The 95,228-nt window shown below is 52.4% G+C and carries 88 protein-coding genes, 2 tRNA genes, 1 other RNA gene and 1 pseudogene (1 of these 92 only partly in view); 37 read left to right on the top strand and 55 right to left on the bottom strand.

The features are described 5' to 3' along the window. Window positions 1-291: 291 nt before the first annotated feature. The 14 genes from tdcG to garP form a co-directional block, all read right to left on the bottom strand. Window positions 292-1,656: an L-serine ammonia-lyase gene (tdcG, locus tag OGV65_RS00850; RefSeq protein ID WP_016154629.1), complete on the bottom strand. Its 1,365-nt coding sequence runs from the start codon at window positions 1,654-1,656 to the stop codon at window positions 292-294. 87 nt (window positions 1,657-1,743) lie between these two features. After that, window positions 1,744-2,139 (bottom strand): enamine/imine deaminase, encoded by a 396-nt coding sequence (locus tag OGV65_RS00845; protein ID WP_016154630.1) that lies wholly within the window; start codon window positions 2,137-2,139, stop codon window positions 1,744-1,746. 13 nt (window positions 2,140-2,152) lie between these two features. After that, entirely contained in the window at window positions 2,153-4,447 is a 2,295-nt protein-coding gene (gene pflB, locus OGV65_RS00840) for a formate C-acetyltransferase (protein WP_279265473.1), read from the bottom strand. 28 nt (window positions 4,448-4,475) lie between these two features. After that, complete coding sequence (gene tdcD, locus OGV65_RS00835) at window positions 4,476-5,684, bottom strand: propionate kinase (RefSeq protein WP_016154632.1); 1,209 nt, start codon at window positions 5,682-5,684, stop codon at window positions 4,476-4,478. A 31-nt stretch (window positions 5,685-5,715) separates the two neighbouring features. Then, window positions 5,716-7,047, bottom strand: coding sequence for a threonine/serine transporter TdcC (gene tdcC / locus OGV65_RS00830; RefSeq protein WP_153689985.1), 1,332 nt, complete (start codon window positions 7,045-7,047; stop codon window positions 5,716-5,718). 22 nt (window positions 7,048-7,069) lie between these two features. After that, on the bottom strand, window positions 7,070-8,059 hold the full coding sequence (tdcB, locus tag OGV65_RS00825; protein WP_003828594.1) for a bifunctional threonine ammonia-lyase/L-serine ammonia-lyase TdcB: 990 nt from the start codon (window positions 8,057-8,059) through the stop codon (window positions 7,070-7,072). A gap of 98 nt (window positions 8,060-8,157) precedes the next feature. Next, window positions 8,158-9,096 (bottom strand): transcriptional regulator TdcA, encoded by a 939-nt coding sequence (gene tdcA, locus OGV65_RS00820; RefSeq protein WP_003828596.1) that lies wholly within the window; start codon window positions 9,094-9,096, stop codon window positions 8,158-8,160. A 750-nt stretch (window positions 9,097-9,846) separates the two neighbouring features. Next, window positions 9,847-10,107, bottom strand: a complete 261-nt coding sequence (locus OGV65_RS00815) for a bacteriocin immunity protein (RefSeq protein WP_235117186.1) — start codon at window positions 10,105-10,107, stop codon at window positions 9,847-9,849. Window position 10,108: 1 nt separating this feature from the next. Further along, complete coding sequence (locus OGV65_RS00810; protein WP_286454500.1) at window positions 10,109-11,749, bottom strand: pyocin-S2/colicin E7-DNase domain-containing protein; 1,641 nt, start codon at window positions 11,747-11,749, stop codon at window positions 10,109-10,111. A 324-nt stretch (window positions 11,750-12,073) separates the two neighbouring features. Next, window positions 12,074-12,450, bottom strand: an RNA gene (gene rnpB, locus OGV65_RS00805) — RNase P RNA component class A. A 32-nt stretch (window positions 12,451-12,482) separates the two neighbouring features. Next, entirely contained in the window at window positions 12,483-13,628 is a 1,146-nt protein-coding gene (garK, locus tag OGV65_RS00800; protein WP_200047073.1) for a glycerate 2-kinase, read from the bottom strand. Between the two features lie 65 nt (window positions 13,629-13,693). Continuing rightward, a complete protein-coding gene (gene garR / locus OGV65_RS00795) occupies window positions 13,694-14,584 on the bottom strand; it encodes a 2-hydroxy-3-oxopropionate reductase (RefSeq protein ID WP_003840019.1) in 891 nt (296 codons plus the stop codon). Between the two features lie 30 nt (window positions 14,585-14,614). Further along, the gene (gene garL / locus OGV65_RS00790; RefSeq protein WP_005131731.1) at window positions 14,615-15,385 is read right to left on the bottom strand and encodes a 2-dehydro-3-deoxyglucarate aldolase; all 771 of its coding nucleotides are present in this window, start codon (window positions 15,383-15,385) and stop codon (window positions 14,615-14,617) included. Window positions 15,386-15,400: 15 nt separating this feature from the next. Then, complete coding sequence (garP, locus tag OGV65_RS00785) at window positions 15,401-16,735, bottom strand: galactarate/glucarate/glycerate transporter GarP (RefSeq protein ID WP_003024898.1); 1,335 nt, start codon at window positions 16,733-16,735, stop codon at window positions 15,401-15,403. 403 nt (window positions 16,736-17,138) lie between these two features. Here garP and garD point away from each other — a divergent pair, with 403 nt between their 5' ends. From garD to OGV65_RS00745, 8 genes are all read left to right on the top strand, one after another. Beyond that, on the top strand, window positions 17,139-18,710 hold the full coding sequence (gene garD, locus OGV65_RS00780) for a galactarate dehydratase (RefSeq protein ID WP_286454499.1): 1,572 nt from the start codon (window positions 17,139-17,141) through the stop codon (window positions 18,708-18,710). A 178-nt stretch (window positions 18,711-18,888) separates the two neighbouring features. Further along, entirely contained in the window at window positions 18,889-19,743 is an 855-nt protein-coding gene (locus tag OGV65_RS00775) for a tagatose bisphosphate family class II aldolase (protein ID WP_103284275.1), read from the top strand. Between the two features lie 132 nt (window positions 19,744-19,875). Then, window positions 19,876-21,147 carry a tagatose-bisphosphate aldolase subunit GatZ gene (gatZ, locus tag OGV65_RS00770; protein ID WP_181220886.1) on the top strand — a complete coding sequence of 424 codons (1,272 nt, stop codon included), beginning with the start codon at window positions 19,876-19,878 and terminating at the stop codon, window positions 21,145-21,147. A gap of 14 nt (window positions 21,148-21,161) precedes the next feature. Next, window positions 21,162-21,626, top strand: coding sequence for a PTS galactitol transporter subunit IIA (gene gatA / locus OGV65_RS00765; RefSeq protein ID WP_019077770.1), 465 nt, complete (start codon window positions 21,162-21,164; stop codon window positions 21,624-21,626). Window positions 21,627-21,655: 29 nt separating this feature from the next. Continuing rightward, window positions 21,656-21,940, top strand: a complete 285-nt coding sequence (gatB, locus tag OGV65_RS00760) for a PTS galactitol transporter subunit IIB (RefSeq protein ID WP_003828616.1) — start codon at window positions 21,656-21,658, stop codon at window positions 21,938-21,940. A 4-nt stretch (window positions 21,941-21,944) separates the two neighbouring features. Then, the gene (locus OGV65_RS00755; RefSeq protein ID WP_016154648.1) at window positions 21,945-23,318 is read left to right on the top strand and encodes a galactitol-specific PTS transporter subunit IIC; all 1,374 of its coding nucleotides are present in this window, start codon (window positions 21,945-21,947) and stop codon (window positions 23,316-23,318) included. Between the two features lie 44 nt (window positions 23,319-23,362). Then, window positions 23,363-24,406: a galactitol-1-phosphate 5-dehydrogenase gene (gene gatD, locus OGV65_RS00750; RefSeq protein ID WP_286454497.1), complete on the top strand. Its 1,044-nt coding sequence runs from the start codon at window positions 23,363-23,365 to the stop codon at window positions 24,404-24,406. Window positions 24,407-24,517: 111 nt separating this feature from the next. Continuing rightward, complete coding sequence (locus OGV65_RS00745) at window positions 24,518-25,291, top strand: DeoR/GlpR family DNA-binding transcription regulator (protein ID WP_003828620.1); 774 nt, start codon at window positions 24,518-24,520, stop codon at window positions 25,289-25,291. Here OGV65_RS00745 and OGV65_RS00740 read toward each other — a convergent pair. Further along, window positions 25,288-26,289 carry a Fic family protein gene (locus OGV65_RS00740; protein WP_235117406.1) on the bottom strand — a complete coding sequence of 334 codons (1,002 nt, stop codon included), beginning with the start codon at window positions 26,287-26,289 and terminating at the stop codon, window positions 25,288-25,290. The two genes, OGV65_RS00745 and OGV65_RS00740, sit on opposite strands and share 4 nt — an antisense overlap. Before the next feature lie 2 nt (window positions 26,290-26,291). Further along, complete coding sequence (rsmI, locus tag OGV65_RS00735; protein ID WP_016154652.1) at window positions 26,292-27,155, bottom strand: 16S rRNA (cytidine(1402)-2'-O)-methyltransferase; 864 nt, start codon at window positions 27,153-27,155, stop codon at window positions 26,292-26,294. A 63-nt stretch (window positions 27,156-27,218) separates the two neighbouring features. On the opposite strand from rsmI, the gene OGV65_RS00730 reads away from it, so the two are divergent. Genes OGV65_RS00730 through dolP form a run of 4 tightly spaced genes read left to right on the top strand, consistent with a single transcriptional unit; the run spans window position 27,219 to window position 30,833 of the window. Then, window positions 27,219-29,270: a penicillin-binding protein activator gene (locus OGV65_RS00730; RefSeq protein ID WP_286454496.1), complete on the top strand. Its 2,052-nt coding sequence runs from the start codon at window positions 27,219-27,221 to the stop codon at window positions 29,268-29,270. Further along, window positions 29,228-29,623, top strand: coding sequence for a YraN family protein (locus OGV65_RS00725; protein WP_216404065.1), 396 nt, complete (start codon window positions 29,228-29,230; stop codon window positions 29,621-29,623). The genes OGV65_RS00730 and OGV65_RS00725 overlap by 43 nt, the downstream gene beginning before the upstream one ends. A gap of 34 nt (window positions 29,624-29,657) precedes the next feature. Beyond that, a complete protein-coding gene (diaA, locus tag OGV65_RS00720) occupies window positions 29,658-30,248 on the top strand; it encodes a DnaA initiator-associating protein DiaA (RefSeq protein WP_003024948.1) in 591 nt (196 codons plus the stop codon). A 9-nt stretch (window positions 30,249-30,257) separates the two neighbouring features. Further along, entirely contained in the window at window positions 30,258-30,833 is a 576-nt protein-coding gene (gene dolP, locus OGV65_RS00715; RefSeq protein WP_003024954.1) for a division/outer membrane stress-associated lipid-binding lipoprotein, read from the top strand. Between the two features lie 49 nt (window positions 30,834-30,882). Here dolP and OGV65_RS00710 read toward each other — a convergent pair whose 3' ends face one another. Together OGV65_RS00710 and OGV65_RS00705 are read right to left on the bottom strand one after the other, a co-directional pair. Continuing rightward, on the bottom strand, window positions 30,883-31,518 hold the full coding sequence (locus OGV65_RS00710; RefSeq protein WP_016154656.1) for an NAD(P)H-binding protein: 636 nt from the start codon (window positions 31,516-31,518) through the stop codon (window positions 30,883-30,885). A 37-nt stretch (window positions 31,519-31,555) separates the two neighbouring features. Further along, window positions 31,556-31,984, bottom strand: coding sequence for a YhbP family protein (locus OGV65_RS00705; RefSeq protein ID WP_016154657.1), 429 nt, complete (start codon window positions 31,982-31,984; stop codon window positions 31,556-31,558). A gap of 43 nt (window positions 31,985-32,027) precedes the next feature. Here OGV65_RS00705 and OGV65_RS00700 point away from each other — a divergent pair. Then, window positions 32,028-32,337 (top strand): annotated as a pseudogene (locus tag OGV65_RS00700) (GIY-YIG nuclease family protein). On the opposite strand, the gene OGV65_RS00695 reads toward OGV65_RS00700, so the two are convergent. Then, window positions 32,324-32,827 (bottom strand): GNAT family N-acetyltransferase, encoded by a 504-nt coding sequence (locus OGV65_RS00695; protein WP_016157563.1) that lies wholly within the window; start codon window positions 32,825-32,827, stop codon window positions 32,324-32,326. The pseudogene OGV65_RS00700 and the gene OGV65_RS00695 overlap by 14 nt on opposite strands. Then, window positions 32,821-33,345, bottom strand: coding sequence for a ubiquinone anaerobic biosynthesis accessory factor UbiT (gene ubiT / locus OGV65_RS00690; RefSeq protein ID WP_016154660.1), 525 nt, complete (start codon window positions 33,343-33,345; stop codon window positions 32,821-32,823). Before ubiT ends, OGV65_RS00695 begins: the two co-directional genes overlap by 7 nt. Before the next feature lie 219 nt (window positions 33,346-33,564). Between ubiT and ubiU the strand changes: the two genes are divergently transcribed. From ubiU to OGV65_RS00675, 3 genes are all read left to right on the top strand, one after another. Then, window positions 33,565-34,560 carry a ubiquinone anaerobic biosynthesis protein UbiU gene (gene ubiU, locus OGV65_RS00685; protein ID WP_016154661.1) on the top strand — a complete coding sequence of 332 codons (996 nt, stop codon included), beginning with the start codon at window positions 33,565-33,567 and terminating at the stop codon, window positions 34,558-34,560. Window positions 34,561-34,568: 8 nt separating this feature from the next. Next, entirely contained in the window at window positions 34,569-35,447 is an 879-nt protein-coding gene (locus OGV65_RS00680; RefSeq protein ID WP_259688639.1) for a U32 family peptidase, read from the top strand. Between the two features lie 80 nt (window positions 35,448-35,527). After that, a complete protein-coding gene (locus OGV65_RS00675) occupies window positions 35,528-36,535 on the top strand; it encodes a luciferase-like monooxygenase (protein WP_016154663.1) in 1,008 nt (335 codons plus the stop codon). A gap of 89 nt (window positions 36,536-36,624) precedes the next feature. Here OGV65_RS00675 and mtr read toward each other — a convergent pair whose 3' ends face one another. The 12 genes from mtr to OGV65_RS00615 form a co-directional block, all read right to left on the bottom strand. After that, entirely contained in the window at window positions 36,625-37,869 is a 1,245-nt protein-coding gene (gene mtr / locus OGV65_RS00670; RefSeq protein ID WP_016154664.1) for a tryptophan permease, read from the bottom strand. 153 nt (window positions 37,870-38,022) lie between these two features. After that, on the bottom strand, window positions 38,023-39,954 hold the full coding sequence (locus OGV65_RS00665) for a DEAD/DEAH family ATP-dependent RNA helicase (RefSeq protein ID WP_047413955.1): 1,932 nt from the start codon (window positions 39,952-39,954) through the stop codon (window positions 38,023-38,025). Continuing rightward, complete coding sequence (yrbN, locus tag OGV65_RS00660) at window positions 39,947-40,027, bottom strand: protein YrbN (protein ID WP_010723222.1); 81 nt, start codon at window positions 40,025-40,027, stop codon at window positions 39,947-39,949. The genes OGV65_RS00665 and yrbN overlap by 8 nt, the downstream gene beginning before the upstream one ends. Before the next feature lie 106 nt (window positions 40,028-40,133). Next, entirely contained in the window at window positions 40,134-41,018 is an 885-nt protein-coding gene (gene nlpI, locus OGV65_RS00655; protein WP_003024982.1) for a lipoprotein NlpI, read from the bottom strand. Window positions 41,019-41,127: 109 nt separating this feature from the next. Next, a complete protein-coding gene (pnp, locus tag OGV65_RS00650) occupies window positions 41,128-43,260 on the bottom strand; it encodes a polyribonucleotide nucleotidyltransferase (RefSeq protein WP_008785911.1) in 2,133 nt (710 codons plus the stop codon). A gap of 249 nt (window positions 43,261-43,509) precedes the next feature. After that, window positions 43,510-43,779, bottom strand: a complete 270-nt coding sequence (gene rpsO, locus OGV65_RS00645; RefSeq protein ID WP_000059465.1) for a 30S ribosomal protein S15 — start codon at window positions 43,777-43,779, stop codon at window positions 43,510-43,512. 272 nt (window positions 43,780-44,051) lie between these two features. Continuing rightward, window positions 44,052-44,996, bottom strand: a complete 945-nt coding sequence (gene truB / locus OGV65_RS00640; RefSeq protein WP_047358518.1) for a tRNA pseudouridine(55) synthase TruB — start codon at window positions 44,994-44,996, stop codon at window positions 44,052-44,054. Beyond that, window positions 44,996-45,400: a 30S ribosome-binding factor RbfA gene (gene rbfA, locus OGV65_RS00635; protein WP_003024988.1), complete on the bottom strand. Its 405-nt coding sequence runs from the start codon at window positions 45,398-45,400 to the stop codon at window positions 44,996-44,998. Before rbfA ends, truB begins: the two co-directional genes overlap by 1 nt. 220 nt (window positions 45,401-45,620) lie before the next feature. After that, the gene (gene infB, locus OGV65_RS00630) at window positions 45,621-48,311 is read right to left on the bottom strand and encodes a translation initiation factor IF-2 (protein WP_016154667.1); all 2,691 of its coding nucleotides are present in this window, start codon (window positions 48,309-48,311) and stop codon (window positions 45,621-45,623) included. Between the two features lie 24 nt (window positions 48,312-48,335). After that, entirely contained in the window at window positions 48,336-49,823 is a 1,488-nt protein-coding gene (gene nusA / locus OGV65_RS00625; RefSeq protein WP_003024992.1) for a transcription termination factor NusA, read from the bottom strand. Window positions 49,824-49,851: 28 nt separating this feature from the next. Beyond that, window positions 49,852-50,304, bottom strand: a complete 453-nt coding sequence (gene rimP, locus OGV65_RS00620; protein WP_003024996.1) for a ribosome maturation factor RimP — start codon at window positions 50,302-50,304, stop codon at window positions 49,852-49,854. Between the two features lie 207 nt (window positions 50,305-50,511). Beyond that, window positions 50,512-50,588 (bottom strand) — tRNA-Met (locus OGV65_RS00615). A gap of 334 nt (window positions 50,589-50,922) precedes the next feature. On the opposite strand from OGV65_RS00615, the gene argG reads away from it, so the two are divergent. Continuing rightward, on the top strand, window positions 50,923-52,266 hold the full coding sequence (argG, locus tag OGV65_RS00610) for an argininosuccinate synthase (protein ID WP_003024998.1): 1,344 nt from the start codon (window positions 50,923-50,925) through the stop codon (window positions 52,264-52,266). 204 nt (window positions 52,267-52,470) lie between these two features. Here argG and OGV65_RS00605 read toward each other — a convergent pair. The 3 genes from OGV65_RS00605 to OGV65_RS00595 all read right to left on the bottom strand — a co-directional run bounded on the left by OGV65_RS00605 (window position 52,471) and on the right by OGV65_RS00595 (window position 53,960). Beyond that, window positions 52,471-52,557 (bottom strand) — tRNA-Leu (locus OGV65_RS00605). Between the two features lie 9 nt (window positions 52,558-52,566). Further along, a complete protein-coding gene (secG, locus tag OGV65_RS00600; RefSeq protein WP_003025000.1) occupies window positions 52,567-52,899 on the bottom strand; it encodes a preprotein translocase subunit SecG in 333 nt (110 codons plus the stop codon). Window positions 52,900-53,066: 167 nt separating this feature from the next. Continuing rightward, window positions 53,067-53,960, bottom strand: coding sequence for a LysR family transcriptional regulator (locus OGV65_RS00595; protein WP_046275528.1), 894 nt, complete (start codon window positions 53,958-53,960; stop codon window positions 53,067-53,069). 148 nt (window positions 53,961-54,108) lie between these two features. Here OGV65_RS00595 and iadA point away from each other — a divergent pair, with 148 nt between their 5' ends. After that, entirely contained in the window at window positions 54,109-55,242 is a 1,134-nt protein-coding gene (gene iadA / locus OGV65_RS00590) for a beta-aspartyl-peptidase (protein ID WP_286454495.1), read from the top strand. 10 nt (window positions 55,243-55,252) lie between these two features. Then, window positions 55,253-56,719: a C4-dicarboxylate transporter DcuC gene (dcuC, locus tag OGV65_RS00585; RefSeq protein WP_286454494.1), complete on the top strand. Its 1,467-nt coding sequence runs from the start codon at window positions 55,253-55,255 to the stop codon at window positions 56,717-56,719. A 45-nt stretch (window positions 56,720-56,764) separates the two neighbouring features. On the opposite strand, the gene glmM is transcribed toward dcuC, so the two are convergent. The 4 genes from glmM to rlmE all read right to left on the bottom strand — a co-directional run bounded on the left by glmM (window position 56,765) and on the right by rlmE (window position 61,705). After that, window positions 56,765-58,102 carry a phosphoglucosamine mutase gene (gene glmM / locus OGV65_RS00580; protein ID WP_153647274.1) on the bottom strand — a complete coding sequence of 446 codons (1,338 nt, stop codon included), beginning with the start codon at window positions 58,100-58,102 and terminating at the stop codon, window positions 56,765-56,767. Next, a complete protein-coding gene (gene folP / locus OGV65_RS00575; RefSeq protein ID WP_200108093.1) occupies window positions 58,095-58,943 on the bottom strand; it encodes a dihydropteroate synthase in 849 nt (282 codons plus the stop codon). Before folP ends, glmM begins: the two co-directional genes overlap by 8 nt. Window positions 58,944-59,041: 98 nt before the next feature. After that, window positions 59,042-60,976, bottom strand: a complete 1,935-nt coding sequence (gene ftsH / locus OGV65_RS00570) for an ATP-dependent zinc metalloprotease FtsH (protein ID WP_019077783.1) — start codon at window positions 60,974-60,976, stop codon at window positions 59,042-59,044. A 99-nt stretch (window positions 60,977-61,075) separates the two neighbouring features. Continuing rightward, entirely contained in the window at window positions 61,076-61,705 is a 630-nt protein-coding gene (gene rlmE, locus OGV65_RS00565) for a 23S rRNA (uridine(2552)-2'-O)-methyltransferase RlmE (protein WP_003025015.1), read from the bottom strand. 125 nt (window positions 61,706-61,830) lie between these two features. On the opposite strand from rlmE, the gene yhbY reads away from it, so the two are divergent. After that, entirely contained in the window at window positions 61,831-62,124 is a 294-nt protein-coding gene (gene yhbY, locus OGV65_RS00560; protein WP_003025016.1) for a ribosome assembly RNA-binding protein YhbY, read from the top strand. Between the two features lie 153 nt (window positions 62,125-62,277). On the opposite strand, the gene greA is transcribed toward yhbY, so the two are convergent. Next, complete coding sequence (greA, locus tag OGV65_RS00555) at window positions 62,278-62,754, bottom strand: transcription elongation factor GreA (RefSeq protein WP_016154674.1); 477 nt, start codon at window positions 62,752-62,754, stop codon at window positions 62,278-62,280. Window positions 62,755-63,002: 248 nt separating this feature from the next. Here greA and dacB point away from each other — a divergent pair, with 248 nt between their 5' ends. Next, a complete protein-coding gene (gene dacB, locus OGV65_RS00550) occupies window positions 63,003-64,436 on the top strand; it encodes a serine-type D-Ala-D-Ala carboxypeptidase (protein WP_200108091.1) in 1,434 nt (477 codons plus the stop codon). Window positions 64,437-64,531: 95 nt separating this feature from the next. On the opposite strand, the gene cgtA is transcribed toward dacB, so the two are convergent. From cgtA to rplU, 4 genes are all read right to left on the bottom strand, one after another. After that, the gene (cgtA, locus tag OGV65_RS00545; RefSeq protein ID WP_016154676.1) at window positions 64,532-65,704 is read right to left on the bottom strand and encodes an Obg family GTPase CgtA; all 1,173 of its coding nucleotides are present in this window, start codon (window positions 65,702-65,704) and stop codon (window positions 64,532-64,534) included. 15 nt (window positions 65,705-65,719) lie between these two features. Next, window positions 65,720-66,685 carry a DMT family transporter gene (locus OGV65_RS00540; RefSeq protein ID WP_016154677.1) on the bottom strand — a complete coding sequence of 322 codons (966 nt, stop codon included), beginning with the start codon at window positions 66,683-66,685 and terminating at the stop codon, window positions 65,720-65,722. Between the two features lie 127 nt (window positions 66,686-66,812). Next, window positions 66,813-67,070 (bottom strand): 50S ribosomal protein L27, encoded by a 258-nt coding sequence (rpmA, locus tag OGV65_RS00535; RefSeq protein ID WP_003025030.1) that lies wholly within the window; start codon window positions 67,068-67,070, stop codon window positions 66,813-66,815. Between the two features lie 19 nt (window positions 67,071-67,089). Continuing rightward, window positions 67,090-67,401, bottom strand: a complete 312-nt coding sequence (gene rplU / locus OGV65_RS00530; protein WP_286454492.1) for a 50S ribosomal protein L21 — start codon at window positions 67,399-67,401, stop codon at window positions 67,090-67,092. Window positions 67,402-67,658: 257 nt separating this feature from the next. Between rplU and ispB the strand changes: the two genes are divergently transcribed. Next, window positions 67,659-68,630, top strand: a complete 972-nt coding sequence (gene ispB / locus OGV65_RS00525) for an octaprenyl diphosphate synthase (RefSeq protein ID WP_019077785.1) — start codon at window positions 67,659-67,661, stop codon at window positions 68,628-68,630. A gap of 222 nt (window positions 68,631-68,852) precedes the next feature. Then, entirely contained in the window at window positions 68,853-69,137 is a 285-nt protein-coding gene (gene sfsB / locus OGV65_RS00520) for a DNA-binding transcriptional regulator SfsB (RefSeq protein ID WP_016154679.1), read from the top strand. A 59-nt stretch (window positions 69,138-69,196) separates the two neighbouring features. Here sfsB and murA read toward each other — a convergent pair whose 3' ends face one another. The 7 genes from murA to mlaF form a co-directional block, all read right to left on the bottom strand. Further along, on the bottom strand, window positions 69,197-70,456 hold the full coding sequence (gene murA / locus OGV65_RS00515) for a UDP-N-acetylglucosamine 1-carboxyvinyltransferase (RefSeq protein ID WP_003839949.1): 1,260 nt from the start codon (window positions 70,454-70,456) through the stop codon (window positions 69,197-69,199). Between the two features lie 53 nt (window positions 70,457-70,509). Continuing rightward, window positions 70,510-70,764: a BolA family iron metabolism protein IbaG gene (gene ibaG / locus OGV65_RS00510; RefSeq protein ID WP_003025040.1), complete on the bottom strand. Its 255-nt coding sequence runs from the start codon at window positions 70,762-70,764 to the stop codon at window positions 70,510-70,512. Window positions 70,765-70,933: 169 nt separating this feature from the next. After that, window positions 70,934-71,227 (bottom strand): lipid asymmetry maintenance protein MlaB, encoded by a 294-nt coding sequence (mlaB, locus tag OGV65_RS00505; RefSeq protein WP_141875707.1) that lies wholly within the window; start codon window positions 71,225-71,227, stop codon window positions 70,934-70,936. Further along, window positions 71,227-71,862 carry a phospholipid-binding protein MlaC gene (gene mlaC / locus OGV65_RS00500; protein WP_016154681.1) on the bottom strand — a complete coding sequence of 212 codons (636 nt, stop codon included), beginning with the start codon at window positions 71,860-71,862 and terminating at the stop codon, window positions 71,227-71,229. Before mlaC ends, mlaB begins: the two co-directional genes overlap by 1 nt. Window positions 71,863-71,880: 18 nt before the next feature. After that, a complete protein-coding gene (gene mlaD, locus OGV65_RS00495) occupies window positions 71,881-72,438 on the bottom strand; it encodes an outer membrane lipid asymmetry maintenance protein MlaD (protein ID WP_016154682.1) in 558 nt (185 codons plus the stop codon). A gap of 4 nt (window positions 72,439-72,442) precedes the next feature. Further along, window positions 72,443-73,225, bottom strand: a complete 783-nt coding sequence (gene mlaE / locus OGV65_RS00490; RefSeq protein ID WP_003025053.1) for a lipid asymmetry maintenance ABC transporter permease subunit MlaE — start codon at window positions 73,223-73,225, stop codon at window positions 72,443-72,445. 7 nt (window positions 73,226-73,232) lie between these two features. Continuing rightward, a complete protein-coding gene (mlaF, locus tag OGV65_RS00485) occupies window positions 73,233-74,045 on the bottom strand; it encodes a phospholipid ABC transporter ATP-binding protein MlaF (RefSeq protein ID WP_016154683.1) in 813 nt (270 codons plus the stop codon). A 214-nt stretch (window positions 74,046-74,259) separates the two neighbouring features. Here mlaF and OGV65_RS00480 point away from each other — a divergent pair, with 214 nt between their 5' ends. The 11 genes from OGV65_RS00480 to npr all read left to right on the top strand — a co-directional run bounded on the left by OGV65_RS00480 (window position 74,260) and on the right by npr (window position 82,179). Next, window positions 74,260-75,237: a calcium/sodium antiporter gene (locus OGV65_RS00480; protein ID WP_016154684.1), complete on the top strand. Its 978-nt coding sequence runs from the start codon at window positions 74,260-74,262 to the stop codon at window positions 75,235-75,237. A 13-nt stretch (window positions 75,238-75,250) separates the two neighbouring features. Then, a complete protein-coding gene (kdsD, locus tag OGV65_RS00475) occupies window positions 75,251-76,237 on the top strand; it encodes an arabinose-5-phosphate isomerase KdsD (RefSeq protein ID WP_016154685.1) in 987 nt (328 codons plus the stop codon). A gap of 20 nt (window positions 76,238-76,257) precedes the next feature. After that, complete coding sequence (gene kdsC / locus OGV65_RS00470; protein WP_046276014.1) at window positions 76,258-76,824, top strand: 3-deoxy-manno-octulosonate-8-phosphatase KdsC; 567 nt, start codon at window positions 76,258-76,260, stop codon at window positions 76,822-76,824. Beyond that, entirely contained in the window at window positions 76,821-77,396 is a 576-nt protein-coding gene (gene lptC, locus OGV65_RS00465; RefSeq protein ID WP_047358522.1) for an LPS export ABC transporter periplasmic protein LptC, read from the top strand. The genes kdsC and lptC overlap by 4 nt, the downstream gene beginning before the upstream one ends. Next, entirely contained in the window at window positions 77,365-77,913 is a 549-nt protein-coding gene (gene lptA / locus OGV65_RS00460) for a lipopolysaccharide ABC transporter substrate-binding protein LptA (RefSeq protein WP_047358523.1), read from the top strand. The genes lptC and lptA overlap by 32 nt, the downstream gene beginning before the upstream one ends. A gap of 6 nt (window positions 77,914-77,919) precedes the next feature. Beyond that, window positions 77,920-78,645 carry an LPS export ABC transporter ATP-binding protein gene (gene lptB / locus OGV65_RS00455; protein WP_003025073.1) on the top strand — a complete coding sequence of 242 codons (726 nt, stop codon included), beginning with the start codon at window positions 77,920-77,922 and terminating at the stop codon, window positions 78,643-78,645. 46 nt (window positions 78,646-78,691) lie between these two features. Continuing rightward, window positions 78,692-80,125 (top strand): RNA polymerase factor sigma-54, encoded by a 1,434-nt coding sequence (gene rpoN / locus OGV65_RS00450; RefSeq protein ID WP_016154689.1) that lies wholly within the window; start codon window positions 78,692-78,694, stop codon window positions 80,123-80,125. 22 nt (window positions 80,126-80,147) lie between these two features. Continuing rightward, window positions 80,148-80,435 (top strand): ribosome hibernation promoting factor, encoded by a 288-nt coding sequence (gene hpf, locus OGV65_RS00445; RefSeq protein ID WP_003025078.1) that lies wholly within the window; start codon window positions 80,148-80,150, stop codon window positions 80,433-80,435. A gap of 83 nt (window positions 80,436-80,518) precedes the next feature. Next, on the top strand, window positions 80,519-81,010 hold the full coding sequence (gene ptsN, locus OGV65_RS00440) for a PTS IIA-like nitrogen regulatory protein PtsN (protein WP_016154690.1): 492 nt from the start codon (window positions 80,519-80,521) through the stop codon (window positions 81,008-81,010). A gap of 45 nt (window positions 81,011-81,055) precedes the next feature. Next, window positions 81,056-81,910, top strand: coding sequence for an RNase adapter RapZ (gene rapZ, locus OGV65_RS00435; protein ID WP_003025085.1), 855 nt, complete (start codon window positions 81,056-81,058; stop codon window positions 81,908-81,910). Beyond that, on the top strand, window positions 81,907-82,179 hold the full coding sequence (npr, locus tag OGV65_RS00430; RefSeq protein WP_003828770.1) for a PTS phosphocarrier protein NPr: 273 nt from the start codon (window positions 81,907-81,909) through the stop codon (window positions 82,177-82,179). Before rapZ ends, npr begins: the two co-directional genes overlap by 4 nt. Window positions 82,180-82,277: 98 nt before the next feature. Here the strand turns inward: npr and mtgA are convergent, their stop codons facing one another. The 4 genes from mtgA to mnmL all read right to left on the bottom strand — a co-directional run bounded on the left by mtgA (window position 82,278) and on the right by mnmL (window position 87,310). Further along, the gene (mtgA, locus tag OGV65_RS00425; RefSeq protein ID WP_016157575.1) at window positions 82,278-82,997 is read right to left on the bottom strand and encodes a monofunctional biosynthetic peptidoglycan transglycosylase; all 720 of its coding nucleotides are present in this window, start codon (window positions 82,995-82,997) and stop codon (window positions 82,278-82,280) included. Continuing rightward, window positions 82,994-83,647, bottom strand: coding sequence for an isoprenoid biosynthesis glyoxalase ElbB (gene elbB / locus OGV65_RS00420; RefSeq protein ID WP_200047085.1), 654 nt, complete (start codon window positions 83,645-83,647; stop codon window positions 82,994-82,996). The genes mtgA and elbB overlap by 4 nt, the downstream gene beginning before the upstream one ends. 229 nt (window positions 83,648-83,876) lie before the next feature. Next, window positions 83,877-86,213 (bottom strand): aerobic respiration two-component sensor histidine kinase ArcB, encoded by a 2,337-nt coding sequence (gene arcB / locus OGV65_RS00415; protein WP_286454489.1) that lies wholly within the window; start codon window positions 86,211-86,213, stop codon window positions 83,877-83,879. Window positions 86,214-86,380: 167 nt separating this feature from the next. Further along, window positions 86,381-87,310, bottom strand: a complete 930-nt coding sequence (mnmL, locus tag OGV65_RS00410) for a tRNA modification radical SAM protein MnmL/YtqA (protein WP_137352392.1) — start codon at window positions 87,308-87,310, stop codon at window positions 86,381-86,383. 684 nt (window positions 87,311-87,994) lie between these two features. Here mnmL and gltB point away from each other — a divergent pair. The 3 genes from gltB to codB all read left to right on the top strand — a co-directional run. Continuing rightward, window positions 87,995-92,455: a glutamate synthase large subunit gene (gene gltB / locus OGV65_RS00405; RefSeq protein WP_286454488.1), complete on the top strand. Its 4,461-nt coding sequence runs from the start codon at window positions 87,995-87,997 to the stop codon at window positions 92,453-92,455. A 12-nt stretch (window positions 92,456-92,467) separates the two neighbouring features. Beyond that, window positions 92,468-93,886 carry a glutamate synthase small subunit gene (locus OGV65_RS00400; protein WP_286454487.1) on the top strand — a complete coding sequence of 473 codons (1,419 nt, stop codon included), beginning with the start codon at window positions 92,468-92,470 and terminating at the stop codon, window positions 93,884-93,886. Window positions 93,887-94,071: 185 nt separating this feature from the next. Beyond that, a protein-coding gene (gene codB, locus OGV65_RS00395) for a cytosine permease (protein ID WP_286454486.1) crosses the window boundary here: on the top strand, window positions 94,072-95,228 show its 5' portion. Its footprint extends 94 nt past the window's final position; only the first 1,157 of its 1,251 coding nucleotides appear in the window; its start codon is at window positions 94,072-94,074; the stop codon falls past the right edge of the window.

Here is a 95,228-nt window from a genome sequence, read left to right as displayed (position 1 = left end):
GAGCGGCAATTTTCCCGCCGGGAGCCGGGATTGTTAAGGGTACGGCGATAGTACCCTTAACACGTTCACAGGTCGTATTGTCTCAGAGAAGTGATATCACTAAGGTGGACGTAGCAATACGCCGGAGGCAACAGATTCATTACCTCCGTATGTGCCACTTTCCATTATCGCTACGGCCACTCATCCTCGTTAACTGACAAGCATTACGCACTAACGTGCACCTTTTTATCATGCCATATTGATTAATTCATTGCCGGATAGCGCTGCGCTGACCAGGCACGGCTTTTCACATCAGGTACAAACCACTTTAATTGCCAACCCACCGCGTGAGGTTTCACGGTATTTGTCGTTCATATCTTTGCCCGTTTCATACATGGTCTCGATCACTTTATCGAGCGAAACACGTGGTTCTGACGTTCGACGTAGCGCCATGCGCGCGGCGTTGACGGCTTTTACTGCGTTGATAGCATTACGTTCAATGCACGGTATTTGCACCTGTCCGGCTACCGGATCGCAGGTCAGCCCCAGGTTATGCTCCATGGCGATTTCTGCTGCGATACAGACCTGCGACGGGCTACCGCCCAGCAGTTCTGTCAGACCGGCAGCCGCCATTGAACAGGCTACGCCAATCTCACCCTGGCAGCCCACCTCAGCACCAGAAATAGAGGCGTTCATCTTATACAGCGCGCCTATCGCCCCCGCGGCCAGCAAATAGCGGGCAATGGAGTTCGCATTCACCGGACGGCGGAACTTGTCGTAATAGGCCAATACGGCGGGAATAATCCCACATGCACCGTTGGTCGGCGCCGTCACAACCCGGCACCCGGCGGCGTTTTCTTCGCTCACGGCCAGCGCGAACATGTTGATCCAGTCAATAACGTTCATCGGATCGCTGGACAGATTATCGCTGGAAACCAGCAACCGACGTAATGCCACGGCGCGACGCGGAACGTTAAGCGGCCCCGGCAGGACGCCTTCGGTGTTCATGCCGCGCTCAATCCCGGCGTGCATGACGTCCCAAATGGCGGCAAAGCCAGCATCGATTTCCTCTTTGCTGCGCATCGCCAGCTCGTTTTGCATCATCAAGCCGGAAACAGACAGCCCATTGCGCTCGCACAGTTTCAGCAGTTCGCTGGCGGAATGAAAATTGTAGGGCACGTGTGCTTCAACATCATGCACCTGCCCAAATTGCTCCTCTTCAATGATAAAACCACCGCCAACGGAGTAATAGGTTTTGCTTAATAGCCTCTCGGTGCCGTTCCACGCGGTGATACGCATGCCATTTTCATGGCGCGGCAGCGTTTCGGTATGAAAGAGAATATTTTCATCTGGAGAGAAATCGACAACATGCGCGCCCTCAGCAACCGGCAAACGTCCGGTACGGGCCACTTCCTGAGTAAAACCAGCGATTGAGTCTATATTAACGTTTTGCGGACTGTTACCGGCCAGCCCCATCATGATCGCGACATCTGTCGCATGACCTTTCCCGGTCAGGGAAAGCGATCCGTAAAGATCGACCACAATATGCGTGGCTCTGGGGAGTTCGCCGCTGCTGACCAACAGATCGATAAAGCTTTTACCTGCGTTCATTGGCCCCACGGTATGGGAGCTGGAAGGTCCAATGCCAATCTTGAAAATATCGAATGCGCTAATCATATCCACACCCTCGGATTGCCGTTCAGTGAAGACCAGGTTTCACACTCATTAAGGATTGGGGCGATCCTGAGATCGCCCCGCAAGGGATTACAGCGTGTCGCCACGTACGGCGATGGCTTCAATCTCCAGCTTCACATCCTTTGGTAAGCGGGCGACCTGTACGCAACTGCGCGTGGGGTAGGTAGCCTGATGCTCATCAAAGAACTGCTGGTACACCTGGTTAATGGTGGCGAAGTCGTTCAGGTCGGATACGAAAACGGTAGTCTTCACGATATCGCTCACTTTCAAACCTGCGGACTCGACGATCGCTTTCACGTTTTCCAGGCTTTGACGTGCCTGATCGGCCACGTTTTCTGCCACTTCACCGGTCTGTGGACACACCGGGATTTGACCTGACGTCAACACCATGCTGCCCAGGTCCACGCCCTGTACGTAAGGCCCAATCGCCCCTGGCGCACATTCGGTTGCAATAACTTTTCTCATAATCCCTCCGGCGTCAGAGCGCCTGGGTGAAAGTACGTGAAATAACATCCTGCTGCTGTTCACGGGTCAACGCGTTGAAGCGCACCGCATAGCCAGACACGCGGATCGTCAGGTTCGGATAGTTTTCCGGGTGCTCAATGGCATCCATCAACATTTCACGGTTCATAACGTTAACGTTCAGATGCTGCCCACCTTCCACATGCGCTTCATGGTGGAAGTAACCGTCCAGCAGACCAACCAGGTTGGTTTTACGCACCCCATCTTCTTTGCCCAGTGCAGCCGGCACAATGGAGAAGGTGTACGAGATACCGTCTTTGGCATAGGTAAACGGCAGTTTGGCCACCGAGGTTAACGACGCAACCGCGCCCTTACGATCGCGACCGTGCATCGGGTTAGCCCCCGGCGCAAACGGCGTACCTGCGCGACGTCCGTCCGGCGTGTTACCGGTTTTCTGTCCGTACACCACGTTGGAGGTTATGGTCAGAATGGACTGCGTCGGCACCGCGTTACGGTAGGTTGGCAACACCTTAATTTTCTTCATGAAACGTTCGACCAGGTCGCAGGCAATGCTGTCTACTCGCTCGTCATTGTTGCCGTATTGCGGATAGTCGCCTTCGATTTCGAAATCGACAGCCAGACCGTTTTCATCACGAATCGGTTTCACGCGGGCGTATTTGATAGCAGACAGAGAATCCGCCGCCACGGACAGACCCGCCATACCACAAGCCATCGTGCGATAGACATCACGATCGTGCAGCGCCATCAGCGAAGCTTCATAGCTGTACTTGTCGTGCATATAGTGGATGATGTTCAGCGCGCTGATGTACTGCACGGCCAGCCAGTCCATAAAGTGGTCCAGGCTCTCCATCACCGTATCGTAATCCAGCACGTCATCCATCAGCGGTGCCGTTTTCGGCCCAACCTGAATTTTCAGCTTCTCATCCACGCCGCCGTTGATTGCGTACAGCAACGTTTTGGCGAGGTTGGCACGCGCACCGAAGAACTGCATTTGTTTGCCGATAACCATCGGGCTTACGCAGCAGGCAATGGCATAGTCATCGCTGTCAAAGTCGGCACGCATCAAATCGTCGTTTTCATACTGCAAAGACGAGGTGATGATAGACACCTGGGCGGCGTACTTTTTGAAGGCAATCGGCAGCGCTTCAGACCACAGCACCGTCAGGTTCGGCTCAGGCGCCGGTCCCATAGTGTGCAGCGTATGCAGGTAGCGGAACGAGTTTTTCGTTACCAGCGTGCGGCCATCCAGCCCCATGCCGCCGATAACTTCAGTCGCCCAAATAGGGTCGCCTGAGAACAGGGTGTCGAATTCCGGCGTACGCAGGAAGCGCACCATACGGATCTTCATAATGAAGTGGTCGATCAGCTCCTGCGCCTGCTGCTCGTTTAAAATTCCCGCTTTGAAATCGCGCTCAATGTAGATGTCGAGGAACGATGCGGTACGGCCCAGCGACATTGCGCCGCCGTTCTGAGATTTCACCGCAGCCAGGTAAGCAAAGTAAACCCACTGCACCGCTTCCTGCGCATTACGCGCCGGGCGGGAGATATCGCAGCCGTACTTCGCTGCCATTTCCTGCATCTGCAGCAGGGCGCGACGGTGCTCAGACAGCTCTTCGCGCAGGCGAATCGTGGCTTCAAGATTCTGGCCCCACTCCAGGTTCGACTGGAGATCGGCAAACTGCAGTTCACGCTCGCGTACCAGGTAGCGGACACCGTACAACGCGACGCGACGATAGTCGCCGATGATACGACCACGGCCATAGCCGTCCGGCAGACCGGTCAGCACGCCGGATTTACGGCAGCGCAGCATATCCGGAGAGTAGGCGTCGAATACGCCCTGGTTATGGGTTTTACGCAGTTCAGTAAACTGGTATTCAAAATCAGCATCCATCTCACGACCATAAGCATCAAAAGAGCTCTTGATCATGTTGATGCCGCCAAACGGATGCAGAGCGCGCTTGAGCGGCTTATCCGTTTGCAGACCAACGATTTTTTCCAGTTCTTGTGCAATATAACCCGCATCATGTGCGGTTATCGTGGTGGCAATATTGGTATCGAAATCAACCGGCGCGTGCGTCGAGTTTTCAATACGGATGCCCGCCATGACTTTTTCCCACAATGCAGTGGTCGCTGGCGTTGCTTCGGCGAGGAAAGATTCATCCCCTTCATAAGGCGTATAGTTGTGCTGAATAAAATCACGGACATTAATTTCTTCTTTCCAGTCCGTACCTTTAAAGCCATTCCAGGCTTCGGCATACAGCATATCGCTGGTATCGATATTTACCTTCATGAAAAATAATCTCTCTGCTGAAAATTAATTATGCAAATTCTACTGGTATATTAATTTTGCCTAACGCAATGGCATCACGCGCAATCATTTTCTCTTCATTTGTGGGAATAACCGCACAAATAACACGAGCATCTTTATTAGAGATAATTCTTTCGCCATGGGAATTTGGCAGGCTATTCATCTCGCTGTCGATATTCACCCCTAAAACGGCGAGATGCTCGATAACCAGACGACGAATTAATACCGAGTTCTCACCTATTCCACCGGTGAAAATAATCCCATCAAGACGATGCAGCGAAGCGGCATGTCCGGCGATATGGCGCGCGATACGATGCACAAACGTTTTAATCGCCAGCTGCGCACGCTCATGTCCCTCGTGCCAGGCTTTTTCTAACGTACGTAAGTCAGAGGACAAACCGGAAATACCCAGTAAACCGGACTCTTTATTCACAACGCGCTCAAGGTCGCTCAGCGTCTGGTTGGTTTCGCTGGCAATCCACGCCATGGCGCCGAAATCGACGTCACCGCTGCGTGTGCCCATCATCAACCCTTCCAACGGCGTCATGCCCATTGAGGTATCAACGCTCTGCCCGTTACGCACCGCGCAGATTGACGCGCCGTTCCCCAGGTGAGCCACAACCAGACCTGAGTCATCACTCTGCAGCTCAAGAAGCTCATGCGCTCGCTGAGATACATAGCGGTGCGACGTGCCGTGGAAGCCATAACGACGAACGCCTAACTCCTCAAAATATTTCCACGGTAGACCGTAAAGATAGGCCTCAGGGGCCATCGTCTGGTGGAAGCTGGTATCAAATACCGCAACCTGCTGCACGCCTGGGAAAAGGTGCTGTGCGGATTCAATCCCACTGAGGTTCGCATAATTATGTAACGGTGCTAAAGGCGATACCCGGCGAATATTATCGATAACGTCGTCAGTAATAATTGCTGATTCGGTAAAGATATTTCCACCGTGGGCAATGCGGTGGCCAATTAAGGCCACGCTGTCCATTAAATTACGTTTTTCCAGTTCAACGGCGATTGCTTTTAATGCGTCTTCGTAGCTGTGGTGAGCCAGCTTAGCTGGCTCACCTCCATTAATTGCTATGAACGCATTTTCAGAGTTAATACCGTCCGCGATTCCCGCCATTAAAACTTCACAGTTCGCTGCATCCAGCACTGAGAATTTAATGGAAGACGAACCACAGTTAATAACCAGTACTACCGGAAACTCATTCATTTCACTACTCCGCTCATCCTGAGCTTAAGGATTAAAACAGTTTGTAGACAATGTTCAGGATAGTCAGCAGACCAATCACGGTAACAAACACGTTATCCAGACGGCCACGGTATTTCGCCAGTGACGGCGCTTTACGGATGGCATACATCGGCAGCAGGCAGAGCAGAGAGGCAATAATCGGCGCGCCCATTGCTTCAATCAGGTCCAGGATGTTCGGGTTGGCGTAAGCCACAACCCAGGTGGAGCCCATGATGAAGATCATGCTGATGGTGTTAAGTTTGCCGACGGAAACCTTAGTTTTATCGCCTTTGTAACCAAACTTCAGCACCAGACCGTTCAGACCTTCCAGCGTGCCCAGGTAGTGGCCGAAGAAAGATTTGAAGATAGCAACCAGTGCGATGATTGAAGCGCCGTACTCCAGAACGGTCGCGAAGGTGGACTTCGAACCGGACAGTGAAGCGAAGTGGTTCGCCAGGTAAGACAGTACTGGAATGTTCTGCGCTTTCGCATCCGCCATGTTTGCCGGAGAGAGCGTGAACAGGCAGCTAAAGGCAAAGAACATCACCACGGCAACCATCAGCATACTGGCGCGGGAGATGATTTTTGAACATTTCTGCTCAGTAAATTCGCGACCGTAATCTTTCTCATACTCTTCACGTTTAGAGACCACGAAGGAAGAAACGATAGGTGAGAAGTTGAAAGAGAACACCATGATGGAAATACCCAGCCACACGGTAACCAGGATGCCGTCATGGCCAGTCAGAGCGATATTGCTGAGATCAACCTGATCGATAACCGCAGAGTTCCAGTAAGGAATCAGAGACAGAGAGATCAGCACCAGGCTGGCAATAAACGGCCATACCAGGTAGCTCATCACTTTAACCATCAGATCCTTACCAAACCAGATGACGAATGCCATCAGCAGCAGCAGGAACAGTGCCACGAAGCCACGGTTTAACGCTGGCATCTGCAACTGGTTTTCCCAAAAGGTCATAAAGGTGTTGGTAATGGTGACGCCATAAATCCACAGCAGCGGACAAATTGCAAAGAAGTAGAGGAACGTGATAACCACGCCGCCCGTTTTACCAAAGTGCTCTTCAACCGTTTCTGTGATGTTACCGGAAGGGTTAGAACCGGAAAGACACAGGCGTGCCAGCGCACGGTGGCAATAGAAGGCGATGGGGTATGCTAACACCAGCATTATCAGAATGGGGATCAGCCCGCCAAAACCTGCGCGGATAGGGAAGAACAGCACCCCGGCGCCGATGGCTGTACCAAATAAACCCAGTGTCCAGGTGGTGTCCGATTTGCGCCAGGACGACTGTTTTGTCTGGCTGGATACAATGCTATCAGTAGTACTCATATCCTATCCTCAACGAAGTATATTAAGCGTCAACTAAACCAGTAATTTGAGATACACGAGAAAGGTCGATATTACCGCCAGAAATAATGCTGACTGTTTTTCTGTTCTGGATATAGCTATCTAATTTCCCGCTTAATAATGCTGCGCAAGCCAGCGCGCCGGCACCTTCAGTCACAACTTTATTTCGCTGAATTAATGCCACCATGCTGTTGCGAATTTCATCTTCGCTGACCAGGACAATGTCATCCACCAGCTCACGAACAATTTCATACGTTAAAGTACCCGGGCGGGAAACGTCACAACCATCCGCCAGGGTGCCGGTCGTTCGGTGCGTGGTTATTTCTCCAGCGTGGAAAGAAGCCGCCATGCCATGAACATTTTCAGACTGTACGCCAATAATTTTAATAGTCGGGTTAATAGATTTAATTGCCACTGCAATACCAGCAATCAGTCCGCCACCGCCAATTGGCACAATCACGTTATCGACATCGTACAGATCTTCCAGAATTTCCAGACCAATAGTGCCCTGACCAGCAATCACTTTCGGGTCATCATATGGCGGAATAAAGATACGGCCTTCAGTTTCCACAATCTCGCTAACCTTAGCGATGGTGTCGTTGAAGTTGTCGCCGTGCAGCACAACCTCTGCGGAATAATCGCAGGTTGCAGCAACTTTAGACTTCGGCGCGCCTTTCGGCATGACCACTTTGCCGTCGATTCCGAGCATGGCGCAGGAGAGAGAAACCCCTTGCGCATGGTTACCTGCAGAGCAAGCCACCACGCCCTTACATCTTTCAGCTTCGGTTAATGAACTGAGCTTGTTAAACGCACCACGGATTTTAAATGAACCGGTACGCTGCATATTTTCAAACTTGAGGAAAATTTCCCCTTTGCAACGTTCACTAAAATAGTTAGAGCGAGGCATTCCCGTTTTATAAATTTTCCCCGCCAGTCTTTTTTTCGCTTCGAGGATATCTTCAATTGCAACTGGGAGATCGTATGTAATGTGCATTAGAACCTCTTACTAGGGTATTAAAGTAAATAGATAGCCATGACCATTGTCAGATATAGACAGATGGCGTTGATTTCGTGTTAAAACAAATTCAATCTTTAATCAATTTCAATTAATTGCCTTCGTCTCCGACAATTATATGATGAATACTCTTTGGCTAATTCCACCAAAATAGATGCTGCTTTTTTAATTCGATAATTTTTCGACCATACGGCGGCATAACGCGCGACGGGTAAGGTTTCTTCTACCGGGATAGTAATAAACTGGTTTGAGCCAAATGGTGTGGTCATATCGCAGGGAATTACTGTTAAGAAATCAGCATTGAGAACAAGATTATAAATCGTAACGACGGAGTCTGTTTTAACGATGTTTTCACTGCTGATGCCATTATTTTGTAACGTGGTTAGAAGTTCACTGTAGTACCCCATATTCGTTTGTGGCAACACCCACTGTTCGTTTTTCAACGCGCTCAGCGAGGTGATGCCGGTGCATGTTCGGGACTTGCTGGCAACCAGGATGAAGTCTGACTCAAAGAGCGGTTCAACATGCAGATCGTGCAGTTTCATCTCATCACTCAGCGTACCGATCGCGAAGTCCAGACGCCCGTCACGAATCGCAGGTAAGAACGAGGAGAGCTGAGCTTCATACATGGAAACCTGCGCTTTCGGGAACACTTCTTTGAATTTTTTAATCATGCCGGACATGATGGTGAAGGCAATCAGTGAAGGAAAGCCAAACGACACATCAACGACCGCATTGCTCGTCATGCTGTTCATCTCATCAACCATGTTCTTCATTTCACGGGTAATAGATTCAGACCATGAGAGCATAACCTGACCTGCCTGAGTTAATGTCACACCAGTATTTTTGCGTACGACTAACTCAATACCGAAATAAGCTTCTACATCATTAATGATTTTGCTGACAGCCGGTTGAGTTAAACCTAATTCTTTTGCAGCTGAGCCGATAGAACCACTTCTAATGACTTCCTGAAAGACCACTAAGTGCTGTGTTTTAGGGAGTGTAATAGTATTCATATCGACCTGCGCTAATTACTTTGTTGACGGCAGGAAGTGTACCAAATTAAGCGAACGAGGATATGTGCTACCACTCACAAATCCCCTTGACTTACATTTTGTAAGACTATTATTTAAATTGAAATCACTTAATAATCATATAGATATGAAATATCGATCTCACTTTATCCTGACTTTAATCAAAAAAAGATGGGGGGATAACGATTTTTTATGGCTATAACAACACCATTTCTCCTGCTATTTCTTAAAACCACGAAAGGCTATATTTCAATCAATTACAGAGTAATTACCAGGCAAAACAGCACTTAAATTTAATAAGCAACTTATCAAATATAATTATATTTTATCGTTTATAGTGGTCAAATAACGTTATGCATCACGTTTTTTAGCCTTATTTGTTTGTAAAGAAACATTGCATTTATTAATATTTAAACCAAAACATACATAACACCATCAAATGCAACATTACATTAACAGTAGTTTTGTACGATTTATCAGCCAGTAATTTTGTGATGGCGATCGATTGCGTTCGATTATTCTCGATAAAAACGTATCGCGCAGCGTTTTGTGCTAGTCATCACAAAAAATGAAATATCCCGCAAGACATTGCCTTAGATAAAAGAAGTTCAGCGCGTAAATAAAGGTCAAATAACGATGAGATGAATGGGAAATAAAGGCCTGATTCGTGGTGAACCAACTACAACAAAGAAAGGCCAGGACAAAGCCCAGCCATTCACTCGCAATTAGGATTTACTCATCGCGAAAACCGGGCTTGCCATTGGCTTTACGCCACATTTTGACCTGTTGGACTACGCCCTCGGGGCTATCATCCTGCCCGTCTTCAGGGTAAAAAATGAGGTCTGATCCGGCGGGGTGCTCGCATAACCTTATAAATTCTAGTATGTTTTTCTCATCCTCCTGTTCAGTCTCTCCTTCAGCATTATAGATTTTGCTTACCAGCTTCAAAAAATCACCCTCTGTATAATCAGAGAGTTGTTTCTTATCCGTCATACTATTTCCTCTGCCCTGTTGAATGGATTTTTATATGACGCTTAGGGGTTGCAACGCCCATATTATCGACATTGTAGACTTCACCGCCTTCGCCTATTGGTTTGATATGATGAATTTCAAACTTTGTGCGCCCCCCAACTTTGCCACCACCAAAAGCTACTGGCGCTCTTCCTTTCTGCATATGGCGAACATTCGCACCTCGGAATTGCTTTGAAAGTTCAGGGTCTTGGCTGACCTCCAGCCAGAAAGCCTGCCTGAAGTCGTCAAAATTGGAGAAGGTGCGTCCACGCAGTTTATCAGCAATCTGAGACGGGATAGGCGAGCCGTTGCCCTGACCCGCATCAGCTAACCAGGTGCCAGAAATCTTTTGCCCCTTGCCTGTGACTTGCCCTGGCAGATTGCGAAGATAAACATAAATCGGGTCAAACGTCCCGGCAGGGTGTACCAGAATATAATCCCTGAATGGGCGTTCTCCCGGTGCTGGCGTTTCTGTTGACCACGGGCTGTTGATTTCACTTTCAGGGTAAACCAGCACACTCGGAGGGACGTATACATTGTCCCAATTCCCGGTATTGGAAGGAGATTCATACCCAGGATCGTCTGGTGTCCAAACAATCGTTGGCTTACTTGCGCCATCCTCCCAGAACTCATAGTTCCCGGTGGTACTGTTCTTCTGAAGCATTCGAACCGGAACTTTGTCCTGCCCACCTCCGGCGCTGACATGAAAACCTTTCGGCCTTATCATCCCGTCTTGCTCTGCTTCCCAGCGAAAGCGAACGCGCGTTGGAACAACTTCTTTGTTCCGTGCGGCCTGCTCAAGCCGCATTTTATCGATGTAGTCCTGTTCGCCGCTGTTGAGTTTTGGCGAGTAGAATATGCCAAACAGAAAAACGGTGGTGGGGTTGGGGACTATCCAACGGCCAGCAGCAGAAAGATTTCCCCCGATTTTTTGCAATGCTGCATATCCGGCTTCGGTCGCTGCACCCGTAGTTATCCCGGTCGTTGTCGCTATTCCTGCCGCCGCTGCGGCTTTGGTTGTGTCCGGTGAGTTGAAGAGACGTTTGTACCAGGGGCGATTATCTTCCAGTGGTGGGGTTGGTTCGTCTGGTTTGTGTTTCTTTGCTACCTGCGCGTGCTGAACAGGCTCTTCCTTTGTTTGTTCTGTCTGAGGCGCAGCACGGTAATAGCCTGCATGACCAAAATTATCGATTCGCTCTTGCTCAGTACCAGCATCGGTGCAGCCTTCACCACGAAGACAGGATTTCGCGTAAACCGCAACAGGAAGTGGGGTAAGAAAGTCTGATGATATAGATGAAGGTGAAGATGAAGATGAACTCTGTGCAACTACGCGCGCTGCGGTGTTTGATGTCTTGGTACTGGTCCCCCTACGCGATTCATAACTCTGCACCATTATTTGCGGAATAATTTTTGCCTTGCAAGGGCAACTGCTGAAACTGTCCAGACTACCCGCAACCAGACGCCCCTCGGTGGTTATCCATGATATTCCACCAATAATGTGATAAGTATTGCCGTCTTTACCACACGTTACCTTGTCGCCCATACGGGCTACTGGCGTGCCGTTGGTTCGTCTGTTTGGCGCTCCCTCCAGAACCTTGCCACCACAGGTGGTGGGATCGTACATGTGTAGAATGTATCCCTTTGCCATAAGTCCTTTTGCATGTTATTCATTTCTTCCAGAACGGCCATTGTACGAATAACATCCATATTCCAGAAGTGGTTTTTCCTCAAAATGAAACTGTGTTCCACAATATTTATTGTTGTGAATAATTCGCTGATATTCATTCGGCTTGTGAACTGTCGAATGTTTTAATCGCTGCACATTTTTTTGACTTCGTGACGTAGGTAAATGTCGTTGCGGCGGAGCGTATGAGGGATGTTGCAACCGTTGGTGTATCCCATGTCAGCTTCTGAGCGTCTGAGATACACCAACGTATTGTTTTTAAAGAGGTGAAGCTGACCGATAAGCCGGGTTCTGTCGTGGACAGTCATTCATCTAGGCCAGCAATCGCTCACTGGCTCAAGCAGCCTACCCGGGTTCAGTACGGGCCGTACCTTGTGAACCCCTATTTGGCCTTGCTCCGGGTGGAGTTTACCGTGCCACGGACTGTTACCAGCCGCGCGGTGCGCTCTTACCGCACCCTTTCACCCTTACCTGATCCCACTTGCGTGGGCCATCGGCGGTTTGCTCTCTGTTGCACTGGTCGTGGGTTTCCCCCCCAGGCGTTACCTGGCACCCTGCCCTATGGAGCCCGGACTTTCCTCCCCTCCGCCCGTCTCCCCCGAAGAGGACGACGACGAAGCGGCGACTGTCTGGTCAGCTTCGGCGCGCAGTATAGAGGGTTTGCGGGGCATTGTCACCCCGCACTGTGCATTCCTATCGCCAACGTGGCGGCGATGTTTCTTGAAGCGCGATAAATATTATCAAATGCCCCACGAAAGGCCTCTTCCAGCGTGCTGATGGTGGTTAATACGCTAAACACCGCATCGATACCATATTGATGCACCACCTCCACATCGCGCGTCAGGCTACCGCCAATACCAATTACCGGCTTGTGGTACTTCTTCGCGACATTCGCCACACCCACCGGCACTTTGCCGTGAATGCTCTGGCTGTCAATCCGCCCTTCTCCGGTCACCACCAGCGTACAGTCATGAATATGCTCTTCCAGATTGAGCGCCTGGGTCACAATCTCAATACCACTGCGCAACTCCGCACCTAAAAAAGCCATTAACGCGGCGCCCATTCCGCCTGCCGCACCTGAGCCAGGAACGTCTTTCACATCAACCCGCAGCGATTTTTTAATGATGTCGGCATAGTGAGACAGATTGCGGTCCAGTTCGATAATGCGTTCTTCCGTCGCCCCTTTCTGCGGGCCAAAAATGCGCGAAGCGCCAGTATCGCCGGTGAGTGGATTGGTCACATCGCAGGCCACGCGAATTGAGCAGGTTTTTAAGCGCGGATCCAGGCCCGTTATATCGATGGTGTTCAGACTCTCCAGGCTTCCACCACCGTTGCCAATCTCTGTCCCGTTGGCGTCGCAGAGTTTCGCCCCCAGCGCCTGCACCATACCCGCGCCGCCGTCGTTGGTCGCACTACCGCCAATACCAATAATGATGCTCTGCGCACCGCTATCCAGCGCCTGCAAAATCAACTCCCCGGTGCCACGCGACGTGGTGACTAACGGGTTACGCTTTTCAGGAGGAACTAACGCCAGACCGCTGGCTGCCGCCATTTCGATAAACGCGGTTTTACCATCTCCAGACATGCCCCAGCAGGCATTCACTTTTTCGCCCAGCGGCCCTGTCACCCACGCTGAATGTTCACTCCCCTGCGTAGCGGCAATCATGGCTTCGACCGTTCCTTCACCACCATCGGCAACCGGGACAGAAACATATTGCGCATCGGGGAAAATTTCCCGAAATCCTTTTTCTATTGCCTGAGCTACCTCGGTGGCAGAAAGGCTTTCTTTATAAGAGTCTGGGGCAATTACGATTTTCATAGTTATGTAGCCTGACAGTGCCGCGCAAGGCAAGAAATACAGGGCGCGCATCCGCGCCCTTCTTGTTAGCGAGTGACTTCCACTTTCGCCAGTTTTTCGTAGTAGCATGCGAGTGCGCTATGATCGGCGGTGCCCAGCCCATCAGCGCGTAGCGCCTGCATCATCTCCATGACTGCAGCAGTCAGCGGTAACTGAGCGCCAACGCCATGAGAGGTATCCAGCGCGTTCGCCAGATCTTTAATATGCAGGTCGATACGGAAACCCGGCTTAAAGTTTCTGTCCATAACCATCGGCGCTTTCGCATCCAGTACGGTGCTTCCCGCCAGCCCACCACGGATCGCCTGATACACCAGATCCGGGTTTACGCCCGCTTTGGTCGCCAGCGTCAGCGCTTCGGACATTGCCGCAATGTTCAGCGCCACAATCACCTGATTCGCCAGCTTGGTGACGTTACCCGCGCCGATGTCACCGGTATGTACCACGGAACCTGCCATCGCCTTCAGCAGATCGTAATATTTGTCAAAAATCGCTTTATCACCGCCAACCATCACCGACAGAGTACCGTCGATGGCTTTCGGTTCGCCGCCGCTTACCGGCGCGTCCAGCATATCCACGCCTTTCGCTTTCAGCGCGTCGCTGATTTCACGGCTGGCTAACGGCGCGATGGAGCTCATGTCGATCAGCACTGTCCCCGGTTTCGCCCCTTCGATAATGCCGCCCTCTCCCAGCGCCACTTCTTTCACATGCGGAGAATTCGGCAGCATGGTGATGATCACATCGCACTGCTCGGCAATATCTTTCGCCGTGGCGGCGGTTTCTGCGCCTGCGGCAATCACTTCCGCAATGGATTCCGGGTTACGGTCAGCAACCACCAGCGAGTAACCTGCCTTGAGGAGGTTTTTACTCATTGGTTTACCCATAATACCGAGGCCAATAAAACCAACTTTCATTGTCATGTCTTTATCTCTCTCTACTGTCGAGGGGGGTTATTTCTTAAAAGAATCAGCCAATTTTTGCGTGGCTGAACGGAACACGCCAAGATCGCTGCCAACGGCAACAAACGTCGCGCCCCACTCCAGATAACGACGCGCATCCGCCTCTACCGGGGCCAGAATGCCGCTTGGTTTGCCGTGTGCTTTCGCGCGGGCAAAAATGTGCTGGATAGCTTTCTGCACATCAGGATGTGACGCATTGCCGAGGTGGCCTAACGCCGCAGCCAGGTCGCTTGGGCCGACGAAGACCCCGTCGACGCCTTCTGTCGCCGCGATTGCGTCAACGTTATCGACGCCCTGCTGACTTTCGATCTGCACGATGATGGTGATGTTCTTATTCGACTGCGCAAAGTAGTCCGGTACGGTGCCAAACATATTGGCGCGATGGGATACGGACACGCCGCGAATACCTTCCGGCGGATAGCGGGTCGACGCCACGGCGTTCACCGCCTCTTCTTCCGTCTCCACGAACGGAATCAGGAAGTTGTAAAATCCGATATCCAGCAGGCGTTTGATAATTACCGGCTCGTTGGTCGGTACGCGCACTACCGGCGCGCTGGCGCTGCCTTTCAGCGCCATCAATTGCGGGATAAACGTCGATATGTCGTTCGGCGCGTGTTCGCCGTCCAGCACCAGCCAGTCAAAACCCGCCAGGCCTAAAACTTCGGTACTGATTGGGCTGGCTAATGCAGACCAGCAGCCAATCTGAATCTGTTGCGCCGCGAGAGCCGCTTTAAACTTATTCGGAAAAATCGTGTTATTCATCGCTTACACCTTTGTTTATTTCTGCAATTCCATACGTTTAATGTCACCGACAATAAACAGGTAGCAAACCATTGCCATCAGCGCCGAGCACCCTACAAACATCAGCGCAGCATTAAATGAGTGCAGCTCGCTCACCAGATACCCAATCACCAGCGGGGTGACGATGGAAGCCACATTGCCAAATACGTTAAATACCCCACCGCACAGACCGACAATCTCTTTCGGCGCAGTATCGGAAATCACCGGCCACCCCAGCGCCCCGAAGCCTTTACCGAAGAACGCCAGCGCCATCAGCGCCACCACCAGGGTGGTGTTATCGGTGTAGTTACACAGAATAATGGTCGAGGCGAGCAGCATTCCGAGCACAATCGGCAGCTTACGTGCCAGAGTGATGCTGAAGCCACGTTTAATCAGATAATCAGAGAACACGCCGCCGAGTACGCCACCGGCAAATCCGCACAGCGCAGGAATCGAAGCCACCAGGCCCACTTTCAGGATCGACATGCCTTTTTCCTGTACCAGGTAAATCGGGAACCAGGTGAGGAAAAACCAGGTAATAGTATTGATAAAATACTGTCCGAAGAACACGCCGAGCATCATACGGTTAGTGAGCAACTGCTTGATATAATGCAGTTTAGGACCACCTGATTTCACATCACCCGGCTTTTTATGGTCCATATCCACGACCGCGCCGTTTTCAGAGATAAACTTCAGCTCTTCTTGCGACATACGCGGGTGATCGGTTGGGTTATGAATAAACTTTACCCACAGTCCGGTGAGCACAAAACCAATCACGCCCATCACGGTAAAGACGTGTTCCCAGCCCCAGGCGAAGGTCAGCCAGCCCAGCAGCGGCGAAAACAGCGCCAGAGAGAAATACTGTGCGGAGTTAAAAATTGCGGACGCCGTACCGCGCTCTTTCGTCGGGAACCAGGCCGCCACGATACGGGCATTCGCCGGGAAGGACGGCGCTTCCGAGAAGCCCAGCATAAAGCGCATGATGAACATTGAAATACCCGCCCAGGCCAGCGGGAACATGTCGACAAAGCCCTGCAGGAAGGTAAACAGCGACCAGAAGAACAGGCTGTAGGTATAGACTTTCTTTGAACCGAACTTATCCAGCAGCCAGCCGCCGGGGATTTGCATTAACAGGTAAGCCCAGCCGAAAGCGGAGAAAATGTACCCCATTGAGATGGCACTGAGCTGTAACTCTTTCGCCACTTCCGTGCCGGCAATTGACAGCGTTGCACGGTCCGCATAGTTAACGGCTGTAACGATAAATATTATCAGCAATATTAAGTAACGGGTGTGCGTGCCTTTCTTTTTCTCGACAACTGTATCCAGAATCATTCTAATTACCTCGGGTACATTAAATTTTTATTATTATTGGGTAGATATTCCTGGTGATAAATTACTGATAATAAGAACGCATAATAATTTATCAGACGCTATGAAACCGTGATTTAGTATAATCAGCAGCGCAACGTTAATCATTGTGCAAGCGCTCATTAAACATGCGTTATTAAAATAATGTTTTGGGCATATGCACACATGCATGGGCGCTAATGCACACATTTACGTATTGCTACCCCTGGTGGGGCGGCCTTGCTGAGTTTAAGTGATCATCATCACATTCTTGGCGATAAACTCCTGACATTCTTATTTCACGATACCGAATCTTTATTACTTACAATTAGATTCAAAATATAAATATCCACACTATTATCACCACCTTGTTGGAGAATACTGGACAATGGCCGACATCGAAATCAGACAAGAATCGCCAACGGCGTTTTATATTAAAGTTCACGAAACAGATAATGTGGCGATAATTGTCAATGACAATGGTCTGAAAGCTGGGACGCGTTTTCCAGACGGACTGGAACTCATTGAACATATTCCCCAGGGACATAAAGTGGCGCTCCTGGATATTCCTGTTCGCGGCGAAATCGTGCGTTATGGCGAAGTGATAGGCTATGCCGTTCGCGATATCCCACGCGGCAGTTGGATTGATGAATCAATGGTTGAGCTACCCAAGGCCCCGCCGCTGGAGACGCTGCCGCTGGCAACCAAAGTGCCAGAACCGCTGCCGCCTCTCGAAGGTTACACCTTCGAAGGTTATCGCAATGCAGACGGTAGTGTCGGCACCAAGAATCTGCTCGGTATTTCCACCAGCGTGCACTGCGTGGCGGGCGTGGTGGATTATGTGGTGAAAATCATTGAGCGCGATCTGCTGCCAAAATACCCGAACGTTGACGGCGTGGTCGGACTCAATCATCTTTACGGCTGCGGCGTGGCGATTAATGCCCCAGCCGCCATCGTGCCGATTCGTACCATTCACAATATTGCGCTAAACCCGAACTTTGGCGGTGAAGTGATGGTCATTGGCCTCGGCTGCGAAAAACTGCAGCCAGAGCGCCTGCTGGAAGGCACGCACGATGTGAAAAGTATTCCGGTCGACAGCGCCAGCATCGTCAGCCTGCAGGATGAAAAACACGTTGGCTTTCAATCGATGGTTGCCGATATTTTGCAGGTGGCCGAACGCCATCTGGCAAAACTCAATCAACGCCAGCGTGAGACCTGCCCGGCGTCAGAACTGGTGGTCGGCATGCAGTGCGGCGGCAGCGATGCGTTTTCAGGCGTGACGGCCAACCCGGCGGTCGGTTATGCCTCCGACCTGTTAGTACGCTGCGGCGCCACCGTAATGTTCTCTGAGGTTACCGAAGTGCGCGATGCCATCCATCTTCTGACCCCACGTGCGATTAACGAAGAAGTAGGTAAACGCCTGCTTGAAGAGATGGCCTGGTACGATAACTACCTTGATATGGGCAAAACGGATCGCAGCGCCAACCCTTCTCCTGGCAACAAGAAAGGCGGTCTGGCAAACGTGGTGGAAAAAGCGCTGGGTTCTATTGCCAAGTCTGGCAAGAGCGCGATTGTCGAAGTATTGTCGCCGGGCCAACGCCCAACCAAACGTGGCCTGATTTACGCAGCTACCCCCGCCAGCGATTTTGTCTGCGGTACGCAGCAGGTCGCTTCTGGGATCACCGTGCAGGTGTTCACCACCGGTCGCGGTACGCCGTACGGCCTGATGGCCGTGCCGGTGATAAAAATGGCGACCCGTACCGAGCTGGCCAACCGTTGGTTTGACCTGATGGACATCAACGCAGGCACCATCGCTACCGGGGAAGAAACCATTGAAGACGTGAGTCTGAAACTGTTCGAGTTTATTCTCGACGTCGCCAGCGGGCGTAAGAAAACCTTCTCGGATCAATGGGGACTGCATAACCAACTGGCGGTATTTAACCCAGCGCCAGTGACCTGATTATCCACGTTTTTTCTTCATGAGCATGCCTTCGGGCATGCTTTTTTTTTCGCCATATACTTTCGCAACCCTCCCTTTTCTTTCGAAACTTTCATTTATCAGATCGAAATCACAAAAAAACGTTACGAAACCCTATACTTTATTTCGAAGAAAGCAATCGAAAGACTTCGGAGGAAGTATGTTTATCATCTCAAGCAAAATGATGCTGAAGAAGGCACAGCGAGAAGGCTATGCCGTACCGGCGTTTAACATTCACAACCTGGAGACCTTACAGGTTGTCGTGGAAACAGCAGCCGAACTACGCTCTCCGTTGATCGTCGCCGGCACGCCTGGCACTTTTAGCTATGCCGGTGTCGGTAATATCGTTGCAATCGCCAGTGAACTGGCAAGATGCTGGAACCATCCTCTCGCCATCCATCTCGATCACCATGAAAGCGCCACCGATATTGAAGAGAAAGTCGCTACAGGTATTCGCTCCGTCATGATCGATGGTTCCCATCTGCCGTTTGTCGACAACATTGCGTTAGTTAAACACGTAACAGATTACTGCCATCGCTATGACGTTAGCGTTGAAGCTGAGCTGGGACGGTTGGGTGGACAAGAAGATGACCTAATCGTGGACGGAAAAGATGCGCTTTATACCCACCCAGAACAGGCTCGGGAGTTCGTGGAAAAAACCGGTATCGACTCACTGGCGGTCGCGATTGGCACGGCTCATGGTCTGTATAGCACTGAACCTAAACTGGATTTTGAACGGCTAACAGAAATTCGTCAGTCCGTTGATATTCCACTGGTTCTACATGGCGCATCCGGCCTGCCAGCACATGATATTAAGCGCGCCATCTCTTTAGGGATCTGCAAAGTCAACGTCGCTACCGAACTCAAAATCGCCTTTTCTGGCGCACTCAAAACCTATCTGAGTACACATACCAATGCGAATGACCCACGGCATTACATGATGCCAGCAAAAGCCGCCATGAAAGAAGTGGTACGTAAAGTCATTGCCGACTGCGGTTGCGAAGGAAAACTATAAGTAACTGATTAATATGAATTGTATGAATTCTGGCAAAGGTCTGTTTTAAAGCTGGATCACGAAAGCTGCTTTTACCCTTTGCCTTCAATCCAAAAATATTATGAAGATAAACAAAAGATATCGGAGATAGAAGTGAAAGAAATAATCTCTCGTCATAAAGCAGGTGAACATTTAGGTATTTGTTCTGTTTGTTCAGCACATCCGTTGGTCATTGAATCCGCATTACGCTTTGATCTCAATACGGACAGTAAAGTTCTGATCGAAGCAACGTCTAATCAGGTTAATCAGTTTGGTGGCTATACCGGGATGAAACCCGCCGATTTCCGTGATTTTGTCTATGGCATCGCACAAGAAATTGGCTTCCCTCGAGAAAGACTGATCCTGGGGGGCGATCACCTCGGCCCTAACTGCTGGCAAAATGAAGTAGCGGCAGAAGCGATGGAGAAATCCGTAGCCTTGATTAAAGCTTACGTCGCCGCAGGATTCAGCAAAATCCATCTTGATGCTTCAATGTCCTGCGCTGACGATCCGACACCGCTAGACCCGATGGTTGTTGCTCAGCGAGCAGCCATACTTTGCCAGGCAGCAGAATCAACAGCAACCGAAGAACAGAAACGCCAACTGACTTACGTGATTGGCACAGAAGTTCCCGTACCAGGTGGAGAAGCCACCACCATCGGTAGCGTTCATGTCACACGTGAAGAAGATGCCGCCCGGACACTGGAAACCCATCAGGTTGCCTTCAGTGCATTAGGGCTTGAAGAAGCGTTAACGCGCGTAATCGCCATTGTGGTCCAGCCCGGCGTCGAATTCGATCACACTCAAATTATTCACTATCAGCCACAAGCTGCAAAAGCGCTTTCCGCCTGGGTCAAAGAGACCCCAATGGTCTACGAAGCGCATTCTACCGATTATCAAACCCGCCAGGCATACCGTGCGCTGGTACGCGATCACTATGCGATTTTGAAAGTGGGTCCAGCACTCACCTTCGCTCTGCGTGAAGCTATTTTTGCCCTTGCGCAAATGGAAAATGAACTGGTATCTCCGGAGCAAAGAAGCCGGGTATTGGAAGTGATTGACGAAGTTATGTTGAATGAACCGGGCTACTGGAAAAAATACTATCGCCCAACCTGGAGTCAGGCGATGGTTGATATTCACTTCAGTCTCTCCGACCGTATTCGTTACTACTGGCCGCATCCCCGCATTCGTCAAAGCGTAGAGAAATTAATAACCAATCTTAATGACGTCGCTTTACCACTGGGGCTAATTAGCCAATTTATGCCCGTGCAATTTGAGCGTCTGTCTGAAGGAACGTTAACCGCGACGCCACACAATCTGATTATCGACAAAATTCAGGACGTTCTGCGCGCCTATCGCTTTGGTTGCGCACCAGCACTTGCCTGAAATCAGGAGAATATATGAGCCAACTTTTTGTCCGAACAGGAATTAACTTTAGCTCGTGTCAGCATGCGCTGACACATATTGGGGAGGAGATGCTGGCCAAAGGGGTCGTGCACGAAAGCTACCCGCAGGCCCTGATTGAGCGTGAAGCAACCTTTCCAACTGGAATAGCGCTGGAACGTCATGCCGTTGCGATTCCACATTGTGAAGCTGTTCATGCTAAATCTCCTGCTATCTATCTGATTCGCCCGGATACACCGGTCAACTTTCAACAAGCGGATGATGATGAAGAGATCGCCGTCTCTTTAATTATCGCCTTAATCGTTGAGAACCCGACGGCACAACTGAAGCTCCTGCGTCGTCTGTTTAGTGAGCTACAAAACCCGAACACTATTGAAGCATTACTGAATGCGCCCGATGCAGAACTGGCAATGCTCTTTCGGGAAAAAATCCTTGAGTCTGAGCTCTGTGCCCAGATTTGATAAAAAACTGATAATAAAAGGAATACCCTATGAAACGTAAAGTAATTGTGGCCTGTGGCGGTGCTGTAGCAACTTCAACAATGGCTGCGGAAGAAATTAAAGAACTCTGTGAAGCCAACAATATACAACTCGACCTGGTTCAGTGTCGTGTAACAGAAATCGAAACCTATATGGACGGCGCAGACCTCATTTGTACCACGGCTCGCGTTGACCGTACATTTGGCGATATCCCGGTGGTTCACGGCATGCCTTTTGTCTCAGGCGTGGGTATCGAAGCATTGCAGCAAAAAATCCTGACCATCCTCGTGGGGTAACGCCATGTTTAGCGAAATAATGCGTTATATCCTCGATTTAGGTCCAACGGTTATGCTGCCGTTAGTGATCATCATCTTCTCAAAATTGCTGGGAATGAAGCTCGGGGATTGTTTTAAATCTGGTCTGCATATCGGGATTGGGTTTGTCGGCATCGGTCTGGTAATCGGCCTGATGCTGGACTCTATTGGACCTGCCGCAAAAGCAATGGCAGAACAGTTTCAAATCAACCTGCACGTCATCGATGTCGGCTGGCCTGGTTCATCACCGATGACCTGGGCTTCGCAAATTGCGTTAATTGCGATTCCTGTCGCCATTGGGGTGAATATCCTGATGCTGGTTACCCGCATGACCCGTGTGGTGAATGTCGACATCTGGAATATCTGGCATATGACGTTTACCGGCGCCATGTTGCATCTGGCGACCGGTTCATACTGGTTGGGCATCCTCGGTGTGGTTGTTCATGCCGCCTTCGTTTACAAACTGGGCGACTGGTTTGCCAAAGACACGCGCGACTTTTTTGGCCTGGAAGGCATCGCCATTCCACATGGTTCCTCGGCATATCTGGGCCCGATAGCGGTCTTGGTTGATACGATCATTGAAAAAATCCCAGGTCTGAACCGCATTCATTTCAGTGCGGATGATGTACAAAAACGCTTCGGCCCCTTCGGCGAGCCCGTCACCGTCGGTTTTGTGATGGGGTTAGTGATCGGCATGCTGGCAGGGTATGACGTTAAAGCAGTGCTCCAACTGGCGGTGAAAACAGCTGCCGTTATGTTGCTCATGCCGCGCGTCATTAAACCGATTATGGATGGGCTCACTCCCATTGCAAAGCATGCTCGCAAGCGCCTGCAGGCAAAATTTGGTGGCCAGGAGTTCTTGATTGGCCTGGATCCTGCGCTACTGCTCGGCCATACGTCAGTGGTTTCCGCCAGTCTTATCTTTATCCCGCTGACCATTCTGATTGCCGTTCTGGTACCAGGAAACCAGGTTCTGCCATTCGGCGATCTCGCGACCATTGGTTTCTTTGTCGCCATGGCGGTAGCCGTTCATCAGGGAAACCTTTTCCGCACGCTGATCTCCGGCGTCATCATCATGGGTATCACCCTGTGGATAGCCACGCAAACCATTGGTTTACATACCCAGCTAGCCGCCAATGCGGGCGCATTGAAAGCTGGTGGCATGGTGGCTTCAATGGACCAGGGCGGTTCCCCAATCACCTGGTTGCTAATCCAGCTCTTCACCTGGCAGAACGTGGTGGGTTTCATCATTATCGGTGCTATTTACCTGTTGGGTGTACTGCTGACCTGGCGTCGGGCGCGTAATTTCGTGGCGGCTGAAAAAGCGGCAGCCATAACAGAAAGCCAGACCGCATCTTAATTTCTGGGGAGCATTTGCTCCCCTTCACTTTTCTGGAGACACTTATGAAATCAGTGGTTATTCACGCTGAGGGCGACGTACGCGTTGAAGAACGTCCCATACCACAACTACAAACTGATGAAGATGTACTGGTCAAGGTGGTCAGTTCAGGGCTTTGCGGCTCAGATATTCCCCGAGTCTTCAATCATGGCGCTCACTATTATCCAATCACACTTGGGCATGAGTTCAGTGGCTATGTTGAGTCTTACGGCGCGGGCGTAACCGATCTACAACCCGGAGATGCCGTTGCCTGCGTACCGCTGCTCCCCTGCTTCCACTGTCCTCAGTGCGAGCGTGGATATTTCTCATTGTGTAAGCAATATCAGTTTGTCGGATCGCGCAGCGAAGGCGGCAATGCAGAATATGTGGTGGTAAAACGCGCCAACCTGTTCCGCCTGCCTTCAGAAATGCCGATTGATGATGGCGCATTCATTGAGCCCATTACCGTTGGCCTGCATGCTTTTCACCTCGCTCAGGGATGCGAAGGCAAAAACGTGATCATCGTTGGTGCAGGTACTATCGGTTTACTGGCAATGCAATGTGCTCGCGAACTCGGCGCAAAAAGCATCACGGCGATTGATATCAACCCGCAGAAGCTGGCGTTAGCAAAAGAACTGGGGGCAACCTATGTGTTTAACAGTCGGGAGATGAGTGCGACCGAGATCTACTCCAGTCTGGAGAACATTCAATTTGACCAACTCATCCTGGAGACTGCGGGAACCCCACAAACTGTTACTCTGTCGATCGAAATTGCCGGACCTCGCGCTCAACTGGCATTAGTCGGTACGCTGCATCACGATCTGGCGCTAGCTTCACGTATTTTTGGGCAAATATTGCGTAAAGAGTTAACCATCCTTGGCAGTTGGATGAACTATTCCAGCCCATGGCCTGGAGAAGAGTGGGAAACCGCTGCCCGTTTACTCACGGAGAAACGCTTACAGCTTGAGCCGTTAATTGCCCACAGTGGTGATGCCGACAGCTTTGCCAGCGCAGTCAAGTCACTCAATGGCGCGCCGATGCAGGGGAAAATTCTGCTCAAACTCTCCTGACCCAACGAGCCAGCAACCTGCGCTGGCTCACATTTACTTTCGAAATTTAGCGTTCACCTTTCGCAATCCTTCGATTAAACTAGTGGCAGTCAAATTATCAGGCAAATCAATATGAACTCATTTGAGAGAAGGAATAAAATTGTCGACCTGATTAATACGCAAGGTAGCGTACTGGTAATGGATCTTTCGAATACCTTTGGTATTTCTGAAGTAACCATTCGCGCCGACCTGCGGTTATTAGAAGAGAAGGGTCTGGTCACCCGTTTTCATGGCGGTGCGGCAAAACCAGGAAGCCATCTGGCTGAAGGTGACAATCAGGAAGTATTATTAGAAGACCGGTATCAGCTTGCCAGCGATCCCAAAAAGCGGATCGCTCAGGCTGCAACGGCAATGGTCGAGGAAGGAATGACCGTGATTCTGGATAGCGGAAGCACGACCTTACTGATCGCTGAGGCGCTAAACCGAAAAAGTAATATCACAGTTATTACCAATAGCCTGCCCGCTGCGTTTACGTTATCGGAAAACAAAGACATTACGCTGGTCGTCTGCGGCGGCACGGTGCGTCACAAAACTCATTCAATGCATGGCACTATCGCTGAACGTTCCCTTCAAGGGATAAGCGCAGACCTGATGTTCGTTGGCGCCGACGGGATTGATGCCACTAATGGTATAACGACATTCAACGAAGGCTATTCGATTAGTAGCGTGATGGCTGCTGCGGCACATAAGGTTATTGCCGTACTGGATGCAACAAAATTTAACCGACGAGGTTTTAATCAGGTACTTCCAATGGAGAAGATTAACTGCGTAATAACCGACGACAGTATCAGCAAACAGGATAAATCAGCGCTGGCCAAAACAGGGGTTGAACTGCTGGTCGTTTAAATTACCCTCCATAGCCCCCCTTTCGTCGCGCCAACGCGTTGCAGTTTACCTTTTAGCTGCAACGCTTTCAGATAGCGTTCTACAGTTCGGGCTGAGATTTCACACTCATCAGCGATACTTTTGGCGGATCTGCCTGGCTGATTCGACAAGATTTGTAGTATGCGTTTTTCAATATCCAGTAAATCAGGCGACATTTCTTCCGACATTTCTTCCGACATTTCTTCCGACAGGGCTGATGATTTCCCCAATCCCTCTTGCAAAGCAGAGATGATGTTTTCAAGGATAAATTCTATAAATGGCGTGCAGCTACTTTGCCGATCGCACTGCCCTAACACCTGGTAGTAGCGATCCTGTTGGTAATGGATCAGTGTCTCTACTGGTAACCACGCCAATTCCGATCGCCACTCACGGAGGATTAATGTCTGCCACAACCGGCCCATCCGTCCATTGCCGTCGGCAAAAGGATGAATGAATTCAAATTCATAATGGAAAATAGCACCAGCAATCAGTGGGTGGAGCTCTGTCGTTTTTAACCAGCCCAGTAGGTCATTCATCAATCGAAGAACTTGTGACGCCGGTGGGGCCATATGGATAAGCTGTTTCTCCCTGTAAACACCGACATTGCCGGATCGCAATTGACCCGGGTTATCGACAAGCCCCATCATCAGGATTTGATGTGCCTGTAAAAGATCGGAGAGTCTTTCACTTTTCCACTCTGACATTTTTTCATAGGCCAGAATCGCATTTCTGACTTCCTGTATATCTTTAGCCGGAGCCAGAATACGTTTCCCCTCCATCAGAGCGGTGACTTGTTCCGTAGTCAACGAATTATGCTCAATCGCTAAAGAGGCCTGAATAGTGCGAATACGATTCTCTTTGCGCAAAAGAGGAGATGCCCTACCAGCCATCGCCGCCCAATTTCCCATCAACTCCCCAATTTCAATGACTTGATTGAGGATCAATGGAGTGATGACGAAAGGTGGTTGGTAGATGCTCACCGTTACTCCCCCTGCTGTTCCAGCGCGTACTTATACAGCGCATTCTTCTTCACGCCGTGGATCTCAGCGGCCAGTGCGGCGGCCTTTTTCAGCGGCAGCTCTGCCTGCAATAAGGCCAACGTACGCAGCGCATCAGCCGGAAGGTCGTCTTCTTGCGCTTTGTGTCCTTCGACAATCAGCACCATTTCGCCTTTTCGACGGTTTTCATCTTCCTTGACCCACGCCAGCAGTTCGCCGACCGGCGCACCGTGAATGGTTTCCCAGGTTTTGGTCAACTCACGCGCCAACACCACGTAGCGGGATTCGCCCCAGACGGCAACCATGTCTTCCAGGCTATCCAGCAAACGGTGGGTGGATTCATAAAAAATAAGCGTACGCGGTTCAGCCTCAATGGCTTTCATCGCATCACGACGCCCTTTCGATTTGGCAGGCAGAAAACCTTCATAGCAAAAGCGGTCTGAAGGCAGACCTGCAGCACTCAGGGCAGCAATCGCCGCGCAAGGGCCTGGCAGGGGAACAACGCGGATCCCTGCTTCGCGACAGGTCCGTACCAGATGGTAGCCAGGATCGTTAATCAGCGGCGTTCCGGCATCGGAAACCAGCGCAATGTTTTGCCCTTCTTTAAGTTTCGCCACCAGCGTTTCGGCCTTTTGCTGCTCGTTGTGATCATGTAAAGCGAACAAACGCGCGTTAATCGCGAAGTGTTGTAACAAGAGTCCTGTATGACGAGTGTCTTCAGCGGCAATCAAATCAACGGCTTGTAAAACTTCGAGCGCTCGTTGGGTAATATCAGCCAAATTTCCTATAGGAGTAGGTACAATAAAGAGTTGGCCTTGAGAATTATCCGCCGATTCGTGTTGTTTCATTGTGTCGTCCGTATTGCCGATTTAATATTGAGCATTGAGTAAAAAAATATCACTGGATACAGTATGGTACCCTCAACATTTTCTCGTTTGAAAGCCGCACGCGCGCTACCAGTCATTCTGGCTGCACTGATTTTTGCAGGCTGTGGCACCCAGGCGCCAGACCAGAGTGCAGCCCATATGCAGGGCACTGCGCAGGCTGATTCCGGCTTTTATCTGCAACAAATGCAGCAAAGCTCAGATGATAGCAAGACCAATTGGCAATTACTCGCCATTCGTGCACTGCTGAAAGAAGGCAAGAGCCAACAGGCTATCGAGTTGTTCAACCAGCTACCACAGAAGCTAAGCGATACCCAGCGTCGTGAGCAGTCACTGCTGGCCGTCGAAATTAAGCTCGCGCAGAAAGATGTCGCTGGCGCACAGGCCCTGCTGGATAAGCTAACCCCAGCCGATTTTGATCAAAACCAGCAGGCGAGATACTGGCAGGCGCAAATCGACGTCAACCAGGGTCGTCCATCGCTGACGCTACTGCGCGCCCTGATCGCCCAGGAACCGCTGCTGGCCGCGAACGCTAAGCAGAAAAACATGGATGCCACCTGGCAAGCGCTGTCATCCATGACCCAGGAGCAAGCGCAGACGCTGGTCATCAATGCGGATGAAAACGTGCTGCAAGGCTGGTTAGATCTCCAGCGCGTCTGGTTCGATAACCGTAACGATCCAGACATGATGAAAGCCGGTATTGCTGACTGGCAGAAACGTTATCCACAAAACCCGGGGGCAAAACTATTGCCAACGCAGTTGGTTAACGTGCAGAGCTTTAAACCCGCTTCCACCAGCAAAATTGCTCTGCTGCTGCCGCTGAACGGTCAGGCCGCTGTATTTGGCCGTACTATTCAGCAAGGCTTTGAAGCTGCGAAAAATATGGGTACTCAACCCGTAGCGGCCCCTGCTGTTGCCGCGCCTGCTGCGGATACAGCGGCTGCGACGACCACGGAACAGCCGCAAACGACTGACGGTGTTGCCAGCCCGGCTCAGGCGTCAGTAAGCGATCTGACCAACGAGACGCCAGCACAGCCAGAAGCTACAGCCCCACAACCAACAGCGCCTGCGCAGCCAACAACCGCCAGCGCACCAGCGAATCCGTCCGCGGAGCTGAAAATCTACGACACGTCATCACTGCCGCTGAATCAGATCCTGACTCAGGTTCAGCAGGATGGCGCCAGCATCGTGGTTGGCCCACTGTTGAAGAACAATGTTGAAGAGCTGATGAAAAGCAACACGCCATTAAACGTCCTGGCGCTTAATCAGCCGGAGTCGGTGAAAAACCTGCCGAACGTCTGCTACTTCGCTCTGTCGCCAGAAGATGAAGCGCGCGACGCAGCACGCCACATTCGCGATCAAGGAAAACAGACGCCGCTGTTGTTGATCCCGCGGAGTTCGTTAGGCGATCGCGTTGCCAACGCCTTTGCACAGGAGTGGCAAAAACTGGGTGGCGGCGTGGTGCTGCAGCAGAAGTTCGGCTCCACCGCTGAGCTGAAAATGGGCGTCAACGGCGGCTCGGGGATTTCCCTGACGGGCAGCCCGGTGGCCTCTTCTGTACCCGCGCAGCCTGGCGTGACGATTGGCGGTCTGACCATTCCGGCAGCGCCTACCGATGCGCAAATCACCGGCGGCAGCGGTCGTGTTGATGCCGTATATATTCTGGCAACGCCGGAAGAAATTGCATTTATAAAGCCAATGATCGCCATGCGCAACGGTAGCCAGAGCGGTGCCACGCTGTACGCCAGCTCCCGTAGCGCGCAGGGAACTGCCGGCCCGGATTTCCGTCTGGAGATGGAAGGCTTGCAGTACAGCGAAATTCCGATGCTGGCAGGCGCTAACGCCCCTCTCATGCAGCAGGCGCTGGGCGCGGTTCGTAACGACTACTCGCTGGCACGTATGTACGCGATGGGCGTCGATGCCTGGTCGCTTGCCAACCACTTCTCGCAAATGCGTCAGGTGCAGGGTTTCGAAATTAACGGCAACACCGGAGCCTTAACCGCAACGCAGGATTGTGTGATTAACAGGAAGTTATCATGGCTCAAATACCAGCAAGGACAAGTCGTCCCCGCCAGTTAACGAGTAAACAGACCGGTGACGCGTGGGAATCCACCGCGCGTGACTGGCTGCAGAGCAGGGGACTGCATTTTATCGCCGCCAACGTGCATGAGCGTGGCGGCGAAATCGACCTGATAATGCGTGAAGGCAACACCACCGTATTTGTTGAGGTTCGCTATCGGCGCTCAGCCCAGTTTGGCGGTGCAGCGGCGAGTGTGACCCGGAGCAAACAACACAAATTATTACAGACTGCCCGCTTGTGGCTTGCGCGCCACAATGGAAGTTTTGATACTGTGGATTGCCGGTTCGATGTGTTAGCCTTCACCGGAAATGATGTTGAGTGGTTTAAGGACGCGTTCAACGACCGCTCATAGTTGAAGATTCAGAGCCTGGTTCTTAAGGATTAGCGTGTTAGATAGAATTAAAGTCTGCTTTACAGAAAGCATTCAAACTCAGATAGCTGCGGCTGAAGCACTTCCGGATGCGATCTCCCGTGCAGCCATGACGCTGGTTCAGTCCCTGCTCAATGGCAACAAAATTCTCTGTTGTGGTAATGGGACGTCCGCTGCCAACGCACAGCATTTTGCTGCCAGCATGATCAATCGTTTTGAAACAGAGCGCCCAAGTTTACCTGCGATTGCACTAAATACTGATAATGTGGTCTTAACTGCGATTGCCAACGATCGCCTGCACGACGAAGTTTATGCAAAACAAGTCCGTGCGCTGGGACATGCAGGTGATGTTCTGCTAGCAATCTCTACGCGTGGTAATAGCCGCGATATCGTAAAAGCCGTTGAAGCCGCCGTGACACGCGACATGACAATTGTCGCACTGACCGGGTATGACGGAGGGGAGCTGGCCGGGTTACTGGGGCCGCAGGATGTTGAAATCCGTATCCCTTCACACCACAGCGCCCGCGTTCAGGAAATGCATATGTTGACGGTCAACTGCCTTTGCGATCTCATCGATAACACGCTTTTCCCTCACCAGGATGATTAAGGAGTACACATGAAGGCATTTTCGCCGCTTGCTGTGATTATCGCTGCCCTGCTGCTGCAAGGTTGTGTCGCTGCCGCCGTTGTCGGAACTGCTGCTGTCGGCACCAAAGCCGCGACGGATCCTCGCAGTGTAGGCACCCAGGTAGATGACGGAACCCTGGAATTACGCGTCAATACCGCGTTGTCGAAAGATGCCCAGATCAAGAAAGAGGCGCGTATCAACGTGAGCGCGTATCAGGGTAAAGTGCTGCTGGTCGGTCAGTCGCCAAATAGCGAACTGTCTGCGCGGGCAAAACAGATTGCGATGGGTGTAGAAGGTACCACTGAGGTCTTTAATGAGATCCGTCAGGGTCAGCCAATCGGCCTGGGCGATGCGTCTAACGATACCTGGATAACCACTAAAGTACGTTCCCAGTTGCTGACCAGCGATCAGGTGAAATCCTCTAACGTGAAAGTCACCACCGAAAACGGGGAAGTGTTCCTGTTGGGTCTGGTAACTGAACGTGAAGCGAAGGCTGCGGCAGACATCGCCAGCCGGGTAAGCGGCGTGAAACGCGTCACGACGGCTTTTACGTTTATTAAGTAAGACTGCTACAAATGCCGGATGGGGACGCCAGAGCGTCCTCTCCGGCATTTTATTTGGCTCTTTCGCGCAGTTCGGAAGAGGTCAGGATCGAAACGCCCTCATGTCCAGGCGCCAGTGCCTCCGCCAGCATAGCCCTGGCTACATCACGCGCCTCAATCGACTTCCAGTTCCCCGGCAGCAGCCGAAATAACGGCGCTAAAAACCTCTCATTCGCCCGCTGTTTATCCCGCTCTCCGAGTAACATTGAAGGCCGAACAATCGTCAGCCGCGGCCAATTTTGCGCGATCAGCGCCTGCTCCATTTCCCCTTTCACCCGGTTATAAAAAAACGGTGAATTGGCATTGGCACCCATCGAACTGACCACCAGCATATGCTGAGCGCCCAACCGACGCCCCGTCAGGGCCGTGTCCACCACCAGCGTATAGTCAGCATGGATAAACGCTTCTTTGCTACCCGCTTCTCGCCGGGTGGTTCCCAGACAACAAAAGACAATATCTACCGGATCGGTGACCTGCGCCAGCGCATCGGTTAGCTGCGGATCATAGGGATTATAGACGCCAGCCGTATCAGCCAGCGGTCGACGCGTCGGTGCCGTGATGGCATTGACCCGGGGTTCATTGAGCAGCATACGCAGCAAATTTCCGCCTACCAGCCCCGTTGCGCCTGTTATTAACACCTGACTCATCGCTAATCTTCCCCTGACTCTTTAATCACTCTATTAACTATAGATCACGTTGCCAGTGCATTTTTTTACCAAAGCCCAGCGTGTTGTCCGTGAATTTGACTTCATCCAGTCGAATCTCCCATACGGGCGCAGGCAGCATTCTGGCGACCGGGAAACGGCGGTTGTAGGCGTTACGCGCGGCTTCACTCTCCTGCCCTTCAAGACGCCGGATTTCCCCTTTAAACTGTACGCCACGAATCAGGGCGACCGTTTTGGGCTGACCATTTACCGTGCCGGCAATCGCCGCGCGCGGCCCGGACATCTGCGCATGCCGCGTTTTTTCTTCGGTCAGCACATAGAACACCATCTTCTGCGCATCAAACAGGTAAAACGCATTGGCGCACCATAATTCACCGTCATGATGTACACACCAGGTCACGACGTGCTGCTTTGCCAGCCAGCGGGTCACCGCAGTCAGTGTTTCCATTTCTGTTCTCTTTTATACTGTAGGCCTGAAAATTATCACGTCGATGGTGACAATGACACCCTGGTATCTGTACCTGATCCGTACTGCGGACAACGCCTTATACACCGGAATAACCACCGATGTGCAGCGCCGCTATAAGCAGCATCAAAGTGGGAAAGGCGCGAAGGCGCTGCGCGGAAAGGGAGAACTCACGTTGGCATTTGCGGCTCAGGTCGGCGACCGTTCGCTGGCCCTGCGCTTAGAATATCGCGTCAAACAGCTTACAAAGCGGCAGAAAGAGCGCCTTGTTGAAGGCGAAGGGCTTGAGGCACTACTGAGCAGCCTGCAAACCCCCGGCGCTTAAAAACGATTGAAGTAGTCGTGGTATTCCACAAGGCCCGTCACACCCTCCAGCGCATCGTCCGCCAGGCGATGAACCTGGAACGCGCTTTCGGTACCCGGCCAGCGGCAACGCAGGTCATGATGGGCAGCCAGCTCAAAACCAAAGCGGCTGTACAGCGCCGGATCGCCCAGCGTAACCACCGCGGCGTAACCAAACTCGTTCAGGGAATCGAGTCCTTCATAGACCAGCTGACGCGCCAGGCCCTGCCCACGGTAGTTTTCATCCACCGCAAGCGGCGCCATGCCGACCCATTGCAGGTCTTCGCCCTGGACATCGACAGGGCTGAACGCGACGTAACCCACTACCTGACCTTCGTCATCGGTAGCAACCAGACCCAGCGTTATGAAACCGTCTTCACGCAGGTCGTGCACTAATTTCGCTTCCGCATCGCTCTCAAATGAACGACGCAGCAATGCATCAATACCTGGGGCATCAATGGGAATTTCAACTCGAATCAGCATGGCTCACCTACCGAAGTCTGTTTGGTTTCTGGCGACGTTTTCATTCCCGCCTCAACAAAATCCGCCAACTGCATCAGCATGACGCGCAACGCTTTAGGCATCTGATCCAGTTCGATGGCGTCCATCAGATTTTTAACATACAGCCCTAATTCTGTATCACCTTCAATCACCAGGCGACGCTGGAAGAACAGCGTATCCGGATCCTGCTTACGCGCCGCGATCATCAGGAGATCGCTGGCATCCGCGCTAAAACTCACATCCGCCTCTGCATTCTGGCTGACGATAAGTTTATCGTTCTCAACAGAGGTATACCATTTAAGGCCAATGTCACGCACATGAATGCTCAGCCAGCGACCGTCGAGAAACTCCAGCTCCCCATCGGCCAGCGCCTGACTAAACTGCCAGCTCAGGACCTGCTCCAGAACCTGGCGCTTCAGCGCAAAGGGCGTCAGTTTAACCGGTACACTCATCAGAGAAGGACCAAAATGTACTAAGCGTGAACGCAGTTTATCCAACACGAGCTTTACTCCCTGTTTCAATTATCCTGCTATTTTGCCATATCAAATAAACGACATAGCGGCATAAATCAACAATTCGCTACGAAATTGTTACCTCTTATTGGTATCACCAATACGACTTTAACTGCCTCAAATCAAAAATTGTCTCAGCAAGGTTAACTAAAATCCCTCTTCGTTAACATTTCTGCGCCCTTTACGGCGCAACGTTCAGGATAAATTATGGAGCTGCTCTGCCCTGCCGGAAACCTCCCGGCGCTTAAGGCGGCCATCGAGAACGGCGCTGATGCGGTCTACATCGGGCTGAAAGATGATACCAACGCCCGTCATTTCGCCGGCCTTAATTTTACCGAGAAAAAATTGCAGGAAGCGGTGAGTTTTGTCCATCAGCACCGCCGTAAGCTGCACATCGCGATTAACACCTTTGCGCATCCGGATGGTTACGCGCGCTGGCAACGTGCCGTAGATATGGCGGCGCAACTGGGTGCGGATGCGCTGATCCTCGCCGACCTCGCCATGCTTGAGTATGCCGCAGAGCGCTACCCGCATATTGAGCGTCATGTCTCTGTTCAGGCATCCGCAACCAATGAAGAGGCGATTAATTTCTATCATCGCAACTTTGATGTCGCCCGCGTGGTGCTGCCGCGCGTACTGTCTATTCACCAGGTGAAGCAACTCGCTCGCGTCACGCCAGTTCCCCTGGAAGTGTTCGCCTTTGGCAGTCTGTGCATTATGGCGGAAGGCCGCTGCTATCTTTCATCCTATCTGACGGGCGAGTCTCCTAATACGGTTGGCGCCTGCTCTCCTGCCCGTTTTGTTCGCTGGCAGCAGACCCAACAAGGGCTGGAATCCCGTCTTAATGAAGTGCTGATCGACCGCTATCAGGACGGAGAAAACGCCGGTTATCCGACGCTGTGTAAAGGCCGCTATCTGGTTGATGGCGAGCGCTATCATGCGCTGGAAGAACCCACCAGCCTGAATACGCTGGAGCTGCTGCCAGAACTGCTGGCGGCCAATATTGCCTCGGTGAAAATCGAAGGGCGTCAGCGTAGCCCGGCCTACGTCAGCCAGGTGGCGAAAGTGTGGCGCCAGGCGATCGACCGCTGTATGGCCGACCCGCAAAACTACGCCCCACAGGCCGCGTGGATGGAAACGCTCGGTTCAATGTCCGAAGGCACGCAGACCACGCTTGGCGCGTATCACCGTAAATGGCAGTGAGAGAAGCAATGAAATATTCCTTAGGGCCGGTGCTGTGGTACTGGCCGAAAGAAACGCTGGAAGATTTTTATCAGCAGGCCGCCACCAGCCAGGCCGACGTTATCTATCTTGGCGAAGCGGTGTGCAGTAAACGCCGCGCTACCAAAGTAGGCGACTGGATCGATATGGCGAAATCGCTCGCTGGCAGCGGTAAACAGGTGGTGCTGTCAACGCTGGCGCTGGTGCAGGCCTCCTCTGAACTGGGAGAGCTGAAGCGCTATGTCGAAAACGGCGACTTCCTGCTGGAAGCCAGCGATCTCGGCGTGGTAAACATGTGCGCCGAGCGTAAGCTGCCGTTTGTCGCCGGGCATGCGCTCAACTGCTACAACGCGGTAACCCTGCGTTTGCTGCTCAGGCAGGGCATGGTGCGCTGGTGTATGCCGGTAGAACTGTCCCGTGACTGGCTGGTCAATCTGCTTAACCAGTGTGAAGAGCTGGGTATTCGCAATCAGTTTGAAGTAGAGGTACTGAGCTACGGGCATCTGCCGCTGGCGTACTCTGCCCGCTGCTTTACCGCACGCTCTGAAGACCGTCCAAAAGACGAGTGTGAAACCTGCTGCATCAAATACCCGAATGGGCGCGATGTGCTGTCGCAGGAGAATCAGCAGGTCTTTGTCCTCAACGGCATCCAGACTATGAGCGGCTATGTTTACAACCTCGGCAACGAGCTGACATCGATGCAGGGTCTGGTTGATATTGTACGTCTGTCCCCTGCAGGCAGCGACACGTTCGCCATGCTCGATGCCTTCCGCGCCAATGAAAATGGCACTGCCCCATTGCCGCTTGCTGCCCACAGCGACTGCAACGGCTACTGGAAGCGACTGGCAGGTCTTGAACTACAGCCGTGATTAATAGCTCACTTTGTTAACAACATTCGCTAATCTTTAATGCAGTATTAAAAGATTAACCGGTAACAAAGTGAGCCGTTATGACTGACAAAACTATTCCGTTCTCGGTGCTGGATCTGGCGCCGATCCCTGAAGGATCTTCGGCAAAAGAGGCCTTCACACACTCGCTTGATCTCGCTCGACTGGCCGAAAAGCGCGGCTACCACCGCTACTGGCTGGCAGAACATCACAACATGACCGGCATCGCCAGCGCGGCGACCTCTGTGCTGATTGGCTATCTGGCTGCCAATACCACCACGCTGCATCTTGGTTCTGGCGGCGTTATGCTGCCCAACCATTCGCCGCTGGTGATCGCCGAGCAGTTCGGTACCCTGAATACGCTGTATCCGGGGCGAATCGATCTCGGGCTTGGCCGCGCGCCGGGTAGCGACCAACCGACCATGCGCGCGTTGCGCCGCCATATGAGTGGTGATATCGATAACTTCCCGCGCGACGTAGCTGAACTGGTGGACTGGTTCGACGCCCGCGATCCAAATCCTCATGTACGCCCGGTACCCGGCTACGGCGAGCAGATCCCGGTCTGGTTATTAGGCTCCAGCCTGTACAGCGCACAGCTGGCAGCCCAGCTCGGCCTGCCATTTGCCTTCGCCTCGCACTTTGCTCCGGATATGTTGCATCAGGCGCTGCATCTGTATCGCACCCAGTTCAAGCCCTCAGCGCGGCTGGCAAAGCCGTATGCGATGGTGTGCATCAACATCATTGCCGCCGACAGCAACCGCGATGCCGAATTTCTTTTCACCTCAATGCAGCAGGCGTTTGTGAAACTGCGTCGTGGCGAAACCGGCCAGCTACCGCCACCGGTAGAGAATATGCATCAGTTGTGGTCCGCTTCCGAGCAGTACGGCGTACAACAGGCTCTGAGCATGTCGCTGGTTGGTGATAAGGCGAAAGTGCGACACGGTCTCGACGCCATTTTGCGTGAAACCCAGGCCGATGAAATTATGGTTAACGGCCAGATTTTTGATCATCAGGCACGGCTACATTCGTTTGACCTGGCGATGCAGGTGAAAGAAGAGTTGGTGGGGTAATCGTTGTTTTGCCCGGTGGCGCTTCGCTTACCGGGCTTACGAGACCGTATAAGCCGGATAAGGCGCAACCGCCATCCGGCACTAAAAGGTTACTGGTACACAGGCAACAAATTCACGCTCGACAGAATATGGATAACCGCGTTGCCGATGCCGAATACCAGGATCAGCGCAATCATCGGCTTGCCGCCCCAGACACGGAATTTCGGGCTGCCAAAACGCTCGCGGGATTTACGGGCCAGCAGCGCCGGAACAATGGCGGCCCAGATGGTCGCGGCAAGCCCTGCATAGCCAATGGCGTACAGGAAACCGTTCGGCCACAGCAGGCCACCGACAATCGGCGGGACAAACGTCAGCAATGCCGTTTTAAAACGTCCCATTGCCGAGTCATCAAAACCAAACAGATCCGCCAAATAGTCAAACAGACCGAGCGTGACGCCGAGGAATGAACTCGCCACCGCAAAGTTGGAGAACACCACCAGCAGCAGATCCAGACTGCGGCTGTTAAGCACGCCGCTCAGCGCCTGTACCAGCACATCAATGTTACCGCCCTGCTGCGCAATACCGATAAATTCCGGACGCGGGATGTTACCCATCGTCCCCAGCAACCATACGGTATACAGCACCAGCGCCAGCAGCGTGCCGTACACCAGGCACTTAACGATGGTCTTCGGATCTTTGCCGTAGTACTTCATCAGGCTCGGGACGTTGCCGTGATAGCCGAATGAGGCCAAGCAGAACGGTAACGTCATCAGCAGGTACGGCGTATACGAAGCGTTGCTCTGCGCCACGTTAAACAGCGTCGTGGGCGTAACATGCCCCAGCAGACTGCCGAAGGTCAGGAAAAAAGTAATCACCTTCGCGCCCAGCACAATCGCCGTCATGCGGCTAACCGCTTTGGTGCTTAACCACACCACGAACGCCACCAGCAGCGCAAAACCAAGACCCGCCGCACGCGCCGGAACGTTCAGCGACATCTCCGAGAAGGTGTGATGCAGGATCGAACCACTCGCCGAGATATACGCATAGGTAAGGATATAGAGAACGAAAGCAATCGAGATGCCGTTCACAACGTTCCAGCCTTTGCCCAGCAGATCTTTCGTGATGGTGTCAAAGCTGGAACCAATGCGGTAATTGAGGTTAGCTTCCAGGATCATCAGCCCGGAGTGCAGCATGCAAAACCAGGTGAAGATCAGCGCCGCCATTGACCAGAAGAACCACGCCCCGGACATGACCACTGGCAGAGAAAACATCCCTGCGCCAATAATGGTGCCGCCGATGATCACCACGCCGCCAAGCAGCGAAGGTGACGTTTGGGTGGTGGTTAGTGTTGCCATTTAGCCATCTCTCCAGTCATTTATATTGTGACTACATTTCAATGTGCTGCACTGTACCAGTACACGAGTACAAATGAAATAAAAAAAGCCCCGATTGTTGAGATCGGGGCTGTATATTTTACTTTACGGTATTAAACCGTAATTTCGCATGGATTACGCATCACCACCGAAACGACGACGACCAGCGGAATCATCACGACGCGGAGCAGAAGAATCGTCACGACGCGGACCGCGGTTGCCTTCACGACGTTCGCCGCTGAAACGACGACCTTCGCTACGACCGCCTTCACGACGCTCGCCGCTGAAACCACGACCTTCGCCACGACCGCCTTCACGACGCTCACCGCTGAAACGGCCACCGCCACGACGCTCACCACCGGTGTGCGGAACTGCATCGCCAACCAGCTGCATGTTCATCGGCTTGTTCAGGATGCGAGTACGGGTAAAGTGCTGCAGCACGTCGCCCGGCATACCTTTCGGCAGCTCGATGGTAGAGTGGGAAGCAAACAGCTTGATGTTACCGATGTAACGGCTGCTGATATCGCCTTCGTTGGCAATCGCACCAACGATATGACGGACTTCAACACCGTCATCACGGCCCACTTCAATGCGGTACAGCTGCATATCGCCAACGTCACGACGTTCACGACGCGGACGGTCTTCACCACCACGCTCATTACGGTCACCACGCGGGCCACGATCGTTGCGGTCACGCGGACCACGATCGTCACGGTCGCGGAATTCGCGTTTCGGACGCATCGGCGCATCTGGCGGCAGGATCAGCGGACGTTCGCCCTGAGCCATTTTCAGCAGTGCTGCTGCCAGCGTTTCGATATCCAGTTCTTCTTCCGGCTGCATTTTCGCCAGCAGAGCACGGTACTGATCCAGATCGCTGCTTTCCAGCTGCTGCTGTACTTTAGCGGCGAATTTTTCCAGACGGCGTTTGCCCAGCAGGTCTGCGTTCGGCAGTTCTACTTCCGGAATAGTCAGCTTCATGGTGCGTTCGATGTTACGCAGCAGACGACGCTCACGGTTCTCAACGAACAGCAGCGCGCGACCCGCACGGCCCGCACGACCGGTACGGCCGATACGGTGAACGTAAGATTCGGAATCCATCGGGATGTCGTAGTTAACAACCAGGCTGATACGCTCAACGTCCAGGCCACGTGCCGCAACGTCGGTAGCAATCAGAATATCCAGACGGCCATCTTTCAGACGCTCCAGAGTCTGCTCACGCAGGGACTGGTTCATGTCGCCGTTCAGTGCAGCGCTGCTATAACCGCTACGCTCCAGCGCTTCTGCCACTTCCAGGGTCGCATTTTTGGTACGAACGAAGATAATCGCCGCATCAAAGTCTTCTGCTTCCAGGAAACGCACCAGCGCTTCATTTTTACGCATGCCCCAGACGGTCCAGTAGCTCTGGCTGATATCAGGACGGGTAGTTACGCTGGACTGAATGCGTACTTCCTGCGGCTCTTTCATAAAGCGGCGGGTAATACGACGAATCGCTTCCGGCATAGTCGCGGAGAACAGAGCGGTCTGATGACCTTCCGGGATCTGCGCCATGATGGTTTCAACGTCTTCGATGAAGCCCATACGCAGCATTTCATCAGCTTCGTCCAGTACCAGACCGCTCAGTTTGGAGAGGTCCAGAGTACCGCGCTTCAGGTGGTCCAGCAGACGGCCCGGCGTACCGACAACGATCTGTGGTCCCTGACGCAGGGCACGTAATTGCACGTCATAACGTTGGCCGCCGTACAGGGCAACCACGTTCACGCCGCGCATGTGTTTAGAAAAATCCGTCATGGCTTCTGCAACCTGAACCGCCAGTTCGCGGGTCGGTGCCAGCACCAGAATCTGAGGTGCCTTCAGCTCAGGATCAAGATTGTTGAGCAGCGGTAAAGAGAACGCTGCAGTTTTGCCGCTACCCGTCTGGGCCATACCCAGAACATCGCGGCCGCCCAGCAGATGCGGAATGCACTCTGCCTGGATTGGAGATGGTTTTTCGTAACCCAGATCGGTAAGGGCTTCAAGGATAGGAGCCTTCAGGCCCAGATCTGCAAAAGTGGTTTCGAATTCAGCCATGTAGTACGTGTGCCTCAAAATTAATGGCGGCCAGTCTACATAACTCATCATGAAATTGATCTGCAATTTTCATTGAAAAGTGTGAACCGGCTCAAAGTAGGTGTATTAACGAACAACAACGCCCTCACCCGTGAAGGTGATGGCAATCAAAAAAGATTACGGGCTGATGTGTACGTCAGCTATTGCTGGTCCGATTCTGCCAGGTCATCTTGGTCCTGGCCCAGGAGCGATAATTCCAACAATGCGTATCGGTGCTCAACAAAGTTATGAACGTTGTTAGCCACCGCCAGTTTGAACAATGCCGTAGCGTTGTCCAAATCCCCCAGACTTAGGTAGTACTTACCTAAATAGAAGTTGGTTTCACTGAGATGCTCAGCGAGCGAGGTGTTATCCGTTGCGTCCGCCTTTAGGCGTTCCATCAGCGTTGCTTCGCTAATGTTGCCCAGGTAGAACTCGACAATGTTCCATCCCCATTGCTCTTTATCCGATTTCTCAAAGCGTTGCTTTAACGCTTCTTTAGCCTGCTTCTCATCGAGCTTCTGCTCGGCGAGATAAAGCCACAGACTACGGAAAGGATCATTGGGATCGTCTTGATAAAACGCTAGCAGATCATCTTGCGCTAACTTGTCGCGACCGCCGTAATACAATGCGATACCGCGATTTAAGTGCGCGTAGTTGTAAGTTGGATCAAGCTCAAGTACAGAATCAAACGCTTCATAGGCAGCATCAAAATTGCCTGCCTGCGTTAAATATATACCTAAGTAATTGAATACTTCAGGCATATCTGGTCGGATTGCCAGCGCTTGTGAAAAATCATTTCGCGCCAGTGCCCTCAGACCGAGACTATCATACAACACTCCGCGCTCATATAAAAGCTGTGCGCGTTCGTCATCGGTTAAAGCCCGACTGGCAAGAATTTGTTCCATACGTGCCAGAATCACTTCCTGCTGCAAAGTCGGTTGCAATGGTACTGCGAGGACTTCACTCTTACGCCAGGCGGAATTACTGCATCCAGCCAGCGTGAGTGCTGTCGCAACAAAACACCAGCGCAAAAAAGGCTTCATTTCCCACTCCCGAAGACAACGATTGAATGAACGTCCAGGTTCCCCGGTTGCTAACAAGGCGTCCTGCCGGGTTAAAAGCCCTCCGCTTTCACGGAGGGCAATGGCAACCTTACTCGCCCTGGCTTGCCGGAGCTTCCGGTTCGCCTGCAGGCTGAGACTGCTCAGTTGCTTCTTTAATGCTCAGACGTACACGGCCCTGGCGATCTACTTCCAGAACTTTGACCGGTACTTCCTGGCCCATCTGCAGGTAATCGGTCACTTTCTCAACGCGTTTGTCAGCGATCTGAGAGATGTGTACCAGACCTTCTTTACCGCCACCAATGGCAACGAATGCGCCAAAGTCAACGATACGGGTCACTTTACCATTGTAGATACGGCCTACTTCGATCTCTGCGGTGATCTCTTCGATACGACGGATAGCATATTTCGCTTTCTCGCCGTCGGTCGCAGCAATCTTCACAGTACCATCATCTTCAATTTCAATGGTGGTGCCGGTTTCTTCGGTCAGAGCACGGATAACAGAACCGCCTTTACCGATAACATCTTTGATCTTGTCCGGGCTGATCTTGATGGTGTGGATACGCGGAGCGAACTGAGAAATGTCACCACGCGGTGCGTTGATCGCTTGTTCCATCACACCCAGGATGTGCAGACGCGCACCTTTAGCCTGGTTCAGAGCAACCTGCATGATCTCTTTGGTGATACCTTCAATTTTGATATCCATCTGCAGTGCAGAGATACCGTCGCGGGAACCCGCCACTTTGAAGTCCATATCGCCCAGGTGGTCTTCGTCGCCCAGGATGTCAGACAGAACAACAAAGTTGTCGCCTTCTTTCACCAGACCCATCGCGATACCCGCAACGGCAGCTTTGATCGGCACGCCTGCGTCCATCAGCGCCAGAGAAGCACCACATACGGAAGCCATGGAAGAAGAACCGTTAGATTCGGTGATTTCAGAAACCACACGTACGGTGTACGGGAATTTATCCAGTTCCGGCATCACTGCCAGTACGCCACGCTTCGCCAGACGACCGTGACCAATCTCACGACGCTTCGGAGAACCGACCATACCGGTTTCACCTACGCAGTACGGAGGGAAGTTGTAGTGGAACAGGAAGTTGTCAGTACGCTCGCCCATCAGCTCGTCAAGGTTCTGCGCATCACGAGTGGTGCCCAGGGTCGCAGTAACCAGCGCCTGAGTTTCACCACGGGTGAACAGTGCGGAACCGTGGGTACGCGGCAGAACGCCAGTACGCACGTCCAGACCACGGATCATGTCTTTTTCACGACCATCGATGCGCGGCTCGCCTGCCAGTACGCGGCTGCGAACAACATTTTTCTCGATAGCGTGCAGGATTTCACCCAGTTCGTTAGCGTCCAGGGTTTCGTCTTCAGCCACCAGAGTCGCGATGGTTTCAGATTTGATCACGTCAACCTGAGCGTAACGCTCTTGTTTGTCGGTGATACGGTAAGCATCGCTCAGGCGAGCTTCTGCCAGTGCGGCAACGCGTGCGTTCAGCGCTTCGTTGACGGCTTCTGGCTGCCAGTCCCAACGCGGTTTGCCAGCTTCTTTCGCCAGCTCGTTGATAGCCTGAATAACAACCTGCTGCTGTTCGTGGCCGAATACTACAGCGCCCAGCATCTGGTCTTCGCTCAGCAGTTCAGCTTCGGATTCAACCATCAGTACGGCAGCTTCAGTACCAGCAACAACCAGGTCCAGCTTGCTTTCTTTCAGTTCGTCCTGAGTCGGGTTCAGTACGTACTGGTCATTGATGTAACCAACACGTGCAGCACCGATCGGGCCGTTGAACGGGATACCAGACAGAGTCAGCGCAGCAGATGCACCAATCATTGCCACGATATCCGGGTTAACCTGCGGGTTAACGGAAACAACGGTCGCGATAACCTGAACTTCGTTAACGAAGCCTTCCGGGAACAGCGGGCGAACCGGGCGGTCAATCAGACGCGCGATCAGAGTTTCGCCTTCACTCGGACGGCCTTCACGACGGAAGAAACTACCCGGGATACGGCCAGCAGCGTAGGTACGCTCCTGATAGTTAACGGTCAGTGGGAAAAAGTCCTGGCCTGGTTTCGCTTTTTTCTGGCCAACAACGGTAACGAATACCGCAGTGTCATCCATGCTAACCATAACAGCGGCAGTCGCCTGACGCGCCATCATGCCGGTTTCCAGCGTAACGGTATGCTGACCGTACTGGAATTTACGAACGATCGGATTAAGCAAATTAATATCCTTTCTCTATTTTTTGACGGCACATTTTTTTTGCGCCATCGTTAATACCCGATCTTCTGCGCATCCTCGCGACTAATGACAACCCTAACCCATAAGCATGAGTAAAGCCTCTCATTAGCCGCGCGAACCTCTGCAACGGAAGATCATTCATAGCAACAATACATTAGTTTCCAGCGAATTGCTGCCATCTGCTGGAAAAAAGGGGCCATGAAGGCCCCCTCTTTCTGAAACTCGAAAGAATTAGCGACGCAGACCCAGACGCTCGATCAGCGCGGTGTAACGTGCAACATCTTTACGTTTCAGGTAGTCGAGCAGTTTACGACGCTGAGAAACCATGCGCAGCAGACCACGACGGCTGTGGTGATCTTTTTTGTGCTCTGCAAAGTGGCCCTGCAGGTGGTTAATCTGTGCAGTCAACAGAGCAACCTGAACATCGGTAGAACCGGTGTCGTTTGCATCACGACCAAACTCAGAAACGATTTTAGCGGTAGCTTCAGTACTTAGAGACATTTTAAAACTCCAAAGTGTTAAGAATGAAAGGATGCCGATCTCTAATTCAGCTATCCCAGTGTATACACGCCTTCTTCAAACTGACCCTGCGCTGGCTGTGTCCGCTCACCTCGGTCACTTACCTGAGTAAGCTCCTGAGGATCCTCAGACCTGCCGCCTTGATGCAGCTCGAATGATTTTGTGTACACGCCACGCAGATTGTTAAACAATTTACGCGACGTTAAGCGGCAGTATTCTACTCGCAGCGCCCTTTTATCGCAAGACAGAGAGCGCTATGCAGGATACTCAACCACCAGGCGACGAGGGGCGACACGACCTTCATCGTCCATCTCCCCCATGCCGATAAACTTGCCATCATCGCCTTCCGTCACGCGCACCAGCCCTTCCAGCGGCGCACCTGACGTCCGTACCGGGTTACCATTTTTAAAGTAAACCGACGATGTTAAAGGCAAATTAACAACAGGGTAGTCCGATGCAGGACTGTCCATTGGCATCAGCAAAGGATCAAGCAGCTGCGCCGCCGGAATGTTCTGCTGTTCGGCCTGTTCAACCAGCTCATGCAGATGTTCCAGCGTAACCATACGATCCACCGGATACTTGCTGACCGTCAGACGACGCAGATACGTTACGTGCGCGCCGCAGCCCAGCTTCTCACCGAGATCGTCAACGATGGTGCGAATATAAGTGCCTTTGGAGCAGTGAACTTCCAGCTCCAGCTCGTTACCTTCGTGGCGAATAAACAGCAGCTCATAGACGGTAATCGGGCGCGCTTCACGCGGCACTTCAATGCCCTGACGCGCATATTCGTACAGCTTTTTACCCTGGTACTTCAGCGCCGAATACATTGACGGAATCTGCTCGATATCGCCGCGGAAAGTCTCCAGCGCGCTGGCAAGCTGCTCTGCGCTGAAGGTTACCGGACGCTCCTGCACGATTTGCCCATCGGCATCGGAGGTGTCGGTACGCTGGCCCAGACGGGCAACCACACGATAGCGTTTGTCAGAATCCAGCAAATACTGGGAAAACTTAGTCGCTTCACCGAGGCAGATAGGCAGCATGCCTGTTGCCAGCGGATCCAGCGCGCCAGTATGTCCCGCGCGGTTGGCATTGTAGATGCGCTTTACTTTTTGCAGTACGTCATTGCTGGACATGCCCTGCGGCTTATCCAGCAGTAGAACACCGTGAATGTCGCGACCACGACGACGAGGACGACTCATCAGTCCTCCTTGCTGTCGTCCGCTGGGTTCACACGACGCTCATCGTCATGTTTCACCACGCTGGTCACCAGGTTGGACATGCGCATCCCTTCAACTAACGAATTGTCGTAGAAGAAGGTCAGCTCAGGCACGATACGCAAACGCATTGCTTTACCCAGCAGAGAGCGTATAAAACCAGAGGCTTCCTGCAGTGCCTTAATGCCGTTTTTCACGGCAGCTTCGTCCTGATCGTTAAGGAAAGTCACGAACACTTTAGCGTATGCCAGGTCTCGGGACATCTCAACACCCGATACGGTGGTCATCATACCAACACGCGGGTCTTTGATTTCGCGTTGCAGGATGAGTGCGATTTCTTTCTGCATCTCCTGCGCGACACGCTGTGGGCGACCAAATTCTTTCGCCATAATAAATTCTCCAGAATAAAGACAAAAAAGGGGCCATAAGCCCCTTTTTAAATTTCTTGCCGGGTGGCGCTTCGCTTCCCCAGCCTACACTTAATCATCTTCTAAGGATTTTGGGTTGCAGCAAGGCGGCAAACTCGTAAATCCCCGGGAGCATAGATAACTATGTGACCGGGGTGATCGAGCGCAGCCAACGCAGTTGCGGCCCAAAAGACGACGAAGATTATGCGATGGTACGTTTGATCTCGATAATCTCGAACACTTCGATCATATCGCCAACGCGAACGTCGTTGTAGTTCTTAACGCCGATACCACATTCCATGCCATTACGGACTTCGTTGACGTCATCCTTGAAGCGGCGCAGGGATTCCAGCTCGCCTTCATAGATAACCACGTTGTCGCGCAGTACGCGGATTGGGTTGTGACGTTTAATCGTGCCTTCGGTAACCATACAGCCTGCGATAGCGCCGAATTTCGGTGATTTGAACACATCACGAACTTCAGCCAGACCAATGATCTGCTGTTTCAGTTCCGGAGACAGCATGCCGCTCATCGCTGCTTTCACTTCGTCGATCAGATGATAGATGACGGAGTAGTAACGCAGATCCAGGCTTTCTGATTCGATAACTTTACGTGCAGAGGCATCAGCACGGACGTTGAAGCCAACCAGAATCGCGTTGGATGCCGCAGCCAGGGTCGCGTCGGTTTCGGTGATACCACCTACGCCAGAACCGATAATCTTCACTTTTACTTCGTCGGTAGACAGTTTCAGTAAAGAGTCGGAAATCGCTTCTACAGAACCCTGAACATCGGCCTTCAGAACGATGTTCACTTCGTGAACTTCGCCTTCGGTCATGTTGGCGAACATGTTCTCCAGTTTAGATTTCTGCTGACGAGCCAGTTTAACTTCACGGAATTTGCCCTGACGGTACAGTGCAACTTCACGGGCTTTCTTCTCGTCACGAACAACGGTAACTTCGTCACCCGCAGCCGGAACACCGGACAGACCCAGGATTTCCACCGGAATGGATGGACCCGCTTCCAGTACTTCCTGACCCAGTTCGTTACGCATCGCACGAACGCGGCCGTATTCGAAACCACACAGTACGATGTCGCCTTTGTTCAGCGTACCTTCACGTACCAGCACGGTAGCAACCGGACCACGACCTTTATCCAGGAAGGATTCGATAACCGCACCGCTCGCCATACCTTTACGCACAGCTTTCAGTTCCAGTACTTCGGCCTGCAGCAGGATAGCATCCAGCAGTTCGTCGATACCGGTACCCGCTTTCGCAGAAACGTGAACGAACTGGCTCTCGCCGCCCCAATCTTCCGGCATGATGCCGTACTGGGACAGTTCGTTTTTAACGCGATCTGGATCCGCTTCTGGTTTATCGATTTTGTTGACTGCAACCACTACCGGCACACCTGCCGCTTTCGCGTGCTGGATAGCTTCGATAGTCTGCGGCATCACGCCGTCATCTGCTGCAACAACCAGAACAACGATATCCGTTGCCTGAGCACCACGAGCACGCATGGAGGTAAACGCGGCGTGACCCGGGGTATCCAGGAAGGTGATCATACCGTTGTCAGTTTCAACATGGTACGCACCGATGTGCTGAGTAATGCCGCCCGCTTCGCCAGAGGCAACTTTCGTGGAGCGAATGTAGTCCAGCAGAGACGTTTTACCGTGGTCAACGTGACCCATGATGGTCACTACCGGTGCGCGCGGCTCTGCCGCAGCGCCGGTGTCACGGTCGCTCATTACTGCTTCTTCCAGCTCGTTTTCACGACGCAGGATAACTTTGTGGCCCATCTCTTCGGCAACCAGCTGTGCGGTTTCCTGGTCGATGACCTGGTTAATGGTCGCCATTGCGCCCAGCTTCATCATCGCTTTGATGACCTGGGAACCTTTGACTGCCATCTTGTTCGCCAGATCGCCAACGGTGATGGTTTCGCCGATCACAACGTCACGGTTAACGGCCTGAGCCGGCTTCTGGAAGCCCTGCTGCAGAGCGGAACCTTTACGCTGCTTACCGCCTTTACCGCCGCGAACCGCTGCACGCGCTTCTTCACGGTCAGCTTTAGATTCAGCGTGTTTGTTACCTTTCTTCGCCGGACGCGCTGCTTTCGTGCTGCGAGTACGACCACGGCCGCCTTCTACTTCACGATCGTTCTCGTCTTCTGCCTGGCGAGCATGCTGAGAGGTAGTGACGTGATAATCGCTGGTATCTTCAACAGGTTCAGCGTTATTCACACCATTCTTCTCGTTTTCTTCCGCCATACGGCGAGCTTCTTCCGCTACGCGGCGCGCTTCTTCTTCAAGCTTGCGACGTGCTTCTTCTTCCGCTTTACGCTTCAGTTCTGCGGCTTCATTTTCACGGCGGGCTTTTTCGGCCTGGGCGGTTTTAGTCATATCGTCGGTCTGTTGATTGCTCACTTTGTCTTTTTCCGCAGCTTCACGTTTCGCTTTATCAGCGGCTTCACGCTTAGCTTGTTCTGCGGCCTCACGTTCGGCTTTTTGTTGCGCCTCGCGTTTGGCAGCTTCTTCTGCCTCACGACGGGCTTGCTCTTCCGCTTCACGCTGCGCCTGCTCTTCCGCGGCAAGGCGTTCAGCCTCTTGCGGATCGCGTTTCACAAAGGTGCGTGTCTTGCGGACTTCGATTTGTACCGATTTGCTTTTTCCACCGGTACCTGGAATATTGAGAGTACTGCGCGTTTTACGCTGCAATGTCAACTTATCGGGCGCTGAGCCGTTTTCACGGTTCAGATGCGCCAGTAAGGTTTGTTTCTCTTGTGCGGACACAGAGTCGTCAGCAGACTTCGGGATACCTGCATCAGCAAATTGCTGTACCAGGCGATCCACGGAGGTCTGTATCTCTGCAGCCAGCGTTTTTACGGTTACATCTGTCATACTGTTCCTTCCTGCTACAGTTTATTACGCTTCGTCGCCGAACCAGCAAATATTACGGGCAGCCATAATCAGCTCACCGGCTTTTTCGTCGGTCAACCCTTCGATATCAGCCAGATCATCAATGCCCTGTTCAGCGAGATCTTCCAGCGTACAAACACCACGGGCAGCCAGTTTGAAGGCCATCTCACGATCCAATCCTTCCAGATTCAGCAGATCGTCAGCCGGTTTGTTATCACCGAGACTTTCTTCCTGGGCCAGTGCCAGAGTGGTCAGTGCGTTTTTAGCACGCTCGCGCAGCGCTTCAACGGTCTGTTCATCCAGGCCGTCAATTTCCAACAGCTCTTTCATTGGCACGTAGGCCAGTTCTTCCAGCGTCGCAAAACCTTCTTCCACCAGAACTGTCGCGAAATCTTCATCGATATCGAGATATTTGGTGAAGGTATCAATGGCTGCATGTGCTTCAGCCTGATGCTTCGCCTGCAGGTCATCAACGGTCATCACGTTGAGTTCCCAACCGCTCAGTTGTGAAGCCAGGCGGACGTTCTGACCATTACGTCCAATCGCCTGAGCTAGGTTACCGGCTTCAACCGCGATATCCATGGTGTGTTTGTCTTCATCCACCACGATAGAAGCGACGTCTGCTGGCGCCATTGCGTTAATCACGAACTGCGCCGGGTTATCATCCCACAGGACGATATCGATACGCTCGCCGCCCAGTTCGGTAGAAACCGCCTGAACGCGCGCACCGCGCATACCCACACAGGCGCCGACCGGATCAATACGCTTGTCGTTGGTCTTAACGGCGATTTTCGCACGTGAGCCCGGATCGCGAGCAGCCGCTTTAATTTCGATCACTTCTTCGCCAATTTCCGGCACTTCAATGCGGAACAGCTCTATCAGCATTTCCGGTTTGGAACGGGTTACGAACAGCTGCGCACCGCGCGCTTCCGGGCGTACAGAGTAAAGAACGCCACGAATACGGTCACCTGGGCGGAAGTTTTCACGCGGCAGCATGTCTTCACGCAAGATCACGGCTTCAGCATTGCTGCCCAGATCCAGAGAAATGTTGTCGCGGTTAACTTTCTTCACCACACCGGTGACGATTTCGCCTTCGTGTTCGCGGAACTGATCGACAACCATTGCGCGTTCAGCTTCACGTACTTTCTGTACGATAACCTGTTTCGCGGTCTGGGTGGTGATACGGTCAAAGGTGACAGATTCAATCTGATCTTCAACATATTCGCCCACGTTCAGGCTTTCGTCTTCGAAGCGTGCCGCTTCCAGCGTAATTTCTTTGGTCGGCTGAGTAACTTCTTCTACGATTACCCAACGACGGAAGGTATCGAAATCACCGCTTTTACGATCGATTTCTACGCGAACGTCGATCTCTTGCTCATATTTTTTCTTTGTTGCTGTAGCCAGCGCACTTTCCAGCGCTTCAAAAATTTTCTCGCGTGGCAGCGCTTTTTCGTTGGATACGGCTTCAACAACAGCCAAAATTTCTTTGTTCATCGCGGGCTTTTCACCTCAATCCAGACTGTTAAAAGTGGGGAACCAGGTTCGCCTTCTGGATATTACTCAGCGCGAACACTTCATCTTTACCTTCGACTGTGACCGTGATCATCTCACCATCCACCGCTTTGATAACGCCCTGCCATTTACGACGGTTTTGTACCGCCATACGAAGAACCAGCGTCACTTCTTCACCCAGGAAACGCACGTAGTGTTCAGCTGTGAACAGAGGACGGTCGAGACCCGGAGAGGAGACTTCCAGGTTGTAGGCAACGGTGATTGGGTCTTCGACATCCATCACGGCGCTTACCTGATGGCTCACATCAGCACAATCATCAACATTGATGCCATCTTCACTATCAATATAGATGCGCAGTGTGGATGTGCGACCACGAATAAATTCGATGCCGACCAACTCGTAGCCCAGGGCTTCAACTGGCGCTGTAATCATCTCTGTTAATTTTTGCTCTAATGTGGACAAGCCCACCCCCAAGACATAAAAAAAGGGCCTAAAGCCCAGTTATTCTGTAGTCAGATAACAAAAAACCCCGATAAATCGGGGCTTTATATAACTGAACCCTATAACCGCACCTGCGGTTCGGAAAACCTTCCGAAAGAATTTTTTTCAAATCCAGCTACGAAGGCCTAAGTCTTCACAGTATATTTGAAAAAGAACTCTAAGGGAAAGTGGTTGCGGGGGCCGGATTTGAACCGACGACCTTCGGGTTATGAGCCCGACGAGCTACCAGGCTGCTCCACCCCGCGCCTGAAACGTGGCAAATTTTACTCGTTTTGGGTAAAAAATGCAAATACTGCTGGGATTTGGTACCGAGGACGGGACGTAAAATCTGCGCACAGTATATTGATTCACTATGCGGTATGTCAACCTTGTTACGACTATGCAAATCAATGAATGCTGCCCAGCGAATATTCAACCAGATAAATGTGTCACCCGCGCCGTTATTTAACGAAATTATCACTAAACTCTTCCTGTCATCCAGAAAAGATGATTAAATGAAAACTCACTTATTTTGCATAAAAATGCAATTAGTATAATAAGCCGACCTCTTCACCAGTCTATCAAGCAGGGTTTTATTTTATGACGACGATTCTCAAGCATCTCCCGGTAGGTCAACGTATTGGTATCGCTTTTTCCGGCGGCCTGGACACCAGTGCAGCACTGCTGTGGATGCGACAAAAAGGGGCTGTCCCATATGCATATACTGCGAATTTGGGCCAGCCGGATGAGGATGACTATGACGCCATTCCTCGCCGTGCAATGGAATATGGTGCTGAGAATGCTCGCCTGGTAGATTGCCGTAAGCAGCTGGTTGCCGAAGGGATCGCTGCGATTCAGTGCGGTGCATTCCACAACACCACCGGCGGACTGACCTATTTCAATACCACTCCGCTGGGCCGTGCTGTCACCGGCACCATGCTGGTTGCGGCCATGAAAGAAGATGGCGTAAATATCTGGGGTGACGGTAGCACCTATAAAGGTAACGATATTGAACGTTTCTATCGTTACGGCCTGCTGACCAACGCCGAACTGCAGATTTACAAACCATGGCTGGATACCGATTTTATCGATGAACTCGGCGGTCGCCATGAGATGTCCGAATTTATGATTGCCTGTGGTTTCGACTACAAGATGTCCGTTGAGAAAGCGTACTCCACGGACTCCAATATGCTCGGGGCGACCCACGAAGCAAAAGACCTCGAGTTTCTGAACTCCAGCGTCAAAATCGTCAACCCGATTATGGGCGTGAAATTCTGGGATGAGAGCGTGAAGATCCCGGCAGAAGAAGTCACCGTGCGTTTCGAGCAGGGTCATCCGGTTGCGCTGAACGGTAAAACCTTTAGCGACGACGTTGAGATGATGCTGGAAGCCAACCGCATCGGCGGTCGTCACGGTCTGGGTATGAGCGATCAGATTGAAAACCGGATCATTGAAGCGAAAAGCCGGGGCATCTACGAAGCTCCGGGGATGGCATTGCTGCACATCGCCTATGAGCGTCTGCTGACCGGGATTCACAACGAAGATACCATCGAGCAGTATCACGCGCACGGTCGCCAGCTTGGTCGTCTGTTGTATCAGGGCCGCTGGTTTGACTCTCAGGCGCTGATGCTGCGTGACGGTCTGCAGCGTTGGGTTGCCAGCCAGATTACGGGTGAAGTGACGCTGGAACTGCGTCGCGGTAATGATTACTCCATCCTCAACACCGTGTCGGACAATCTGACTTACAAACCAGAACGTCTGACGATGGAAAAAGGCGACTCGGTATTCTCTCCGGATGATCGTATCGGTCAGTTGACCATGCGTAATCTGGATATCACTGATACCCGCGAGAAGCTGTTCGGTTATGCGCAGTCTGGTCTGCTGACCGCCTCTTCCACAACCGGCCTGCCGCAGGTTGAGAATCTGGAAAACAAGGCGAAGTAAATATTCATCATCTTAAGGCCGCGAAAGCGGCCTTTTTTATGCGCAGAAAATAGGGATGTTCTGTTACCCTGAGGCCTAATAAGCCAGACATCATCAGGTATTGTAATAGTCGGATGGCGTCCTAAATGTCTTATCCGACCTACAGAACCACCACAAATGACAGACGAAAAAAAAGACGCTTTGCAGCGTCTTTTTTTTGGAATTTGGTACCGAGGATGGGACTCGAACCCACAAGCCCGTTAGGGCACTACCACCTCAAGGTAGCGTGTCTACCAATTCCACCACCTCGGTACAGAATACTTAGCGTGGGATATCGCTGGTCGGCTGAGCCGGAGCAGCTGGCTGAGTTTGCTCGGTTTTCGCCGGTGCACTCAGATTTTCCCACTCACTTCCTTTATTGGTCTTATTGCTGTTCATGTTACCCAGCACCAGACTGATGATGAAGAACAAGGTTCCCAATACAGCTGTCATGCGGGTCATGAAGTTACCAGAACCACTTGAACCAAACAGAGTACCAGAAGCGCCTGCGCCAAAAGAGGCTCCCATATCAGCGCCTTTGCCTTGCTGCAGCATGATCAAGCCTACCAGGCCAATTGCCACAATAAGGAAAACTACTAAAAGAGCTTCGTGCATAATCAACCTGTTCCTTGCGGAGTTGCCGCGTACAATGCTTCGACCATTAAAGCGGGAATGTTTACTGTTTCCCACTGAAGCGGGTGTGAATACTAACCAAAGCGAATAACCTTCGCAAGGGCAATTTGTTGGCATTGTATCAACTGCGGAAAAAATCGCCATATCAATCAAAAACGCAGCAACTTCTCCCAGCATCTCTGCATGACGGCGCGTTGATCGTCAAGATTCGCCCATACCACAACGGGGATTTCACAAATCAGGTCAGCGTTTTCTGGCCAGCAGTGAATAATTTGCTGGTTCACCAACTCTTCCGCCACCATCGATTCGGGTAACCATGCCATTCCCATATGCCGCAGCACCATTTCTCGTATCGTTTCGCTTAAACCACTCTCAAACACTTTTTTCAGACGTGGGCGGACGCGTTGTTCAGCTGGCTCAATAATGCGTCTGACAAAGGTGTAGTCGCTATAGCATAGCCATGGGATCGGCGCATGCGGATCGTGAAGCGCATTAGCCAACTGCGCAGAAATAACCGGTATAAATCGCTCATACCGCCATAGTGAACGTTTTAACCCTCCGGCAATCTCCAGCCCCGGCTGCGAAGACGGTAAATCGTAGGTCACCAGCAGATCGATTTGCCGATCTATCAAGGCGTTAAAATGGTTGTCTATCCCCTGAATACTGGCATTAACCGTAAAATTTAACTGCGGTTCGCTCTGTCGCAGATAGTTGATCATATCCGGCAGGATATTCACCGACAGCGTATGCAGGCTAACCATCACCAGCGTATTGTCCGTTGCTGGCGTCATCGCCGATAGCTCGTGGCGCGCCTCTGTTAGTGTACTGAGGACGTGCCGGGCATAGGGTTCAAAGCGTTCACCATAGCGTGTCAGCGTAACGGGGGTCGTGGTCCGGTCAAACAACGGCACCCCTAACACCTCTTCCAGCGCCTTTATACGCCGACTGAGTGCGGGTTGAGTAATATGCCGCTGCGCCGCGGCCTGAGAGTAGTTTCCATGCTGACTCAATGCCAGAAAATCTTCCAGCCACTTACAATCCACGTTGAACTCTCCACCATGCCATAACCGCATCCTCCAATACCAAATCGGTAATAGTCATAGTTATAGTAATGGCTTTATGGTGGGCATCATAACAACAATATTCCTTTTCACCTGCCGACTCTCACCCACGACGTTTGACAGGACCTATATGTTTACTTTATTGACCAATGCCCGTGTTTTTTCTCCCGAGGATTTAGGCCTCTGCTCCCTGCTCATTCATGCCGACCGAATTGTGGCGGTAGAAAAAGATATTTCCCTGTTTGATGGCGTCGACGAGGTCATCGATTGTCATGGCAAATGGGTTATCCCAGGCATAATCGATCAACATGTCCATCTTACCGGTGGCGGTGGCGAGGCTGGATTTGCCAGCCGAACGCCAGCCGTCAAGCTACGCGATCTGATTCAGGCAGGTATTACCACGGTTGTCGGCGTGTTAGGTACCGATGCCATTTCTCGTTCGCCCAAAGACCTCTACGCCAAAATGCAGTCTCTCAACCTTGAGGGATTACGCGCATTTATGCATACGGGAGCCTACGCGGTACCCAGCCCAACCATTACGCGATCCATCCGCGATGACATGACCTTCATCCCGGCGATTCTTGGCGTCAAAATCGCCCTCGCCGATCACCGTGGTTCTTACCCCTCTTTCCAGGAATTGCTGAGAATAGTAAGCGATATCCGCGTGGCTTCCCTGCTGGCAGGCAAAAAAGGGTTACTGCATGTACATCTTGGAAATCTGCCGGAAGGGATGTCGCAGCTTATTGAGCTGTGTGATGCAGGCATTCCGATTCACCACATTTCACCGACCCATGTTGCGAGAACAGCGCCCTTGTTCGAACAGGCGATTGCGTTCGCTCATCGTGGCGGCCATATCGACGTTACGTCTGGCGGTAGTCGCTTTATGCCTCAGGAGCAGGCAATCCTCCACGCTCTGGAAGCCCAGGTTCCAGCCGATCGCATCACGATCAGCTCTGATGGTAATGGCAGCGTTCCGCGCTTTAACGCCCAGGGTATTGTGGAAGGCTTAAGCGCGGCACCGGTCGCAGGTAACCTTAATCTTTTTCCTCGTCTGATTGATGTGGGGATCCCTGTGCCACAAGCGATCGCGATGTTGACGGCAAACGTTGCGCGCTCGCTGGGTATTTCCGGCGGCGTGCTCTGCGCCGGGGAACGTGCCGATATCTGTGTACTCAATGATGACCTCTCGCTGGCCCATCTGTTCGCTGCGGGTAAGCCGTTGCTGCGGGAGGGCGAGTGCCTGGTTACTGGCAACTTCGAGTAAGGGGGCAAGAATGTCATTATTACTGGCGCTAATTGCCATCATTTTTGCCGGACGTCTGATCCTCAAAAAATATCACCCCCAGTCAGTGTTGCTGTTGACCGGGATTGTGCTGCTGCTTATCGCGCATTTTAGCGGGATGACCACGCTCAGTGGCCTGGTGAAAAAAAGCACCGGATTCGGCCCCTTTGATGCCTTTGAGTTTATTCGCGATACCCTGAGCGTGCGCCTCGGCGGCCTTGGGCTGCAAATTATGCTGATTGGTGGTTTCGCTACATATATGTCGGCCATTGGCGCAAGCCAGGTGCTGGTTCGGGTGACGTCTCGCCCTTTGCAACGCCTGAACTCACCGTATCTGCTGTTGGGGCTGGCGCTGTTGCTGGGTCAATTCCTGTCGCTGTTTATCAGCAGCGCCACCGGGCTGGGTCTGCTGTTGATGGCGACGCTCTACCCGCTGCTGACCCGTCTTGGCTGTAGCCGCGCTGCCGTTGCCGCCGTTATCGCCAGTACCTGTGCGGTTGAATTTGGTCCAGGTTCCGGCAACTCGGTTCTCGCCGCCAAAACCGCAGGCATCGAGGTGGTGAACTATTTCGTGCAGGATCAGTTACCGATCGTCGTCCCCGTTATTCTGTTCATCGCCCTGCTACATATTGTTGTGCAACGCTTTTTCGACCATCGGGAAAGCAGTGACGGTGTGGCTCAGCAGATGCAGACATTAACGTCGACCGATGAAACTGAAGCACCGATCGCCTGGCTTTTTCTACCCATGCTGCCGCTGGTGTTGATGCTGGTGTGCAGTGATTTAGTATTCAGTTCGCTCAAAATTACGCTGGATACCGCCGTACTGATAAGCCTCGCCATTACCCTGGTTTGTGAGTATTGCCGTCATCGTAAGGCGCGCGAGGTGATGGCAGGCGTACAAAAAGTCTTTGACAGCATGGGCAGCGTTTTTGCCACCGTCGTCACGCTGATTATCGCTGGTGAAGTCTTTTCAGCCGGACTGAAAGCCATTGGCACCGTCGATGCGCTGCTGTCGCTTTCCGGTGAATTTGGCCTCAGCGCCGCCTCTATTATCCTGCTGATGACCCTTATCACCTTTGCAATTTCAGCGCTAATGGGCTCCGGAAATGCGGCGTTTTTCTCCTTCGCCCCGATGGTACCGGACATCAGCCGTCATATCGGTAGCGACATCGCAGTCATGATGTTGCCTATCCAGATATCGGCGGGGATTGGTCGTACGTTATCCCCCATTGCCGGCGTCATCATTGCTATCGCGGGAATTGCAGGCGTCTCACCTGTGGACATTGTTAAGCGCACCGCGATTCCGATGCTGGGCGGTTGGTTACTGATGATTGTGCTGACCTTTGCCCGGTCAGGGCATTTGCTGGCGGTTCTGCCGTGGCTGGCAGTCCTTGTAATATTAATGATCGGTGGTTACTTCTGGCAGCGCCGACATAAACAGTCACTTCCCGTACAGTAAAAAAAAACCGGAGTCCCAGACTCCGGTTTTCACTGTCTTTAGTGATTACACCGCTTTGACGGCATCGGCAATACGGTGAGCGAATTCAGTCACCTGCGCTTCATCTTCACCTTCAACCATCACGCGAATTAACGGTTCTGTACCTGACTTACGCAGCAGAACACGTCCGCGATTACCCAGTGCAGCTTCAACTTCAGCCATCACCGCTTTCACGTTTTCATGTTCCAGCGGATCGCCGCTACCTGCGGTGTAACGTACGTTAACCAGCAGTTGCGGGAACATTTTCATGCCGCTGCACAGGTCGTGCAAACTCATATGGTTGCGCACCATCGCCGCCAGTACCTGCAGACCTGCAACAATACCGTCACCGGTGGTGGTTTTGTCCAGCAGGATCACATGGCCTGAGTTTTCAGCACCGATACGCCAGCCTTTTTCCTGCATTTTTTCCAGTACATAGCGGTCGCCGACTTTCGCACGGGCAAACGGAATACCCAACTGTTTCAGCGCCAGCTCGAGGCCCATATTGCTCATCAGCGTGCCTACCGCGCCACCGCGCAGCTGCCCCTGACGCAGGGCTTCACGGGCAATGATGTACATGATCTGATCGCCATCGACCTTATTGCCTTCGTGGTCAACCATAATGACGCGGTCGCCGTCACCATCCAGCGCAATACCCAGATCGGCTTTTTCCGCCATCACGCGCGCCTGCAGGGCGCGGACGTCGGTGGCACCGACTTCTTCATTGATGTTAACGCCGTTTGGCTCACAGCCAATAGCAATCACGTTTGCGCCCAGCTCACGCAGTACATTTGGCGCAATGTGGTACGTCGCACCATTAGCGCAATCCACCACAATTTTAAGCTCACTCAGACTCAATTCATTCGGGAAGGTGCCTTTGCAAAACTCGATATAACGACCGGCAGCATCAACGATACGGGTAGCTTTACCCAGGTCAGCCGAGTCCACGCAGGTGATCGCTTTTTCCATTTCGGCTTCGATAGCTTCTTCAACCGCATCCGGCAGTTTAGTCCCATCGATGGAGAAGAATTTAATCCCGTTGTCATAGTACGGGTTGTGCGAAGCAGAGATAACAATCCCGGCTTCAGCACGGAAGGTGCGCGTCAGATATGCAACAGCAGGTGTTGGCATTGGGCCTGTGAAAGAAGCCGACAGTCCGGCGGCAGCCAGACCCGCTTCCAGTGCGGACTCCAGCATATAGCCAGAAATACGCGTATCTTTGCCAATAATAATTTTACGTGAACCATGACGTGCCAGCACTTTTCCTGCAGCCCAACCCAGTTTGAGCACAAAGTCAGGGGTAATTGGGGCGTCGCCTACGCGACCACGGATCCCATCGGTGCCAAAATATTTACGATTACTCATAGCGTTTATTTTCCTTTGCAGACAATGTGGCTTCCACCACACGCATCGCTTCTACGGTTTCTTTGACGTCATGGACACGAACGATATGCGCCCCTTGCATTGCGGCAATGACCGCACACGCAAGGCTACCGCTCAGGCGTTCGGATGGCCCTACATTCAGCAACTGGCCAACCATTGATTTTCGTGACATTCCAACCAGCAATGGCAGATTAAAATGATGAAACTCAGCCAAACGTGCCAGTAATGTGTAGTTGTGAGTGAGATTTTTACCGAATCCGAACCCGGGGTCGAGCAACAATTTATCTTTTGTGATTCCAGCCTGCTCGCAGCGTGCTATTTGTTCAACAAAGTAACGATTTACATCAGCAAAAACATTCTCGTACTTTGGTGCTTCCTGCATGGTTTTCGGCTGACCCTGCATATGCATCAGACAAATCGGTAATCCGGTTTCTGCTGCGGCTTCCAGCGCCCCAGGCTCCGAGAGTGAGCGAATGTCATTAATGATATGTGCGCCGACTCTGGCGCACTCGCGAATCACTTCTGCTTTTGAAGTATCGACCGAAATCCACACTTCAAAACGCTGAGCAATCGCCTCCACCACCGGGATCACTCGCTGCAACTCTTCTTCCACGCTCACATCGGCCGCGCCTGGACGCGTGGATTCACCACCCACATCAATGATAGTCGCCCCGGCGTTAATCATCAGGTTTGCGTGTTTTACCGCCTCAACCAGAGAGTTGTGCGCACCACCATCGGAAAAGGAATCTGGCGTGACGTTCAAAATCCCCATGACGTGCGGATGGCTGAGATCCAGTGAAGACCCCTGAGCAAAGAGTTTCATAGTTTTATCCCTGATAACATCTTGAATATACAAATAAGAAAAACCCCGGGGCAAGCCCCAGGGTTTTAAATTAAAACACGGTCATCATCAACGATAACTTATTTGTCGCCCAGTTGCTCTGACATGGTGCCAGAGTCCGGCGCACGCGGTTCATCAACCGGACGCGGCGCACTCGGCTTGCCGGTGCTGCCAGAGTTGTTGTTAGAAGAACCCGGTTCTTCCCAACCCGCTGGCGGACGTACCTCGCGGCGAGCCATCAGATCATCAATCTGCGGCGCATCGATGGTCTCATATTTCATGAGCGCATCTTTCATCGAGTGCAGAATGTCCATGTTTTCGTTCAGCAGACGACGCGCACGGTCATAGTTACGCTCAATCAGCAGTTTAACTTCCTGATCGATAATACGAGCCGTTTCATCGGACATATGCTTAGCTTTCGCCACAGAACGTCCCAGGAACACTTCGCCTTCTTCTTCAGCGTACAGCAACGGACCGAGTTTCTCGGAGAAGCCCCACTGAGTAACCATGTTACGCGCCAAGTTAGTCGCGACTTTAATGTCGTTCGACGCACCGGTAGAAACATGTTCAACACCGTAGATGATCTCTTCGGCCAGACGACCGCCGTACAGCGTGGAGATCTGACTTTCCAGTTTCTGACGGCTGGCACTGATAGCGTCGCCTTCAGGCAGGAAGAAAGTCACACCCAGCGCACGACCGCGCGGGATAATCGTCACTTTGTGCACCGGATCGTGTTCCGGTACCAGGCGACCGATAATCGCGTGGCCTGCTTCGTGATACGCGGTAGATTCTTTCTGCGCTTCCGTCATCACCATGGAGCGACGTTCCGCACCCATCATGATTTTATCTTTCGCTTTCTCGAACTCAACCATCGATACAACACGCTTGTTGCCACGAGCTGCAAACAGCGCCGCTTCGTTGACCAGGTTCGCGAGATCCGCACCGGAGAAGCCAGGCGTACCACGTGCAATGATTGCCGCATCGATATCCGGAGACAGCGGTACGCGACGCATATGCACTTTCAGGATCTGTTCACGACCGCGGACATCCGGCAGACCAACCACAACCTGACGGTCGAAACGGCCTGGACGCAGCAGCGCAGGGTCAAGAACGTCCGGACGGTTAGTTGCCGCGATAACGATAATGCCTTCGTTACCTTCGAAGCCGTCCATCTCAACCAGCATCTGGTTCAGTGTCTGCTCACGTTCATCGTGACCACCGCCCAGACCTGCACCACGCTGGCGGCCTACGGCGTCGATTTCATCGATGAAGATGATGCACGGTGCCGCTTTCTTGGCTTGTTCGAACATGTCACGCACACGAGATGCACCGACACCCACGAACATTTCCACGAAATCAGAACCGGAAATGGTGAAGAAAGGAACCTTCGCTTCACCTGCGATAGCTTTCGCCAGCAGGGTTTTACCCGTACCCGGAGGACCGACCATCAGGACGCCTTTCGGGATTTTACCGCCCAGCTTCTGGAAACGGCTCGGTTCGCGCAGATACTCAACCAGCTCAGCAACTTCTTCTTTTGCTTCGTCGCAACCAGCAACGTCTGCAAAAGTCGTTTTGATCTGATCTTCCGTCAGCATGCGCGCTTTGCTCTTACCGAACGACATGGCACCTTTGCCACCACCGCCCTGCATTTGACGCATGAAGAAGATCCAGACACCAATCAGCAGCAGCATTGGGAACCAGGAAATGAAGATAGAAGCCAGCAGGCTCGGCTCTTCAGGCGGTTCACCAACAACCTTGACGTTTTTGGTCAGCAGGTTATCAAGCAGCTTCGGATCGTTAACCGGAATGTAGGTCGTGTAACGGTTACTATCTTTCTTGGTAACGTTAATCTCACGTCCGTTGATCTTCGCTTCACGAACCTGGTCCTGATTGACCTCTTGCAGGAAGGTAGAGTAATCAACCTTACGGCCATTAGACTCGCTGGGCCCAAAGCTCTGGAATACTGACATCAGCACAACGGCAATGACCAGCCAGAGAATTAGGTTTTTCGCCATGTCACTCAAGGGATTAACCTCATATTACAACTGTGTTAAAAACAGCGTCAGGATACTCTATATCCAGTTTCTTTCAAACTTTCGTTTGAAATCTACCGGTTATGGTTTACGCCCGGTCGCTACAATATACACTTCACGCGAACGGGCGCGAGAAGAGTCCGGCTTACGAACTTTGACCTTCGTAAACAGGGAGCGAATCTCTCTTAGATACTCATCGAAACCTTCGCCCTGGAACACCTTCACTACAAAACTACCACCTGGCGCTAATACATCACGAGCCATTCCAAGCGCCAGCTCTACCAGATACATGGCCCGGGGAATATCCACCGCCGGTGTTCCACACATATTTGGCGCCATATCAGACATGACAACTTGTACTTTACTGTCACCTACGCGCTCAAGTAACGCTTTCAGGACTAATTCATCACGAAAGTCGCCCTGAAGGAAGTCCACACCAACGATTGGATCCATAGGTAAAAGATCGCAAGCGATAATGCGGCCAGTGTTGCCGATCTGCGTAACCGCATATTGCGACCAGCCACCGGGTGCAGCACCGAGATCAACAATCGTCATCCCCGGTTTAAAAATTTTGTCACTTTGCTGTATTTCATCAAGTTTAAACCAGGCACGGGAACGTAACCCCTTTTTCTGCGCCTGCTGAACATATTTATCGCTAAAGTGTTCCTGAAGCCAGCGACTCGAGCTGGCAGAACGCTTTTTACCTGTCATTTCACATTCCCAAAGGGCAGTTCATCGTAACCAATGGTGTAAATTTCTACACAGCTATTTGGCGATATATGGGAGATGGCGGTAGAATGACCCGTTTTCAATCCCAACGTAAGCAAAAATATACGATGAATCTGAGTACTAAACAAAAACAGCACCTGAAAGGTCTGGCACATCCGCTCAAGCCTGTAGTTATGCTTGGCAACAATGGTTTGACCGAAGGGGTACTGGCCGAGATTGAACAAGCGTTAGAGCACCATGAACTTATCAAGGTGAAAATCGCCTCGGAAGATCGCGATACTAAAACCTTGATCGTGGAAGCTATCGTACGCGAAACCGGCGCCTGCAATGTACAGGTCATCGGTAAAACGCTGGTACTGTATCGCCCGACTAAAGAACGTAAAATCTCGCTGCCACGCTAAGAATATCCCAAAGTTGCACACGAAGTTTGTGTAAAACGCGGGATTTTCCGCTAGCAGGAGAGCAAAATGCCACGCTCTCTTCGTTGATAAAAGGCCGCTATGCGGCCTTTTTCCTTTCTTTACAATGTATCAACATCTTAACCAAGATGCGAATTACAGGTATTCTACCTTCGTTACTTCATATTCAACTTCACCGCCCGGCGTTTTAATAACCACCACGTCATCCTGCTCTTTACCGATCAGGCCACGAGCAATAGGCGAGTTCACCGAAATCAGGTTCTGTTTAAAATCGGCTTCATCATCGCCGACAATACGCCAGGTCTGCTCTTCGTCGTTATCGAGATTCAGCACGGTAACCGTCGCGCCGAAAACTACGCGACCATTGTTCGGCATTTTTGTGACGTCGATAACCTGCGCGTTGGACAGTTTAGCTTCGATATCTTTAATGCGCCCTTCGCAGAAACCCTGCTGTTCGCGCGCCGCGTGATACTCTGCATTTTCTTTCAGGTCGCCATGCTCGCGCGCATCTGCGATAGCGGCAATGATTTCAGGACGGCGCACCGATTTCAGAAAATCCAGTTCTTCGCGCAGTTTTTCAGCACCACGTAAGGTCATTGGGATAGCTTGCATTTGTTATACCTCTTGAACATTCCTGTAGGGGGCGGCTGCTCTCACCCCGGCTGCTAAGCCCACTCTGGCATACGCCATGCCAGAGTCAGAAGCAAAAAAATACCGACCCGGGGCTCAGGGTCCCAGGTCAGCTACAATTCTCTATTTGATGATCATTTTACCCTGGAGTTCCCTATGGGTCATCGTTTACTTTTTGGGGCGTTGCGCCGTAGTATGACGGCCTGTTTCCAGGTTGTTAGCGCGAGATTATGCGATTTTCCAGATTTACCATTGGATTGACTGCCAGTATAGCGTTCAGCGTTCAGGCTGCGAACGTCGACGAGTATATCAATCAGCTCCCTGCCGGGGCCAACCTCGCCCTTATGGTACAGAAGGTTGGCGCACCAGCTCCTACTATTGATTACCATAGCCAGCAGATGGCGCTGCCGGCCAGTACACAGAAAGTGATCACCGCGCTGGCGGCATTGATTCAGCTCGGGCCTGACTTTCGTTTTACCACCACGCTTGAGACTAAAGGCAACGTGGAAGGCGGCGTTTTGAAAGGTGACTTAGTGGCGCGATTTGGTGCCGATCCGACGCTAAAACGTCAGGATATTCGCAATATGGTGGCAACCCTGAAAAAATCAGGCGTGACGCAAATTGCCGGAAATGTCATGATCGACACCTCCATTTTCGCCAGCCATGATAAGGCACCTGGCTGGCCCTGGAACGACATGACGCAGTGTTTTAGCGCACCGCCCGCGGCAGCCATTGTCGATCGTAACTGTTTCTCGGTTTCACTCTATAGCGCGCAAAAACCTAACGATCTCGCCTTTATCCGCGTGGCATCTTACTACCCGGTCACCATGTTCAGTCAGGTGCGTACTCTCGCTCGTGGCTCTGCCGAAGCGCAATATTGTGAACTGGACGTGGTTCCAGGCGATCTCAACCGCTTTACGTTGACCGGATGCCTGCCCCAACGAGCCGATCCGCTGCCGCTGGCATTCGCTATTCAGGACGGCGCCAGCTATGCCGGGGCGATTATCAAAGATGAGCTAAAACAAGCCGGTATCACTTACAGCGGGACTCTGCTGCGCCAGACGCTGGTCAACGAGCCGGGGACCGTGGTAGCCAGTAAGCAGTCGGCGCCGCTGCACGACCTGCTTAAGATTATGCTGAAAAAATCGGACAACATGATTGCCGATACCGTTTTCCGTATGATTGGCCATGCACGATTTAACGTGCCAGGTACCTGGCGAGCAGGTTCTGATGCCGTACGCCAGATTCTGCGTCAGCAAGCGGGTATTGATATCGGCAACACCATTATTGCCGACGGTTCTGGGCTCTCCCGCCATAACCTGATTGCCCCGGCGACCATGATGCAGGTGCTGCAATATATCGCTCAGCACGATAACGAGCTGAACTTTATCACCATGCTGCCGCTGGCAGGCCATGACGGCTCTTTGCAATACCGTGCGGGTCTGCATCAGGCTGGCGTAGATGGCAAAGTATCGGCGAAGACAGGCTCACTGCAGGGGGTCTATAACCTGGCAGGCTTCATCACCACGGCAAGCGGTCAGCGCATGGCATTTGTGCAGTATCTGTCTGGTTATGCTGTAGAGCCAGCTGATCAGCGTAATCGCCGTATTCCACTGGTCCGCTTCGAAAGCCGATTATACAAGGATATTTATCAGAATAACTGAGTATGTTTGCCGGATGGCAGCGCTAACGCACCTAATCCGACCTTCTGAAACCTGGAAACAAAACCCCGGCAACATGGCCGGGGTTTTTAATGTGATTAACGCTTGTAGATGAACTCAACGCCTTCTTCGTCGTCTTCGTCCCAATCGTCATCCCAATCATCTTCTGCTTCGTCTTCGACTTCAGCGAGCTGCTGGCGGTGATAATCATCCCACATGAACTCGACTTTCTCTGGCTGTTTCGCTTCTTCAGCCTGAACAATCGGGTTCTCGATGATAAAGGTCATCACATCCCAGCAGAGATCCTTCACGCCCAACTGGCTGGCGGCGGAGATCAGGTAATATTTACCTTCCCAGCCTAACGCTTCGGCGATCGCTTTCGCTTTCTCTTCCGCTTCAGCCTTGTCCAGCAAATCAATTTTGTTGAACACTAACCAACGCGGTTTAGACGCCAGATCCTGGCTGTATTTTTCAAGCTCGCCAATAATGATACGGGCATTTTCAACCGGATCGGAACCGTCAATCGGATCGATATCAATGAGGTGTAGCAGTACGCGGCAGCGTTCCAGGTGTTTCAGGAAGCGGATACCCAAGCCTGCGCCTTCAGCCGCGCCTTCAATCAGACCCGGAATGTCGGCAACCACGAAGCTCTTTTCGTTGTCCATACGCACCACACCCAGGCTCGGAACCAGGGTGGTGAACGGATAGTCAGCGACTTTCGGCTTCGCCGCGGACACCGCACGGATAAACGTCGATTTACCGGCGTTTGGCATGCCCAGCATCCCCACGTCCGCCAGCAGCATCAGCTCCAGCATCAGATCGCGTTTATCGCCCGGTGTACCCATCGTTTTCTGACGCGGAGTACGGTTGACCGAGGATTTGAAACGGGTGTTGCCCAGACCGTGCCAGCCGCCTTTAGCGACCATCAGACGCTGACCGTGTTTGGTCATGTCGCCCATGGTTTCGCCCGTGCCCTGATCGATTACACGCGTACCTACAGGCACTTTAATCGTGACATCTTTACCACGCTTGCCGGTGCAATCACGGCTCGCGCCATTCTGTCCACGTTCCGCACGGAATGATTTTTCAAAACGGTAATCGATCAGCGTGTTCAGGTTTTCGTCGGCTTCCAGCCAAACGTCACCACCGTCACCACCGTCTCCACCGTCCGGACCGCCTTTTGGGATGTACTTTTCGCGGCGGAAGCTGACGCAACCATTACCGCCATCACCTGCAACGACCAGAATCGATGCTTCATCAACAAACTTCATTTTACTCTCCGTAAATCATTCGCCTGAGCGGGGCTGCGAAACCACCGTTTCATGCTTACGTAAACCGCCCCAAATTCGATGACCAATGGCGGAATACATCGCGCCCGCAACCACGATAAACGCACCGAGATAACCTAATAGGTTTAGCATCGGTCTGGCGAAGAAATCGGGCCAGGCCAGTGATAATAAATCTGAAAATAACAACGTAAACAGCGGAGTGAGCGTAATAATGGCGCTCACCTGTGCCGCCTGCCAACGCGCCATCGCTTCCGCGAGAGCACCGTATCCTACCAGCGTATTCAGGCCGCAGAATACAAGGCATGCCAGCTGCCAGTCACTGAGCTGCGTGATGACACCGGGTTTAGCCAACGGCAACAACGCAATCGTACATAAAGTGTACAGTAAAAACAGGATCTGCGGTGATGCCAGGCGGCGCAATAACACCTTTTGCGCGACCCCATAGCTCACCCAGACCATCGCCGCACCAACACCAAAGATAACGCCCCAGGTGTAATCGGTGAGTCGGGTAAAAATTTCGATCAGACTGGTATTAAAAAACAGAACCAGGCCGCTCAGAAGCATAATGGCGCCAATCACCTGCGTACCGCGCATCTTTTCTTTCAGGATAAAGACGCTGGCAATCATCATACCAACCGGTGACAGCTGACCGATAACCTGCGAAGCCGTTGGGCTCAAATATTGCAAGGATGAACTAAACAGAATGAAGTTACCGAACAACCCACCGGTAGCGATAGCCAACAGTATCAGCCAACGCGCTTTGCGAAAAATACGCAACGGGGGGAGCTTTTTTTTAACCGCAAGAATAGCGCCAAGGCCAATGCTTGCCATTAAAAAACGGTAGAACACCACGGTAGGAGGCTCCATCACCTCCAGCACTTGCTTCATCGCTATTGGCAAAGCACCCCAACATACTGCCGTTGTGAGTGCTAACAGAATACCAATACCTGCCTGCTGCTTCATGCCGTATTCCCTGCAAGGGCTCGTTTCCGGGTTATCACGGCGCGACGAGCGTATTTACCGGCCGTCGAATGTAAAAAGCCCCGCAACGTGTTGCGGGGCTTTTATCCGTTACCGGGACGCGAAAAACTTATTCAGCAACGATGCTGATGAATTTACGGTTTTTCGGGCCTTTCACTTCAAATTTCACTTTACCGTCTGCTTTAGCAAACAGAGTGTGGTCTTTGCCGCAACCAACGTTGGAGCCAGCGTGGAATTTAGTACCACGTTGACGAACGATGATGCTACCAGCCAGAACTGTTTCACCGCCGAAGCGTTTTACGCCCAGACGTTTAGCTTCTGAATCGCGACCGTTACGAGTCGAGCCGCCAGCCTTTTTATGTGCCATTTAATCTGCTCCCCTTAACTTAAGCGCTGATGCCAGTGATTTTTACATCAGTGAACCACTGACGATGGCCCTGCTGCTTACGGTAGTGTTTACGACGACGAAACTTAACAATTTTAACTTTCTCGCCACGACCGTGAGCAACAATTTCAGCTTTGATAACGCCGCCATCAACGAAAGGAACGCCGATTTTGACTTCTTCACCGTTTGCGATCATCAGAACTTCTGCGAATTCAACAGATTCGCCAGTTGCGATGTCCAGCTTTTCCAGGCGAACGGTCTGACCTTCGCTTACTCGGTGTTGTTTACCACCACTTTGGAAAACCGCGTACATAAAAAACTCCGCTTCCGCGCACACCTTTTTGATGATTCAGAGTGCGCTATAAATATTCACAATAGGGCGCGAATATTACGCAAAACGCGAGCCTTTGACAAGTGCTACGTCAATACATGAAGAAAAAAAACACAACACGTACGGTAACGTTTATCTATGGCGTTTTTTCAGTACAATCAGCATATATTTATAACCCTAAACCCGACGTTACCTTCCGATACAGTGAGGTAATCGGGGCGAGAAGCCCGGCTTTTGCGATGAATTTAGAAAAAATCAATGAGTTAACCGCGCAAGATATGGCGGGGGTCAATGCGACAATCCTTGAACAGCTCAATTCCGACGTGCAGCTGATCAATCAACTGGGGTACTACATCGTTAGCGGCGGCGGAAAACGCATTCGCCCAATGATCGCCGTACTCGCCGCGCGTGCAGTTGGCTACCAGGAAAATGCGCACGTTACGATTGCAGCCCTCATCGAGTTTATTCACACCGCGACCCTGTTGCACGACGATGTTGTGGATGAGTCCGACATGCGCCGCGGAAAAGCCACGGCGAATGCGGCGTTTGGCAATGCGGCCAGCGTGCTGGTCGGCGATTTTATCTATACCCGCGCTTTTCAGATGATGACCAGCCTCGGTTCGCTGAAAGTGCTGGAAGTCATGTCGAAAGCGGTCAACGTCATCGCCGAAGGTGAAGTCTTGCAGTTGATGAACGTCAACGACCCGGACATCACTGAAGAAAACTATATGCGCGTTATCTACAGTAAGACTGCGCGTTTGTTTGAAGCGGCTGCCCAATGCTCTGGCATTCTGGCTGGTTGCAGCGAAGAACAAGAGAAAGGGTTGCAGGATTATGGCCGTTATCTCGGTACCGCTTTCCAGTTAATCGACGATTTGCTGGATTACAACGCGGATGGTGAGCAACTGGGTAAAAACGTCGGTGATGACCTCAACGAGGGTAAACCAACGCTGCCGCTGCTGCATGCCATGCGCCACGGCACCCCTGAACAAGCACAAATGATCCGCCAGGCTATTGAGCAGGGTAATGGCCGTCACCTTCTGGAGCCTGTTCTGGAAGCGATGAACGCCTGTGGTTCCCTGGAGTGGACTCGCCAACGTGCAGAAGAAGAGGCTGATAAGGCCATCGCTGCGCTGCAGGTACTGCCTGATACGCCGTGGAGAGAAGCGCTGATTGGTCTGGCGCATATCGCCGTACAGCGCGACCGTTAATACCCTGCGACATCTTTCATCATCCCGTGCCCTGCACGGGATGCTTTTATAAATTCCAATAAATACCTCCCCCTTCTCCAGCAATCTTCGCATAAATTTGGCATATTCTGAATATACTCACACTTTACATGAACATTTTAGAACATTCGTTCTCCGGGCGTTATAGTATCTCCACAACCGATCGTGGAACCATAAGTCGATAACCAAAGGAGAGATGAGTTTATGGAAAACAAGCTGATTGACTGGCATCCGGCCGATATCATCGCCGGACTGCGCAAGAAAGGGACCTCAATGGCCGCTGAATCACGTAAAAATGGATTAAGCTCATCAACGCTGGCCAATGCGTTAACACGCCCATGGCCAAAAGGTGAGTTGATTATCGCCCGATCGTTGGGAACCGACCCGTGGGTGATTTGGCCGTCACGCTATCACGATGCAAAAACACATGAGTTTATCGACAGAACGCGGATGATGAGGGGACGCAAAGAGAAACAGAATCCTGAATGAACACTGATGAGTAGTAACCCCCGGTTCACAGAACTGGGGGTTACAAGAGACGTAGACGATTACTCGCCTTTCACGCGCTCAATGTTTGCGCCCAGCGCGCGCAGTTTATCTTCGATGCGCTCATAGCCGCGATCGATGTGATAAATACGATCGACTACCGTCGTACCTTCAGCAATACACCCTGCCAGCACGAGGCTTGCAGATGCGCGCAGATCGGTCGCCATAACCTGTGCGCCGGAGAGCGTTTCCACACCGTGGCAAATCACGGTATTGCTTTCGATTTCTGCGTGAGCGCCCATACGGCTCAGCTCAGGCACGTGCATAAAGCGGTTCTCAAACACGGTTTCCGTGATGAAACCCGTTCCTTCTGCCACCAGGTTCAGCAACGTGAACTGGGCCTGCATATCGGTAGGGAACGCCGGGTGCGGCGCCGTGCGCACATTGACCGCTTTCGGACGTTTCCCGTGCATGTCCAGGCTGATCCAGTCGTCACCGACTTCGATATCCGCTCCCGCATCACGCAGCTTCGCCAGAACGGCATCCAGCGTGTCAGGTTGTGCATTGCGGCAGATAATTTTGCCGCGAGAAATTGCCGCTGCGACCAGGAAAGTACCGGTTTCGATGCGGTCAGGCAGAACGCGATACACACCGCCGCCGAGGCGCTCAACGCCTTCGATGGTAATACGATCGGTACCCTGGCCTGTGATTTTTGCGCCCAGCGCAATCAGGAAGTTCGCGGTATCCACGATCTCCGGTTCACGCGCGGCGTTTTCGATGATGGTAGTGCCTTCGGCAAGCGTTGCTGCGCACATGATAGTGACCGTCGCGCCGACGCTCACTTTGTCCATGACGATATGCGCGCCTTTCAGACGGCCATCAACGGACGCTTTCACATAGCCTTCTTCAAGCTTAATAGTCGCGCCTAACTGCTCCAAACCAGTAATGTGCAGGTCAACCGGACGCGCACCGATGGTACAGCCGCCCGGCAGTGAAACCTGGCCCTGGCCAAAGCGGGCAACCAGCGGCCCAAGCGCCCAGATGGATGCACGCATGGTTTTGACCAGATCGTACGGCGCACAGAAGACGTTCACGTCACGCGCATCAATGTGCACAGAACCATTACGCTCAACTTTCGCCCCCAACTGGCTCAGCAGCTTCATTGAGGTGTCAACATCCTTCAGTTTCGGGACGTTCTGGATCTCTACAGGTTCTTCAGCCAGCAGCGCCGCAAACAGGATCGGCAGCGCGGCGTTTTTAGCGCCTGAAATTGTGACTTCGCCCTGGAGCTTGGTTGGCCCCTGAACACGAAATTTATCCATTATTCTGTTCTCTGTTAAGAATTTATCTTCGCTACCGGCATATCACCCGTAGCTCAAAAACCGTTAAGTTTGCGATCGCGCGCCCATTCCGCTGGAGTAAACGCCTTAATCGACACGGCATGAATGCGGTTGTCCGCAATGTACTCCATCAACGGGCCATAGACCGATTGCTGTTTCTTGACCCGGCTCATGCCTTCAAACATCTCACCCACGGCAATAACCTGAAAGTGACTGCCGTCGCCAGAAACGTGGACTTCCTGGAGGGAGAGTGCATTCATCAGCACGCTCTGAATTTCATTATTTTCCATGGGCTCTTCATTCGTCAGATAGTGAAAACAGCCCAACATCTTAGAGCAAAGTGGCGCTGTCATAAATAAGCAAAAAGCCCCGCTGATAAATCAGACAAGGCTTTAGTGGCAGATCCCCCGCTGAGGAGTTGCCGGATGGCGGCACAAGACCTTATCCGGCTTACAAAAATTAACGCGGAAGAACGTCGTCAGGCAAATTGTAAAGCTGCGCCAGCGTGTACACTTTATCGTTAACGCCAGCGAGCGAAACGCTGTTCCCCTGCTGCTTGCCCTCATTAATCAGGTGCAGCAGTAATGCCAGACCACCGGTATCCACCCGGGAAATCTGGTTCAGGTCGATGCAGGATACCCCTTTCATCGCCTCAATTCGCGCATCCCATAATGGGTTTAACACGTCCTGATCCAGCTCTCCCACCAGCACCAGCTTGTCGCCTTCACGCATCCAGGTGAGTGACTGCGTCATTATTTTTTCTCTTCCAGCGTGATTTTCTGCTGAGAAATAGATTTCAGCTGTGCCGTCAGGCCATCAATACCTTTCGTACGCAGCAGGTCGCTCCACTCATTCTGTTTGGTGGTGATCATACTTACGCCTTCAGCAATCATGTCATACGCCTGCCAGTTACCCGTCTGGGAATTTTTACGCCACTGGAAATCCAGACGTACCGGAGGACGACCGTTTGGATCGATGATGGTTACGCGGATAGGCACGATGGTCGCATCACCCAGCGGCTGCTCAGGGGCAATCTGATAGGTCTGGCCGTGGTACATCGCCAGCGCCTGACCGTACGCCTGCTTCAGATATTCACGGAATGCGGCGAAATAGGCGTCACGCTGAGCCGGTGTCGCATCTTTGTAGTAGCGGCCCAGTACCAGTGCGCCTGCATACTTAACCTGCACGTAAGGCAGCAGTTCCTGATCGACCACCTGACGCAGGTAATCCGGGTTGGAACGGATTTTAGGTTGCTCGTTCTTCAGACGGTCAAACGTCTTCTGCGCCGCCTCATCCATCAGTTTGTACGGGTTCGTCTGGTCCGCTGCGGTTGCCGCGCTAAGTGGAGCAATCACCAGCATAGCCACCATCATCAATCGTTTAAACATACGTCGATTCTCCTGAGATTATTTCGTTGCGCCCGCAGGCGTAGTGGCTTCATTATTGCCTTCAGTTGCGGCTGGCGCATCGCCAGAATTCTTATTGTCATCACCTTTACTGTTGCTGTTGTAAAGGAACTGACCAATCATATCTTCCAGCACCATCGCAGATTTCGTGTCCTGAATCGTACCGCCATCTTTGAGGATAGACGTTCCCAGCTCAGGATCTTCAAAACCTACGTTCAATGCCAGATACTGTTCGCCCAACAGACCGGAAGTACGGATGCTCAGAGAACTGGTGTCAGGAATATGGTTAAAACGCGATTCAATTTCCAGCGTCACGCGCGGCAGGTACGTTTTCTGATCTAACGAGATGTCCGATACGCGTCCTACCACGACCCCGCCAATCCGCACCGGAGAGCGCTCTCTCAGACCGCCGATATTATCAAAGGTCGCATAAATCGTATAAGTCGGTTCAGTACGCATTGAGGTGACGTTCGCCGCCTTCAGGCAGACAAACAGCGCGGCCAGCAGCGCAACCAGCAGGAATAACCCGACCCAAATTTCATTTTTTTTCGTTTGCATGAACTCAATTCCCAAACATCAGTGCGGTCAGCACAAAATCCAGCCCCAGAACGGCAAGAGAGGCGTGCACTACGGTGCGTGTCGTTGCCCGGCTAATCCCGGCAGAGGTCGGGATAGCATCATAACCATTGAACAATGCAATCCAGGTGACCGTAATGGCAAACACCACGCTCTTAATCAGGCAGTTGACCAGATCCAGACGCCAGTCGACGGCATTTTGCATAGCCGACCAGAAAAAGCCTGCATCAATACCTTTCCAGCTTACGCCAACCAACGACCCACCCCAGATCCCCACCGCGACAAATATAATCGTCAGCAGCGGCAATGAAATGACACCGGCCCAAAAACGCGGGGAGATCACTCGGCGCAGTGGGTCGACGGCCATCATTTCCAGGCTGGAAAGCTGCTCGGTCGCCCGCATCAGGCCAATCTCTGCGGTTAAGGCCGATCCGGCCCGCCCGGCAAACAACAGCGCCGCAACCACCGGCCCCAGCTCACGTAGCAATGACAGCGCCACCAGCATACCGAGGCTGGTTTCCGCACTGTAGGTCGTCAGCACCAGGTATCCCTGCAACCCCAGCACCATGCCGATGAACACGCCAGAAACAATAATGATCAGCATCGATAAGACACCGACATTATAGAGTTGGCGTATCAGCAGCGGCGCATGTTTGCGAAACTCCGGCTTGCCGACAACTGCATTGAACAACATTAATCCGGCTCGCCCGAACGTCCTGAGGGTTTTTATTCCCCGATGTCCGAGTGATGCCAGCGCATTTAACAACATGGGTGGCTTAACTCCCTGTTTTGAGTAAATCGATGTGGTAGTCGCCCGCCGGGTAACGGAACGGAACCGGTCCATCGGCAATGCCATCGAGGAACTGACGCACACGCGGATCGGCATTTTCTTGCAGCGCCTGAGCACTACCGTAGGCCACTATTTTTTTGTCCGCCATAATATAGGCGTAATCCGCAATACTCAGCACTTCTGGCACATCATGGGAAACCACCACGCAGGTGACGCCCAGCGCGCTGTTCAGTTCAGAAATCAGCTTCACCAGCACGCCCATGGTGATGGGATCCTGGCCGACGAACGGCTCATCAAACATAATAAGGTCTGGCTCCAGCGCGATAGCACGTGCTAACGCGGCACGACGCGCCATCCCACCGGATAATTCAGAAGGCATTAATTTTGCCGCGCCCCGCAGGCCAACGGCCTCGAGCTTCATCATTACCGTGCTTTTCAGCAGCGGCGCAGGCAGTGTTGTATGCTCGCGCAACGGGTATGCAACGTTGTCAAACACATTCATATCAGTAAACAGCGCACCAGACTGGAATAGCATGCTCATGCGCTTACGCACGGTAAATAAACGCGAACGGGACATGGCCGGGACATTTTCGCCGTCAAACAGGATCTCGCCCTTATCCGGGGAGATTTGTCCGCCGATCAGACGCAACAGCGTCGTTTTGCCGATGCCTGATGGCCCCATGATCGCCGTCACCTTACCACGCGGCACCGTCAGGGAAATATTATCAAAGATGCAGCGGTCGCCTCGGGAAAAGCTGACATCGCGCATATCGATTAGATTCGCCACAGACTGACCCATTGATTCATCCTTTACTATTGCCTCGTTGATCGAAGAGTTTGGCGCTCAATTTAGCCCTGAACCCAACATATTTACAGATTATTACCTGTCCTGGTTAGCGAAAGCTGGCATTTGTTTTACTTTTTAGCCGCATAAAGTCAAAATTAAGAATTCGTGACGGCTTCCAGAAATCCTTCAAGTGGACCGGCGAGTATACCTGAAGAAAGGACTTTAGATGCTTTTAGCGACGGCGCTGTTAATAATTGGTTTACTTCTGGTGGTCTACGGTGCCGACCGACTGGTATTTGCCGCATCCATTTTATGTCGAAACTTCGGTATTCCCCCCATTATCATCGGGATGACCGTGGTCAGCATTGGTACATCGTTACCCGAGATAATTGTCTCCGTTGCCGCATCGATGAACGGGCAGCTTGATTTAGCCGTCGGTACCGCCATCGGCTCTAACATTACCAACATTCTGCTTATTTTAGGCCTGTCGGCGCTGATTCATCCTTTTACCGTGCATTCTGATGTTCTGCGTCGTGAATTACCGCTAATGTTGCTGGTAAGCATCTTAGCCGCATCGGTCCTGTATGACGGGCAATTGAGTCGCAGCGATGGTTTCTTTCTTCTGCTTCTGGCCGTGCTATGGCTGTTATTCATTGTTAAAATCGCCCGTCTGGCTGAGCGACAAGGTAACGACAGCCTGACCCGCGAGCAGATCGCGGAACTGCCGCGCGAAGGTGGGTTACCGGTCGCCTTTTTGTGGTTGGGTATTGCGCTAATTATTATGCCAATGGCAACGCGTATGGTGGTAGATAACGCAACCGTACTGGCGAACTACTTCGCCATGAGCGAACTCACCATCGGGCTGACGGTTGTCGCCATTGGTACCAGCCTGCCGGAGCTGGCAACGGCAATTGCGGGTCTGCGTAAAGGCGAAAACGATATTGCCGTCGGCAACATCATCGGCGCGAACATTTTTAATATTGTTATCGTCCTCGGACTGCCGGCGCTGATTACGCCGGGGGAAGTTAATCCGATGGCCTTCACCCGTGACTATAGCGTCATGCTGCTGGTGAGCGTAATTTTTGCACTACTCTGCTGGCGACGTCCGCGCCAGATTGGTCGCGGCGCGGGTGCGCTGCTGACCGGCGGTTTTATCATATGGCTGGCGATGCTGTATTGGTTATCGCCACTTCTCGTTGGATAACTGGAAACGCATTATGTCGCACTTAGAGTTGCAACCGGGTTTTGACTTTCAGCAAGCAGGCAAGGAAGTCCTGGCAATTGAACGTGAAGGCCTGGCGGAGCTTGATCAGTACATCAACCAAAATTTTACTCTCGCCTGCGAGAAAATATTCAGCTGCCCGGGCAAAGTTGTGGTGATGGGGATGGGGAAATCCGGACATATCGGGCGGAAAATGGCGGCCACATTTGCCAGCACCGGCACCCCCTCATTTTTCGTGCATCCAGGCGAAGCCGCACATGGCGATCTGGGCATGGTCTCGCCGCAGGATGTAGTCATCGCCATCTCTAACTCCGGTGAATCCAATGAGATAGCGGCGTTAATCCCGGTGTTAAAACGTCTTCATGTACCGCTTATCTGCATGACCGGTCGTCCGGAAAGCAGCATGGCGCGTGCGGCAGATGTGCATCTGTGTGTTAAAGTGCCCAAGGAAGCTTGCCCGTTAGGCCTGGCGCCGACCAGCAGCACGACCGCAACGCTGGTGATGGGCGATGCGCTAGCCGTGGCATTATTAAAAGCGCGTGGCTTTACCGCGGAAGATTTTGCGTTATCTCATCCCGGTGGCGCACTAGGCCGTAAGCTTTTACTGCGCGTTAACGATATTATGCATACGGGCGATGAGATCCCGCATGTGACTAAAAGCGCCAGCCTGCGTGACGCCTTACTTGAGATCACGCGTAAAAATCTCGGCATGACCGTCATTTGCGATGATGACATGAAGATTGACGGTATTTTCACCGATGGCGATTTACGTCGCGTCTTCGATATGGGCGTTGATGTTCGCCAGTTAGGCATTGCCGATGTGATGACCCCTGGCGGCATTCGCGTGCGTCCGGGCATTCTTGCCGTCGATGCCCTGAACTTAATGCAGTCCCGCCATATCACCTCGGTAATGGTTGCTGATGGCGACCGGTTACTTGGTGTGTTACATATGCATGATCTGCTGCGTGCAGGTGTAGTGTAAGAAACTCAAGGATAAAGAAAATGAGTAAAGCAGGTGCGTCGCTTGCGACCTGTTATGGACCCGTCAGCACAGACGTTATCACCCGGGCAGAGAACATCCGTTTACTGATCCTGGATGTGGATGGCGTACTGTCTGATGGTCTGATTTATATGGGCAACAACGGTGAAGAGCTGAAGGCTTTTAACGTCCGCGATGGTTACGGAATTCGCTGTGCGCTCACTTCCGGTATCGAGGTTGCCATTATTACCGGACGAAAGGCTAAACTTGTAGAAGATCGCTGTGCCACATTGGGGATCACGCATTTGTATCAGGGGCAGTCAGACAAACTGGTCGCCTTTAACGATCTCCTTAGCAAACTGGCGATCGCTCCTGAAAATGTTGCGTACGTTGGCGATGATCTGATCGACTGGCCGGTGATGGCGCAAGTGGGATTAAGCGTGGCGGTGGCGGATGCTCATCCTTTGCTGATCCCGCGGGCCGATTATGTCACCCGCATCGATGGGGGACGCGGCGCGGTACGTGAAGTCTGCGATTTATTACTCCTGGCGCAGGGCAAACTGGACGAGGCCAAAGGGCAATCGATATGAGCAAAACCAGACGTTGGGTTATCATTCTACTGTCGCTGGCTGTCCTTGTGATGATTGGTATTAATCTGGCAGACAAAGACGACACCGCTGAGGTCGTCGTAAATAACAACGAGCCAACCTATAAGAGCGAACATACTGATACCGTTGTGTATAGTCCCGAAGGCGCACTGAGCTATCACTTGATCGCGCAAAACGTTGAATATTATTCGGAACAAGCGGTTTCGTGGTTTACTCAACCGGTATTAACCACATTTGATAAGGATAAAGTACCGACCTGGACGATCAAGGCTGATAAAGCCAAATTGACCAACGATCGGATGCTATATCTGTACGGCCATGTTGAGGTCAACGCCCTGGTGCCCGACTCTCAACTACGCAGAATGACGACCGATAACGCACAGATTAACCTGGTGACACAAGACGTCACTTCCGATGATCTCGTCACGTTATATGGCACAACATTTAACTCCAGCGGACTGAAGATGCGCGGCAACTTACGCAGCAAGAACGCCGAGCTGATTGAAAAGGTTAGAACCTCATATGAAATCCAAAACAAACAAACTCAGCCTTAATCTTGTGCTTGCCAGCTCACTTCTGGCCGCCAGCATCCCGGCATTCGCCGTCACCGGCGATACCGAGCAGCCGATTCACATTGAGTCGGACCAGCAGTCTCTTGATATGCAAGGCAACGTGGTGACCTTTACTGGCAACGTGATTGTGACTCAGGGCACCATCAAAATTAACGCCGATAAAGTCGTCGTGACCCGCCCTGGCGGTGAAGACGGTAAAGAAGTCATTGATGGCTATGGTAATCCTGCAACCTTTTACCAGATGCAGGACAACGGTAAACCGGTTAAAGGCCACGCCTCACACATGCATTATGAACTGGCGAAAGACTTCGTCGTTCTCACCGGTAAGGCTTACCTGGAACAGCTCGATAGCAACATCACAGGCGATAAGATCACCTATCTGGTGAAAGAGCAGAAAATGCAGGCCTTCAGCGATAAAGGCAAACGCGTCACCACCGTTCTGGTACCGTCGCAGTTGCAGGACAAAAACAAGGCTCCGGCAGAGAAAAAAGGTAACTGATTCGTTATGGCAACATTAACTGCAAAGAACCTTGCAAAAGCCTATAAGGGCCGCCGTGTGGTGGAAGATGTCAGTCTGACCGTCAACTCCGGGGAGATCGTCGGTCTGCTCGGTCCTAACGGTGCGGGCAAGACAACGACCTTTTACATGGTGGTCGGCATTGTCCCACGTGATGCGGGCAACATTATCATTGATGATGAAGACATCAGCCTGCTGCCTCTGCATGCGCGCGCGCGTCGCGGCATCGGCTACTTGCCGCAGGAAGCGTCTATTTTCCGTCGCCTGAGCGTGTTTGATAACCTGATGGCGGTGCTGCAAATTCGTGACGATCTTACCAGCGAGCAGCGGGAAGATCGCGCCAACGAGCTGATGGAAGAGTTCCACATCGAACACCTGCGTGACAGCATGGGACAGTCGCTCTCCGGTGGTGAACGACGCCGCGTGGAGATCGCCCGCGCACTGGCCGCGAATCCGAAATTTATCCTGCTGGATGAACCGTTTGCTGGTGTTGACCCGATTTCCGTTATTGATATCAAACGGATCATCGAACACCTGCGCGACAGCGGGCTTGGGGTGCTGATTACCGACCATAACGTTCGCGAAACGCTGGCAGTGTGTGAGCGCGCCTACATCGTGAGTCAGGGCCACCTGATCGCGCATGGCACGCCAACAGAAATACTGCAGGATGAGCACGTTAAACGCGTATACCTTGGGGAAGACTTCAGACTCTGATAGGGTAGAAGACTTCACGTCACCGCAGGAGAGAACAACTCTGAACATGAAGCAAGGTTTGCAACTCAGGCTTAGCCAACAACTGGCGATGACGCCTCAGCTACAACAGGCTATCCGTCTGTTGCAGCTGTCCACGCTGGAACTTCAGCAAGAACTTCAGCAAGCGCTGGAAAGTAACCCACTGCTCGAGCAAACCGATCTTCACGACGAAATTGATACCCAGGAAAAACAGGACAGCGAATCCCTCGACACCGCAGATGCTCTCGAACAAAAAGAGATGCCAGAGGAGCTGCCGCTTGACGCCAGTTGGGATGAAATTTACACCGCCGGTACGCCTTCTGGCACCAGCGGGGATTACATCGACGACGAACTGCCTGTGTATCAGGGTGAGACCACGCAATCACTGCAGGATTACCTGATGTGGCAAGTAGAGCTGACCCCGTTCTCGGATACCGATCGCGCAATTGCGACATCCATTGTTGATGCGGTAGACGAAACCGGTTATCTCACCGTAACCCTGGACGATATTCTCGAAAGCATGGGCGATGACGACGTCGGCATGGACGAAATCGAAGCCGTGCTTAAACGCATTCAGCGTTTTGATCCCGTGGGCGTGGCGGCCAAAGATCTCCGCGACTGCTTATTGATCCAACTTTCACAGTTTGATAAAGCCACGCCGTGGCTGGAAGAAGCGCGCCTGATCATCAGCGATCACCTCGATCTGTTAGCCAACCATGACTTCCGCACGCTGATGCGCGTAACCCGGCTGAAAGAAGATGTGCTGAAAGAAGCCGTCAATCTTATTCAGTCCCTGGACCCCAGACCTGGGCAGTCTATCCAGACCGGGGAGCCAGAATACGTTATTCCGGATGTACTGGTGCGTAAGCATAACGATCGCTGGGTGGTAGAACTCAACGGCGACAGCATTCCACGGTTGCAGATTAACCAGCACTACGCCGCCATGTGCAACAGCGCGCGCAACGATGCTGACAGCCAGTTTATTCGTAGCAATCTGCAGGATGCGAAGTGGCTGATTAAAAGCCTGGAAAGTCGCAATGATACGCTGCTGCGCGTCAGTCGCTGTATCGTTGAACAGCAGCAAGCCTTCTTTGATCAAGGCGAAGAGTTTATGAAACCGATGGTGCTGGCGGATATCGCCCAGGCCGTCGAGATGCACGAATCGACCATTTCCCGAGTGACCACGCAAAAGTATCTGCACAGTCCGCGCGGCATTTTTGAATTGAAGTATTTCTTTTCCAGTCACGTTAACACTGAAGGCGGAGGCGAAGCCTCATCCACAGCTATCCGTGCACTGGTGAAGAAATTAATTGCTGCGGAAAACCCCGCGAAACCGCTGAGTGACAGCAAGTTAACCTCTATGCTGTCAGAACAGGGTATCATGGTGGCACGCCGCACTGTTGCGAAGTACCGAGAGTCTTTATCCATTCCGCCGTCGAACCAGCGCAAACAGCTGGTCTGACCCAACCGATAAGGAAGACACTATGCAGCTCAACATCACTGGAAACAACGTCGAAATCACTGAAGCCTTACGCGATTTTGTTAATACAAAATTCGCCAAGCTAGAACAATATTTCGACCGGATTAATCAGGTCTATATTGTGTTGAAAGTGGAGAAGGTGACACATATCTCGGACGCAACACTGCATGTGAACGGTGGCGAAATTCATGCCAGCGCGGAAGGTCAGGATATGTACGCCGCCATTGACGGTTTAATTGATAAACTGGCTCGGCAGTTAACAAAACATAAAGATAAACTGAAACAGCACTAACTTGTCCGGGCAGTTAGCGGGTGCAGGACGGCCTGTTGTGTAGCACAACGGGCCATTTGTACAGTTAGCGCTTAGGTGAAATTATGACAAATAACGATACGACTCTACAACTGAGCAATGTTCTTAACCAGGAATGTACACGCGCTGGCGTTCACTGCCAAAGCAAGAAACGCGCGCTGGAAATCATCAGCGAACTGGCGGCAAAACAGCTCAGCTTGCCCTCTCAGGTGGTATTTGAAGCCATTCTGACGCGTGAAAAAATGGGCAGTACCGGCATCGGTAATGGAATTGCTATCCCGCACGGAAAGCTGGAAGAAGACACGATGCGCGCAGTTGGCGTGTTTGTGCAACTTGAAACGCCAATTGCTTTCGACGCCATTGATAATCAACCCGTCGATCTGCTTTTCGCCCTGCTGGTTCCGGCAGACCAAACCAAGACGCATTTGCATACGTTGTCGCTGGTCGCCAAACGTCTGGCCGATAAAACCATCTGCCGCCGCCTGCGCGCAGCACAGAGTGACCAGGAGTTGTATCAAATCATCACGGACACCGAAGGTGGACTGGATGAAGCATAACAACCCAATGGCATCCTTTTTTGTCGTTGTGAGGAGAAACAGTACATGGTACTGATGATCGTCAGCGGTCGTTCAGGGTCAGGAAAATCTGTCGCCCTGCGAGCGCTGGAAGATATGGGTTTTTACTGCGTGGATAACCTTCCCGTAGTGCTGTTGCCCGATCTGGCTCGAACTCTGGCCGATCGCCAGATTTCTGCGGCCGTCAGCATTGATGTGCGCAACATGCCTGAGTCCCCAGAGATTTTCGAGCAGGCAATGAACAATCTGCCTGAAGGCTTCTCACCACAGTTGCTGTTCCTTGACGCCGATCGTAACACCCTGATTCGCCGCTACAGCGACACGCGTCGCCTGCATCCTCTTTCCAGCAAGAACTTATCTCTGGAGAGCGCTATCGATAAGGAAAGCGATTTGCTGGAGCCTCTGCGCTCTCGTGCTGACCTGATCGTGGATACCTCCGAAATGTCCGTGCATGAACTGGCGGAAATGTTGCGTACTCGCCTGCTGGGCAAGCGTGAACGCGAGTTGACGATGGTATTCGAATCCTTTGGTTTCAAACACGGTATCCCAATTGACGCGGATTACGTCTTTGACGTGCGCTTCCTGCCTAACCCGCACTGGGATCCGAAGCTGCGCCCGATGACCGGTCTTGACCGCCCCGTTGCCGCCTTCCTTGACAGGCACACAGAAGTACACAATTTTATCTACCAGACTCGCAGCTATCTTGAGCTATGGTTACCCATGCTGGAGACCAACAACCGCAGCTACCTCACCGTAGCTATCGGCTGTACCGGCGGGAAACACCGTTCGGTGTATATTGCAGAGCAGCTGGCAGACTACTTCCGCTCACGCGGTAAAAACGTACAGTCACGCCATCGTACGCTGGAAAAACGTAAATCATGACCGTGAAGCAAACCGTTGAAATCACGAATAAGCTGGGTATGCATGCTCGCCCAGCCATGAAACTGTTTGAATTGATGCAGGGTTTTGAAGCAGAAGTTTTGCTGCGTAATGATGAAGGAACGGAAGCCGAGGCAAACAGTGTTATCGCTCTGCTGATGCTGGATTCCGCCAAAGGGCGTCAGATAGAAGTTGAAGCCACGGGTCCACAGGAAGTGGAAGCCCTGGCAGCGGTGATTGCCCTGTTTAATTCAGGGTTTGATGAAGATTAGTCGAGTACCTGAAGCGCTGCGCTCATCAGGTCTACACGGCAACGTCATACTCCCGTAGGCCGGATAAAGCATTTACGCCGTATCCGGCAATAAACCCGTTAATACAGCTTATTTTCCCGCATAAACGACTCACCGCCTAGCTGGCGCATTTGGCGCATAATCCACGCCTGACGGCTACGCACATAACCAGAAGGCGCATTCGCTTTAAAACGCAAAGGATTGGGTAATACCGCCGCCAGCAAGGCCGCTTCAGACAGACTCAGCCGACTGGCTGGCTTATGGAAATAGCGCTGCGCCGCTGCCTCCACGCCGAAAACCCCATCACCAAACTCAGCAATATTCAGGTAAACGGTCAGAATACGCTTCTTGCTCCAGACGGTTTCCATACCCAGCGTTAGCCCGGCTTCGAGACCTTTACGCACCCAGCTACGTCCATCCCACAGAAAGAGGTTTTTTGCCGTCTGTTGCGATAACGTCGACGCCCCGCGAATACGGTTTTCATTACGTTCGTTGTGCGCCAGCGCTTTCTCTATGGCGGAAACATCGAATCCCCAGTGCTCGGGAAACTTCTGGTCCTCCGCGGCGATCACCGCCAGTCCCATCCACGGTGAGATCTCATCCATGCTCACCCAGTCCGAGTGCGCCACATAACCGAAATCACCGGACAACCATGCGCTCAGTTGCCGCTCGACCATCACGGCAGAGAAAGGGACTGGCATCACGCTGAAAAGTGCGATGCCCCCGCCCCAGAATACGGCGAGGACAACGACCGCCCGCAGAAAGATACGTCGCAGAAAGGCGGTAACTCCTTTTCTCATTCAGCCAGCACCAGCACACGTGATACCAGTTTATCGATACCACTCGCGGCCTGAGCGATGTCCTGCGCCAGCATATAGGCGGGAGTGGTGACGATTTTGTTGTCTTCATCAACGACAATGTCATCAACCGGACAAGGCACATGTTCTGCGCCCATCTCTTCCAGCACCTCTGCCGTATCAATATCAGTACCGATGGTCAGACGCAGCGGAAAGTCAAAAATTTTAGGTAACATGGCAGGCGCAATGCACATAAATCCCAGCGGCTTACCCGCCTGATGCATAGCCACCGCCAGCGCAGCTAAGTCGCTATCAACCCGGCACTCACTGCCCTGGCTGGCAAAATTGCTCAGATTTTTGGCCGCGCCAAACCCGCCTGGCACGATCAACGCATCCAGTTCCGTTGAGACTGCCTGAGCAAGTGGGCGAATATCACCGCGTGTTATACGGGCGGCTTCAATCAGCACATTACGCGTTTCCTGCATCGGCTCGCCGGTCAGATGATTAATCACATCCGCTTGTTGTTTATCCGGTGCGAAACAGATGGCCTGAGCGCCGTTGCGGGCAATCGCCAGAAGCGTGAGAACAGTTTCATGGATCTCTGCGCCATCATACACGCCGCATCCGCTGAGCACTACACCCACTTTTTTCATCGTGATACTCCTTTCTCAACTGGCTGAAACATATTAGTTATTATGATTTAAATGCTACGCTTCACACATTTAACTGATTCATGTAACAAATTATTTAAGATTTGCTATCTTAACTGCGTGCGGCCTGAAAATTAGGGCTGCGCCCTTGTAAACAATGATAATAATTTACGGCGCAGCCACGATTTCCCTGGTGTTGGCGCAGTATTCGCGCACCCCGGTCAAGCCGGGGTCATTTTTTTTCCACGCTCGCCACCCAGGCCTTCAATACCGCCACGTCGTGCTGCCACTCCTGCTTCATCTCTTCAATCCATTCAGCAACATTATCTTCCCAGGCTGGAAGATCTGGCGACTGGATTTGCTGACCTAACTGTTGCAGATGGCGCAGCCCCACGGAACCTGCCGCGCCTTTAATTTTATGGCCTTCCTCAACAACGCCTTTTTTATCCCGTGCGGTCAGATTGGACTCCAGCACGCTCAAATATCCCGGCATCATCTTCTCAAACACCGCCAGCCCGTCGGTTATTAACTTCGGTCCCACCAGCTCGAGGTATTGTTCCAACATAGGAATATCTAACAGCGCTTGCGATTTACTGCTCTCTTCAGATGTCACAGTGCTCTCCTCTTTGTTTCGGGTATCCCAGTATTTTTTGATCATGGCGGTTAACGCCGGAACCGACAGCGGCTTACTCAGCACGTCGTCCATTCCCGCGTCCAGATACTCTTTTTTATCTTTGAGAACGTTGGCGGTAAGCGCAACCAGCGGCGGCAGGTCCTCACGGGCGTATTTTTGCGTCAGCTCGCGCGAGATATCCAGACCGGTCATATCCGGTAGCTGAATATCCAGCAACACCAGGTCATATTCGCCCGGCGTGAACATTTCCAGCGCGGCTTTCCCGGTCATGGCGACATCCACGCTGTTGCCCAGTTTTTCCAGCACTGAACGCGCGACAATAACGTTCAGTTCGATATCTTCCACCAGCAGCACATTCAGGGCTGGCAGCGGCATGTCGTCGTCTTCAAAGGCGTCTTCAATCTCTTCCGCTACCGCAGGCGCATGCACGGTCAGCGTAAAGATGGAGCCTTTGCCAGCCTGGCTGGAGACCGTAATATCACCGCCCATGTTTTTCGCCAGACGCTTCGATACGGCCAGTCCAATCCCGGTTCCCGTTGCCGGTTTGCCGCCATTGCTGTCCTTCACCTGATAATACATGGCGAAGATTTTATCTTGCTCATCCTGCGGAATACCGATCCCGGAATCTTCAACCTCGAAATGCAGTATATTCCCCTGGTCATAGCGCGCCCGCACGGTTACCTGCCCCTGCTGGGTAAACTTCACGGCGTTGCTGATCAGATTCCACAGAATCTGCCGCAAACGCGTGCCGTCGGTAATGACCTTATGCGGCAGTGGTAACGTCGGCTCAAGCACAAAACGCAGCCCTTTTTGCTGCGCCTGCAGGCCAGAGAGGTTTTCCAGATCCGCCATAAAGCTGGTGAAATCGATCGGCTGGTTATCGAGCTGAACTTTACGTCGCTCCATCTTATCCATGTCGATAATATCGTTGAAAATATTCCCCAGCGTCACGGCAGAGACGTGGATTGTTTTCAGGTATTTTTCCTGCTCAGCGGTCAGATCCGTATCCAGCAGGATCCGGCTTAAGCCGACAATGCCGTTAAGCGGAGTGCGCAGTTCGTGGCTGATGGTAGAAATGAAGGTGGTCTTATCGCGGCTGGCGCGCTCTAACGCGTCCTGATAACGCTTACGCTCGGTAATATCGCGCCCAAAACCCATCAGACCATGCCGCTTACCTACGCGGTCATAGTAAGGTACTTTGCGAATTTCAAAGCAGGCTTTGCGCCCGTCAGGATAGTCTAGCCACTGTTCGTAGGTGAGCGAGACGTTATGACGGAACACCTTCTCGTCGGTTTCAATGACCTTTTCTGCCGCCTCAGGGGAGTAAACATCAGCCGGTTTTAAATTCACCAACTGCTTTTCGCTCTTGCCGGTCAGCAGTTCCATGGCACGGTTACAGCCGGAAAATTCTTTATCTTCATTACGATAAAAAACCAGATCTGGCGAGGCATCAAGGAAAGAGCGTAAAAAGGAAGACTGCTGCTCAAGCTGAATCTGCGCTTCTTCGCGCTCTTTGATTTCAACCTTCAACTGCTCGAACGTATCCAGGCGCTCCGCTTCGGCTTTTTCGCGCTCAACAATTTCCTGATTAAGCTGGGCAATATTATCTTTCAACTGCACATTGAGCTTGAGATCGCGCTCGCGCATCTCTTCCAGCTTTTGTACCAGTCGTGACAAGCGTTGCCGGGACTCTTCCAGTTGCTCCACCACCACTGACAGAAAATAGACGGCCCAGGGGGTAATTAACAGACCAAAAAAGATAGAGCGGATAACATCAATGCTTTCTACCTGGCCATGCAGCACCATGGTGACAGCCATCTGCACCACAATCGCCAACACGACCAGCGCCAGCGCCAATAACAGCGAAAAGCGCACCAGACCCAATTTCATCATCAGGTCGACGTAATATTGCGCCAGCATACGGATTTGCTTCATAGAGGGTTCCTTCACGACAACTTGGCACAATAATACTCAATTCTCAGCGTGACGTTGAAGATTGTGCAAGAAATGCGGAGGTTATCGGTGAAATGACCGAGGAGAGATTCAACGTGGGCCTGATAAGCGTAGCGTCATCAGGCAAGCAGGCGCAGATTGCCGGATGGTTAGCTCCCAGGCTGAATCCACGGAGTGCCAAGCGCAGAGCCTTGAACACCATGAGCATTGAGATAGCGATCCAGTTCGACCATCCCGGTCCAGCGGTTTTCACACCATAGCGGAGCCAACAGCATTGGGCGACGCGCGCTGGCAGAGATTCGATGATAAATCACCTCTGGCGGCGTATGGCGGATCATCTCCCCGGCGGTAACCGTGTAGTCATCCAGTTCAATTCCGTGCAGACGTCCGGCTTCCCAGGCCTTTGCCATCGTACTGCCTTTCACAATATGCAGCGGATGCAGCTTAATACCGTCAACGCCCGTCTCCACCACTCGTTCCATGGTTTGCAGACAGTCTGCCTGTCCTTCTCCCGGCAGGCCAACAATCAGGTGTGAGCACACTTTCAGCCCGCGCTCGCGCGCCAGCCGCGTAGTGTTCTGATAGCAGGCAAAATCATGGCCGCGGTTAATCCGGTGCAGAGTTTTGTCATGCGCGGTTTGCAGACCGAGCTCCAGCCATACCTCATAGCCGAGGTCTTTATACTCACAAAGCAGATCGAGTACCGCATCCGGCACGCAGTCGGGGCGCGTCCCAACGCATAACCCGACGATGTTGGCCTGGCTGACCGCCTGTTGATACATCGAACGCAGCACCTGTACTTCCGCAAAGGTGCTGGTATAAGCCTGGAAATAGGCCAGATAGCGTCTGGCGCGATTGACCAACTGCGCCTGATGCTCAAGCTGCTCGGCAATTGAATGGTGCTGCTGTGCTTCATCGGCAAACGAGGCGACATTACAGAAAGTACATCCGCCGCGTCCGATGGTGCCATCACGGTTTGGACAGCTAAAGCCGCCGTGCAGCGTGAGTTTATGAACCTTTTGCCCATAACGGCGAGAAAGATCCCCACCAAACATATTGACTAATTTCTGTAACTGCATAATCTGGTAGACCGCGCCTTGAAAAGAGGCCAAAGCCTGCCATTTTTTGCCCCAGTCGGCGATGACCTGGATCAATCGCCCTGGCGAGCCTTTATTTATTGCATAACAAATCAAAATAATCGAAATTCCATTCACTCAAAATATAATTACTTTTCCTTATATCCAGCTGTTTTTTTTATCTTCTTATACTCTCAGCGTAAAAACAGTATCTTTAAGACGCCAAAACTCTAAAAACCAGCATAAAATGCCAAGTATATCGATAAACAAAGGGAGGACGAGAGATATCCGGCCTCTCTTACAGTGAGACAGATCACACTTCCCAGGGCATCCTCCTCAGGTTATATCAATGTATAAAACCCTTTTATTTCAATATTTTCATAAAGTTAATTGCCAAATAGCACATTTTTGCATAAATAAGATTGCCATTTGACCTGTGTGTGGATTCCCGATAACTTGGAAATCCGCTGGAAGCTTTCTGGATGAGCAGTCTGCTCATCATATTTATGCAGTAATTGAGATTCCCTCTGAAGCAAGTCCTCAAACTTGTTTGACCTGTGCGAAAAGGATAAAGAGGGCGAATGCGAGGTAAGCGTATGACACGCAAACCCCGTCGCCATGCTCTTGGTGTGCCCGTGCGCAACGGTCCAGATGGGAATCCCGCAGAGCCTGGGGAGGTTCACTGATATGTTGTACGATAAATCCCTTGAGAGGGATAACTGTGGTTTCGGCCTGATCGCCCACATAGAAGGCGAACCTAGCCACAAGGTAGTGCGTACCGCCATACACGCACTGGCCCGCATGCAGCACCGTGGCGCAATTCTTGCCGATGGAAAAACCGGCGATGGTTGCGGCCTGCTGTTACAAAAACCTGACCGCTTTTTCCGCATCGTAGCGCAAGAGCGCGGCTGGCGTTTAGCCAAAAACTACGCCGTCGGCATGATCTTTTTAAATAAAGACGCTGAGCTGGCAGCGGCTTCTCGTCGCATTGTAGAAGAAGAATTACAGCAGGAGACCCTGTCGATTGTCGGCTGGCGCGACGTGCCGACTAACGAAGGTGTTCTCGGTGAAATTGCGCTCTCCTCCCTGCCTCGTATCGAGCAAATTTTTGTTAATGCCCCTGCGGGCTGGCGTCCGCGTGATATGGAGCGTCGCCTGTTCATCGCGCGCCGTCGTATCGAAAAACGCCTCCAGGAAGATAAAGACTTCTACGTCTGTAGCTTGTCGAACCTGGTCAATATCTATAAAGGTCTGTGTATGCCGGCGGATCTGCCGCGCTTTTACCTGGACCTGGCGGACCTGCGTCTGGAATCGGCCATCTGCCTGTTCCACCAGCGCTTCTCCACCAACACCGTACCACGCTGGCCGCTGGCGCAACCGTTTCGCTACCTGGCGCACAATGGTGAAATCAACACCATCACCGGCAACCGCCAGTGGGCGCGCGCTCGTACCTATAAATTCCAGACGCCGCTGATCCCTGATCTGCACGACGCCGCACCGTTCGTTAACGAAACCGGCTCCGACTCCAGCTCAATGGATAACATGCTGGAACTGCTGCTGGCTGGCGGGATGGATATCATCCGCGCCATGCGTTTACTGGTGCCGCCGGCCTGGCAGAACAACCCGGATATGGACCCGGAGCTGCGCGCGTTCTTCGACTTTAACTCCATGCACATGGAGCCGTGGGATGGTCCGGCGGGTATTGTAATGTCCGACGGTCGCTTTGCCGCCTGTAACCTTGACCGCAACGGCCTGCGTCCGGCGCGCTACGTCATCACCAAAGACAAGCTGATTACCTGCGCTTCTGAAGTCGGGATCTGGGATTATCAGCCAGATGAAGTGGTTGAGAAAGGTCGCGTCGGCCCTGGGGAGTTGATGGTTATCGATACCCGTAGCGGGCGCATTCTGCATTCGGCTGAAACCGATGACGATCTGAAAAGCCGCCACCCCTACAAAGAGTGGATGGAGAAGAACGTCCGCCGTCTGGTGCCTTTCGAAGACCTGGCTGACGATCAGGTCGGCAGCCGTGAACTGGACGATGACGCCCTCGCCAGCTACCAGAAACAGTTTAACTACAGCGCTGAAGAGCTGGATTCCGTTATCCGCGTGCTCGGTGAAAATGGTCAGGAAGCGGTCGGTTCAATGGGTGATGATACCCCGTTTGCCGTGCTCTCCAGCCAGCCGCGCATCATTTATGACTACTTCCGCCAGCAGTTTGCCCAGGTCACCAACCCGCCGATCGACCCGCTGCGTGAAGCGCACGTCATGTCGCTGGCCACCAGCATCGGTCGTGAGATGAACGTCTTCTGCGAAGCCGAAGGTCAGGCGCACCGTCTGAGCTTTAAGTCGCCGATCCTGCTGTACTCCGATTTCACCCAGCTCACCACCATGAAAGAGGAGCATTATCGCGCTGACCGACTGGATATCACCTTCGACGTGACTGAAACCACGCTCGAAGAGACCGTCAAAGCATTGTGCGATAAGGCTGAACAGATGGTGCGTAACGGCACGGTGCTGCTGGTGCTTTCTGACCGTAATATCGCAAAAAACCGCTTGCCGGTTCCGGCACCGATGGCCGTTGGCGCAGTACAAACACGTCTGGTAGAACAAAGCCTGCGTTGCGACGCCAACATCATCGTTGAAACCGCCAGCGCCCGTGACCCGCACCATTTTGCCGTTCTGCTCGGTTTTGGCGCGACGGCCATTTATCCGTATCTGGCGTATGAAACGCTGGGACGTCTGATCGACACTCAGGCGATTGCCAAAGATTACCGGACCGTGATGCTGAACTACCGTAACGGCATCAACAAGGGTCTGTACAAAATCATGTCCAAAATGGGCATCTCGACCATCGCCTCTTACCGCTGCTCGAAGTTGTTTGAAGCCGTTGGTCTGCACGATGATGTTGTGGCTTTATGCTTCCAGGGCGTGGTCAGTCGCATCAGCGGCGCTGGTTTTACCGACTTCCAGCAGGATCTGCTGAACCTCTCCAAACATGCCTGGCTGGCGCGTAAGCCTATCAGCCAAGGCGGTTTGCTGAAGTACGTTCACGGCGGCGAATACCACGCCTACAACCCGGACGTGGTGCGCACGCTGCAACAGGCAGTACAAAGCGGCGAGTACAGCGACTATCAGGAATATGCAAAGCTGGTCAATGAGCGTCCGGCGGCCACGCTGCGCGATCTGCTGGCGATTACACCTGGCGATGAAGCCGTAAGCATTAGCGAAGTAGAACCCGCAACCGAACTGTTTAAACGCTTTGATACCGCAGCGATGTCTATCGGGGCATTAAGCCCGGAAGCACACGAGGCGCTGGCCGAAGCCATGAACAGCATCGGCGGTAACTCGAACTCCGGTGAAGGCGGCGAAGATCCGGCACGCTACGGCACTAACAAGGTGTCGCGCATTAAGCAGGTGGCTTCCGGTCGCTTTGGCGTAACCCCGGCGTACCTGGTCAATGCTGATGTCATTCAGATTAAAGTCGCTCAAGGCGCGAAGCCGGGCGAAGGCGGTCAGTTACCGGGTGATAAAGTCACCCCGTACATCGCCAAACTGCGTTATTCGGTGCCGGGCGTGACGCTGATCTCCCCGCCGCCGCACCACGATATCTACTCTATCGAGGACTTAGCGCAGCTGATTTTTGACCTCAAACAGGTCAATCCGAAAGCGATGATCTCGGTGAAGCTGGTTTCTGAACCAGGCGTCGGTACCATCGCCACCGGCGTGGCGAAAGCCTATGCGGATCTGATTACCATTGCCGGCTACGATGGCGGTACCGGTGCAAGTCCGCTCTCCTCAGTGAAATATGCGGGCTGCCCGTGGGAACTCGGTCTGGTGGAAACCCAGCAGGCGCTGGTGGCTAACGGTCTGCGTCACAAGATCCGTCTGCAGGTCGATGGCGGTCTGAAAACCGGCGTCGATATCATTAAAGCGGCAATTTTGGGTGCAGAAAGCTTCGGTTTCGGCACCGGCCCCATGGTCGCGCTGGGCTGTAAATACCTGCGTATTTGCCATCTGAACAACTGCGCAACCGGCGTGGCAACTCAGGATGACAAACTGCGTAAGAACCACTATCACGGCCTGCCGTTCAAAGTGACTAACTACTTTGAATTTATCGCCCGCGAAACTCGCGAGCTGATGGCGCAACTGGGCGTGAAACGTCTGGTGGATCTGATTGGTCGTACCGACCTGCTCAAAGAGCTGGATGGGTTTACCGCCAAGCAGCAGAAACTGGAGCTGTCTCGTCTGCTGGAAACCGCTGAACCGCATCCAGGTAAAGCGCTGCATTGCACTGAAAACAATCCGCCGTTTGATAACGGCGTGCTGAACGCCCAGCTGTTACAGCAGGCGAAACCGTTTGTCGACGAGCGCCAGAGCAAAACCTTCTGGTTCGATATCCGCAACACCGACCGTTCCGTCGGCGCATCGCTGTCGGGCTATATCGCTCAGACGCATGGCGATCAGGGGCTGGCATCTGACCCGATTAAAGCGCACTTCAGCGGTACCGCAGGCCAGAGCTTCGGCGTGTGGAACGCGGGCGGCGTGGAGCTGTATCTGACAGGCGATGCCAACGACTATGTCGGTAAAGGCATGGCGGGCGGCCTGCTGGCAGTGCGTCCTCCGGTTGGCTCTGCTTTCCGTAGCCATGAGGCGAGCATCATTGGTAACACCTGCCTGTATGGTGCTACCGGTGGCCGCCTGTTTGCTGCGGGTCGTGCGGGTGAGCGTTTTGCGGTGCGTAACTCCGGCGCTATTACCGTGGTTGAAGGTATTGGCGACAACGGCTGTGAATATATGACCGGCGGCATCGTGTGTATTCTCGGCAAAACCGGCGTCAACTTCGGTGCAGGCATGACCGGCGGATTCGCCTACGTGCTCGACGAAGACGGTGAATTCCGCAAACGCGTGAACCCGGAACTGGTAGAAGTACTGAGCGTGGACTCGCTGGCTATTCATGAGGAACACCTGCGCGGCCTGATTACCGAGCACGTACAACATACCGGTTCTTCACACGGCGAAGAGATCCTGGCGAACTGGCCAGCATTCTCGGCGAAATTCGCGCTGGTAAAACCGAAATCCAGTGATGTGAAAGCACTGTTGGGTCACCGTAGTCGTAGCGCAGCAGAGCTGCGTGTGCAGGCGCAGTAAGGGGTAGCAGCAATGAGTCAGAACGTATACCAATTTATCGACCTGCAGCGCGTTGATCCACCGAAGAAACCGCTGAAGATCCGTAAGATCGAATTTATCGAGATCTACGAGCCGTTTTCCGAAGGCCAGGCCAAAGCACAGGCAGATCGCTGTCTTTCCTGCGGTAACCCGTACTGCGAGTGGAAGTGCCCGGTACATAACTACATCCCGAACTGGCTTAAGCTGGCGAATGAGGGACGTATTTTTGAAGCGGCAGAACTGTCGCACCAGACTAACACTCTGCCGGAAGTGTGTGGTCGAGTGTGCCCACAGGATCGTCTTTGTGAAGGATCCTGCACGCTAAACGATGAGTTCGGTGCGGTGACTATCGGCAACATCGAGCGCTATATCAACGATAAAGCGTTCGAGATGGGCTGGAGTCCGGATATGACTGGCGTTCGCCAGACGGACAAGCGCGTGGCGATCATCGGTGCAGGTCCGGCGGGCCTGGCCTGTGCTGATGTGCTGACCCGCAACGGCGTGAAGGCGGTGGTATTTGACCGCCACCCGGAAATCGGCGGTCTGCTGACCTTCGGGATCCCGGCATTCAAGCTGGAGAAAGAGGTCATGACCCGTCGCCGTGAAATCTTCACTGGTATGGGCATTGAGTTCAAACTAAACGTGGAAGTGGGCCGCGACGTGCAGCTTAACGATCTGCTGAAGGATTACGATGCCGTGTTCCTTGGTGTAGGTACCTATCAGTCGATGCGCGGTGGGCTGGAAAACGAAGACGCTTCCGGCGTATTTGATGCCCTGCCGTTCCTGATCGCCAATACCAAACAGTTGATGGGATTTGGCGAAAGCAGTGATGAGCCGTACATCAGCATGGAAGGCAAACGCGTCGTTGTTCTCGGCGGTGGCGATACCGCGATGGACTGCGTGCGGACCTCGGTTCGCCAGAACGCGGCACACGTAATCTGCGCCTATCGCCGCGACGAAGAGAACATGCCGGGTTCCAAACGCGAGGTGAAAAATGCGCGTGAAGAAGGCGTCGAGTTCCAGTTCAACGTCCAGCCTTTAGGCGTGGAAGTGAATGCCAACGGTAAAGTGTGCGGCGTGAAAATGGCGCGCACCGAAATGGGCGAACCGGATGCGAAGGGTCGTCGCCGCGCGGAGATCGTCGCTGGTTCCGAACACGTTGTTCCAGCTGATGCGGTGGTACTGGCGTTTGGCTTCCGCCCGCACAGCATGGAGTGGCTGAAAGAGCACAGCGTCGAGCTGGATTCTCAGGGCCGTATTATTGCTCCGGAACGCAGCGATAACGCCTTCCAGACCAGCAATCCAAAAATCTTCGCTGGTGGCGACATCGTGCGCGGTTCGGATCTTGTAGTCACCGCGATTGCCGAAGGTCGTAAAGCGGCAGACGGTATCCTGAACTACCTGGAAGTGTAAGTAAGCATCTTCTGGCATCTCATCTTCAAACGCTGATGAGATGCCAGATTCCTCGCAACACCCCTGCCCCCTCCCCTCTATCAACACCGTGAAAGAGAACTAAAAAAACATACGGAAACGTTTGCTTTATTCTGAGAACTGTATATTATGCGGCGGATTTTTTGGGCAAAATTCATGGAGGCGTTGTGTCGCAGGACAACAATTATAGCCAGGGCCCCGTCCCTCTGGCGGCGCGGAAGGGCGTGATTCCACTAACGTTTGTCATGTTGGGACTCACATTTTTTTCCGCCAGTATGTGGACCGGTGGCACACTCGGTACCGGTCTTTCCTATAATGATTTCTTCCTTGCAGTTCTCTTCGGTAATCTTCTCCTCGGTATTTACACTGCATTTCTCGGTTTTATCGGCGCAAAAACAGGGCTCTCAACCCACCTTCTGGCACGTTACTCATTTGGTTTGAAAGGTTCATGGCTTCCCTCACTGCTCTTAGGCGGTACACAGGTAGGCTGGTTTGGCGTTGGTGTGGCCATGTTTGCTATCCCGGTTGGCAAAGCGACGGGGATTGACGTCAATATTCTGATTGCGGTTTCCGGTCTGTTGATGACCCTGACTATCTTTTTTGGCATCTCGGCGCTGACCGTTTTATCTATCATCGCCGTACCTGCCATCGTCGTTCTTGGCAGCTACTCCGTCTGGCTGGCGGTGAGCGATGTCGGCGGTTTAGACCATTTAAAAGCGATAGTGCCGCAGACACCGCTGAATTTCTCAACCGCACTGGCGCTGGTGGTCGGCTCATTTATCAGCGCAGGCACGTTAACCGCCGACTTTGTCCGCTTTGGCCGCAACGCCAAAGGTGCGGTACTGATTGCCATGGTGGCATTTTTCCTTGGCAACTCGTTGATGTTTATCTTCGGCGCTGCGGGTGCCGCCGCTGTTGGACAGGCGGACATCTCTGACGTAATGATTGCTCAGGGCCTGCTGCTGCCCGCAATTGTGGTTCTCGGCCTGAATATCTGGACCACCAACGACAATGCGCTCTACGCTTCAGGTTTGGGATTTGCCAATATTACCGGCCTTTCCAGCCGTTCGCTGTCGGTGGCAAACGGTATTATCGGCACACTGTGCGCGCTGTGGCTTTACAATAACTTTGTCGGTTGGCTGACATTTTTGTCGGCAGCGATTCCTCCAATTGGTGGAGTGATTATCGCCGACTATCTGCTGAACCATCGCCAATATGCCGACTTCAGCAAAGCACAATTTATTTCCGTAAACTGGATAGCTATCCTGTCCGTTGCACTGGGCATTGCCGCCGGTCACTATATTCCCGGTATCGTACCCGTCAA

It is taken from the genome of Citrobacter sp. Cb004 (assembly GCF_030337065.1).
GTDB lineage: Bacteria > Pseudomonadota > Gammaproteobacteria > Enterobacterales > Enterobacteriaceae > Citrobacter > Citrobacter braakii.
This window is presented reverse-complemented; position numbering and strand designations above follow the sequence as displayed.

Coding starts and splice junctions, on each gene's coding strand:
- tdcG (WP_016154629.1), bottom strand. CDS start 1,656: ATGATTAGCGCATTCGATATTTTCAAGATTGGCATTGGACCTTCCAGC.
- OGV65_RS00845 (WP_016154630.1), bottom strand. CDS start 2,139: ATGAGAAAAGTTATTGCAACCGAATGTGCGCCAGGGGCGATTGGGCCT.
- pflB (WP_279265473.1), bottom strand. CDS start 4,447: ATGAAGGTAAATATCGATACCAGCGATATGCTGTATGCCGAAGCCTGG.
- tdcD (WP_016154632.1), bottom strand. CDS start 5,684: ATGAATGAGTTTCCGGTAGTACTGGTTATTAACTGTGGTTCGTCTTCC.
- tdcC (WP_153689985.1), bottom strand. CDS start 7,047: ATGAGTACTACTGATAGCATTGTATCCAGCCAGACAAAACAGTCGTCC.
- tdcB (WP_003828594.1), bottom strand. CDS start 8,059: ATGCACATTACATACGATCTCCCAGTTGCAATTGAAGATATCCTCGAA.
- tdcA (WP_003828596.1), bottom strand. CDS start 9,096: ATGAATACTATTACACTCCCTAAAACACAGCACTTAGTGGTCTTTCAG.
- OGV65_RS00815 (WP_235117186.1), bottom strand. CDS start 10,107: ATGACGGATAAGAAACAACTCTCTGATTATACAGAGGGTGATTTTTTG.
- OGV65_RS00810 (WP_286454500.1), bottom strand. CDS start 11,749: ATGTACGATCCCACCACCTGTGGTGGCAAGGTTCTGGAGGGAGCGCCA.
- garK (WP_200047073.1), bottom strand. CDS start 13,628: ATGAAAATCGTAATTGCCCCAGACTCTTATAAAGAAAGCCTTTCTGCC.
- garR (WP_003840019.1), bottom strand. CDS start 14,584: ATGACAATGAAAGTTGGTTTTATTGGCCTCGGTATTATGGGTAAACCA.
- garL (WP_005131731.1), bottom strand. CDS start 15,385: ATGAATAACACGATTTTTCCGAATAAGTTTAAAGCGGCTCTCGCGGCG.
- garP (WP_003024898.1), bottom strand. CDS start 16,735: ATGATTCTGGATACAGTTGTCGAGAAAAAGAAAGGCACGCACACCCGT.
- garD (WP_286454499.1), top strand. CDS start 17,139: ATGGCCGACATCGAAATCAGACAAGAATCGCCAACGGCGTTTTATATT.
- OGV65_RS00775 (WP_103284275.1), top strand. CDS start 18,889: ATGTTTATCATCTCAAGCAAAATGATGCTGAAGAAGGCACAGCGAGAA.
- gatA (WP_019077770.1), top strand. CDS start 21,162: ATGAGCCAACTTTTTGTCCGAACAGGAATTAACTTTAGCTCGTGTCAG.
- gatB (WP_003828616.1), top strand. CDS start 21,656: ATGAAACGTAAAGTAATTGTGGCCTGTGGCGGTGCTGTAGCAACTTCA.
- OGV65_RS00755 (WP_016154648.1), top strand. CDS start 21,945: ATGTTTAGCGAAATAATGCGTTATATCCTCGATTTAGGTCCAACGGTT.
- gatD (WP_286454497.1), top strand. CDS start 23,363: ATGAAATCAGTGGTTATTCACGCTGAGGGCGACGTACGCGTTGAAGAA.
- OGV65_RS00745 (WP_003828620.1), top strand. CDS start 24,518: ATGAACTCATTTGAGAGAAGGAATAAAATTGTCGACCTGATTAATACG.
- rsmI (WP_016154652.1), bottom strand. CDS start 27,155: ATGAAACAACACGAATCGGCGGATAATTCTCAAGGCCAACTCTTTATT.
- OGV65_RS00730 (WP_286454496.1), top strand. CDS start 27,219: ATGGTACCCTCAACATTTTCTCGTTTGAAAGCCGCACGCGCGCTACCA.
- OGV65_RS00725 (WP_216404065.1), top strand. CDS start 29,228: ATGGCTCAAATACCAGCAAGGACAAGTCGTCCCCGCCAGTTAACGAGT.
- dolP (WP_003024954.1), top strand. CDS start 30,258: ATGAAGGCATTTTCGCCGCTTGCTGTGATTATCGCTGCCCTGCTGCTG.
- OGV65_RS00710 (WP_016154656.1), bottom strand. CDS start 31,518: ATGAGTCAGGTGTTAATAACAGGCGCAACGGGGCTGGTAGGCGGAAAT.
- OGV65_RS00705 (WP_016154657.1), bottom strand. CDS start 31,984: ATGGAAACACTGACTGCGGTGACCCGCTGGCTGGCAAAGCAGCACGTC.
- OGV65_RS00695 (WP_016157563.1), bottom strand. CDS start 32,827: ATGCTGATTCGAGTTGAAATTCCCATTGATGCCCCAGGTATTGATGCA.
- ubiU (WP_016154661.1), top strand. CDS start 33,565: ATGGAGCTGCTCTGCCCTGCCGGAAACCTCCCGGCGCTTAAGGCGGCC.
- OGV65_RS00680 (WP_259688639.1), top strand. CDS start 34,569: ATGAAATATTCCTTAGGGCCGGTGCTGTGGTACTGGCCGAAAGAAACG.
- OGV65_RS00675 (WP_016154663.1), top strand. CDS start 35,528: ATGACTGACAAAACTATTCCGTTCTCGGTGCTGGATCTGGCGCCGATC.
- mtr (WP_016154664.1), bottom strand. CDS start 37,869: ATGGCAACACTAACCACCACCCAAACGTCACCTTCGCTGCTTGGCGGC.
- OGV65_RS00665 (WP_047413955.1), bottom strand. CDS start 39,954: ATGGCTGAATTCGAAACCACTTTTGCAGATCTGGGCCTGAAGGCTCCT.
- yrbN (WP_010723222.1), bottom strand. CDS start 40,027: ATGAAAATTGCAGATCAATTTCATGATGAGTTATGTAGACTGGCCGCC.
- nlpI (WP_003024982.1), bottom strand. CDS start 41,018: ATGAAGCCTTTTTTGCGCTGGTGTTTTGTTGCGACAGCACTCACGCTG.
- rpsO (WP_000059465.1), bottom strand. CDS start 43,779: ATGTCTCTAAGTACTGAAGCTACCGCTAAAATCGTTTCTGAGTTTGGT.
- truB (WP_047358518.1), bottom strand. CDS start 44,996: ATGAGTCGTCCTCGTCGTCGTGGTCGCGACATTCACGGTGTTCTACTG.
- rbfA (WP_003024988.1), bottom strand. CDS start 45,400: ATGGCGAAAGAATTTGGTCGCCCACAGCGTGTCGCGCAGGAGATGCAG.
- infB (WP_016154667.1), bottom strand. CDS start 48,311: ATGACAGATGTAACCGTAAAAACGCTGGCTGCAGAGATACAGACCTCC.
- nusA (WP_003024992.1), bottom strand. CDS start 49,823: ATGAACAAAGAAATTTTGGCTGTTGTTGAAGCCGTATCCAACGAAAAA.
- argG (WP_003024998.1), top strand. CDS start 50,923: ATGACGACGATTCTCAAGCATCTCCCGGTAGGTCAACGTATTGGTATC.
- secG (WP_003025000.1), bottom strand. CDS start 52,899: ATGCACGAAGCTCTTTTAGTAGTTTTCCTTATTGTGGCAATTGGCCTG.
- iadA (WP_286454495.1), top strand. CDS start 54,109: ATGTTTACTTTATTGACCAATGCCCGTGTTTTTTCTCCCGAGGATTTA.
- dcuC (WP_286454494.1), top strand. CDS start 55,253: ATGTCATTATTACTGGCGCTAATTGCCATCATTTTTGCCGGACGTCTG.
- glmM (WP_153647274.1), bottom strand. CDS start 58,102: ATGAGTAATCGTAAATATTTTGGCACCGATGGGATCCGTGGTCGCGTA.
- folP (WP_200108093.1), bottom strand. CDS start 58,943: ATGAAACTCTTTGCTCAGGGGTCTTCACTGGATCTCAGCCATCCGCAC.
- ftsH (WP_019077783.1), bottom strand. CDS start 60,976: ATGGCGAAAAACCTAATTCTCTGGCTGGTCATTGCCGTTGTGCTGATG.
- rlmE (WP_003025015.1), bottom strand. CDS start 61,705: ATGACAGGTAAAAAGCGTTCTGCCAGCTCGAGTCGCTGGCTTCAGGAA.
- yhbY (WP_003025016.1), top strand. CDS start 61,831: ATGAATCTGAGTACTAAACAAAAACAGCACCTGAAAGGTCTGGCACAT.
- greA (WP_016154674.1), bottom strand. CDS start 62,754: ATGCAAGCTATCCCAATGACCTTACGTGGTGCTGAAAAACTGCGCGAA.
- dacB (WP_200108091.1), top strand. CDS start 63,003: ATGCGATTTTCCAGATTTACCATTGGATTGACTGCCAGTATAGCGTTC.
- cgtA (WP_016154676.1), bottom strand. CDS start 65,704: ATGAAGTTTGTTGATGAAGCATCGATTCTGGTCGTTGCAGGTGATGGC.
- OGV65_RS00540 (WP_016154677.1), bottom strand. CDS start 66,685: ATGAAGCAGCAGGCAGGTATTGGTATTCTGTTAGCACTCACAACGGCA.
- rpmA (WP_003025030.1), bottom strand. CDS start 67,070: ATGGCACATAAAAAGGCTGGCGGCTCGACTCGTAACGGTCGCGATTCA.
- rplU (WP_286454492.1), bottom strand. CDS start 67,401: ATGTACGCGGTTTTCCAAAGTGGTGGTAAACAACACCGAGTAAGCGAA.
- ispB (WP_019077785.1), top strand. CDS start 67,659: ATGAATTTAGAAAAAATCAATGAGTTAACCGCGCAAGATATGGCGGGG.
- sfsB (WP_016154679.1), top strand. CDS start 68,853: ATGGAAAACAAGCTGATTGACTGGCATCCGGCCGATATCATCGCCGGA.
- murA (WP_003839949.1), bottom strand. CDS start 70,456: ATGGATAAATTTCGTGTTCAGGGGCCAACCAAGCTCCAGGGCGAAGTC.
- ibaG (WP_003025040.1), bottom strand. CDS start 70,764: ATGGAAAATAATGAAATTCAGAGCGTGCTGATGAATGCACTCTCCCTC.
- mlaB (WP_141875707.1), bottom strand. CDS start 71,227: ATGACGCAGTCACTCACCTGGATGCGTGAAGGCGACAAGCTGGTGCTG.
- mlaC (WP_016154681.1), bottom strand. CDS start 71,862: ATGTTTAAACGATTGATGATGGTGGCTATGCTGGTGATTGCTCCACTT.
- mlaD (WP_016154682.1), bottom strand. CDS start 72,438: ATGCAAACGAAAAAAAATGAAATTTGGGTCGGGTTATTCCTGCTGGTT.
- mlaE (WP_003025053.1), bottom strand. CDS start 73,225: ATGTTGTTAAATGCGCTGGCATCACTCGGACATCGGGGAATAAAAACC.
- mlaF (WP_016154683.1), bottom strand. CDS start 74,045: ATGGGTCAGTCTGTGGCGAATCTAATCGATATGCGCGATGTCAGCTTT.
- OGV65_RS00480 (WP_016154684.1), top strand. CDS start 74,260: ATGCTTTTAGCGACGGCGCTGTTAATAATTGGTTTACTTCTGGTGGTC.
- kdsD (WP_016154685.1), top strand. CDS start 75,251: ATGTCGCACTTAGAGTTGCAACCGGGTTTTGACTTTCAGCAAGCAGGC.
- kdsC (WP_046276014.1), top strand. CDS start 76,258: ATGAGTAAAGCAGGTGCGTCGCTTGCGACCTGTTATGGACCCGTCAGC.
- lptC (WP_047358522.1), top strand. CDS start 76,821: ATGAGCAAAACCAGACGTTGGGTTATCATTCTACTGTCGCTGGCTGTC.
- lptA (WP_047358523.1), top strand. CDS start 77,365: ATGAAATCCAAAACAAACAAACTCAGCCTTAATCTTGTGCTTGCCAGC.
- lptB (WP_003025073.1), top strand. CDS start 77,920: ATGGCAACATTAACTGCAAAGAACCTTGCAAAAGCCTATAAGGGCCGC.
- rpoN (WP_016154689.1), top strand. CDS start 78,692: ATGAAGCAAGGTTTGCAACTCAGGCTTAGCCAACAACTGGCGATGACG.
- hpf (WP_003025078.1), top strand. CDS start 80,148: ATGCAGCTCAACATCACTGGAAACAACGTCGAAATCACTGAAGCCTTA.
- ptsN (WP_016154690.1), top strand. CDS start 80,519: ATGACAAATAACGATACGACTCTACAACTGAGCAATGTTCTTAACCAG.
- rapZ (WP_003025085.1), top strand. CDS start 81,056: ATGGTACTGATGATCGTCAGCGGTCGTTCAGGGTCAGGAAAATCTGTC.
- npr (WP_003828770.1), top strand. CDS start 81,907: ATGACCGTGAAGCAAACCGTTGAAATCACGAATAAGCTGGGTATGCAT.
- mtgA (WP_016157575.1), bottom strand. CDS start 82,997: ATGAGAAAAGGAGTTACCGCCTTTCTGCGACGTATCTTTCTGCGGGCG.
- elbB (WP_200047085.1), bottom strand. CDS start 83,647: ATGAAAAAAGTGGGTGTAGTGCTCAGCGGATGCGGCGTGTATGATGGC.
- arcB (WP_286454489.1), bottom strand. CDS start 86,213: ATGAAGCAAATCCGTATGCTGGCGCAATATTACGTCGACCTGATGATG.
- mnmL (WP_137352392.1), bottom strand. CDS start 87,310: ATGCAGTTACAGAAATTAGTCAATATGTTTGGTGGGGATCTTTCTCGC.
- gltB (WP_286454488.1), top strand. CDS start 87,995: ATGTTGTACGATAAATCCCTTGAGAGGGATAACTGTGGTTTCGGCCTG.
- OGV65_RS00400 (WP_286454487.1), top strand. CDS start 92,468: ATGAGTCAGAACGTATACCAATTTATCGACCTGCAGCGCGTTGATCCA.